Annotated in this window: 108 protein-coding genes, 3 tRNA genes and 1 riboswitch (2 of these 112 running past the window's edge); of the genes, 54 read left to right on the top strand and 57 right to left on the bottom strand. The window is 67.6% G+C overall.

Features of this window, described 5'->3' with window-relative positions; all coding sequences use genetic code 11:
• The 5 genes from AC1DGW_RS07660 to AC1DGW_RS07640 form a co-directional block, all read right to left on the bottom strand.
• Positions 1 to 336 carry the 5' portion of a Na+/H+ antiporter subunit E gene (locus tag AC1DGW_RS07660; RefSeq protein WP_478021206.1) on the bottom strand. 171 nt of this gene lie to the left of the window's left edge, so 336 of the gene's 507 nt are visible here — the first part of the coding sequence; its start codon is at positions 334 to 336; the stop codon falls past the left edge of the window.
• Positions 333 to 1,877 carry a monovalent cation/H+ antiporter subunit D gene (locus AC1DGW_RS07655; protein WP_478021496.1) on the bottom strand — a complete coding sequence of 515 codons (1,545 nt, stop codon included), beginning with the start codon at positions 1,875 to 1,877 and terminating at the stop codon, positions 333 to 335. Before AC1DGW_RS07655 ends, AC1DGW_RS07660 begins: the two co-directional genes overlap by 4 nt.
• Positions 1,877 to 2,239 (bottom strand): Na+/H+ antiporter subunit C, encoded by a 363-nt coding sequence (locus AC1DGW_RS07650; protein ID WP_478021204.1) that lies wholly within the window; start codon positions 2,237 to 2,239, stop codon positions 1,877 to 1,879. The genes AC1DGW_RS07655 and AC1DGW_RS07650 overlap by 1 nt, the downstream gene beginning before the upstream one ends.
• The gene (locus tag AC1DGW_RS07645; RefSeq protein WP_478021202.1) at positions 2,239 to 5,067 is read right to left on the bottom strand and encodes a monovalent cation/H+ antiporter subunit A; all 2,829 of its coding nucleotides are present in this window, start codon (positions 5,065 to 5,067) and stop codon (positions 2,239 to 2,241) included. Before AC1DGW_RS07645 ends, AC1DGW_RS07650 begins: the two co-directional genes overlap by 1 nt.
• A 317-nt stretch (positions 5,068 to 5,384) precedes the next feature.
• The gene (locus tag AC1DGW_RS07640; RefSeq protein ID WP_478021200.1) at positions 5,385 to 6,299 is read right to left on the bottom strand and encodes a universal stress protein; all 915 of its coding nucleotides are present in this window, start codon (positions 6,297 to 6,299) and stop codon (positions 5,385 to 5,387) included.
• A gap of 75 nt (positions 6,300 to 6,374) precedes the next feature.
• Between AC1DGW_RS07640 and AC1DGW_RS07635 the strand changes: the two genes are divergently transcribed.
• Positions 6,375 to 7,262, top strand: coding sequence for an NAD-dependent epimerase/dehydratase family protein (locus AC1DGW_RS07635; RefSeq protein ID WP_478021198.1), 888 nt, complete (start codon positions 6,375 to 6,377; stop codon positions 7,260 to 7,262).
• 95 nt (positions 7,263 to 7,357) lie between these two features.
• On the opposite strand, the gene AC1DGW_RS07630 is transcribed toward AC1DGW_RS07635, so the two are convergent.
• Positions 7,358 to 7,837, bottom strand: coding sequence for an Mpo1 family 2-hydroxy fatty acid dioxygenase (locus AC1DGW_RS07630; RefSeq protein WP_478021196.1), 480 nt, complete (start codon positions 7,835 to 7,837; stop codon positions 7,358 to 7,360).
• A gap of 56 nt (positions 7,838 to 7,893) precedes the next feature.
• The gene (locus tag AC1DGW_RS07625) at positions 7,894 to 8,820 is read right to left on the bottom strand and encodes a phosphoribosylaminoimidazolesuccinocarboxamide synthase (protein ID WP_478021194.1); all 927 of its coding nucleotides are present in this window, start codon (positions 8,818 to 8,820) and stop codon (positions 7,894 to 7,896) included.
• A gap of 144 nt (positions 8,821 to 8,964) precedes the next feature.
• On the opposite strand from AC1DGW_RS07625, the gene AC1DGW_RS07620 reads away from it, so the two are divergent.
• The 15 genes from AC1DGW_RS07620 (at position 8,965) to AC1DGW_RS07550 (ending at position 20,517) form a co-directional block, all read left to right on the top strand.
• Entirely contained in the window at positions 8,965 to 9,294 is a 330-nt protein-coding gene (locus tag AC1DGW_RS07620) for a J domain-containing protein (RefSeq protein WP_478021192.1), read from the top strand.
• An 11-nt stretch (positions 9,295 to 9,305) separates the two neighbouring features.
• Positions 9,306 to 9,980 carry a ribulose-phosphate 3-epimerase gene (gene rpe, locus AC1DGW_RS07615; RefSeq protein WP_478021190.1) on the top strand — a complete coding sequence of 225 codons (675 nt, stop codon included), beginning with the start codon at positions 9,306 to 9,308 and terminating at the stop codon, positions 9,978 to 9,980.
• Positions 9,977 to 10,468 (top strand): N-acetyltransferase family protein, encoded by a 492-nt coding sequence (locus AC1DGW_RS07610; protein WP_478021188.1) that lies wholly within the window; start codon positions 9,977 to 9,979, stop codon positions 10,466 to 10,468. The genes rpe and AC1DGW_RS07610 overlap by 4 nt, the downstream gene beginning before the upstream one ends.
• Positions 10,469 to 10,854: 386 nt before the next feature.
• Entirely contained in the window at positions 10,855 to 11,097 is a 243-nt protein-coding gene (locus AC1DGW_RS07605; RefSeq protein WP_478021186.1) for a hypothetical protein, read from the top strand.
• An 87-nt stretch (positions 11,098 to 11,184) separates the two neighbouring features.
• Positions 11,185 to 11,448, top strand: a complete 264-nt coding sequence (locus tag AC1DGW_RS07600) for a hypothetical protein (protein WP_478021184.1) — start codon at positions 11,185 to 11,187, stop codon at positions 11,446 to 11,448.
• A 76-nt stretch (positions 11,449 to 11,524) separates the two neighbouring features.
• Entirely contained in the window at positions 11,525 to 12,205 is a 681-nt protein-coding gene (locus tag AC1DGW_RS07595) for a winged helix-turn-helix domain-containing protein (protein WP_478021182.1), read from the top strand.
• Positions 12,205 to 13,596, top strand: coding sequence for a sensor histidine kinase (locus tag AC1DGW_RS07590; RefSeq protein WP_478021180.1), 1,392 nt, complete (start codon positions 12,205 to 12,207; stop codon positions 13,594 to 13,596). Before AC1DGW_RS07595 ends, AC1DGW_RS07590 begins: the two co-directional genes overlap by 1 nt.
• Positions 13,597 to 13,834: 238 nt before the next feature.
• A complete protein-coding gene (gene trpE / locus AC1DGW_RS07585; protein WP_478021178.1) occupies positions 13,835 to 15,310 on the top strand; it encodes an anthranilate synthase component I in 1,476 nt (491 codons plus the stop codon).
• 65 nt (positions 15,311 to 15,375) lie between these two features.
• Positions 15,376 to 16,170 (top strand): SIMPL domain-containing protein, encoded by a 795-nt coding sequence (locus AC1DGW_RS07580; protein ID WP_478021176.1) that lies wholly within the window; start codon positions 15,376 to 15,378, stop codon positions 16,168 to 16,170.
• A 3-nt stretch (positions 16,171 to 16,173) separates the two neighbouring features.
• Complete coding sequence (locus tag AC1DGW_RS07575; protein ID WP_478021174.1) at positions 16,174 to 16,758, top strand: anthranilate synthase component II; 585 nt, start codon at positions 16,174 to 16,176, stop codon at positions 16,756 to 16,758.
• Entirely contained in the window at positions 16,752 to 17,405 is a 654-nt protein-coding gene (locus AC1DGW_RS07570; RefSeq protein WP_478021172.1) for a LysE family translocator, read from the top strand. Before AC1DGW_RS07575 ends, AC1DGW_RS07570 begins: the two co-directional genes overlap by 7 nt.
• On the top strand, positions 17,402 to 17,914 hold the full coding sequence (locus AC1DGW_RS07565) for a DUF1543 domain-containing protein (protein ID WP_478021170.1): 513 nt from the start codon (positions 17,402 to 17,404) through the stop codon (positions 17,912 to 17,914). Before AC1DGW_RS07570 ends, AC1DGW_RS07565 begins: the two co-directional genes overlap by 4 nt.
• 13 nt (positions 17,915 to 17,927) lie before the next feature.
• Positions 17,928 to 18,959: an anthranilate phosphoribosyltransferase gene (trpD, locus tag AC1DGW_RS07560; protein ID WP_478021168.1), complete on the top strand. Its 1,032-nt coding sequence runs from the start codon at positions 17,928 to 17,930 to the stop codon at positions 18,957 to 18,959.
• Positions 18,960 to 19,009: 50 nt separating this feature from the next.
• Positions 19,010 to 19,804 (top strand): indole-3-glycerol phosphate synthase TrpC, encoded by a 795-nt coding sequence (trpC, locus tag AC1DGW_RS07555; protein ID WP_478021165.1) that lies wholly within the window; start codon positions 19,010 to 19,012, stop codon positions 19,802 to 19,804.
• Complete coding sequence (locus tag AC1DGW_RS07550; RefSeq protein WP_478021163.1) at positions 19,801 to 20,517, top strand: haloacid dehalogenase-like hydrolase; 717 nt, start codon at positions 19,801 to 19,803, stop codon at positions 20,515 to 20,517. Before trpC ends, AC1DGW_RS07550 begins: the two co-directional genes overlap by 4 nt.
• Positions 20,518 to 20,586: 69 nt before the next feature.
• Here the strand turns inward: AC1DGW_RS07550 and AC1DGW_RS07545 are convergent, their stop codons facing one another.
• Both AC1DGW_RS07545 and crp read right to left on the bottom strand, forming a co-directional pair.
• Entirely contained in the window at positions 20,587 to 21,345 is a 759-nt protein-coding gene (locus AC1DGW_RS07545; RefSeq protein ID WP_478021161.1) for a sulfite exporter TauE/SafE family protein, read from the bottom strand.
• Positions 21,346 to 21,621: 276 nt separating this feature from the next.
• A complete protein-coding gene (crp, locus tag AC1DGW_RS07540) occupies positions 21,622 to 22,311 on the bottom strand; it encodes a cAMP-activated global transcriptional regulator CRP (protein ID WP_478021159.1) in 690 nt (229 codons plus the stop codon).
• A gap of 157 nt (positions 22,312 to 22,468) precedes the next feature.
• Between crp and speD the strand changes: the two genes are divergently transcribed.
• Together speD and sugE are read left to right on the top strand one after the other, a co-directional pair.
• On the top strand, positions 22,469 to 23,263 hold the full coding sequence (gene speD / locus AC1DGW_RS07535) for an adenosylmethionine decarboxylase (protein WP_054667806.1): 795 nt from the start codon (positions 22,469 to 22,471) through the stop codon (positions 23,261 to 23,263).
• A 161-nt stretch (positions 23,264 to 23,424) separates the two neighbouring features.
• Positions 23,425 to 23,739 (top strand): quaternary ammonium compound efflux SMR transporter SugE, encoded by a 315-nt coding sequence (gene sugE, locus AC1DGW_RS07530; RefSeq protein WP_478021157.1) that lies wholly within the window; start codon positions 23,425 to 23,427, stop codon positions 23,737 to 23,739.
• Between the two features lie 323 nt (positions 23,740 to 24,062).
• On the opposite strand, the gene coq7 is transcribed toward sugE, so the two are convergent.
• Positions 24,063 to 24,707, bottom strand: coding sequence for a 2-polyprenyl-3-methyl-6-methoxy-1,4-benzoquinone monooxygenase (gene coq7, locus AC1DGW_RS07525; RefSeq protein ID WP_478021155.1), 645 nt, complete (start codon positions 24,705 to 24,707; stop codon positions 24,063 to 24,065).
• Positions 24,708 to 24,898: 191 nt separating this feature from the next.
• Here coq7 and rplM point away from each other — a divergent pair, with 191 nt between their 5' ends.
• The gene (gene rplM / locus AC1DGW_RS07520) at positions 24,899 to 25,327 is read left to right on the top strand and encodes a 50S ribosomal protein L13 (RefSeq protein WP_478021153.1); all 429 of its coding nucleotides are present in this window, start codon (positions 24,899 to 24,901) and stop codon (positions 25,325 to 25,327) included.
• Between the two features lie 2 nt (positions 25,328 to 25,329).
• Entirely contained in the window at positions 25,330 to 25,722 is a 393-nt protein-coding gene (gene rpsI / locus AC1DGW_RS07515; protein ID WP_478021151.1) for a 30S ribosomal protein S9, read from the top strand.
• Positions 25,723 to 25,961: 239 nt separating this feature from the next.
• Here rpsI and AC1DGW_RS07510 read toward each other — a convergent pair.
• The 3 genes from AC1DGW_RS07510 to AC1DGW_RS07500 all read right to left on the bottom strand — a co-directional run bounded on the left by AC1DGW_RS07510 (position 25,962) and on the right by AC1DGW_RS07500 (position 26,327).
• Positions 25,962 to 26,036, bottom strand: a tRNA-Gln gene (locus AC1DGW_RS07510).
• Between the two features lie 108 nt (positions 26,037 to 26,144).
• Positions 26,145 to 26,219: transfer RNA gene (locus AC1DGW_RS07505), tRNA-Gln, on the bottom strand.
• 31 nt (positions 26,220 to 26,250) lie between these two features.
• Positions 26,251 to 26,327 (bottom strand) — tRNA-Met (locus tag AC1DGW_RS07500).
• A gap of 121 nt (positions 26,328 to 26,448) precedes the next feature.
• Here AC1DGW_RS07500 and AC1DGW_RS07495 point away from each other — a divergent pair.
• The 3 genes from AC1DGW_RS07495 (at position 26,449) to bfr (ending at position 28,173) form a co-directional block, all read left to right on the top strand.
• Entirely contained in the window at positions 26,449 to 27,069 is a 621-nt protein-coding gene (locus AC1DGW_RS07495) for an RNA pyrophosphohydrolase (RefSeq protein ID WP_478021149.1), read from the top strand.
• Positions 27,070 to 27,172: 103 nt separating this feature from the next.
• Positions 27,173 to 27,382, top strand: a complete 210-nt coding sequence (locus tag AC1DGW_RS07490; protein WP_478021494.1) for a (2Fe-2S)-binding protein — start codon at positions 27,173 to 27,175, stop codon at positions 27,380 to 27,382.
• 320 nt (positions 27,383 to 27,702) lie between these two features.
• Positions 27,703 to 28,173, top strand: coding sequence for a bacterioferritin (gene bfr / locus AC1DGW_RS07485; protein WP_104939714.1), 471 nt, complete (start codon positions 27,703 to 27,705; stop codon positions 28,171 to 28,173).
• A gap of 205 nt (positions 28,174 to 28,378) precedes the next feature.
• Here bfr and AC1DGW_RS07480 read toward each other — a convergent pair whose 3' ends face one another.
• The 3 genes from AC1DGW_RS07480 to AC1DGW_RS07470 are packed head-to-tail and all read right to left on the bottom strand — an operon-like array spanning position 28,379 to position 33,159.
• Positions 28,379 to 30,661, bottom strand: a complete 2,283-nt coding sequence (locus AC1DGW_RS07480; RefSeq protein ID WP_478021147.1) for a hybrid sensor histidine kinase/response regulator — start codon at positions 30,659 to 30,661, stop codon at positions 28,379 to 28,381.
• 1 nt (position 30,662) lies between these two features.
• A complete protein-coding gene (locus tag AC1DGW_RS07475) occupies positions 30,663 to 32,486 on the bottom strand; it encodes an EAL domain-containing protein (protein ID WP_478021145.1) in 1,824 nt (607 codons plus the stop codon).
• A 31-nt stretch (positions 32,487 to 32,517) separates the two neighbouring features.
• Positions 32,518 to 33,159 (bottom strand): DUF4126 domain-containing protein, encoded by a 642-nt coding sequence (locus AC1DGW_RS07470; protein ID WP_478021143.1) that lies wholly within the window; start codon positions 33,157 to 33,159, stop codon positions 32,518 to 32,520.
• 168 nt (positions 33,160 to 33,327) lie between these two features.
• Between AC1DGW_RS07470 and AC1DGW_RS07465 the strand changes: the two genes are divergently transcribed.
• From AC1DGW_RS07465 to ampE, 5 genes are all read left to right on the top strand, one after another.
• Positions 33,328 to 34,065, top strand: coding sequence for a DUF6776 family protein (locus tag AC1DGW_RS07465; protein ID WP_478021141.1), 738 nt, complete (start codon positions 33,328 to 33,330; stop codon positions 34,063 to 34,065).
• 2 nt (positions 34,066 to 34,067) lie between these two features.
• The gene (locus AC1DGW_RS07460; RefSeq protein WP_055766332.1) at positions 34,068 to 34,496 is read left to right on the top strand and encodes a bactofilin family protein; all 429 of its coding nucleotides are present in this window, start codon (positions 34,068 to 34,070) and stop codon (positions 34,494 to 34,496) included.
• A gap of 31 nt (positions 34,497 to 34,527) precedes the next feature.
• Complete coding sequence (erpA, locus tag AC1DGW_RS07455; protein WP_055766328.1) at positions 34,528 to 34,914, top strand: iron-sulfur cluster insertion protein ErpA; 387 nt, start codon at positions 34,528 to 34,530, stop codon at positions 34,912 to 34,914.
• A 99-nt stretch (positions 34,915 to 35,013) separates the two neighbouring features.
• Positions 35,014 to 35,919: an NAD(+) diphosphatase gene (gene nudC / locus AC1DGW_RS07450; RefSeq protein WP_478021139.1), complete on the top strand. Its 906-nt coding sequence runs from the start codon at positions 35,014 to 35,016 to the stop codon at positions 35,917 to 35,919.
• A gap of 76 nt (positions 35,920 to 35,995) precedes the next feature.
• Positions 35,996 to 36,883: a regulatory signaling modulator protein AmpE gene (ampE, locus tag AC1DGW_RS07445; RefSeq protein WP_478021137.1), complete on the top strand. Its 888-nt coding sequence runs from the start codon at positions 35,996 to 35,998 to the stop codon at positions 36,881 to 36,883.
• Positions 36,884 to 37,185: 302 nt separating this feature from the next.
• On the opposite strand, the gene AC1DGW_RS07440 is transcribed toward ampE, so the two are convergent.
• The 5 genes from AC1DGW_RS07440 to AC1DGW_RS07420 form a co-directional block, all read right to left on the bottom strand.
• The gene (locus tag AC1DGW_RS07440) at positions 37,186 to 37,593 is read right to left on the bottom strand and encodes a DUF2752 domain-containing protein (protein WP_478021492.1); all 408 of its coding nucleotides are present in this window, start codon (positions 37,591 to 37,593) and stop codon (positions 37,186 to 37,188) included.
• A 12-nt stretch (positions 37,594 to 37,605) separates the two neighbouring features.
• Positions 37,606 to 37,914: a CD225/dispanin family protein gene (locus AC1DGW_RS07435; protein ID WP_456117202.1), complete on the bottom strand. Its 309-nt coding sequence runs from the start codon at positions 37,912 to 37,914 to the stop codon at positions 37,606 to 37,608.
• Positions 37,915 to 37,935: 21 nt separating this feature from the next.
• Positions 37,936 to 38,253: a hypothetical protein gene (locus AC1DGW_RS07430; RefSeq protein ID WP_478021134.1), complete on the bottom strand. Its 318-nt coding sequence runs from the start codon at positions 38,251 to 38,253 to the stop codon at positions 37,936 to 37,938.
• A 91-nt stretch (positions 38,254 to 38,344) separates the two neighbouring features.
• Positions 38,345 to 40,234, bottom strand: a complete 1,890-nt coding sequence (locus AC1DGW_RS07425; protein WP_478021131.1) for an MFS transporter — start codon at positions 40,232 to 40,234, stop codon at positions 38,345 to 38,347.
• Positions 40,221 to 41,156 (bottom strand): LysR family transcriptional regulator, encoded by a 936-nt coding sequence (locus AC1DGW_RS07420; RefSeq protein WP_478021129.1) that lies wholly within the window; start codon positions 41,154 to 41,156, stop codon positions 40,221 to 40,223. Before AC1DGW_RS07420 ends, AC1DGW_RS07425 begins: the two co-directional genes overlap by 14 nt.
• Before the next feature lie 103 nt (positions 41,157 to 41,259).
• Between AC1DGW_RS07420 and AC1DGW_RS07415 the strand changes: the two genes are divergently transcribed.
• A complete protein-coding gene (locus AC1DGW_RS07415; protein ID WP_478021127.1) occupies positions 41,260 to 42,441 on the top strand; it encodes an MFS transporter in 1,182 nt (393 codons plus the stop codon).
• On the opposite strand, the gene yccS is transcribed toward AC1DGW_RS07415, so the two are convergent.
• Positions 42,438 to 44,630 carry a YccS family putative transporter gene (yccS, locus tag AC1DGW_RS07410; protein ID WP_478021125.1) on the bottom strand — a complete coding sequence of 731 codons (2,193 nt, stop codon included), beginning with the start codon at positions 44,628 to 44,630 and terminating at the stop codon, positions 42,438 to 42,440. The genes AC1DGW_RS07415 and yccS overlap by 4 nt on opposite strands.
• Positions 44,631 to 44,755: 125 nt before the next feature.
• Entirely contained in the window at positions 44,756 to 45,676 is a 921-nt protein-coding gene (locus AC1DGW_RS07405) for a LysR family transcriptional regulator (RefSeq protein ID WP_478021123.1), read from the bottom strand.
• Positions 45,677 to 45,752: 76 nt separating this feature from the next.
• On the opposite strand from AC1DGW_RS07405, the gene AC1DGW_RS07400 reads away from it, so the two are divergent.
• On the top strand, positions 45,753 to 46,748 hold the full coding sequence (locus tag AC1DGW_RS07400) for an aldo/keto reductase (protein ID WP_478021121.1): 996 nt from the start codon (positions 45,753 to 45,755) through the stop codon (positions 46,746 to 46,748).
• A gap of 63 nt (positions 46,749 to 46,811) precedes the next feature.
• Here AC1DGW_RS07400 and purD read toward each other — a convergent pair whose 3' ends face one another.
• The 7 genes from purD to prmA all read right to left on the bottom strand — a co-directional run bounded on the left by purD (position 46,812) and on the right by prmA (position 53,065).
• Entirely contained in the window at positions 46,812 to 48,098 is a 1,287-nt protein-coding gene (purD, locus tag AC1DGW_RS07395; protein ID WP_478021119.1) for a phosphoribosylamine--glycine ligase, read from the bottom strand.
• Positions 48,099 to 48,120: 22 nt separating this feature from the next.
• Entirely contained in the window at positions 48,121 to 48,531 is a 411-nt protein-coding gene (locus AC1DGW_RS07390) for a hypothetical protein (protein ID WP_478021117.1), read from the bottom strand.
• A 66-nt stretch (positions 48,532 to 48,597) separates the two neighbouring features.
• Positions 48,598 to 49,029, bottom strand: a complete 432-nt coding sequence (locus AC1DGW_RS07385; RefSeq protein WP_478021115.1) for a hypothetical protein — start codon at positions 49,027 to 49,029, stop codon at positions 48,598 to 48,600.
• A 12-nt stretch (positions 49,030 to 49,041) separates the two neighbouring features.
• Positions 49,042 to 50,625, bottom strand: coding sequence for a bifunctional phosphoribosylaminoimidazolecarboxamide formyltransferase/IMP cyclohydrolase (gene purH, locus AC1DGW_RS07380; protein WP_478021113.1), 1,584 nt, complete (start codon positions 50,623 to 50,625; stop codon positions 49,042 to 49,044).
• Positions 50,626 to 51,016: 391 nt separating this feature from the next.
• Positions 51,017 to 51,289: a DNA-binding transcriptional regulator Fis gene (fis, locus tag AC1DGW_RS07375; protein WP_478021111.1), complete on the bottom strand. Its 273-nt coding sequence runs from the start codon at positions 51,287 to 51,289 to the stop codon at positions 51,017 to 51,019.
• 97 nt (positions 51,290 to 51,386) lie between these two features.
• Positions 51,387 to 52,121, bottom strand: a complete 735-nt coding sequence (locus AC1DGW_RS07370) for a DUF3426 domain-containing protein (RefSeq protein ID WP_478021109.1) — start codon at positions 52,119 to 52,121, stop codon at positions 51,387 to 51,389.
• A gap of 29 nt (positions 52,122 to 52,150) precedes the next feature.
• Complete coding sequence (prmA, locus tag AC1DGW_RS07365) at positions 52,151 to 53,065, bottom strand: 50S ribosomal protein L11 methyltransferase (protein WP_478021107.1); 915 nt, start codon at positions 53,063 to 53,065, stop codon at positions 52,151 to 52,153.
• Positions 53,066 to 53,260: 195 nt separating this feature from the next.
• On the opposite strand from prmA, the gene AC1DGW_RS07360 reads away from it, so the two are divergent.
• Together AC1DGW_RS07360 and AC1DGW_RS07355 are read left to right on the top strand one after the other, a co-directional pair.
• On the top strand, positions 53,261 to 53,866 hold the full coding sequence (locus AC1DGW_RS07360; RefSeq protein WP_478021105.1) for an ECF-type sigma factor: 606 nt from the start codon (positions 53,261 to 53,263) through the stop codon (positions 53,864 to 53,866).
• Entirely contained in the window at positions 53,863 to 56,739 is a 2,877-nt protein-coding gene (locus AC1DGW_RS07355) for a serine/threonine-protein kinase (RefSeq protein WP_478021103.1), read from the top strand. Before AC1DGW_RS07360 ends, AC1DGW_RS07355 begins: the two co-directional genes overlap by 4 nt.
• Here AC1DGW_RS07355 and AC1DGW_RS07350 read toward each other — a convergent pair whose 3' ends face one another.
• From AC1DGW_RS07350 to cutA, 9 genes are all read right to left on the bottom strand, one after another.
• Positions 56,740 to 57,204: a hypothetical protein gene (locus AC1DGW_RS07350; protein ID WP_478021101.1), complete on the bottom strand. Its 465-nt coding sequence runs from the start codon at positions 57,202 to 57,204 to the stop codon at positions 56,740 to 56,742.
• Complete coding sequence (locus AC1DGW_RS07345; protein WP_478021099.1) at positions 57,201 to 58,418, bottom strand: zinc-binding dehydrogenase; 1,218 nt, start codon at positions 58,416 to 58,418, stop codon at positions 57,201 to 57,203. Before AC1DGW_RS07345 ends, AC1DGW_RS07350 begins: the two co-directional genes overlap by 4 nt.
• A 21-nt stretch (positions 58,419 to 58,439) precedes the next feature.
• Positions 58,440 to 59,690, bottom strand: coding sequence for a hypothetical protein (locus tag AC1DGW_RS07340; protein WP_478021096.1), 1,251 nt, complete (start codon positions 59,688 to 59,690; stop codon positions 58,440 to 58,442).
• Positions 59,691 to 60,101: 411 nt separating this feature from the next.
• Positions 60,102 to 61,469 (bottom strand): acetyl-CoA carboxylase biotin carboxylase subunit, encoded by a 1,368-nt coding sequence (accC, locus tag AC1DGW_RS07335; RefSeq protein WP_478021094.1) that lies wholly within the window; start codon positions 61,467 to 61,469, stop codon positions 60,102 to 60,104.
• Between the two features lie 10 nt (positions 61,470 to 61,479).
• The gene (accB, locus tag AC1DGW_RS07330) at positions 61,480 to 61,965 is read right to left on the bottom strand and encodes an acetyl-CoA carboxylase biotin carboxyl carrier protein (RefSeq protein WP_478021092.1); all 486 of its coding nucleotides are present in this window, start codon (positions 61,963 to 61,965) and stop codon (positions 61,480 to 61,482) included.
• A gap of 62 nt (positions 61,966 to 62,027) precedes the next feature.
• Positions 62,028 to 62,462, bottom strand: coding sequence for a type II 3-dehydroquinate dehydratase (gene aroQ / locus AC1DGW_RS07325; RefSeq protein WP_478021090.1), 435 nt, complete (start codon positions 62,460 to 62,462; stop codon positions 62,028 to 62,030).
• 220 nt (positions 62,463 to 62,682) lie between these two features.
• On the bottom strand, positions 62,683 to 63,270 hold the full coding sequence (locus AC1DGW_RS07320; RefSeq protein WP_478021088.1) for a TlpA disulfide reductase family protein: 588 nt from the start codon (positions 63,268 to 63,270) through the stop codon (positions 62,683 to 62,685).
• A gap of 1 nt (position 63,271) precedes the next feature.
• Positions 63,272 to 65,593 (bottom strand): protein-disulfide reductase DsbD family protein, encoded by a 2,322-nt coding sequence (locus AC1DGW_RS07315; RefSeq protein WP_478021490.1) that lies wholly within the window; start codon positions 65,591 to 65,593, stop codon positions 63,272 to 63,274.
• A 7-nt stretch (positions 65,594 to 65,600) separates the two neighbouring features.
• Complete coding sequence (gene cutA / locus AC1DGW_RS07310; protein ID WP_478021488.1) at positions 65,601 to 65,933, bottom strand: divalent-cation tolerance protein CutA; 333 nt, start codon at positions 65,931 to 65,933, stop codon at positions 65,601 to 65,603.
• A 173-nt stretch (positions 65,934 to 66,106) separates the two neighbouring features.
• Here cutA and AC1DGW_RS07305 point away from each other — a divergent pair, with 173 nt between their 5' ends.
• The 7 genes from AC1DGW_RS07305 (at position 66,107) to groL (ending at position 72,726) form a co-directional block, all read left to right on the top strand.
• Positions 66,107 to 66,514, top strand: coding sequence for a type IV pilin protein (locus tag AC1DGW_RS07305; RefSeq protein WP_478021086.1), 408 nt, complete (start codon positions 66,107 to 66,109; stop codon positions 66,512 to 66,514).
• The gene (locus AC1DGW_RS07300; RefSeq protein WP_478021084.1) at positions 66,514 to 66,987 is read left to right on the top strand and encodes a pilus assembly FimT family protein; all 474 of its coding nucleotides are present in this window, start codon (positions 66,514 to 66,516) and stop codon (positions 66,985 to 66,987) included. The genes AC1DGW_RS07305 and AC1DGW_RS07300 overlap by 1 nt, the downstream gene beginning before the upstream one ends.
• On the top strand, positions 66,971 to 67,369 hold the full coding sequence (locus AC1DGW_RS07295) for a hypothetical protein (RefSeq protein WP_478021082.1): 399 nt from the start codon (positions 66,971 to 66,973) through the stop codon (positions 67,367 to 67,369). Before AC1DGW_RS07300 ends, AC1DGW_RS07295 begins: the two co-directional genes overlap by 17 nt.
• Before the next feature lie 2 nt (positions 67,370 to 67,371).
• Positions 67,372 to 68,040 carry a PilW family protein gene (locus tag AC1DGW_RS07290; RefSeq protein ID WP_478021080.1) on the top strand — a complete coding sequence of 223 codons (669 nt, stop codon included), beginning with the start codon at positions 67,372 to 67,374 and terminating at the stop codon, positions 68,038 to 68,040.
• Positions 68,041 to 68,060: 20 nt separating this feature from the next.
• The gene (locus AC1DGW_RS07285) at positions 68,061 to 70,379 is read left to right on the top strand and encodes a hypothetical protein (RefSeq protein ID WP_478021078.1); all 2,319 of its coding nucleotides are present in this window, start codon (positions 68,061 to 68,063) and stop codon (positions 70,377 to 70,379) included.
• Between the two features lie 344 nt (positions 70,380 to 70,723).
• A complete protein-coding gene (locus AC1DGW_RS07280; RefSeq protein WP_104939694.1) occupies positions 70,724 to 71,011 on the top strand; it encodes a co-chaperone GroES in 288 nt (95 codons plus the stop codon).
• Between the two features lie 59 nt (positions 71,012 to 71,070).
• Entirely contained in the window at positions 71,071 to 72,726 is a 1,656-nt protein-coding gene (gene groL / locus AC1DGW_RS07275) for a chaperonin GroEL (protein WP_478021075.1), read from the top strand.
• Positions 72,727 to 72,924: 198 nt separating this feature from the next.
• Here the strand turns inward: groL and trxC are convergent, their stop codons facing one another.
• A complete protein-coding gene (gene trxC, locus AC1DGW_RS07270; RefSeq protein ID WP_478021073.1) occupies positions 72,925 to 73,368 on the bottom strand; it encodes a thioredoxin TrxC in 444 nt (147 codons plus the stop codon).
• 307 nt (positions 73,369 to 73,675) lie between these two features.
• Between trxC and AC1DGW_RS07265 the strand changes: the two genes are divergently transcribed.
• The 4 genes from AC1DGW_RS07265 to AC1DGW_RS07250 all read left to right on the top strand — a co-directional run bounded on the left by AC1DGW_RS07265 (position 73,676) and on the right by AC1DGW_RS07250 (position 76,089).
• Complete coding sequence (locus AC1DGW_RS07265) at positions 73,676 to 74,749, top strand: 3-deoxy-7-phosphoheptulonate synthase (protein ID WP_478021071.1); 1,074 nt, start codon at positions 73,676 to 73,678, stop codon at positions 74,747 to 74,749.
• A 148-nt stretch (positions 74,750 to 74,897) separates the two neighbouring features.
• Positions 74,898 to 75,341 carry a hypothetical protein gene (locus tag AC1DGW_RS07260; RefSeq protein WP_478021069.1) on the top strand — a complete coding sequence of 148 codons (444 nt, stop codon included), beginning with the start codon at positions 74,898 to 74,900 and terminating at the stop codon, positions 75,339 to 75,341.
• Positions 75,342 to 75,359: 18 nt separating this feature from the next.
• Positions 75,360 to 75,620, top strand: coding sequence for a GIY-YIG nuclease family protein (locus AC1DGW_RS07255; protein WP_478021067.1), 261 nt, complete (start codon positions 75,360 to 75,362; stop codon positions 75,618 to 75,620).
• 130 nt (positions 75,621 to 75,750) lie between these two features.
• The gene (locus tag AC1DGW_RS07250) at positions 75,751 to 76,089 is read left to right on the top strand and encodes a YegP family protein (protein ID WP_478021065.1); all 339 of its coding nucleotides are present in this window, start codon (positions 75,751 to 75,753) and stop codon (positions 76,087 to 76,089) included.
• Positions 76,090 to 76,158: 69 nt separating this feature from the next.
• Here AC1DGW_RS07250 and AC1DGW_RS07245 read toward each other — a convergent pair whose 3' ends face one another.
• Complete coding sequence (locus tag AC1DGW_RS07245; RefSeq protein WP_478021063.1) at positions 76,159 to 77,673, bottom strand: acetyl-CoA hydrolase/transferase family protein; 1,515 nt, start codon at positions 77,671 to 77,673, stop codon at positions 76,159 to 76,161.
• A gap of 349 nt (positions 77,674 to 78,022) precedes the next feature.
• Between AC1DGW_RS07245 and glnE the strand changes: the two genes are divergently transcribed.
• Positions 78,023 to 80,827: a bifunctional [glutamate--ammonia ligase]-adenylyl-L-tyrosine phosphorylase/[glutamate--ammonia-ligase] adenylyltransferase gene (glnE, locus tag AC1DGW_RS07240; RefSeq protein ID WP_478021060.1), complete on the top strand. Its 2,805-nt coding sequence runs from the start codon at positions 78,023 to 78,025 to the stop codon at positions 80,825 to 80,827.
• Positions 80,828 to 80,998: 171 nt separating this feature from the next.
• On the opposite strand, the gene AC1DGW_RS07235 is transcribed toward glnE, so the two are convergent.
• The 4 genes from AC1DGW_RS07235 to AC1DGW_RS07220 all read right to left on the bottom strand — a co-directional run bounded on the left by AC1DGW_RS07235 (position 80,999) and on the right by AC1DGW_RS07220 (position 84,141).
• Entirely contained in the window at positions 80,999 to 81,553 is a 555-nt protein-coding gene (locus tag AC1DGW_RS07235; protein WP_478021058.1) for a queuosine precursor transporter, read from the bottom strand.
• A 193-nt stretch (positions 81,554 to 81,746) separates the two neighbouring features.
• On the bottom strand, positions 81,747 to 82,265 hold the full coding sequence (locus AC1DGW_RS07230; protein WP_478021056.1) for a hypothetical protein: 519 nt from the start codon (positions 82,263 to 82,265) through the stop codon (positions 81,747 to 81,749).
• Positions 82,266 to 82,281: 16 nt separating this feature from the next.
• Positions 82,282 to 83,130 carry a DUF2145 domain-containing protein gene (locus tag AC1DGW_RS07225; protein ID WP_478021054.1) on the bottom strand — a complete coding sequence of 283 codons (849 nt, stop codon included), beginning with the start codon at positions 83,128 to 83,130 and terminating at the stop codon, positions 82,282 to 82,284.
• A 36-nt stretch (positions 83,131 to 83,166) separates the two neighbouring features.
• A complete protein-coding gene (locus AC1DGW_RS07220) occupies positions 83,167 to 84,141 on the bottom strand; it encodes a mitochondrial fission ELM1 family protein (protein WP_478021052.1) in 975 nt (324 codons plus the stop codon).
• Positions 84,142 to 84,271: 130 nt separating this feature from the next.
• On the opposite strand from AC1DGW_RS07220, the gene AC1DGW_RS07215 reads away from it, so the two are divergent.
• Entirely contained in the window at positions 84,272 to 84,862 is a 591-nt protein-coding gene (locus AC1DGW_RS07215; protein WP_478021050.1) for a malonic semialdehyde reductase, read from the top strand.
• A gap of 81 nt (positions 84,863 to 84,943) precedes the next feature.
• The gene (locus AC1DGW_RS07210; RefSeq protein WP_478021048.1) at positions 84,944 to 85,627 is read left to right on the top strand and encodes a YceI family protein; all 684 of its coding nucleotides are present in this window, start codon (positions 84,944 to 84,946) and stop codon (positions 85,625 to 85,627) included.
• Between the two features lie 114 nt (positions 85,628 to 85,741).
• On the opposite strand, the gene AC1DGW_RS07205 is transcribed toward AC1DGW_RS07210, so the two are convergent.
• The 4 genes from AC1DGW_RS07205 to AC1DGW_RS07190 all read right to left on the bottom strand — a co-directional run bounded on the left by AC1DGW_RS07205 (position 85,742) and on the right by AC1DGW_RS07190 (position 88,034).
• On the bottom strand, positions 85,742 to 86,143 hold the full coding sequence (locus AC1DGW_RS07205; RefSeq protein ID WP_478021046.1) for a hypothetical protein: 402 nt from the start codon (positions 86,141 to 86,143) through the stop codon (positions 85,742 to 85,744).
• A 108-nt stretch (positions 86,144 to 86,251) separates the two neighbouring features.
• The gene (locus AC1DGW_RS07200) at positions 86,252 to 86,563 is read right to left on the bottom strand and encodes an I78 family peptidase inhibitor (RefSeq protein WP_478021044.1); all 312 of its coding nucleotides are present in this window, start codon (positions 86,561 to 86,563) and stop codon (positions 86,252 to 86,254) included.
• A gap of 88 nt (positions 86,564 to 86,651) precedes the next feature.
• Positions 86,652 to 87,443 carry a siderophore-interacting protein gene (locus AC1DGW_RS07195; RefSeq protein WP_478021042.1) on the bottom strand — a complete coding sequence of 264 codons (792 nt, stop codon included), beginning with the start codon at positions 87,441 to 87,443 and terminating at the stop codon, positions 86,652 to 86,654.
• An 84-nt stretch (positions 87,444 to 87,527) separates the two neighbouring features.
• Complete coding sequence (locus AC1DGW_RS07190) at positions 87,528 to 88,034, bottom strand: PadR family transcriptional regulator (RefSeq protein WP_478021040.1); 507 nt, start codon at positions 88,032 to 88,034, stop codon at positions 87,528 to 87,530.
• Between the two features lie 487 nt (positions 88,035 to 88,521).
• Here AC1DGW_RS07190 and aceE point away from each other — a divergent pair, with 487 nt between their 5' ends.
• From aceE to AC1DGW_RS07165, 5 genes are all read left to right on the top strand, one after another.
• Positions 88,522 to 91,209 (top strand): pyruvate dehydrogenase (acetyl-transferring), homodimeric type, encoded by a 2,688-nt coding sequence (gene aceE / locus AC1DGW_RS07185; protein ID WP_478021038.1) that lies wholly within the window; start codon positions 88,522 to 88,524, stop codon positions 91,207 to 91,209.
• Between the two features lie 140 nt (positions 91,210 to 91,349).
• On the top strand, positions 91,350 to 93,404 hold the full coding sequence (locus tag AC1DGW_RS07180) for an NACHT domain-containing protein (RefSeq protein ID WP_478021036.1): 2,055 nt from the start codon (positions 91,350 to 91,352) through the stop codon (positions 93,402 to 93,404).
• A gap of 192 nt (positions 93,405 to 93,596) precedes the next feature.
• The gene (locus AC1DGW_RS07175; protein WP_478021034.1) at positions 93,597 to 94,403 is read left to right on the top strand and encodes a hypothetical protein; all 807 of its coding nucleotides are present in this window, start codon (positions 93,597 to 93,599) and stop codon (positions 94,401 to 94,403) included.
• A gap of 340 nt (positions 94,404 to 94,743) precedes the next feature.
• Positions 94,744 to 95,016, top strand: a complete 273-nt coding sequence (locus AC1DGW_RS07170; RefSeq protein WP_478021032.1) for an XAC0095 family protein — start codon at positions 94,744 to 94,746, stop codon at positions 95,014 to 95,016.
• Complete coding sequence (locus AC1DGW_RS07165) at positions 95,013 to 95,372, top strand: SymE family type I addiction module toxin (protein ID WP_478021030.1); 360 nt, start codon at positions 95,013 to 95,015, stop codon at positions 95,370 to 95,372. Before AC1DGW_RS07170 ends, AC1DGW_RS07165 begins: the two co-directional genes overlap by 4 nt.
• Positions 95,373 to 95,426: 54 nt before the next feature.
• Here AC1DGW_RS07165 and AC1DGW_RS07160 read toward each other — a convergent pair whose 3' ends face one another.
• The 3 genes from AC1DGW_RS07160 to yjjJ all read right to left on the bottom strand — a co-directional run bounded on the left by AC1DGW_RS07160 (position 95,427) and on the right by yjjJ (position 98,183).
• Positions 95,427 to 95,858, bottom strand: coding sequence for a hypothetical protein (locus AC1DGW_RS07160; protein ID WP_478021028.1), 432 nt, complete (start codon positions 95,856 to 95,858; stop codon positions 95,427 to 95,429).
• 35 nt (positions 95,859 to 95,893) lie between these two features.
• Positions 95,894 to 96,718: an HNH endonuclease gene (locus AC1DGW_RS07155; RefSeq protein WP_478021026.1), complete on the bottom strand. Its 825-nt coding sequence runs from the start codon at positions 96,716 to 96,718 to the stop codon at positions 95,894 to 95,896.
• Positions 96,719 to 96,788: 70 nt separating this feature from the next.
• Positions 96,789 to 98,183 carry a type II toxin-antitoxin system HipA family toxin YjjJ gene (gene yjjJ, locus AC1DGW_RS07150; RefSeq protein WP_478021024.1) on the bottom strand — a complete coding sequence of 465 codons (1,395 nt, stop codon included), beginning with the start codon at positions 98,181 to 98,183 and terminating at the stop codon, positions 96,789 to 96,791.
• Positions 98,184 to 98,667: 484 nt separating this feature from the next.
• Here yjjJ and AC1DGW_RS07145 point away from each other — a divergent pair, with 484 nt between their 5' ends.
• The gene (locus AC1DGW_RS07145) at positions 98,668 to 99,834 is read left to right on the top strand and encodes a GGDEF domain-containing protein (protein WP_478021022.1); all 1,167 of its coding nucleotides are present in this window, start codon (positions 98,668 to 98,670) and stop codon (positions 99,832 to 99,834) included.
• A gap of 116 nt (positions 99,835 to 99,950) precedes the next feature.
• Here the strand turns inward: AC1DGW_RS07145 and pnuC are convergent, their stop codons facing one another.
• The 4 genes from pnuC to AC1DGW_RS07125 form a co-directional block, all read right to left on the bottom strand.
• Complete coding sequence (pnuC, locus tag AC1DGW_RS07140; RefSeq protein ID WP_478021020.1) at positions 99,951 to 100,544, bottom strand: nicotinamide riboside transporter PnuC; 594 nt, start codon at positions 100,542 to 100,544, stop codon at positions 99,951 to 99,953.
• The gene (locus AC1DGW_RS07135; RefSeq protein WP_478021018.1) at positions 100,541 to 102,709 is read right to left on the bottom strand and encodes a TonB-dependent siderophore receptor; all 2,169 of its coding nucleotides are present in this window, start codon (positions 102,707 to 102,709) and stop codon (positions 100,541 to 100,543) included. The genes pnuC and AC1DGW_RS07135 overlap by 4 nt, the downstream gene beginning before the upstream one ends.
• A gap of 69 nt (positions 102,710 to 102,778) precedes the next feature.
• Positions 102,779 to 102,875, bottom strand: a riboswitch (TPP riboswitch).
• 42 nt (positions 102,876 to 102,917) lie between these two features.
• Complete coding sequence (locus AC1DGW_RS07130; RefSeq protein WP_478021016.1) at positions 102,918 to 104,042, bottom strand: phosphotransferase enzyme family protein; 1,125 nt, start codon at positions 104,040 to 104,042, stop codon at positions 102,918 to 102,920.
• A 178-nt stretch (positions 104,043 to 104,220) separates the two neighbouring features.
• Positions 104,221 to 104,505 carry a helix-turn-helix domain-containing protein gene (locus AC1DGW_RS07125; RefSeq protein ID WP_478021014.1) on the bottom strand — a complete coding sequence of 95 codons (285 nt, stop codon included), beginning with the start codon at positions 104,503 to 104,505 and terminating at the stop codon, positions 104,221 to 104,223.
• Positions 104,506 to 104,856: 351 nt separating this feature from the next.
• Here AC1DGW_RS07125 and AC1DGW_RS07120 point away from each other — a divergent pair, with 351 nt between their 5' ends.
• Positions 104,857 to 107,256: a TonB-dependent receptor plug domain-containing protein gene (locus AC1DGW_RS07120; RefSeq protein ID WP_478021012.1), complete on the top strand. Its 2,400-nt coding sequence runs from the start codon at positions 104,857 to 104,859 to the stop codon at positions 107,254 to 107,256.
• 7 nt (positions 107,257 to 107,263) lie between these two features.
• Positions 107,264 to 109,408, top strand: a complete 2,145-nt coding sequence (locus AC1DGW_RS07115; RefSeq protein WP_478021010.1) for an Atxe2 family lasso peptide isopeptidase — start codon at positions 107,264 to 107,266, stop codon at positions 109,406 to 109,408.
• Here the strand turns inward: AC1DGW_RS07115 and AC1DGW_RS07110 are convergent.
• Positions 109,405 to 110,040, bottom strand: the end of a protein-coding gene (locus AC1DGW_RS07110) for an asparagine synthase-related protein (RefSeq protein WP_478021008.1). 1,104 nt of this gene lie beyond the right edge of the window; the window shows 636 of its 1,740 coding nt (coding positions 1,105-1,740); its start codon lies off the right edge, out of view — the gene reads right to left on this strand; it ends in the stop codon at positions 109,405 to 109,407. The genes AC1DGW_RS07115 and AC1DGW_RS07110 overlap by 4 nt on opposite strands.

The raw sequence follows: 110,040 nt of genomic DNA, 5'->3' as shown, positions 1-110,040 counted from the left end.
GCCATGGATGTTGCCGATGTCCAGCGGCACCCAGATGAAACCCGGGGTGAGCCTGCGCTCGGGTCCGAGCACCTGCGCTGCGACGCGGAAGTTGGACAGCAGGATGTCCCACAGCATCACGCCCACCAGCCGCGGCAGCGGCCGCAGCGTGCCGATGCGGGCGAACTCGCGGTCCAGGCGCGCGGCGAACAGCGGGATCACCACGCCCAGCAGCATGCCCAGCAGCAGTTGTCCGAGGTCGAAGCTGGCCGACATCACCATCCAGAACGCGACCACGGTGATCGACAGCGCGGGCGACGGGAACAGCCGCCGCAGCAGGGGCCGGCGCGCGCTCATGGCTGCCTCGACTGCGGCGCGGTGCCGCGCACGTCGTGCAGGTACTGCTGCGGCGCCAGCAGCTGCGCGGCGATGGCGTCGGTCTGCCGCATCAGCGGCGTGGCGAACACGCTCATCGCCACCGCATAGGCCAGCAGCAGGGAGGTGGCGGCGGTTTCGAACGGCCGCGCCGGCACGTCGGGATCGGGGGCCGGCGGCGCGTCGTCCTCGCCGGGCACGTGCCAGAACAGGCGGATGCCGCTGCGCACCAGGCCGATGATCACCAGCAGGCTGCCGCCGAGCACCACCGCCCACACCATGCCGGTGTAAGCGGGCGGCACGGCCGACAGCAGTGCGGCCTTGGCCAGGAAGCCGGCCAGCGGCGGCAGCCCGGCCACCGCCACCGCGCCGACCAGGAACAGCAGGCCGGGCACGGTCTTGCCCGGCAGCGCCGCGGCCAGTTCGCGCTCGCCGCGTTCGCCGGCACGGAAGCGGCGGCGGCGGATCAGGTCGGCGACCAGGAACAGGGCGGCGGCGGTGAAGGTGCTGTGCGGCAGGTAGTACAGGCCGGCCGAGATCGTGCCGGCGTTGCCCAGCGCGAAGGCGATGAACAGCGTCGCCGCCGAGACCACCACCAGGTAGGCCACCTGCACCCGCAGCCGGGTCGCCGCCAGCGCGCCGAGCGCACCCAGCAGCAGCGTCGCCGCACCGGCCCACAGCAGCCAGCCGGCACCGTAGCCGGCCAGCGCGCCGGCGCCTTCGCCGAACCACAGCGTGCCCACCCGCAGCACGGCGTACAGGCCGACCTTGGTCATGATCACGAACAGCGCCGCCACCGCGGCCGGCGCGCGCGCGTAGGACTCGGGCAGCCACAGGTACAGCGGCAGCAGCGCGGCCTTGGCGCAGAACACCACCAGCAGCAGGCCGAGCGCGGCCTTGGCCAGCTTCAGGTGCGAGGGCGGCAGTTCGGCGATGCGCTGGCCGATTTCGGCCATATTGAGCGAGCCCAGGGTGGCGTAGAGCATGCCCAGCGCGACCAGGAACACGGTCGAGGCCGAGACGTTGAACACCACGTAGTGCAGGCCGATGCGCAGGCGCAGGCCGCGGCCGCCAGACAGCAGCAGGCCGTAGGAGGCGATCAGCAGCACCTCGAAGAACACGAACAGGTTGAAGATGTCGCCGGTCAGGAAGGCGCCGTTGAGGCCGACCAGCTGGAACTGGAACAGCGCATGGAAGTGCGGCGCGCGCCGGTCCCAGCCGGTGCAGGCGTGCAGCAGGCAGGCCGCGGCCAGCAGCAGCGTGGTGCCGAGCATCCAACCCGACAGGCCGTCGGCGACCAGGGCGATGCCCAGCCGTGCCGGCCAGTCCCCGAGCAGGTAGACCATCACCTCGCCCTGGCCGGTGGCGGCGATCAGCAGCGCCTCGACCAGCGCCAGCAGCGCCAGGCTGGCCCATGCCACGCCGCGCTGCACCCTGGGCCCGTAGCGGCGGTGCTCGACGAACAGCGACAGCGCCGCGCCGAGCAGCGGCACCAGGATCGGCAGGATCGGCAGGTGGTTCATCATGCGCCGCCCCCCTGGCCTTCATCGGGTTCGTGCGCGTCGACGTGGTCGCTGTGGTTGTCGCTGCGGCTGCGCATCGCCAGCACGATGCTGACCGCGGTCATGGCAAAGGCGATGACGATGGCGGTCAGCACCAGCGCCTGCGGCAGCGGATCGGTGTAGTGCGCCAGGTCCGAGGCCACGCCGTCCCTGAGCACCGGCGCCTTGCCGCTGACCAGACGCCCGGCGCTGAAGATCAGCAGGTTGGTGGCATAGGACAGGAAGGTCATGCCGAGGATGACGTCGAAGCTGCGCGCGCGCAGCAGCAGGTACACGCCGATCGCGGTGAGCACGCCGATCGCGCTCGCCAGGGCCAGTTCCATCAGTGCATCTCCCCGGTGCGCGCCGAACGGCGGTGGATGTCGATCTCGCCGTGGCGCGCATTGCGCGTGCGCGATGGCTTGATGGTGCCCATCATCGACAGGATCAGCATCACCCCGCCGAACACCACCAGATACACGCCGGTGTCGAAGCCCATCGCGCTGGCCAGCGGCACCTCACCGATCAACGGCAGGTGCAGGTCGAGGTGGCCGCTGGTCAGGAACGGCACGCCGAACAGCATCGAGGCCACGCCGCTGAGCAGGGCGACCAGCAGCCCCAGGCCGATGCAGCGGATGTAGTCGAAGCCGAAGCGCGATTCCACCGACACGGTGCCCTGGATCACGTACTGGATCAGCAGCGGCACCGCCAGCACCAGGCCGGCGATGAAGCCGCCGCCCGGCGCGTTGTGGCCGCGCAGGAACAGGAAGATCGACACCGTCAGGGTCAGCGGGAACATGATCTGCGCCAGGTCGGCCGGCACCGGCAGCTTGATCGGCGGGCCGGGCATGATCTGCTCCGGCGCCATGCGCGAGCGGCGCAGCAGCGCGTGCACCACCAGCGCGGCGATGCCGAACACGGTGATCTCGCCGAAGGTGTCGAAGCCGCGGAAGTCGACCAGGATCACGTTGACCACGTTGTGCCCATAGGCCTCGGGCAGCGCGCGCCGCAGCATCTCGCCGGACATGGTGTTGGGCGGCAGGGTCATCATCGCGTAGGCCAGCGCGGCCAGGCCGCCGCCGGCGACGATGGCGATCAGCGCGTCGCGGCGCTTGCGCCACGCCGCGCGTTCGGGCGGCGACTGCGCCGGCAGGTAGTTCATGCCCAGCAGCATCAGCGCCAGCGTCACCGTCTCCACCATCAGCTGGGTCAGGGCCAGGTCCGGCGCGGACAGGAACACGAAGGCCAGCGACACCATCAGCCCGGTGCCGCCCATCACGATCACGGCCAGCAGGCGCTGCCGGTACAGGAACAGCCCGCCCAGCGCGCAGGCCAGCATCACCAGCCACAGCGCCCAGCCCAGCAGCGGCATCGGCTGCGCGGCCGGCCATGTGGGCAGCGAAGGCGCGGTGGCATACGGCGCGGCGGCCACGACCACCGCCACCAGCACCAGCGCCAGCAGCATGCGCTGCAGGCTGCCGTTGGCCAGCGCATGGGTGAGGCGCTGGGCCAGCCCGAACAGCGCGTCCATGCCGCGCTGGAACAGCTGCTTGCCGACCGGGCGGTTGGCGGCGGCGTACAGATCGGTGAGGCGGCGCAGGCCGAAGTACAGGGCGATGCCTCCGGCGACACCGACCGCGCTCATCGCCAGCGGCAGGTTGAAGCCGTGCCAGATCGACAGGCTGTAGGCGGGCATGGCCGGGCCGAGGATGGCCTGCGCGCCGGCCTGCAGTACCGGCGCCACGGTCAGCGCCGGCGCGATGCCGACCGCCAGGCAGATCAGCACCAGCACCTCCACCGGCACCTTCATCCAGCGCGGCGGCTCGTGCGGCACCACCGCGATATCGAGCGGGCCCTTGCCGAAGAACGTGTCGTGGACGAAGCGCAGGCTGTAGGCCACGCCGAGGATGCCGGCCAGCAGCGCCGCGCTGCTCATCGCCGTGCGCATCCATTGCGGGCCGCCGGTGGCCAGGGCCTCGGCGAACAGCATTTCCTTGGACAGGAAGCCGTTGAGCAGCGGGATGCCGGCCATCGCCAGCGAGGCGATGATCGCCAGCGCGCTGGTGATGGGCATCAGCCGGCGCAGGCCGCCGAGCCGGCGCATGTCGCGGGTGCCGGTCTCGTGGTCGATGATGCCGGCAGCCATGAACAGCGAGGCCTTGAAGGTGGCGTGGTTGAGGATGTGGAACACGCCGGCCACCACCGCCATCGGCGTGGACAGGCCGAACAGAAGGGTGATCAGGCCCAGGTGCGAGATCGTCGAATAGGCCAGCAGGCCCTTGAGGTCGTGCTGGAAGATCGCGTTCCAGGCGCCGATCAGCAGGGTGGCCGCGCCGATGCCGCTGACCAGGTAGAAGAACAGCTCGCTGCCGGCCAGCGCCGGATGCAGCCGCGCCAGCAGGAACACGCCGGCCTTCACCATCGTCGCCGAATGCAGGTAGGCCGATACCGGCGTCGGTGCGGCCATCGCATGCGGCAGCCAGAAGTGGAACGGGAACTGCGCGCTCTTGGTGAAGATGCCGGCCAGCACCAGCAGCAGCGCCCACGGGTACAACGGGCTGTGGCGGATCAGCTCGCCCGAGGCCAGGACCACGTCCAGGTCGAAGCTGCCGACGATGCGCCCGATCAGCAGCACGCCGCCGAGCAGCGCCAGCCCGCCGCCGCCGGTGACCACGAAGGCCATGCGCGCGCCTTCGCGCGCGTCCCTGCGGTGCGACCAGAAGCCGATCAGCAGGAACGAGCTGATGCTGGTCAGTTCCCAGAACACCATCAGCAGCAACAGGTTGCCGGACAGCACCATGCCCAGCATCGCGCCCATGAACAGCAGCAGGCAGCTGTAGAAGCGGCGCGCGCTGTCCTGTGCGGAGAGGTAGTAATGCGCGTACAGCACCACCAGCGCGCCGATGCCCAGCACCAGGCCGGCGAACATCCAGGCCAGCCCATCCAGGCGCAGGGTGGCGTCCAGCCCGATCCGCGGCAGCCAGCCCCAGCTTGCGCGCAGCACCGCGCCATCGAGCACGGCCGGTGTCATCGCTCCCAGCAGCGCCAGGCCCAGCAGCGGCGCCGCGCCGGCCAGCCATGCGGCCGCCGTGCGGGAGAGGCGGGCGTGCAGGGCGATGAGCGCGGCCATCAGGAACGGCAGCGCGAGCAGCAGGGGGAGAACGGATGTCATGCAGGGAATGCGGGATTCGCGAGCAGGTTTTGCAGTCTAACAGGCGCTTTTTTGCCACCGGAACCCCATACATGAACGGGCCGTTCGGGTTTCGTGCGTGTCGGTGATCCTGGCGTGCATGCCTTCGCACGCGTCCGGCTGGCGGCTGCCGGATGGCCGGGGAGCAGGCCTGGCGAGGCATCACGCCGGCCCGGCGGGGCGCCGGACGCGCAGTGACGCCCCTCAAGTACCGCGTCGGATGATCCTTCGTCGTGCGTGCCGGGCAATGGCGTGCCGCAGGCTGGGACGGGGGCGGAGCCGTCGCCGGCGGGACGGACTCAGGGTTCCGTCTGCGGCGGCAGCGAGCGCGGGTCGCGGACCAGCAGCGTGTCCGTTTCCAGGGTCGCGACCAGGCGCCGGGCGATGCTGCCGATCAGCAGCTCGAACAATGCGCCGCGGCCATGCGTGCCGACCACCGCCAGGTCGACGTCCTCGGCCTCCACGTGCTGGCGCAGCAGCCGGGCCGGGTCGCCGGGCTCGATCACCGCCTGTACCTGGCCCGGTTCCATCGGCAGGCCGGCCTGGAAATCGCGCGCCTGTTCGTTCGCCCGCAGCCGCGCCTGCGCCTGCAGCGTGTCGCGGTCGCCGGCCAGCAGCGCGCTGCCCGGCGTTTCCAGCGCATGCACCAGCGCCAGCCGCAACGGCGCGCCGAACAGGGCCAGCGCCTGCCGGGTCGCGTGGTGGGCGCTTCCGGAAAAATCCGTGGCCACGGCCAGGTTGCGGTAGGGCGCATGCACGCGCCGGTGCACGACCAGCAGCGGCAGCGGGCAGTGCCGGGTCAGCCACAGTACCGTCGAGCCGAGCGCGGGCAGTTCGAACACCGGGTCGCTGGCGATGCCGGTCACGACCAGGCCGCAGCCGGTCTCCGCGGCCAGTTGCAGCACGGCGCGGCCGACATGGCCTTCGCCGATGCGCACGTCCAGCGCGATGCCGTCGGCCTCGGCGCCCAAGTTGCGGCGCAGCCGCCATTCCACCGCCTGGCGGGCGTGCTCGCGCGCCAGCGGATCGGGCGCGTCGAGCACACCGGCGATCATCTGCTGTGCCGGTGCCGGCGGCAGCACGGACGCCACCACCAGCCGCGCGTTCCATTGCCGTGCCAATTGCAGGGCGCGCGACAGCGCGCGGTCGCAGCGGGCGCCCAGGTCGGTGGCCAACAGGATGGCGCGCGGCGGCACGGGGCGGGAGTTCGACATGGCGTCCTCGGCAGGTCGTTCGCGCCGAGTCTACCCGTTGGGCATCGATGCGTTTCCATCGCCTATGCTTCGCGCATGGAAACAGGGCGACACGACGGAAACGCGCCGCGCCGCGCGCTGGTGTTCGGCGGCAGCGGACAGATCGGCGAGCGGCTGCTGGCCGGGCTGCTGGCCGCGGGCTGGCAGGTCTGCGCGGTATCGCGTGCGCCGCGCGCGGCCGCGCCGGGGCTGGCGTGGCGGCAGGGCGATCTGTCCGGCGACTGGCGGGGCGAGGGTCCGTTCGACGCGGTGTTCAGCTGCGGTCCGCTCGATCATTTCGCGCGCTGGTACGCGGCGTCGGGCATCGCCGCGCCGCGCGTGGTCGCGTTCGGTTCCACCAGCGTCGAGGTCAAGGAGGATTCGAGCGAACCGGCCGAGCGCGACGTCGCCCGCCGCCTGCGCGAGGCCGAGGCCACGCTGTTCGCTGCTGCGCGCGAGCGCGGCGTGGCGGCGACCGTGCTGCGTCCCACCCTGGTCTACGGCGCCGGCCGCGATGCCACGCTGAGCGCGATCGCACGCATGGCGGCACGCGCCGGCGTGTTCGTATTGCCTTCCGGAGCCGATGGCCTGCGCCAGCCGGTACACGTGCAGGACCTGGCCGACGCCGCGATGCAGGTGCCGCAGTATCCGGCCACGGCAGGGTGCGCCTATGCGCTGGGCGGCGGCGAACGCCTGGGCTATGCGGAAATGGTGTGGCGGGTGCTGGCATCGCTGCAGCCGCCGCCGCGACTGCTGCGCGTACCGGCGCCCCTGTTCCGTGCCGCGCTGGCGCTGGCCCATGCGGCCGGCCGTCTGCGCGGCATGAATGCCGCCGCGCTGGCGCGCATGCGCGAGCCGCTGGTGTTCGACATCGGCCCGGCGCAGCGCGACTTCGGCTACGCGCCGCGGCCGTTCCTGCCGACCCGGGACATGTTCGGCCAGTAGGTGCAGGCCCGCCGCGCAGGAGGCTTTCGCCCCATGTCGCATGCGGGGCAAGCCCCGCATCCACATTCCCGAGCCCCTCCGATGGAACGCGCCGTTCAGTACTTCCAGCCGAACTGGCGGTACAGCTTGGCCAGTACCCAGATCGGACCGATCAGCAGATAGGTCAGGTCGGTGAGGAAGCTGGGCCGGCGGCCTTCGATGTGGTGGCCGATGAACTGCGCGATCCACGCCACCACGAACACGCCGATGCCGGAGAAAAGCAGGCCGCGCAGGCCGATGCGATCCTCCAGCAGCCGGCATAAACAGCCGGAGACGAAGAACAGGATCAGCATGCCGATGCCCAGCGACCGCGACAGGCGGTTGTAGTACGCCCATGCGCCGAACATCGCCAGCGCCGCCCAGATGCCGTACTGGAACCACGGCAGCAATGGCGGGATGCACCACAGCAGGGCGATCACCGACCACATGATGGCCGGCACGGCGATCACATGGATGGCCTGGTTGACGGAGTTGCGGTGGTCGCCGGAGTAACTGGCGAACCAGCGGTCGATGGGGCGTGCGGCGCTCATGTCCATGCTGCCTCTTCTCCCGGCAGGGCGTGTGGGGCGCGCCCGGGCGGGCGCGCCGGTGGTCAGTCGATGTGGATGCCGGCCAGTTTCTGCAGGGCTTCGGCGTACTTGTCGCGGGTGCGCGAGATCACCTCGGCCGGCAGTTCCGGGCCGGGGGCGGTCTTGTTCCAGTCCAGCGTTTCCAGGTAGTCGCGCACGAACTGCTTGTCGTAGCTCGGCGGGCTGGTGCCGACCTCATACTCGTCGGCCGGCCAGTAGCGCGAGGAATCCGGCGTCAGCATCTCGTCCATGATGTACAGGCGGCCATCGGCGTCGGTGCCGAACTCGAACTTGGTGTCGGCCAGCAGGATGCCGCGCTCGGCCGCATAGGCGGCGGCGAACTTGTAGATGCGCAGGGTCGCATCGCGGACTTTCTCGGCCAGGTCCGCGCCCACCGCCTTGACCATCGCGTCGAAGTCGATGTTCTCGTCGTGGTCGCCCACTGCCGCCTTGGTGGATGGGGTGAAGATCGGCTCGGGCAGCTGCTGGGCCTGCTGCAGGCCGTCGGGCAGCTTGATGCCGCTGACCTGGCCGGTGCGCTGGTAGTCCTTCCAGCCGCTGCCGATCAGGTAGCCGCGGGCGATGGCCTCCACCGGCACCGGCTTCAGTTTCTTCGTCACCACCGCGCGGCTGGCGTACAGCGCCGGGTCCACGCCCTCGGGCAGCACGCTGGCCACGTCGATGCCGGTCAGGTGGTTGGGCATCAGGTGCTCGGTCTTGCCGAACCAGAAGTTCGACACCTGGCACAGCATCTCGCCCTTGCCGGGAATCGGGTCGGGCAGCACCACGTCGAACGCGGAGAGGCGGTCGGTGGCCACGATCAGCAGGTAATCGCCGGCAGGCGTGTCGGCGGGCAGACGTTCGCGCGGGATATCGAACACATCGCGCACCTTGCCGCGGTGGCGCAAGGGCAGGCCGGGAAGATCGGATTGCAGCAGCGTGGTCGGCACGGGCACTCCTGGAACTTGGCGATGAAGCCGTCGGCACAGGACCCGGGGGGCCCGCGGCGGACGGCGGGCGGCCTAGTGTAAGGCCGTCCGGGGCCGCTGTGGCATAAAATACGTGTCCGATCTGTCAAGGCCACAGCCCCACCCATGCGCTGGTACGGAAAACTGCTGGGATTCATCGCCGGCGCCCTGCTGTTCAGGCCCAACCCGCTGTTCGGCGCGGTGGTGGGCATGCTGCTGGGGCATGCGTTCGACAACGACTGGTTCAAGCTGGGCAAGGACCTGCCCTACCGCGAGTTGGGCGTCACCCGCGAGGCCACCGACGCCGAGATCGACCTGGCCTACCGCCGCCTGATTTCCCAGTACCACCCCGACAAGGTGGCCGGCGCCGCGCCCGAACTGCGCGCCCAGGCCGAGAGGAAGGCCCGGCAGATCAACGCCGCCTACGACCGCATCAAATCCCTGCGCAAGCGCTGAAAGGCTCCGTCATGTCCAACTGCATCATCGCCCCGTCCATCCTCTCGGCCGATTTCGCCAGGCTTGGCGAGGAAGTCGACAACGTCATCGCCGCCGGCGCCGACTGGGTCCATTTCGACGTGATGGACAACCATTACGTGCCCAACCTGACCATCGGCCCGATGGTCTGCCAGGCGCTGCGCAGGCACGGCGTGACCGCACCGATCGACGTGCACCTGATGGTCGAGCCGGTGGACCGCATCGTGCCGGACTTCGCCGAAGCCGGCGCCAGCCTCATCAGCTTCCACCCGGAGGCGTCGAAGCATGTCCACCGCACCATCCAGCTGATCAAGTCGCACGGCTGCAAGGCCGGTCTGGTGCTGAACCCGGGCACGCCGGTGGAAGTGCTGGACTGGGTGCTGGAGGACCTGGACCTGGTGCTGCTGATGTCGGTCAACCCCGGCTTCGGTGGCCAGGCCTTCATCCCCTCCACGCTGGACAAGCTGCGCGCGGTGCGGGCGATGATCGACAAGCGCGGCAAGCCGGTGATCCTGGAAGTGGACGGCGGCGTGAAGGCCGACAACATCGGGCAGATCGCCGCGGCCGGTGCCGATGCCTTCGTCGCCGGTTCGGCCATCTTCAACGCCCCGGACTACGTGCAGGTGATCGCGCAGATGCGTGGCAACGTCGCCGCGGCGCGGGGTTGAGCGTGGACGCCGGCCTGCTCATCCGTCCGGCTACCGCCGACGATGCGGGCCTGATCCTGCATTTCATCCGCGAGCTGGCGATCTACGAGAGAGCCGAATCGTCGGTGCAGACCGATGAAGCCGGCATCCGCGCCAGCCTGTTCGGTGCCGATGCGAAGGCGCAGGCGCTGGTCTGCGAGCGCGCCGGTCAGGCCATCGGTTACGCGGTGTATTTCTACAACTACTCCACCTGGCTGGGCCGCAACGGCATCTACCTGGAAGACCTGTACGTCAGCCCGGAACATCGCGGATGCGGCGCGGGCAAGGCGCTGCTGCAGCACATCGCGCGGCTGGCGGTGGCGCAGGGCTGCGGCCGTTTCGAGTGGTCGGTGCTGGACTGGAATACGCCGGCGATCGATTTCTACCGCGCCGCCGGCGCGCTGCCGCAGGACGAATGGACCGTGTACCGGCTGCAGGGCGATGCATTGCGGCGGTTCGCAGAAGGCTGAAGTCGCCCATCGTCCCCGTAGGAGCGCACTTCAGTGCGCGATGAAGCTTTCCCGGCGAAGCCCCTTCGCGCACTGAAGTGCGCTCCTACAAGTGCGCTCCTGCGAAGGGATCAAAAAAAGGCCGTGGCGTCGCCGCCACGGCCAGGGGAATTCGTGGGAGGCTGATCCTGCCTCCATCCATCATCCCTGCTATGGCCTTCCATTCTCCGCACGGTCGATGACACGACGATGACGGCGGCATTGCCGCGCCGTGGCGGTGGACATTACAGAGCGTTCATGCGTGCGCCACGCTCCCGTTAGCCGGCGCGGCGCAATCTGTCCCCGATGGTTGGAAACGCCATCCATCCCGAACCTCCACGATGTAGCCAGCCCAAAGGATCACGCATATGAAGACCTCCGCCCTTCTCCTCGCCGTCGGCCTGACCCTGGGTGCCGGCACTGCGTTCGCCGCCCAGTCGACCGCTCCGGCCACGCCCGCCACCCCGGCGGCACCGGCCGCACAGATGGCGCCCGCCGCCAAGACCGCCGCCGCGCCGGCCGCCAAGCACCACGGCAAGAAGCATCATCACCATGCCGCCACGGCCAAGCCGGCGGCAGCCGCCCCGACTTCGGGTGCGGGCAGCAAGTAAGTTCCTGGCTCGGGATGGTCACGCCGGTCCGTCGGCCGGCGTGACCCACCTGCGTCCGGTCCGGTCAGCGTGACGGAGGGCAGGGCAATGAACGCGGATACCTACTGCCTGCATCGCGCGATGGCAGTCGTCCTGTTCGCCGTCCTGGGCGGCGCGCTGTCGCAGGCCGCCATCGCAGGGCCTGCCGCGCCGTCGGTTCCCGACTCCAACTCCCCCTCTTCAAGGCCGCCGCCAATAGTGGCGAAGGCGCCGCCGCGCTGCCTCAAGCGCAGCGCCCTGGGCAAGTGCGAACGCCGCGCACCGGCCACGGCCAGCCGCAACCCGCCCGCCGTCCCCGCCGCGACGCATTGAGCCGGAACCGCCGGCATGGCCAGTCGCGTCGCCGCCGGCGCTATGCTTCCTCCACCAAGGCCACAACCACGCCTCCATGCGCATACTGGTCGTCGAGGACGATACGCAGATTTCGGCATTCATCGCCAAGGGACTGCGCGAGGACGGGCATGTCGTCGACTGTGTGGACAACGGTCGCGACGGCCTGTTCATGGCCACGACCGAAGCCTACGCGGCCATCGTGCTTGACCGCATGCTGCCCGGCCTGGACGGCCTCACCGTGCTGCGCACGCTGCGCGGCGCCGGCAATGCGGTGCCGGTGCTGCTGCTGACCGCGCTGGCTGATGTCGACCACCGCGTCGAAGGCCTGCGCGCCGGCGCCGACGACTATCTGGTCAAGCCTTTCGCCTTCGCCGAGCTCAGCGCCCGGCTCGACGGACTGTCGCGCCGCAGCCCGGCCACGGCGCAGGCCGCGCCGTCGACGCGGCTGCAGGTCGCCGACCTGGAACTGGACCTGCTGCGCCGCGCCGCGTCGCGCAGCGGCCGCGCCATCGAACTGCTGCCGCGCGAATTCATGCTGCTCGAATACCTGATGCGCAACGCCGGCCGCGTGGTCACCCGCACCATGCTGCTGGAGTCGGTGTGGAACTACCACTTCGATCCGCAGACCAATGTGATCGACGTGCACATCAGCCGCCTGCGGCAGAAGATCGACCATGGCTTCGCCCTGCCGCTGCTGCATACGGTGCGCGGTGCCGGCTACCGGCTCGGTGATTGATGCGCCTGCTGCGCTCCACCACCTCGCGGCTGGCGCTGGCGGTGTCCATCGCCTTCCTGATGTCTTTCATCCTGCTCGGCACCGGCATCTACGCCGCGGTGTCGACCCTGCTCGAGCGCGACGCGCACGAGGTCGTCCGCACCGACGCGGCCGGGCTGCGCGATCTCTACCGCCACGCCGGCTACGCGCGGCTGCGCGAGGAACTGGTGGGGCGCATCGAGACCCCGGACGATCCGGACATGCTCTACCTGCTGCTGGACGCCGACGGCAAGGTCATCGCCGGCACGCTGGCGGCCCTGCCCGGCTGGAATGCGCGCGCGCACTGGCTGGAGTTCATCGACGAGGAATCCGACGACGACCCGCGGGTGATCGCGCACCAGCAGCTGCTGGACAACGGCCAATACCTCGTCGCCGGGCTGCGCATGCGTTCGGAAGACGGTTTCCTGCGCCTGATCCTGCATTCGGCGCTGGCGGCGTTGCTGGCCGCGGCGGTGATGGGGGCGATGGTCGGGCGCTGGACCTCGCGCTGGGTGGCGCGGCGCCTGGGCAGCCTGGACCGTACCGCCGAGCGCGTGGCCGCCGGGGAAATGGACCTGCGCGTGCACAGCGACGGCAGCGGCGATGCGTTCGACCGCGTCGCGCTGCGCTTCAACGGCATGCTGGACCGGATCCAGGCGCTGCTCGACGCGGTCCGCCACGCCACCGACCACATTGCCCACGACCTGCGCACGCCGCTGAGCCGCCTGCGCACGCGGCTCGAATCGATGCGCGACGTGCCGGCCATCGCCGGCTCGTCGGCGGCCTTGGCCGAACTGGATGCGGGGCTGGCGGAAACCGATGGCCTGCTGCAGTCCTTCTCCGCGCTGCTGCGCCTGTCGCGGATCGAGGCGCAGCTGGCGACCGCCGGCGATGCTTCCGTCGTCGATATGGGCCGGTTGGTCGACGACGTGGCCGAGCTCTACCAGCCGGTCGCCGCCCAGCGCGGCATGCGGCTGCGCGTCCTGGGCGAGCCGCTGCAGGTGATGGGCGATCCGGACCAGTTGTTCCAGGTGCTGGTGAACCTGCTCGACAACGCGCTCAAGTACGGGCCCGCTGGCGGCACCGTCACCCTTGCCATGGCCGCTGCGGGCGAACAGGCCGAACTGAGCATCCGCGATGAAGGTCCCGGCATTCCCGAGGGCGACCGCCAGCGCGTGTTCGACCGTTTCGAGCGCCTGCAGGCTGATCGCGGCCAGCCCGGTACCGGGCTGGGCCTGAGTCTGGTGCGCGCCATCGTCGCCCGTCATCGCGGCACCATTGTCCTGTCCGACGGCGACGCCGGTCCCGGCGGCAATCCGGGGCTGTGCGTGACACTCCACCTGCCGCGCCGGCATCCGCCCGCTGCGGATTGAAGTGATCGGCAGCCGCGGCATGGCGGCCCGAAAGCCCCACGGGGCGGGCGCGGACGGTTGCCTCTGCAAGTGTTCCGTGGGGGTGCCGCGGCCCCCGCCGGCGCCCATTTGCGGTACAGTTGCGCGGTGTCCAATCTGACGACCAAGCGTTCCCTTTCTTCCGCTCGCCGCTGGTGGCGATGGTGGCCCGTTGCCGTCGTCCGTACCGCCACCACCGATTTCCGGAAGGAAGACCGTCTTGATCACGTTCGAGCAGTTCCAGCAGCAGGCCGCTGAAGGCCATACCCGCATCCCCGTCGTCCGCGAAGTGCTGTCCGACCTGGACACGCCGCTCTCGGTCTACCTCAAGCTCGCCGACGGTCCGCACACCTATCTGTTCGAATCGGTCGAAGGAGGCGAGCGTTTCGGCCGCCATTCGATCATCGGCCTGCCCGCGCGGCGCATCTACAGCTTCCGCGGCCATACGCTGGAAGTGAGCGAGCTGGGCGAGGTGATCGAGCGCCGCGAGGTCGCCGACCCGCTGGCCGAGGTCGAAGTCCTGCGCGCGCAGCACTCGGTGCCGCAGTTCGAGGGCCTGCCGGGCTTCACCGGCGGCCTGGTCGGCTGGTTCGGCTTCGAATGCATCCAGTACATCGAGCCGCACCTGGGCGCCGGCGACAAGCCCGACGAACTCGGCACGCCGGACATCTACCTGATGCTGTCCGAAGAGCTGGCGGTGTTCGACAACCTCAAGGGCCGGCTGTACCTGATCGTGCACGCCGACCCGACCCAGCCGCAGGCGTGGGCGCGCGCCAACCGCCGCCTCGACGAACTGGCGCACCGCCTGCGCCAGGCCGGCGCCGGCTATCCGCAGGCGCAGGTGTCCGACGCCATCGACGAACAGGACTTCAAATCCTCCTTCACCCGCGAGCAGTACCACGAGGTGGTGCGCAGGGCGCAGGACTACGTGCGCGCCGGCGACATTTTCCAGGTGGTGCCGAGCCAGCGCCTGCGCGTGCCGTTCCGTGCCCGCCCGATCGACGTGTACCGCGCGCTGCGCGCGCTGAATCCGTCGCCGTACATGTATTTCATCGATGTCGGCGGCACCCAGGTGGTGGGCTCGTCGCCGGAAATCTTGGCGCGCCTGCGCGATGGCATCGTTACCGTGCGCCCCATCGCCGGCACCCGCCCGCGCGGCGCCACACCGGAGCTGGACAAGGCGCTGGAGGTCGAACTGCTGGCCGATCCCAAGGAGCGCGCCGAGCACGTGATGCTGATCGACCTGGGCCGCAACGATGTCGGCCGCGTCGCCGAGCCGGGCACGGTCCGGGTGGGCGAGCAGTTCGTGATCGAGCGCTACAGCCACGTCATGCATATCGTCAGCGAGGTCACCGGCACGCTGAAGGCCGGCCTGAGCTACAGCGACGTGCTGCGCGCCACCTTCCCGGCCGGCACAGTCAGTGGCGCGCCGAAGATCCGCGCGCTGGAGATCATCCGCGAGCTGGAGCCGGTCAAGCGCAACGTCTATTCCGGCGCGGTCGGCTACATCGGCTGGCACGGCGACGCCGACACCGCCATCGCCATCCGTACCGCGGTCATCCAGGACGGTTATCTGTACGTGCAGGCCGGCGGCGGCGTGGTCTACGACTCCGACCCGGACGCCGAATGGCACGAGACCATGAACAAGGGGCGCGCGCTGTTCCGCGCGGTGGCGCAGGCGGCAAAGGGGCTGTAGGCCTTGTCCCGCAAGCTGTTTGCATCGAATGCAGATGTTCCTCTCATCATGACAAGGAGTGCCGCATGAAGTTTTCCCGCATGTTGCTGTGGTCAGCGATGTTGGTTGCCATGGTCCCGCAGGCGTGGGCGCAGGCCAACTCCATTCCCTCTCAGCCGCATCTGCTGGTGAAGGGGGACGCAAGCCGCAAGGTGATTCCGGATCGCTTCGTGGTGAAGATCGCGCTGGAATCGGTGGACATGCAGACCGATATCGCTCGCCGCAAGGTTCAAGCCAATGCCGAGCGGATCATGGGTCTGTTCGCCAAGCACCGTGCCATCGCGGAGACGGTGCGCATGGATAACCTGAGCATCGAGCCGTCCACACGCTACAAGGAGGATGAGGAAGTGTTCCAGGGCACGGCTGTCAGCCGTGACCTGGAAGGCGCCTTCGAGAATCCAGAGCAGTTGCGGGACTTTCTTGCCGAGTTGAAGGCCAGCAAGGAGATTCAGGTGCGCACCGCCGCCCCGATGTATTCGGGTGAGCTACGCCTGCGTGCCGAGCTCAAGGCCGAAGCGGCAGCGCAGACGCGCGCGTCGGCCAAGGGGCTGGCGGATGCCTATGGGGCGAAGATTATTGGCCTCTATACGATTTCCGACGTTGCCCCCAGTTTTGCCTACGGCGTGCAGGCCGGCAGTTGGCCGAACGCCAATAGCGGCGGGGATTTCTACGAGCGTGGCGGCTCGTTGGATCGGGTGCAGGTGTCCGGTAGCCGCAACCAGGTTGCGGCTGCACCTGCAGCGGGCGAGCTGCTCACGGCCGCACCCATCACCTACACCGAAAACGTCTACGCCATCTTCCTGATTAGCGATGGAAACTGAGCCATGCTGTTGATGATCGACAACTACGACAGCTTCACCTTCAACCTCGTGCAGTACCTGCAGATGCTGGGCGCCGAGGTGAAGGTGGTGCGCAACGACGCGCTCAGCGTCGAGCAGATCGCCGCATTGCAGCCCTCGCACATCGTGGTGTCGCCGGGGCCGAAGACGCCCGACGACGCCGGCGTGTCGCTGGAGGTGATCCGCCGGCTCGGGCCGTCCATCCCGATCCTCGGCGTGTGCCTGGGCCACCAGGGCATCGGCCAGGTCTATGGCGGTCGCGTGATCCGCGCCGGCAACATCATGCACGGCAAGACCTCGCCGATCCGCCATGAAGGCAAGGGCGTGTTCGCCGGCCTGCCGGACCGCTACGAGGCCACGCGCTATCACTCGCTGGTGGTGGACAAGAACGCGCTGCCGGCCGAACTGGAAATCACCGCCTGGACCGAGAATGCCGACGGTTCGATGGAGGAGATCATGGGCCTGCGCCACCGCGAATATCCGGTGGAAGGCGTGCAGTTCCATCCCGAATCCATCCTGACCCAGCACGGCCACGCGCTGATGAAGAACTTCCTGGACCGCACGTGCTGATCGAGCCGGCGCAACTGCTGCTGTTCATGCTGGCCGGCTGGGTGCTGAACCTGACGCCGGGTCCGGATGTGCTCTACATCGTTAGCCGCTCGCTGCGCGGTGGTCGTCGCGCCGGCTTTGCCGCCGTTGCCGGCATCAGCGCCGGTTGCCTGGTGCATGTGGCGCTGGCCTCGCTGGGACTGGGCATGCTGCTGGCGACGTCGGCGACGCTGTTCATCGCGATCAAGTGGATAGGCGCGGCGTACCTGCTGTGGGTAGGCGTGCGCCTGCTGCGCAGCAGGGCGGGATCGGCGACGTTGCAGGCCGGCGTCGATGCGGCTGGCAGCGGTGCCGGTTCATGGTGGCAGGTGTTCGCCGGCGGCTTCCTGACCAATGTGCTTAACCCGAAGGTGGTGCTGTTCTTCCTCGCCTTCCTGCCGCAGTTCATCGCCCCGTCGGTGCAGGACAAGACGCTGGCATTCGCGGTGCTGGGCATCGTGTTCACCGTCAACGCGCTGCCGGTCAACGCGCTCTACGTGCTGCTGGCCGACCGCATGCGCAGCAGCCGCTGGGCGGCGCGCGGCATGCAGTGGCTGGACAAAGTGGCCGGCGTGCTGTTCATCGGCTTCGGCGTGCGCCTGGCCTTGGGCGCGAGGCCGATGCCATGAGCGATGCCGGCCTGCGCCTGTTCGTGGTGATGCTCGGCGGCCGCCATGCGCGCGCCAATACCGAAGTGCACGACGTGGTGTTCGGTGTCGGCACCAGCATCGAGCAGACCTACCCACAGCTGCGCGAACAATGGTTTGGGGAGTTGGCCGGCCTGCACCTGGATTCGTGGATGACCGTCGATGGCGTCGAGCAGTGGCAGGTACGCCTGTCCGCCGACATGCCGGCCGCCGGCATGCCCCGGCTGTACTTCGTCAATCTTGGCGGCTATGTCGCCGGCGAGTTCGGCGAGGCCCATGGCTACCTGCTGGTGGTCGCCGCCGATGCGGCCGAGGCCAAGCGCAAGGCACTGGCGCAGGCGGGGGCGGAATGGATCAAGCCGCACCGCGACGCCCTGTTCGAGGTGGACGGCTGCCTGCCCGTCGGCCCCATCGGCGGCCTGCACGTGCACCTGGTTCACGGCGCCCATGCCGGCATCCGCAGCCAGAGCGACTACATCGTTATTTCCTGATCCTGGAGTTGTCATGACCATCACCGCGCAGGAAGCCCTGCAACGCACCATCGAGCACCGCGAGATCTTCTTCGACGAGATGGTCGACCTGATGCGGCAGATCATGCGTGGCGAGGTGTCCCCGACCATGACCGCGGCCATCCTCACCGGACTGCGCGTCAAGAAGGAAACCGTCGGCGAGATCGCCGGCGCGGCCACGGTGATGCGCGAGTTCGCGTTGCCGGTGGCGGTGGCCGACAAGACCCATCTGGTCGACATCGTCGGCACCGGCGGTGACGGCTCGCACACCTTCAACATCTCCACCTGCTCGATGTTCGTGGTGGCCGCGGCTGGCGCCAAGGTGGCCAAGCACGGCAACCGCAGCGTGTCGTCCAAGTCGGGCAGCGCCGACGCGGTGGAGGCGCTGGGCGCGGTGATCGAGCTCGGCCCGGAGCAAGTGGCGCGCGCCATCGAGCAGACCGGCATCGGCTTCATGTTCGCGCCAATGCACCACCCGGCGATGAAGGTGGTGGCGCCGGTGCGCCGCGAGATGGGGGTGCGCACCATCTTCAACATCCTTGGCCCGCTGACCAATCCGGTCGGTGCCACCAACATCCTGATGGGCGTGTTCCATCCGGACCTGGTCGGCATCCAGGCGCGCGTGCTGCGCGAACTCGGCGCCGAGCGCGCGCTGGTGGTGTGGGGCCGCGACAACATGGACGAAATTTCGCTCGGCGCCGGTACGCTGGTCGGCGAGCTGCGCGACGGCAAGGTGCGCGAGTACGAGGTCCACCCGGAGGATTTCGGCATCGCCATGTCGGCCAGCCGCAACCTCAAGGTCGCCGATCCGGAAGAGTCCATCGCCATGCTGCGCGGCGTGCTCGACAACCAGCCCGGCCCGGCCAACGACATCGTCGCGCTCAACGCCGGCGCCGCGCTGTACGTGGCCGGCGTGGCCGACAGCATCGCCGACGGCCTGGCGCGCGCGCGCGCGGTCATCGCCGATGGCAGTGCCCGCGCGCGCATGCAGCAGTACGTCGCCGCCAGCCGCGCGCTGGCCGGCTGATCCTTCTCCGGCCATCCAATCCGCCTTACCGCTTCCAGGAAAGCAGAACCATGAGCGACATCCTCAACACCATCCTCGCCCGCAAGACGCAGGAGGTGGCCGAGCGCAGCGCCCGCGTGCCGCTGGCCGAGCTGAAGGCGCGCGTGGCCGATGCGTCGCCGGTGCGCGGCTTCGCCAATGCGCTGCAGGCGGCCATCGCCAACGGCGATCCGGCGGTCATCGCCGAGGTCAAGAAGGCCAGCCCGTCCAAGGGCGTGATCCGCCCGGACTTCCGTCCCGCCGAGATCGCGGTGAGCTACGAGTTCGGCGGCGGCAGCTGCCTGTCGGTGCTGACCGACGTGGATTTCTTCCAGGGCGCCGACGCCTACCTGCAGGAGGCGCGCGAGGCCTGCACGCTGCCGGTGCTGCGCAAGGATTTCGTCATCGATCCCTACCAGGTGGTCGAGGCGCGCGTGCTCGGTGCCGACTGCATCCTGTTGATCGTCTCGGCGCTGGACGACCGCCAGCTGGCCGAGTTGTCCGACCTGGCGATGACGCTGGGCATGGACGTGCTGGTGGAAGTGCACGACATCGACGAGCTCGAACGCGCCATCCAGGTGCCGGTGCCGCTGGTGGGCATCAACAACCGCAACCTGCGCACCTTCGAGGTATCGCTGGAGACCACGTTGTCGATGCGCGAAGCGGTGCCGCGCGACCGCCTGCTGGTCACCGAGAGCGGCATCCTCGGCCCGGCCGACGTGAAGACCATGCGCGACGCCGGCGTCAACGCCTTCCTGGTCGGCGAGGCCTTCATGCGCGTGGAAGAGCCGGGCGAGGGACTGCGTCAGCTATTCTTCAGCGCATGAGCGAGTCCTATCCTGTTCCCCGCGACGACGCGCCACTGGTCGTCTTCGATTTCGATCACACCCTGTACGACGGCGATTCCGGCAGCCATCTGTTCGCCTGGCTGATCCGGCGCAATCCGTTGCGCATGCTGGCGGCGCTGCTGGCCACGCCGGTGTTCGGCCCGTTGGTGGCGCTGTTGCCGACGCGCCGCTTCGGCATTTCCGGCTACGTGTGGATCGCGACGTTCGGGCTGCACCGGGCGCGGGAGTTCAACGGCATCATCGACCAGTACGTGCGCACCCACGAGGCCGACATCCGCGCGCGGCTGCTGCCGCAGGCGCTGGAGGTGTTCGCCGCGCATCGCCGCGCCGGCGACCGGGTGGTGGTCGCCACCGGCGCGCCGCCGGAACTGGCGCGGGCCATCCTCGCCTTCGTCGCGCACCAGGACGTGCCGGTGATCGGCAGCGAAGTAGGGCCGCGTCTGGGCGCGATGGGCGCCACCCGCCACTGCCACAACGAAGAGAAGATGCGCATGCTGCGCGAGCGTGGCTACGGCGACATCGCCATCGCCTATTCGGACAGCACCGCCGACCTGCCGCTGCTCAAGGCGGCGAGGGCGCCGGTGGTGGTCAACCCCAAGCACTCGCGCGTGGACTATTTCCGCAGGGTGCTCCCGGCCGGAACGCCGGTGTTCAACTGGGGATGCGTTGACCGCGGCGGCGACAAGGCCTGAGGGTTCCTGGGCAGGCCGGTCACTGGCTGGCCTGCCTCATGTTTCCGTTGGAACGGCGACGTGGCCTGTCTAGGCCAGCCAAGCGTGGAGTGCGTGGCCGATCTGGAACAGGCTGATCGACAGCACCAGCACGCCCACCGCGATCAGCACCCAGCGCTCCTTGAGGCGCTTGACCAGCAGGGCCGCCACCGGCGCGGCCATCATGCCGCCGACCAGCAGGCCGGCGACGATGCTGGCGTGCTGGATACCCATCGACAGCAGGAAGGTGAGTGAGATGGCGATGGTGACGATGAACTCGGCCGCGTTCACCGTGCCGATGGTGGTGCGCGCCTGGCCGCCGCGGGCGAGCAGGGTCGAGGTCGCCACCGGTCCCCAGCCGCCCCCGCCGCTGGCGTCGAGCAGGCCGGCGAAGAAGCCGAGCACCGGTACCCGCTGCACTTCGCGTCTGGGCGTGAAACGGCCCGCCGCGCGGGCGAGGATGAAGATCGCCAGCGCCAGCAGGTACAGATAGATGAAGGGGCGGATGATCTCGCCCGGCAGCTGGGTCAGCACATAGGCGCCGAGCGCGCCGCCGGCTGCGCCGGGCAATGCCAGGCGCAGGAACAGCCGCCGGTCGACATTGCCGGCCACCAGATGCGATACGCCGGACGCGCCGGTGGTGAACACCTCGGCGGTATGGATGCTGGCGCTTACCGCCGCCGGCGGCAGCCCCATGCTCAACAGCACGGACGAGGACACCAGCCCGAACGCCATGCCCAGCGCGCCATCGACCAGCTGCGCCCCTATCCCGATCAGGATGAACCAGTAGAACTCGCTTCCAAATTCCATCAGTGGAGCCTGCTGGCTTGGGGCGGATGCGTCAAGGAGATGAGGAGCGGGACGTAGCTGCCCCGCTTTGAGGCTGGCGAAGCAGTGTTTCCGCCGAAATAGCCCCTTAAAGGGTGCGCGCCGGCAGGCGCAGGGGTGAAGATGGCCTGCCTGCGCGGCACTGCCGCGCAGGCCATCCGAACCACCGGCGCGCTGCGCCGGGCCGGGGAAGGGCAAAACAGAAGCCGGGGCCCAAGGTTTGCGAAGCAAACCTCGGGGTTGATCCGTGAATACGTATCAACGCGTCCCGTAAAGCACGATGGTCTTGCCGCGCGCATGCAGGATGCCATCGGCCTGCAGCTTCTTGAGCACGCGGCCGGCCATTTCGCGCGAGCAGCCGACCAGGCGGGCGATCTCCTGCCGCGACACGCGCAGCTGGGTGCCCTGCGGGTGGCTCATCGACTCCGGCTCACGGGCCAGGTCGTGCAGGGTGCGCACGATGCGGTCGGTCACGTCCAGGAATGCCAGGCGGCTGGCCTTGCGGCTGGTGTGCAGCAGGCGCCGGGAAATCTGCGAGCCGATGGCGTACAGCAGCTTGGGCGCATCGCTGGACAGCGGGCCCAGGAACAGCTGGTGCAGCCGCTCGTAGCTGATCTCGGCCAGCTCGCAGGGAGTGCGGGTGCGGAGGATGACCTCGCGCTTGTCCGACTCGATGAACAGGCCCATTTCGCCGACGAACTCGCCCGCGCCGAAGTAGCCCAGCACCAGTTCGCGGTCCTCGTCCTCCTCGGCGATGATGCTGACCGAGCCGCTGACCACGTAATACATGGTGCCGGCCGGGTCGCCCGGGCGGAACACATCGGTACGGGTCGGGTAGCGACGGCGATGGCTATGGGCCAGGAACCGGTCGATGGTGGCGATGTCCAGGGTCAAGGGGCTGGAGGCGAGGCGCACGGTTGGCACGGTATTGGCGATCCCTGGACTCATGATGACGTTCATGTGCGTGTTTTATGAACTTGTCTTAACGGACAAGCTTAGCGAGGCCGACCATAAGGGGCAAACGCCGGCTGGCCGTGCACGTTTCGCCGGGGGGCGGTTTGCCCCATAATTGCCCCCTTTCCCACCATTCACAGGACCGACCGCCGTGGTCAAGCCGTTGCCTCGCCTGAGGTTGCAGGGTTTCAACAACCTCACCAAGGCGCTGAGCTTCAACATCTATGACGTCTGCTATGCGCGTACCGAAGAGGAGCGCCAGCGTTACATCGAGTACATCGACGAAGAATACAACGCCGATCGCCTCACGCAGATCCTCACCGATGTGGCCGAGATCATCGGCGCCAACATCCTGAACATCGCCCGCCAGGACTACGATCCGCAGGGCGCGTCGGTGACCATCCTCATCTCCGAGGAGCCGGTGATCGACAAGAAGGCCGCCGGCAAGGAGCTGATCTCCGATGCCGTGGTCGCGCACATGGACAAGAGCCACATCACCGTCCATACCTACCCCGAGACCCACCCGCAGGAAGGCATCGCCACCTTCCGCGCCGATATCGACGTCGCCACCTGCGGCGTGATCTCGCCGCTGAAGGCGCTGAACTACCTGATCGAGAGCCTCGAATCGGACATCGTGATCATGGACTACCGCGTCCGTGGCTTCACCCGCGACGTGAAGGGCAAGAAGCACTTCATCGACCACAAGATCAACTCGATCCAGAACTTCCTGGCCAAGAACATCAAGTCGCGCTACGAGATGTTCGACGTCAACGTCTACCAGGAAAACATCTTCCACACGAAGATGCACCTGAAGGACTTCGACCTTGACCAGTACCTGTTCGAGGAGAAGGCCAAGAACCTGTCGTTCAAGGAACGCATGAAGATCGAGGCGCTGCTGCGCCGTGAGATCGAGGAGCTGTTCCACGGCCGCAACCTGGCCGAGTGACGGTTACATGCGGTTCGGGTGCGGGTTGCTAGCCTCGCACCCCTGAAACACACGGCGGGACGGCCCGCCCCATGGCGCGATCCATGGACCACAGCCGACGGCGGCCCGGTGCTCACGCACCGGGCCGCTTCTTTTTTGTCCCGAAACCAAGGAGCAATACCATGGCCTGGATCTATCTGCTGGTAGCCGGTCTGTTCGAAGTCATCTGGGCGATCGGCCTGAAGTACACCGAGGGCTGGACCCGCCTGTGGCCCAGCGTGGGCACGCTGGCGGCGATGGTGGTCAGTTTCTGGTGCCTGTCGCAGTCGCTGAAGTCGATCCCGATCGGCACGGGCTATGCGATCTGGACCGGGATCGGCGCGGTCGGTGCCGCGGCGCTCGGCATCCTGCTGTTCGGCGACAGCGCTTCCTGGCCGCGGCTGCTGTGCATCGGCCTGATCGTGTCCGGCGTGATCGGGTTGAAGATGGTGTCGTAGTCCTTGGCCGCGTCGCGGCCAGGACCCCCAAGGTTTGCGTTGCAAACCTTGGGCTCCACTCCGGGTCTGCCTATCCTGCAGCTGTCGCCGCGCCCCCTTAACAAAGGGGGCTTTGCTCCAGAGGGATCTGGAGTAGGAGCAGGGAGAGGGTGTCAGAGCGGGCAGGTGTAGTCCCGTCCGCGTCGCGGCCAGGACCCTCAGGGTTTGCGTTGCAGACCTTGGGCCCCGACTCCGGGCCTGCCTGCCTCCGTGGCTGCCGCCGCGCCTCCTTGAAAAAGGGGGCTCTGCTCCAGAAAGATCGGGAGGAAGGACATGAAGAGGGATCAGAGCCGGTAGGCGATGGTCTTCATTGCCTTGGAGGCCATGGCCATCACTGCCGGGATCGGTGGTGGCAGGATGCGTGCGCCGGCGTGTTCGGCATGGTCGGCGTGGCGCGCCTCGTCGATCTTCATGACCTTGAGGATCTCGCGGCTGCGCTGGTCGGCGGGCGGGAGGGTTTCCAGGTGTTCGTCCAGGTGGGCCTCGACCTGGCGTTCGGTTTCGACCACGAAACCCAGGTTCCAGCCATCGCCGCGCAGCCCGGCGAGCGTGCCGATGGCGTAGCTGCTGGCATACCACAGCGGGTTGAACAGGCTGGGGCGGCTGTCCAGCTCGCGCAGGCGGTCCGCGCACCAGCTCAGGTGGTCGGTCTCCTCCTGTGCGGCCTCCAGCAGGTGCGCGCGGGTGGATGGATCGCGGGCGACGGCCGCCTGGCCGAAGTACAGGCCCTGCGCGCAGACCTCGCCTACATGGTTGATGCGCATCAGGCCCGCGGCATGGCGCTTTTCATCCGATTCCAGCACGACATCGGGCGTGTCGCCGGCCGGATTGGGGCGGCTGGCGGGCGGATTGCCGAAGACCGTGTCCAAGGCGCGCTGGGCTTCGGTCAACAAGCGGTCCAGGGGCGTGAAGGCGCGGTCGGTGATCATGGCGTCCAGGCGGGATGGGGTAGCTGGATTCTCGCCGCTGTCCCGGGGGCTGCCAAGGCCGGGCAGGCGGCAGGTTGCATGGGCCGGCCACGGCCAGTACAATCCCGCCTCTTGTGTTTCACCTTCACAACGCGTGGCAGAGTTCCGGCAGTGCACCGCCGCAATGAGCCCGACCTAACCTGAGTTCTTTCATGAGCACTTTCACCGCAAAGAACGAGACCGTCCAGCGTGACTGGTATCTCGTCGACGCCTCGGGCAAGACCCTGGGCCGTCTGGCCACCGAGCTGGCCCGCCGCCTGCGTGGCAAGCACAAGCCGGTCTACACCCCGCACGTCGATACCGGCGACTACCTGGTTGTCATCAATGCAGAAAAGATTGTCGTCACCGGCAAGAAGCTGCAGGACAAGCAGTACCACCGCTTCACCGGCTACATCGGCAACCTGAAGACCGAGACCCTGGCCCAGGCGCTGGAGCGCCACCCGGAGCGCGTGATCGAGATCGCCGTCAAGGGCATGCTGCCGAAGGGCCCGCTGGGCCGCCAGATGTACCGCAAGCTCAAGGTCTACGCCGGCACTGAGCATCCGCACGCCGCACAGCAGCCGCAGGTTCTGGATATCTAATCATGGCTATCACTCAAAACTACGGCACTGGCCGCCGCAAGTCCTCCACCGCCCGCGTGTTCCTGCGCAAGGGTTCGGGCAACATCACCGTCAATGGCCGTCCGCTGGACGAGTTCTTCGGCCGTGAGACCGCGCGCATGATCGTGCGCCAGCCGCTCGAGCTGACCAAGAACACCGAAAGCTTCGACGTCATCGTCACCGCCGCCGGCGGCGGCACCACCGGCCAGGCCGGTGCGATCCGCCTGGGCATCGCCCGCGCCCTGGTCGAGTACGACGAAGGCCTGAAGTCCGAGCTGCGCAAGGCCGGCTTCATGACCCGCGACGCCCGCGAAGTCGAGCGCAAGAAGGTCGGTCTGCACAAGGCCCGCCGCGCCACCCAGTTCTCCAAGCGCTGATCCATCGCGCCTGGTCCGGGATTCTTCGGGGTCCCGCTGGGAAAGCAAAAGCCCGGCTTCGGCCGGGCTTTTGTCGTTCCAGGGTGGGGGTTTCCGTGCGCGGGTGTCCGCGCGGGTTCCGGTATGTCGTGTCCGCCGGAAAGGGGGGGGGGGGGGGSCGCCAATGGCTGGGAGGAGTGTCGCCATGGAGGTGGCGGCAAAAAGAAAAGGCCTGATCTTTCGATCAGGCCTTTCGCATTTGGCAGCCCCGGAAGGATTCGAACCTCCGAATGTCTGAGTCAGAGTCAGATGCCTTACCGCTTGGCGACGGGGCTAGGTGGATCGGGATTATCGCATGCTCCGGTGGTGGAGGCCATCTACCCGGGAGGGGTGGGCATGCTTCATAAAAAAAGACCAGATATTTCAATCTGGTCTTCGGTATCTGGCAGCCCCGGAAGGATTCGAACCTCCGAATGTCTGAGTCAGAGTCAGATGCCTTACCGCTTGGCGACGGGGCTGTGGCTGTCGAGAGCTGGGCTCCCGCTCCCTTGGTGGCTATGGGTGGACTCGAACCACCGACCCCAGCATTATGAGTGCTGTGCTCTAACCGGCTGAGCTACATAGCCTCAGGGAGCCCGCAATTCTGCGTATCGCTGGCTTGCCTGTCAACTCTTTTTTCCGCGCTTGTGGCATTGCGGCAGCCATGGCAGAGTCCAAGCCAGTAGAAATTTTTTAGGAGTCCGCATCGTGATCGATCCGGACGGCTATCGACCAAACGTCGGCATCGTGCTGATGCGGGAAGACGGACAGGTGTTCTGGGCACGACGCGTGCGCCGGGATGGCTGGCAGTTTCCGCAGGGCGGGATGAATTCCGACGAGACACCGGTCGAGGCCATGTATCGCGAGCTGCAGGAAGAAACCGGCCTGTTGCCTGAACATGTCGAAGTGCTCGGGGCGACCCCGGGCTGGCTTCGCTATCGGTTGCCCAGCCGCGCCATCCGCCGTACCGAGAAGCAGGTCTGTATCGGCCAGAAGCAGGTCTGGTTCCTGCTGCGCCTGACCGGCGACGAGACCCATGTGCGCCTGGACCATACCGAAGCTCCCGAATTCGACCATTGGCGATGGGTGGATTTCTGGTATCCCGTCGAGCATGTGGTCATGTTCAAGCGGGGGGTCTATGCGCGGGCGTTGAGGCATCTGGCGCCGTTGGCGCGTGGGATCGCCGGGCAAGGCGTGACGGCAATGCCGAAGGGTGCGCAGGAGGCCTGGATGCCCGGCCATGCGGCGGGCCATGAGCGCCCGCGCAAGCGTCCGCGCAAACGGGGCTATTGGCCGAAGAAGGTGCAGGGCGACGGGCCGACGGCCTAGCAGGTGGCTGATCGAGAACGATTCATTCTTATGATTGACAATCGTTCTCGTTTCCATTGAAATGGTCACCGGCCACTCCCGGCCGGTCCTGCCGAACGCCTCCGTGTACGTCTGCATCTGCAACGGTGTCACCGACCATCAGATCCGCGAAGCCGCCGACAATGGCGTCAGTTCGGTCGCCGAGCTGACGATGCGCACTGGCTGCGGCTCCAGCTGCGGTTCCTGCCTGGAAATGGCGGGCGAACTGCTGGCCAAGGCCCGCGCGGTGCACGACCTGCCCTTGCCGATGCTTGGCCTGGCCAAGGTGGCTTGAGCTTTCAGCCTGGTTCTCCACCGCAGCCAGGCTGCGGTGGATGTGGACGGTCGGCGGTTCTCTAGACACGAGCATTCCGCGCTTCGCTGATACCGGTATGCGCTGGACACTGGTGTTCCACTTATTGCTCTCTCGCGCGCAGAGAGCGTTTCCTGTTCCTCTGGACAGGAGCAACGTCCCGCGGCAGTCGGGCCGTGACCCGCGGAGACAGGCTGTAGTCTTCCCATCGCATGACGGGATCAATGCGTACGATTCGCGTTCCTTCATCCCTGTGCGGGTGACGGTACAGTGCGCGCGTTCAACGCGTGCAGGAGCATCCAATGAAAGGCGACGCCAAGGTCATCGAATTCCTCAACAAGGTGCTCTACAACGAGCTGACCGCGATCAACCAGTACTTCCTGCACGCCAAGATGCTGAAGAACTGGGGCCTGAAGGAACTGGCCGAGCACGAGTACAAGGAATCCATCGACGAGATGAAGCATGCGGACGCATTGTCCGACCGCATCCTGTTCCTCGAAGGGCTGCCGAATTTCCAGGCGCTGGGCAAGCTGCGCATCGGTGAGAGCCCGGTCGAGATCCTGCGCTGCGACCTGGCGCTGGAGACCTCGGCGGTGGCGGTGCTGCGCGAGGCTGTGGCCTATGCGGAGAGCATCGGCGATTACGTCAGCCGCGAACTGTTCGTGAAGATCCTCGATTCGGAGGAAGAGCACATCGACTGGCTGGAGACGCAGCTCGATCTGATCGAACGCATCGGCGAGCCGAACTACCTGCTGACCAAGCTCGACGACTGAGCAGTCGCGCAGGCGCCATGCGTGGCGCCGCGGAATTCATGACCGCGCCAAGTGCGCGGATTCCGAAGCAGGCCGCCGCAAAAGCGGCCTGCTTCGTATCCGTCCGTTGGCGTTTTCCCTTTGCACGACGGGCCACGCCTTGTGGTCACGTGGCCTCTTTCCGCAGGCATTCCCCTTCACGACGAGCGTGAAGAGACGGGGAGGTTCAGGCCCGCATCGCCTGTCCGCTGCGCATGTCCGATTGATAGCCGATCAGCGCCAGTCGCGCACGGGCGAACTCGGCGATGATCAGTGCGACCATCACCGCCGGGCGCTCGAGCCTGCCTGCACGCGCGGCCAATTCGACGCGGCGTGCCGCAGCCGACAGGGCAAGGGCGCCGACGTTGGCGCTGGCCGATTTGAGGCTGTGCGCCAGTTCGCGCAGCTGGTCCAGGTCGGGCACGACCGCGGCTTCCTGCAGCTGGCGCACGAGCGGAGTGGTGTCGTCGAGGAACACGTCGATGATGGTCGCGGTCTCGGCGCCGGCGATCTCGCGCAGTTCGTCCAATACCTCGCGGTCGAGCACGGGCAGGGCGGTGGTCTGCGCCGCCGATGCCGGTGCCTCCTCGATCTCGGCAGGTGTCGCTGGCGGGCTTTCGACAGCGGTGCCTGTCGCTGGCCGGCACCAGCGCAGCAGGCAGGCCTGCAGGCCCTCGCGCGAAATGGGCTTGGAGAGGTAATCGTCCATTCCCGCATCCAGGCAGCGCTGGCGGTCGCCGGCCATGGCGTTGGCGGTCATGGCGATGATGGGCAGGCGCGCGGCGTCCGTGGCCACTTCGTGCCCGCGCCAGTTGCGGGTGGTGGCATAGCCGTCCAGAACCGGCATCTGGCAGTCCATCAGTACCGCCTGGTAAGGCGCAGCGTGCAGCTTGTCCAGTGCGAGCTGGCCGTTGATGGCGGTGTCCACCTCGCAACCGATGACGGCCAGCAGCTTCTGCGCCACCAGCAGGTTGACCGGGTTGTCCTCGACCAGCAGCACCCGCGCGCCGGCCAGCCCGGCATCGTCGCCCTGCGGCATCGGGGAAGCTGCCGCCTGCATGGCCGCTGCCGGCGGAAGCTGGCCGGCGGAAGGCGTCGCGCTGACCGGCTCGGACAGTGCCGCGCGCAGCGCTGCATCCGATGCCTGTCGCGACACCACGCGCGGGCTGTCGTGCAGTTCGGCGGGCAGCGGCGCATCGCCGTGCAGCCAGACCAGGCGGTGGTCGCCGCCCGCGCGTTGCAGCGCCGCCACGCCAAGGCGCAGCGAGGGCAGGTCGCCGACGACGGCATGCCAATGTTGCGGTGTGCCGGCCGAGCGCAGCAGGTCCAGCGCTTCCTGCACGGTATCCACGCTGCGCACTTCGAACCCCCAGTTCGGCAGGACGAGTTCCAGGCGCTGGCGCAGGTGCGCGTCGGTGGAGACCAGCAGCACGCGCGGCTGGATGCCGTGGGCCGGTGCGCGCAGGTCGCCGATCACCTTCAGCAGCGGAATCTCGAACCAGAAGGTCGAGCCCTGCCCGGGAATGGAGTCCAGGCCGATCCGGCCGTGCATCAGGTCGATGATGCGCTTGCAGATGGCCAGGCCCAGGCCGGTGCCACCGTACAGGCGGGTGGTGGAGGCGTCGGCCTGGGTGAAAGCGCTGAACAGGCGCTCCTGCTGGTCGGCATCGATGCCGATGCCGGTGTCGCGGACTTCGAAGCGCAGCAGGTGCTGCGCGTTGGTCTCGCCCATCCGCCGCACATGCACCTGGATGCCGCCACGCTGGGTGAACTTGATCGCGTTGACCATCAGGTTGCTGAGGATCTGCCGCAGGCGCACCGGATCGCCGCGCACCGCCAGGCGCACCGCCGGATCGAGCACCAGGGTGATGTCCAGCCCCTTGTACTCGGCCGAGCGCTGCATCAGCTGCAGCAGCGAATCGAGCAGTTCGCGCAGGTTGAAGGTGGTGATCTCCAGCTCCAGCCGCTGCGCTTCGAGCTTGGAGTAGTCGAGGATGTCGTCGACGATGCGGAACAGCGCCCGCGAGCTCTCGCTGGCGGTGTTGAGCATCTCCCGCTGCTCCGCGGCCAGCGGCCCCTGCGCGACCATTTCCAGCATCGGGATGATGCCGTTGAGCGGGGTGCGGATCTCGTGGCTCATCGTGGCCAGGAACTCGCCCTTGGCCAGCATCGCCGCCTCGGCGTCCTGCTTGGCCTGCAGCATCTGCTGCTCGAGCCGGGCATGGCGCTGCTGTTCCTGGCGCAGGCGCTGCAGTTCGCGCTCGTTGTCGCGGGAGCGCTGCGCGAACGCTTCGGAGGTATCGGCCAGTGCGCGCGCGGCGAGCGCGGCCAGCAGCGCGCACAGGCAGGCGAGCGCGGCCAGGGCCGTGGTGACGATCTGCGCCGGCACCGGCGGCGGAAGCCACGACGCCGCGCCAGCGGCCACCGCGAGCATCGCGGCGGCCATGGCCCAGCGGTTCGCCGCCTGCATGTCAGAGCACCGTGTTCTGGAAGTCGAAGTCCAGCTCGCTGCCGACCGACTGCACCACGTTGCCCTGGATGAAGTCGATGCCGCTCATCCACATCGCGGCGGCGGCCTGCGGATCCTCGATCTGCTGGCCGATGATCTGCAGCCCGGCGCGGTGTGCGGCGTCGATCGCCCCGCGCAGTTCGTCGCGCAGCTTCTGGCTGCCGTGGCTGCCGGCGAAACGCCCGGCCATGCGCACGAAGCCCAGCGGCAGCTGGGTCATCAGCGCGTTGGCTTCGTCGCCGGGTTCGAACTGGCTCAGGCAGAGCTGCACGCCTGCCGGCGTCAGCTTTTCGCAGAACTGCTGCAGCGTCACCGCGTGCACCAGCGCGTCGGCCAGGCGCACGTCGATCACCAGCGAACTGCCGGCGATCTGCCGGTCCGCGATGGCCTTGAGCAGCCAGTCGGCGAACGCTTCACGGGCGAGGGTGCGCAGCGACTGCGACACGAACAGGCGCATCGGCGGCACGGCGTGCTGGTAGCGGTGCAGCAGGCCCAACGCGTGGTCGAGCACCTGCTGGTCGAGATCGCCGATGCGCCCGGCCGCCTCCGCGGCGGGGATCACCTGGCCGGCCGAAAGCAGGGTGCCGTCGTTGCGGCGCAGGCGCAGCAGGACCTGGTACTGCGCGGTATCGCTGCCGGCGACGGCCACGATCGGCTGGTAGGCCAGTTCGATCTGGCCCTCCAGCAGGGCAAGGTGTTCCTGCGCGGCGGCATCGGTGCTGCCCTGGTAGGCGGCCACTCCGTCGGTGACCAGGCGCGCCTGCAGGGCGGCGCGCTCGACCGCCTCCAGCGCGACGCCGGCGTCCTCGAAGCCCTGCGACAGGCGGGCGTGACCGATGGCGCAGCGCAGGTGCAGGGATTCGTCCTCACGCACCAGGAACGGATGCGCGGACAGCGCCTGGCGCACGGAGCGGGCCAGTGCGTCGATCGCGTCCTCGTCCATACCGCGGGCCAGCAGCAGGAAACTGTTGTCGTTAAGCCGTGCCAGCAGATGTGGGCGTCCGGCTTCGGCGAGGCGCCGGCCAGCCTGCATCATCAGGCGCTCGAAGGCGGCATAGCCATACCGTTCGCGCAGGCCAAGGGCGCTGGCGATCTCGATGAACATCAGGCCGCCGTGCTCGGCCGCGGCCAGCGCCGCGTCCAGCTGCAGCATCAGGTTGTGCCGCGTGGGCAGGCCGGTCTCGGGATTGTTCAGCGCCGGGCCGGCGGTGGCGCCCTGCGATTGCTGGCGCGAGCGGCGGATGCGGTTGGCCACCGCGGCAACCAGGTGGCGCGGGCGGATGGGCTTGGTCAGGAAGTCGTCGGCACCGCTGTCGAGCACTTCGAACTGGCGCTCGGGGTCGGGGTCGCCGGTCAGGAACACGATCGGCAGCAGCTGCTGGTGCGGGTTCTGGCGGATCAGCGCGGTCAGGCGCATGCCGTCCAGCCCGGGCATGTGCAGGTCCATCAGGATCAGGTCGGGGCGGTGCTCGACGATGGCCTGCTGCACGCCTTCGGCCTCCATCTGCACGATGGCCTGCATGCCGGCGCCATGCAGCACGCTCTGCGCGAACAGCGCCTGCGAGCGGTCGTCCTCGACGATCAGCACGCGGTAGGGAGTCTCGGCGGCGGAGGGCTGGCCCGGTTCCGGCGCGGTGGCCGTGCCGGCGGGTGCTGCGCTGATATGCGCCGTGACTGCTTCGGCCGGCGGCGCGTTCTCCACGCTCCAGCGCTGCCAGTAGTCCGCGGGCGGAACCTCCGCGCGCGACAGGCGGGCGGAGGAAGTAGGTGTGTCGTTGCTTGCCATCGGTGCTCCCCGTATGCCGTGGATTATGCGGTCAAGGGGCCGGTGGCAGCGAATGATCCCTCGTCATCGCCGGCGCCTGGGCCGGCGGCGGGGGCGCGGCGAACAGGCGCTTCATCCCGCGCCAGAGCGCGCGCCAGACCAGCCATACAGTCAACGCGCCGAGCAGGCTCGCGCCCAGCACGAAGACCAGCGCCAGCCAGGGATGGGCGAGCGCCAGGGCTAGGCCGGCGATGACCACGCCATCCTCGGCCACCGATGCCGCCCAGTTGCTGGCCGGCTCCGGTGAGGTGTTCAGCAGCGCGCGGGTGCCGGCCTTCAATCCGTGGCTGGCCAGCGCCACGCCGGCGCCGGCGGCGAGCGCGCCGGTGCTGAGCTGTCCGTCCTGCGAAAAGGTCGCCGCTGCCAGGAAGGCACCGGCGGGTACCCGCGCCAGGGTCTGCAGCAGGTCCCAGATCGAATCCACGCCGGGGATCTTGTCGGCGAAGAACTCGGTGGTCGCCAGCGCGGCCGACGTGCCCAGCACCCACCACGACTGCGTGGCCTGCAGTGCCGGCGGCAGGTCGACCCAGCCCAGCAGGCCGGCCAGGCCGACGCCGAACACGGTCAGGTACACGCGGATGCCGGCCAGCCAGGCCAGCAGGATGCCGATGACGAAAACGTGGGCTTCGGTCATGGTCGCGGACTCCCGCGGGAACTGTGAGCAGGATCGCAACTATCGGCCATGCCCCCCGCGATTGCCAGTTCCCGCCGGGCCGCGGCGGGAGTCGTTTACACTGCCCAGCCGTTTCAACCGGAGCGAAGGTGCCGCTTCGTGCAGGATCCGGCACCGGTATGTATCGCCATGAGCAACCGATCTCCGTCGCGTTTCCAGATCACCCTGCGGGGGACATCGCAGCGGCCGGCCTGGACACGGCTGGTCGTCCTCGCCGTCGCCTGGCTGCTGTCGCTGCTGCTGGTCGGCTGGCTGGCCGCCCGCTACGCCTCGCCGGATGCCGGCGGCGTGCGCGAGCGCCTGCGCCAGAGCGAGCGCGCCAGCGCCGCCCAGCGCGCCGAGATCGAGGAACTGCGGCAGAAGCAGGCCACGCTGGAGGCATCGGACAGGATCAGCCGCGCGGCCAACACCGAGGTGCAGGCCTCGCTGGCCGAGCGTGACGAGGAAATCGCCGGGCTGCGCGCGGACGTGGCGTTCTACGAGCGCCTGGTGGGCGCGACCAGCCAGCGCAAGGGGTTGAACGCGCATTCGGTGGAATTCTCCACCGAAGCCGCCGGCACCTGGCATTACAGCGTGGTGCTGACCCAGAACCTGAACCGGGGCGCGATCAGCCAGGGGCAGATGCGGTTCTCCGTTGAAGGGGTGAAGGACGGCAAGCTCGCCACGGTGACGTGGGACGACCTGCACCAGCGGAAGGATGTGCCCGGGCAGGCCTATTCATTCCGGTATTTCCAGCGCCTGGACGGCAGCGTGATGCTGCCCAAGGATTTCACCCCGCAGCGTGTGCGAGTCTCGCTGGCCGGGCCCGGGGGGAGCGCGACGCAGACATTCGATTGGAAACTCGCCGGCAACGGCAGAGGGGAGTAGTCATGTTCAAGAGCAAGTCCAGCCGCGACAGTCACCTGGTCGTGGATGCCCTGATCGGGCCGCAGGTGGTGATCCGGGGCGACGTGGTGTTCAGCGGGGGCCTTTATGTGGAAGGGCGCATCGAGGGCCGGGTGATCGCCGAGGAAGGCGCCAAGGCGGTGCTGACCCTGGCCGAGCAGGGGCATATCGACGGCGAGGTGCGCGCGTCGGTGGTGGTGCTCAGCGGGCGCATGGATGGCGACGTCCACGCGGGCGAACGCATCGAATTGACGCCGACCGCGCGGGTCAACGGCAATGTCCACTACCAGGTGGTGGAGATGGGCGCCGGCGCACAGCTCAACGGCCGCCTGGTGCATGCGGCGGCGATGGCCGCGCTGCCTTCGCCCGAAGCGGTGGCGATGCAGGAGAAGGCTGAAGCGGCGGAGGCTTGAATCGGCGCGCGGCCGTCCCCATGCTGGGCGCATGAGTACGCTCGTTTCCCTGCCCGGCGCCACGGCCGCCCCCGACTACCAGTCCCTGGATCGCCCGCTGAACTTCACCGCGGCCGCGGCGGCCAAGGTGAGCGAGCTGATCCGCGACGAGGGCAACGATGCCCTGGCCCTGCGCGTCTATATCCAGGGCGGCGGCTGTTCGGGCTTCCAGTACGGCTTCGAGTTCGACGAGAACCGCGCCGAGGACGATCTGGCGGTGGTCACCGATGGTGTGACCCTGCTGGTCGATCCGCTGAGCCTGCAGTACCTGATGGGCGCCGAGGTGGATTACACCGAAAGCCTGACCGGCGCCCAGTTCGTGATCCGCAACCCCAACGCCCGCACCACCTGCGGCTGCGGCAGCAGTTTCGCCGTCTGAGCGGCGCGCGCCTGCGCCGCGCCATGTCGTGGGCGCTCAGGCGCCCCCACGAATGCGGGGAACTTCTCGCCACGGTGGTTTGCCGGTAGGCTGCCGACGATGCCTGCTTCCGATTCTTCCCTCCACGGACACGCCTTCGCCGGCGCCGCGCTGGATCGTGCCGATGCGTTGCGCGACGACGCCGACGCCCTGGCCCGGCTGTGGCCCGATGCCCGCGTACTGGTGCTCGATGCTGACGGTACGGCCTTCGCCGATGCGGACGGCCAGCCTTTCCTCACCAGCGGCCGTGAACTGGGCGGTGGGCCGGGGGCGGCCATTTTCCTTGGCATGCAGCAGGAGCGCGCGTGGTTCGTGGTCGAGGCGGCCATGGTCTCGACGCAGGCGCCGGGGCGCATCGACCTGCGCCGCGCCGCGGCCGAATGGCCGGCCGACATATCGGGGGTGTTCTGCTACGCGCGCGGCATGTCGTACTGGCATTCGCGCAACCGTTTCTGCGGCGTCTGTGGCGCCGCCGTCGTTTTCGGGCGCGGGGGGTTCATCGGCCGTTGCGGGCAGTGCGGCACCGAGCACTATCCGCGCGTGGACCCGGCGGTCATCGTCGCGGTCGAGCATGACGGCCGGTTGCTGCTGGGGCGCCAGTCCAGCTGGGCACCGCGTCGCTGGTCGGTACTGGCCGGTTTCGTCGAGCCGGGCGAGACCTTCGAGCAGACCGTGGCGCGCGAGGTGTTCGAGGAAACCCGGGTGCGGGTGATCCAGGCCGACTACCTCTGCACCCAGCCCTGGCCCTTCCCGGGCGCGTTGATGGTTGGCTTCCGCGCCACCGCGCATGGCGACGCGCCGCAGGTGGATGGCGAATTGGAAGACGCGCGCTGGTTCGAGGTCGAGGAGATCGGCGCCGCGCTGCGCCGCGAGCAGGCCGACGATGGCCAGGGCATCCTGCTGTCGCCGCGCATCTCGATCGCGCGCACGCTGATCGAGGACTGGTACCGGCGCCGGCAGGCATGAAGCCGGCGCCTGGCCGCCTTGGGCATCGACATGCGCGGCCTTGGCCGGGCCTACAATCGGGACCCGGAGGAATTGCATGTTCACGACCCTGGTAGCAGTGATCGCGGCGCTGGTCCTGGGCCACCTGGCGGCGGGGCCGATGGCGACCCTGCGCGACTGGCGCTGGTTCGGACGCTGGCTGGGCTGGCTGCAGGTGCACGAGGGCGGCGGCAACGCCGGTCGCTTCGGCCTGCTGCTGGCGGTCGCGCCCTGCGTGCTGCTGGTGGCGGTCCTGCAATGGCTGCTGGCCGGGCGCCTGTACGGGCTGCCGGCGCTGTTGTTCGGCATCGCTGTGCTGGCGCTGTGCTGGGGGCCGCGCGACCTCGACCGCGATGTCGAGGCGGTCATCGATGCCGAGGACGCGGCCGCCCATGACGCGGCCGTGGCCCAGCTCCAGTCCGCCGGCGGGAGCCTGCACGAGGATGCGCCGACGCTGGTCGACGCGACCATCTACAACGCGCTGCGGCGCTGGTTTGCGCCCCTGTTCTGGTTCCTGCTGCTGGGTCCGCTGGGTGCGGTGCTGTACCGGCTGCTGGCGCAGTCGATTCATGGACCGATCGCGGCCACCGTGGCCGCCGAAGCCCGCGACATGGGCGCCTGGGCCTTGGCCCTGCTGGAATGGCCGGTCGCCCAGTTGATGACGTTGTCGATGGCGCTGGTCGGCAATTTCGACACCGTGTTCTCGGCGTGGCGCCGCGCCGGCGGCAACCGCTGGTCACTGGACCTGGGGTTTCTCGGCGAGGCCGCGCGCGCTGGCGTCGGCATGGAACTGGCCGAGGACGCAGCCGATGCGCGCGAGGCTGGACTGGTGCCGCACGCCGAGCGCCATCCCGAACTGCGTGATGCGATGAGCATGGTCTGGCGCATGCTGCTGTTGTGGATGGCGCTGCTGGCGCTGTTGATCATCGCCGGCTGGGTGGGATGAGCGCGACGCAGATGTAGATGCCGGGCTCTTGCCCGGCACGGGGCTTCACCGGGAGAGCTTCATGCGGGGCAAGCCCCGCATCTACGAGGTGATCGCGCCACGCAGGCAAGTAGGCGTGCAAGGACATGGCCTGCCGTCGCGCTTGGAAGTGCCGCCGCCGGGCGCGACTTTTCAGCCCGGTGCGAACACGGCGAACGAATGCCGTGGCAGGTTGCCGGCGATCCGCGCCACGCAGGCAGGGAGGCGCGCATGGAGCATGGCGCGCCGCCGCGCGTGGAAGTGCCGCCGCAGGACTCGGCTTTTCAGCCCGGCGCGAGCAGGGTGAACGGATACCAGGGCAGGTTGCGGGCGACCCAGTACACCGGCAGCACAATCAGCCACAGCTTCGGCTCCATCACCACTTTCATCAGCGGCCTCAGCCAGCGCGGATTCCAGCCCGCGGACCAGAGCATCATCAACGGGATCAGGGCGAGCGTCGTCAGTCCCAGTGGATTCATCGAGAATGCGCGCAGCAGGTCGCCATGCACCAGTGCATGCAGTGCGCGCGTCAGCCCGCAGCCGATGCAGTAGTACCCGGTGAATGCCAGGAACATGCAGGGCGGGAAAGGGTTGCCTTCGACATTCGGGTCGAAGGTCCACAGCAGCCAGATGCCGACGGGGATCGCCAGTGCGACCCCCGCCAGCGCGAACCTGTGGCGGGTTCCGAGCAGGAGCGCCACGGTTTACTGGTATTGCTGCAGCATCTCCATGTAGGCGGCGCTGCCGCCCATGGCGAAGTAGATGACGTTGAACAGCAGGCCGACGATGGCCAGCGCGGTGGCCACCCAGCACCAGGTCTTGGCGCTGTTGGAGGCGCGGCGGGCGCCTTCGATGTCGCCCTGGTTCAGCAGGTTGTTCACCTTGCTGGAGAACACGATGGCGACGATGCCCACCAGGCCCAGCGGGCAGCACAGGCAGGTGGCCAGGACCGTGGCGATGATCGACCAGGCCAGGTGGTTGGGGATGCTGCTGGTGGGATTGACGGTATTCATGCGTTCTCCGATGGGTTGCGATCAGCGTGACTTGCAGGCGTTCGCCGCGGTCAGCGACGAGAGGATCATGGCCGCGACCCAGCACAGCGGCCAGGTGATGAAGCCGATGAAGACGAAGCACAGCAGGACGTTGACGAAGGTCAGCGCCCAGTAGCCGAACATGATGATCAGGCCGGTGCCGACATTGCCTGCGTACATGTGGCCGATGCCGAAGGTCTGCAGGAACAGGCCGGGCAGCACTTCCAGCAGGGCCGCCACGCCGCCGGACTTCTGCGGGTGGTAGTAGTGGTGCACCTGCTGCGGCGGTGGAGCGGCGGGAGGGGGCGGTGGGATGTCCATGTTTCCTCGGTATCGGCGGGTGCCGCGCGTTCCCTGCAGCCGCGTCGGGGCTGGCTAGCGTAGCGATTTGTCACGCAGGCGGTAAAGCAGGTCAGGCATCGTCGCCGCGCAGCGCCCTTACCCGGGCCTCCAGCGCCGCCGCGTCGGTCGCGGCGCCGTCGACCACCGGGCCTGCGACCACTTCGACGTGGGCGCGGAAGCGGCGCGGTACCCGCATCCGTCCCAATCGCGTGTCGCGCCGGCTCCACATGCTGCTCCACATGCCTTTCAGCGCCAGCGGCACCACCGGCACCGGGCGCCGGGCGAGGATCTTCTCCACGCCCGAGCGGAACGGCGCGATCGTACCGTCGCGGGTCAGCGCGCCCTCTGGAAAGATGCATACCAGCTCGCCTTCCGCCAGTGCGGCGTCGATCGCGTCGAACGCGCGCTGCATCAGCTCGGGGTCCTCCTTCGGGCTGGCGATGGGGATGGCCTTGGCGGTGCGGAATATCCAGCGCATCACCGGGATGTTGAATATCCGGTAGTACATGACGAAGCGCACCGGGCGCGGCACCACCGCCGACAGGATCAGCGCGTCCATGTAGCTGACGTGGTTGCAGACGAGCAGCGCCGCGCCCTCGTCGGGCACATGCTGCTCGATGCCGGCCGGGCGCAGGCGGTACAGCGTGCGCACCATCACCCAGCTCAGGAAGCGCATCAGGAACTCGGGCACGATGCTGAAGATGTACGCGGCCACCAGCACGTTGGCGATGGCCAGCGCGAGGAACAGCTGCGGCACGCTCCAGCCCAGCACGCTCTGGGTGAGCAGGCCGGCCATCGCCGCCAGCACGATGAAGCCCGAGTTCTGGATGTTCAGCGCGGCGAACACGCGTGACATCTCCGATTTCGGCGTGCGGCTCTGGATCAGCGCGAACAGCGGCACCACGAACAGGCCGGTGAACAGGCCGATGCCGAGCAGGTCGGCGACGATGCGCAGGCTGCCAGGCTGGTGCAGGAAGCCGGTCACGTCCAACCCGCTCACCGCCACCGTGCCGGTGCGGGCGAAGTACAGGTCGAACAGGAACGCGCTCATGCCGAACGCGCCCAGCGGCACCAGGCCGATCTCGACGGTGCGCCCGGACAGCTTTTCGCACAGCAGCGAACCGGTGCCGGTACCCACCGAGAACAGCGCCAGGGCGAAGATGTACAGGGTCGAGCCGCCGCCCAGGTTGACCTCGGCATAGGTCGGCAGCTGCGAGGTCAGGATGGTGCCGACGAACCAGAACCAGGACACGCCCAGCACCGCGTTGCGCACCGCCTTCTGCTTCCTGGCCATGCGCAGCACGACCAGCGATTCGGACAACGGGTTCCAGTTGATCTTCAACTCCGGCGCGCCGGCATCCACCTTCGGGATCAGCCGCGCGGCGGTATTGCCGGCCACCGCCAGCACGATCACCGCCACCGCCGCGACGATCGGGCCGTGGCTGCCGGCCAGGGTGAAGATCAGCCCGCCGGCGATCATGCCGCCGAGGATGGAGAGGGAGGTGCCCATCTCGACCAGGCCGTTGCCGCCGGTCAGCTCCTCCGGCTTGAGGATGGAGGGCAGCACCGAATACTTCACCGGCCCGAACAGGGTGGACTGCAGGCCGGTGCAGAACAGCGCCACCAGCAGCACCGGCATGCTCTGGGTGAGGAAGCCCAGCGCGGCCAGCGACATGATCACGATTTCCATCGTGGTGGTGATGACGATCAACCGCTGTTTTTCGAGCTTTTCGGCGAACTGCCCGGCCAGCGCCGAGAACAGGAAGTAGGGCAGGATGAAGATCGCCGGGGCGAGCATGGCGTAGATGCTGCGCTCCTTCGTGCTCACGCCGAGGAAGAACAGCAGGCCGATGATGGCCTGGCGGTACACGTTGTCGTTGAAGGCGCCCAGCGCCTGGACGACGAAGAACGGCAGGAAGCGGCGCTGTCCGAGCAGCGCGAACTGGTTATGGCCGGCCACGTGGGTTCCTTGGTTTGCGGCGCACCTTAGCAGGTTCGACAGGGCCCCCGTGCGTCGCGGCGGCGGGCAGCAGCCCGAGCAGGGCGCGCGCGGCGGGCGTGGGATCGGCGCGCCACACGACGCAGGTGCGGAAGCGGAACGGCTCGGCCAGCGGGCGCACGTCGACGCCCTGCATGCGCGCCGCCATGCTGTCCGGGATCGCCGCCACCGCCAGCCCGGCGGCCACCAGCTGGCGCAGCAGTTCGCCATGGCTGACTTCGTATTGCAGCTGCGGCGCGACGCCGCGTTCGAGCAGGGCGTCGTCCATCATCCGCCGCACGCCGGCGCCGGGCACCAGCGCGGCCAGCGGCACGCCGTCCAGCGCCTGCAGCGGAACGCGCCGCATCGCCGCCAGCGCATGCCCGGGCGGGAGCAGCAGCGACAGGCCTTCCTCGTCCAGCAGGCGGTGCTGCGCCGGCAGCGGCACCTGCGGGCCGACGCCGACCAGCGCCACGTCCAGCCGGCCTTCGGCCAGCTCGGCCAGCAGTTCCTCGCTCATGCCCACGCGCAGGTGCACGTCCACGGCCGGGTGCGCGTTGCGGAAGGTGGCCAGCAGGGCGGGCACGTCGACCACGGTGAGGGCGGTGATCTGGCCGATATGGATGCGCCCGCGCACCGTGCCCAGCGCCAGCGCCATTTCCTCCTGCAGGCGGGCGGCGGCCTGCAGGGTCAGCCGGGCGTTGCGCAGGAACACCTCGCCGGCCGCGGTAGGCCGCACCCGGCGATGGCCGCGCTCGAACAGGCGCGCGCCGAAGGCGTCCTCCAGCCGCGCCACCTGGTGGCTCAGTGCCGACTGCACGGTATGGCAGCGCGCCGCGGCGGCGGTGAAGCCGCCTTCCTCGGCCACGGCGACGACGAATTCCAGCTGGCGCAGGGTGAACATGCCATCACTCAAGCAGATGCAAAGGATGATGACAATGCATTTGTGTCATCCATGGCGCGCCTACAGACTTGGCCGCCTGTTTCTTCCCTCCCCCGGCACCGCGATGTCTTCCGATTCCGTTTCTTCCAGCGTGCTCACCCAGTCGCGGGTATTCCTGCTGGCCGCCGCCACTGGCCTGATCGTGGCGAGCAACTATTACGCCCAGCCACTGCTGCAGCTGCTGGGCGATGCGTTCGGCCTCGGCGCCGGCCAGGTCGGCTGGGTGGTGACCGTGGCCCAGCTGTCCTATGCGGCCGGCCTGCTGCTGATCGTGCCGCTGGGCGACCGCCTGGAGCGGCGCCGGTTGATCGTGGCGCTGTTCGTGCTGGCCGCGGCGGGGCTGGCGATCAGCGCCAGCGCCGGCCATTTCGCGCAGCTGCTGGCCGGCACCGCGCTCAGTGGCCTGTCCGCCGTGGCGGCGCAGGTGATCATTCCGCATGCGGCGACGCTGGCGGCGCCCGAGCGGCGCGGGCGGGTAGTGGGCACGATCATGGCCGGCCTGCTGCTGGGCATCCTGCTCGCGCGCACGGCGTCGGGCGTGCTGGCCGGCATCGGTTCCTGGCATACCGTGTACTGGGTGGCCGGCGTGGCACTGCTGCTCATGGTGGTGGCGCTGGCCCGCATGCTGCCGGCTTACCGGCCCCGGGCGACGCTGCCGTATCCGCGCCTGATCGCCTCGGTACTGGCGCTGCTGCGCGACGAGCCGGTACTGCGCCGGCGCTCGCTGCTCGGCGCGCTGCTGTTCGCCGGCTTCAGCGTGTTCTGGACACCGCTGGCCTTCCTGCTGTCCGGCCCGGCCTATGGCTATTCCATCGCCACCATCGGCCTGTTCGGGCTGGTCGGCGCCGCCGGTGCGCTGGCGGCCAGCCGTGCCGGCCGCCTGAGCGACCGCGGCCTTGGCCGACAGGTGACCGGCGGCGGCCTGCTCCTGTTGCTGCTGTCGTGGCTGGTGCTGTTGCTGGCGCCGGTCTCGCTGGCCGCGCTGGTGGCGGGCGTGCTGGCGCTGGACGTGGCGGTGCAGGCGGTGCACATCGACAACCAGAGCACGATCTACCGGCTGGACGAAGGCGCACGCAGCCGCATCACCGCGGCGTACATGACCTGCTACTTCATCGGCGGCGCGACCGGTTCGGCGCTGGGCACGCTGGCCTGGACCCGGTTTGGCTGGACCGGCGTGTGCATGCTGGGCATCGCGCTGGCGGTGGTGGCGCTGCTGGCGCTGCCGCGCGCGTCGGCGCAACGCTAGGCGACGGGGGCCGTGGCCTGCGCACTGCCGCCCACGGCTTCGTCGGCGGCGGCGCGCAGGCGCGGCAGCAGGCGCAGGATCAGCGCCAGCTGGGTGCGCACCAGCCGCGACTTGTCGTCGATGTCCTCGGGCAGTTGTTCCAGCGCATCGGCCAGCGCGATCTCGTCGACCTCGGCCGCAGGTGCCGCCTGTCGTTCCGACAGTGCCGCGGACAGGCCGGCCAGCGCCTGCTGCAGGCAGCGCTGCGCGTCGCCGACCAGCGGATCGTCGCTCACCGCCGCCTGCGCGCGGTGCGCGCCAAGCGCGGACAGGTAGCCGAGCAGGGTGTTGGACAGGGCCAGGAAGCGGAAACCCGCGTCGAGGTTGCCACGCGCGTAACCGGGCTCGCGCAGCATGTTGGACAGCGCCACCGACAGCGCGACGTCGGCGTTGTGCATGTCGCGGCGGGCGATGCGGTAGGGCAGGTCGTCGCGCATGCCGCTGCGGTACTGGCCCAGCACCTCGTCCAGGTAGCGCGTGCTGGTGGCGATCACCTGCGCCATCACCCGGTGCAGGCGCCGCCCCTGCCAGTCGGGCAGGATCAGCAGCGAGGCGCTGGCGGCGATGGCGCAGCCGATCAGCGTGTCCAGCAGGCGCGGCCAGATCAGCACGAAGCCGTCGCCGAGCAGGTTGAAGCACAGCAGCGCCATGGTCGTGATCGCGGCGGTGGCGATCACGTAGCGGTCGGTGCGGGTGACGAAAAACAGCAGCGCGGCGGCCAGCGCCAGCAGCAGCTGCAGCGTGGTGCCCGGGAACAGCTGCATCAGCGCCCAGGTCACGCCCAGGCCCACCAGCGTGCCGCCGATGCGCTGCACCAGCCGCAGCCGGGTGGCGCCGAAGTTCGGCCGGCACACGAACACGATGGTGAGCAGGATCCAGTAGCCGTTGCTCGGGTGCACCAGTTTGAGCACCGCATAACCGGCGATCAGCGCCAGCGCGATGCGTACGCCGTGGCGGAACAGCAGCGAGCCGGGCGTCAGCGCCTGGCGCAGGCGCGTGGCCATCTCGCGCAACGTGTGCGGCGAGGAATCGCGCAGGCGGGTGTCGATGCCTTCCAGCGGCGTGTCTGCCAGCGACGCTTCGGACAACTGCCGCGCGATGCTGGACAGGTTGGTCGCCAGCAGCTGCAGCGAGCCGAGCAGGCGCTGCCAGCGCGGGTTGTGCTGGTCGCGCAGGTACTGCAGCGAGTGTTCCAGGTCCTGCCCGGCCTGGCGGTTGCGCTCGCCATAGTCGAATGGCTGGCGCAGGCGGATGGCCTGGCCCAGCGCCATGCAGGCGCCGCCCTGCAGCGACAGCAGCCGGCGGCAGCGGTACAGCACGTCGCTGTGGAAGAAGGCTTCGGTCAGCGCCTCGTAGGGATAGTGCGAGGAACTGGCGCGTTCGTGGAAATCCTGCGCCATGTAGTACAGGCGGAAATACAGCCCGGACTGCACGCCGGGCCGCCCGGAACGGCCGAAGCGGCTGAGGATGGCGGTCTTGGCGGCGTTGAGCGCCTGTACCACGCGCACGTTCTGTTCGGCCAGGGCCAGCCGCCGCGCTTCCAGATCGCCATGCCGCACCGGCTCGAACAGGTCGGCCTTGAGCTGCAGGTAGCGGCCCAGTTCGCCGAACAGCCGCGCCAGCCGCTCGCGCACCGGCCGGTTGGCGAACATCACCGTCCACAGGATCGACAGCGCGCCATACCACGCCGCGCCGGCCAGCATCTGCGCCACATCGCGCCAGGCCGCTTCCGGGCCGGCATCGTGGTGCTGGTCCATGGCGATCATGGTGTAGATCGCCAGCGTCACCGTGGCCTGGCCGATGGATGCGTAGCGCTCGCCCAGCGCGCCTAACAGGGTCAGGGCGAATGCGGCCAGTGCCAGCGCGGCGACGAAGGGCAGCGGCCAGGCGAACAACTGGATGACCGCCGCGGCGGCGGCGGTGAAGCACAGCAACGACAGCAGTACCGACTTGCTGCGGCCCCAGCCGTTGTCGTCGGTCTCGGCCACGGCGCTGGCGATGGTCCCCAGGAACAGCGAAGGCAGCGGCTGCAGGTCGCCGCGGTACCAGCACACGGCCATCAGCGTGGACAGCGCGATGGATACGCGCAGTCCGTAGCTGGCCTTCTCATGGGCCCAGAGCCGGTTCAACAGGCGTTCGGTGGGGCGCATGCCGGTGCCGTGGATCGCGAAGCGTGGGGATGCGCCAGCTTGCCGTGCGGGCATGAAAGCAGCAAGGCAGTGGAGCAATGCCTGATGCGCGGGAGCAGGGAATGCCCCCGAGGAAAAACGCCGCTCTACGGTGGCGGGGCATTGGCCTCGCGCATGAAATCGACGAACACCCGCAGCTTCGGCGCGAGCTGCGCGCGCGACGGGTAGTACAGGTGGAAGCCCGGGAACGGTGGCTGCCAGGCGTCGAGTACGCGCAGCAGCCGGCCAGCGGCGATATCGTCGGCCGCGGCGGCCTCGAATACCTGCGCCAGCCCCTGGCCGGCGATGGCCATGCGCCGGCCGAGTCCGCTGTCGTTGAAGATCGGCCCGCCGTCGACCTCGACGCTGAAATCGTGGCCGTCGCGGGTGAACTCCCACGGCATCAGCCGGCCATCGCTGCGGCGATAGCGGATGCAGGCGTGCGTGGCCAGCGCCTCGGGTGTTTCCGGCGGACGATGCCGGCGCAGGTAGCCGGGTGCGCCGACCACCACCAGGCGTTGCGGCGGCCCCAGCGGCACGGCGACCATGCCGTCGGCCAGCGATTCGCCCAGGCGGATGCCGGCATCGAACCCCTCGGCCACCAGGTCGGTCAGCGCCGCCTGCACCGCCAGTTCCACCTCGATATGGGGAAACCGTGCGGAAAAGGCCGGCAGATGCGGCAGCAGCATTTGTTCCACCACGATCCGCGGCGCTGTGACGCGCAGGCGCCCGGCAGGGATGTCGCGGCTTTCCTCCAGTGCCTGCAGCGCGCCGCCGATGCGCGCCAGCGCCGGCGCGGCTTCGCGCAGCAGGCGCTCGCCCGCCTCGGTCAGGCCGACCCGGCGCGTGGTCCGGTGCAGCAGGCGCACGCCCAGCCGTCGCTCCAGGCTGCGTACCGACTGTGATGCCGCCGAGGCCGACATGCCCAGTTCGATCGCCGCGCGGCTGAAGCTGGCATGGCGCGCGACGCAGGCGAAGGCAGCCAGCGCAGGCAGCAATGATGGGTCGATTGTGAAGTCGTGCTTCATTGAGGTTGCAGATTATCCGGATTTATCGGCGGAAGCCCCACCTCTACAGTGACCTTCCCCGATCTGGAGCACCGCCATGCAGACCCGCACCCTCGGCCGCGATGGCCCCACCGTTTCAGCGCTCGGCCTCGGCTGCATGGGCATGAGCGCGTTCTATGGCGGCCGTGGCGACGATGCCGCGGCCATCGCGGTGATCCATCGCGCGCTGGAGCGCGGCGTCACCCTGCTCGACACGGCCGACATGTACGGCCCGCATACCAACGAGGCGCTGGTCGGGCGCGCCATCGCCGACCGCCGCGACCAGGTGGTGCTGGCCACCAAGTTCGGCATCCGCCTCGATCCGTCCGCCCCACAGGCGCGTGGCGTCGATGGGCGGCCCGAATACGTGCAGGCCGCCTGCGAGGCCAGCCTGAAGCGGCTGGGCGTGGATCACATCGACCTGTACTACCAGCACCGGGTCGATCCGCAGGTGCCGATCGAAGATACCGTCGGCGCGATGGCGCGGCTGGTCGAGCAGGGCAAGGTGCGCTGGCTGGGGCTGTCGGAGGCGGCGCCGGAGACGATCCGCCGTGCGCATGCGGTGCATCCGGTTGCCGCGCTGCAGACCGAGTACTCGCTGTGGTCGCGCGAACCGGAGGAGAACGGCGTGCTGGCCACGGTGCGCGAGCTGGGCATCGGCTTCGTGCCGTATTCGCCGCTGGGCCGTGGTTTCCTGACCGGCGCGATCCGCACGCCGGAGGACTTCGACGCGGACGACTACCGGCGCCGCTCGCCGCGCTTCCAGGGCGACAACTTCGCCCGCAACCTGGCACTGGTGGAGCAGGTGCGTGCGCTTGCCGCCGCCCGGGGCATCAGTGCCGGGCAGCTGGCGCTGGCCTGGGTGCTGGCACAGGGCGAGGACCTGGTGCCGATCCCCGGTACCAAGCGGCTGGCGTACCTGGAAGAGAACCTCGGCGCGCTGGACGTGGCGCTGGATGCCGACGACCTGGCGCGGATCGACGCGGTATTCCCGGCCGATGCGGCCGCCGGCGCGCGTTACCCGGCCGCGAGCATCGGCAGCGTGCATCGCTGAGGTGTGCAGGCCATGAAAGGAAAGGGCGGCCAGCGGCCGCCCTTTCCTCGTCCGTCGCCGTGTTTACTGCTGCTCGCGGGCGATGGCACGCCAGCCGATGTCGTTGCGGTGGAATTCGTTGTCCCAGTGGATCTTCGCAACGCCGGCGTAGGCGCGCTGCTGCGCGTCGGCGACGCTGTCGCCCAGCGCGGCTACGCACAGCACACGGCCGCCAGCGCTGACCACGTCGCCGGCGGCATCCAGCGCGGTGCCGGCATGGAACACCTTGGCGCTGGCCGGCACATCGGCCAGGCCGCTGATGACATCACCGGTGACCGGGGTTTCCGGATACGGCCGGGCGGCCATCACCACGCCCAGCGACGGGCGCGGGTCCCATTGCGCTTCCACGCCGGCCAGCGCGCCGTCGATGGCGGCTTCGAGCAGGTCGACCAGGTCCGACTGCAGGCGCAGCATCACCGGCTGGGTTTCCGGGTCGCCGAAACGCACGTTGAATTCGATCACTTTCGGCGCGCCGTCAGCATCGATCATCAGGCCCGCGTAGAGGAAACCGGTGAACGGCACGCCGTCGGCGATCATGCCGGCCACGGTCGGTTCCACCACCTCGCGCATTACCCGCGCATGCACTTCAGGCGTCACCACCGGCGCCGGCGAGTACGCGCCCATGCCGCCGGTGTTGGGGCCGGTGTCGCCATCGCCCACGCGCTTGTGGTCCTGCGAGGTGGCCATCGGCAATGCGGTATGGCCATCGACCATGGAGATGAAGCTGGCCTCCTCGCCTTCGAGGAACTCCTCGATCACCACGCGCGCACCGGCATCGCCGAAGGCGTTGCCGCTGAGCATGTCGCGCACCGCGGCCTCGGCCTCGTCCAGCGTCATCGCCACGATCACGCCCTTGCCGGCGGCCAGGCCGTCGGCCTTGATGACGATGGGCGCGCCCTTCTCGTGGAGGTAGGCCAGCGCTGCCTCGACGTCGGTGTGCACGGCGTAGAACGCGGTGGGAATGCCGTGGCGGGCGAGGAAGTCCTTGGCGAAGGCCTTGCTGCCTTCCAGCTGCGCGGCGGCGGCGGTCGGCCCGAAGATGCGCAGGCCCGCCGCGCGGAACGCATCGACCACGCCGGCCACCAGTGGCACTTCCGGACCGACCACGGTCAGGCCCACGGCTTCGTCCTGTGCCAGTTTGAGCAGGCCGGCGATGTCGGTGACCTTGACCGCCACGTTGCGGCACTTGTCTTCGGTCGCGGTGCCGGCATTGCCCGGGGCGACGATCACTTCGCTCACGCGTGCGGACTGGGCCAGCTTCCAGGCCAAGGCGTGTTCGCGGCCGCCGGAGCCGATGACGAGGATCTTCATGGGGTCAGTTCCTGTGGGGAATTCAAGGAGAGGAGCAGTCGGAGGCTTTCAGGGTCGCTTCGAAGAACACCGCGCCGTCGGCGTCGACGAAGCGTCGGCGCACACCGCCGCCGGCGGCGTAGACCGGCGCCAGCGCCTTGTCCGTGCACAACTCGGCCATCGCGTTCTGTTCGTCCTGGTGCAGTGCCTCGAACACCTCCGGTCGGGCCTTGGCCATGGCCACAGTGGCGTCGGGGAAGTGGATCACCAGCACCAGGTCATCGCCATGGCGGTGTACCGATTCGACCACCAGCCCATCGCGGTAGGGCGCCGGCAGTTGCTTGCCGAGCGTGGCGATGGCCTGCTGCTGCGCATCGTCCAGGTTGCCCTTGCCGCAGGCCGCCAGCAGCGGCAGCAGCAGGATCGCGGCAAGCATGCGGAGGGTCGGGCGCATCGATGGCGGTCCCACGGCGATGGAGGGTGTGCCTGCTTGCCGGAGTCGACGCCGTGGCCGCATGGTTCAGTTCTCGACGTAGAGCGATTCGAGCTGGTCGTCGAATGCGAAATTGTTCGTCATCCAGGCATCGCGCGGGCGATAGAAGCTCACGCGCCAGCGCAGGGCATGCTTCTCGAACTTCTGCAGGTAGACATAGCGCACGAACGACTGGCCGATGCGCTCGGTCTTGACCAGCTCATAGCCCAGCGGCTTGCCGAAACGGGCTTCGATCACCTGCCACTGCAGGCTGGCATTGCTGGTCAGCCCGTCGATCTCGGCAGGGTCCATCGGCCAGTAGGGCTTGAGGATGGCGAACGCGGCGCCCGGCGGCTGGGTCATGGCCACGTCCATCATCTTCCGCGACAGCGCCAGCGTATCGGCCTCGCTGCGGAGCGTTTCCGCGCCGGCGACAGCGGGAAATGCCAGCAGCAGGAGAGCGAGGAGCAGGTGTTTCATGGGTGAGGGACCTCAGTGGCGGAAGTGGCGCACGCCGGTGAACACCATGGCGATGCCGTGTTCGTCGGCCGCGGCGATCACCTCGGCGTCGCGCATCGAACCGCCAGGCTGGATCACCGCGGTGATGCCGGCTTCGGCGGCGGCGTCCAGACCATCGCGGAACGGGAAGAACGCATCCGATGCCATCACCGAGCCCGGCACCACCAGCCCGGCGTCGGCAGCCTTGATGCCGGCGATGCGCGCCGAATACACGCGGCTCATCTGGCCGGCGCCGACGCCGATGGTGCGTTCGTCCTTCGCATAGACGATGGCGTTGGACTTGACGTACTTGGCCACGCGCCAAGCGAACAGCAGGTCGCGCAGCTCCGCGGCGGTCGGCGCGCGCTGCGTGACCGTCTTCAGCTCGTCGGCGGTCATGCCGCGGTTGTCGGCGCTCTGGATCAGCAGGCCCGAACCAATCCGCTTGGTGTCGTAGTTGTTGCGGGCGTCGCCGGCCGGGATGCGCAGCACGCGCACGTTGGCCTTCTTCGTGGCGTACTCCAGCGCGGCAGGCTCGTAGTCAGGGGCGATCAGCACTTCGACGAACTGGCGGTCGAGGATGGTCTTCGCCGTGGCCGCGTCCAGCGTACGGTTGAAGGCGAGGATGCCGCCGAAGGCGCTGGTCGGGTCGGTGTTGTAGGCCAGCTCGTAGGCAGCACCGACATCGGCGGCCACGGCCACGCCGCACGGGTTGGCGTGCTTGACGATGACGCAGGCCGGCACCTCGAACTGGCGCACGCATTCCCATGCGGCATCGGCGTCGGCCAGGTTGTTGTAGCTCAGTTCCTTGCCCTGCAGCTGCACGAAGGTGGCCAGCGTGCCCGGCACCGGGTACAGGTCGCGGTAGAACACGCCGCTCTGGTGCGGGTTCTCGCCGTAGCGCAGGTCCATGACCTTGATGAAGGACGAATTCATCTGCGCCGGGTATTCCTCGCGCACCGGCACCGCAGCGGTGGTGTCGCTGACCGCGGACAGGTAATTGCTGATCGCCGCGTCGTACTGGGCGACGCGGTTGAACGCGGCCACCGACAGCTCGAATCGCTTGGCGGCCGACAGCTTGCCGTCGTTGGCATTCAATTCGGCCAGCAGCGCGTCGTACTGGTCCGGGCTGGTCGCCACGGCGACGCGGGCGAAGTTCTTGGCGGCGCTGCGCAGCATGGCCGGGCCGCCGATGTCGATGTTCTCCACCGCGTCGGCCAGGGTGCAGTCGGCCTTGGCGGTGACCGACTCGAACGGATACAGGTTCAGCACCAGCAGGTCGATGGGCGCGATGCCGTGCCCGGCCATCACCGCATCGTCGGTACCGGCGCGGCCCAGCAGGCCGCCGTGCACCATCGGGTGCAGGGTCTTGACCCGGCCATCCATCATTTCCGGGAAGCCGGTGACGTCGGACACGTCCTTGACCGGCAGGCCGGCCTCGCGGATCGCCTTGGCGGTGCCGCCGGTGGACAGCAGTTCGACGTTGCGCGCGGCCAGCGCGCGGGCCAGATCGATCAGGCCGGTCTTGTCGGAAACGGACAGCAGGGCCCGGCGCACGGGCAGCAGATCAGCAGACATGGGGGTGAGGAGGGAAGCGGAAGCGGGCCGGTATTGTAGCGGCCCGCGGCTTGCGGGTTTGGTTGCAGCGGTGACGGAGACATGCAAGGCCGGCCAGCGGCCGGCATTGCATGTCGCTCATTCGGCTGGAGGCGCGCAGCGCCGGGTTGTCTGGCAGGCGCTGAAGGAAAGTGCCGACCTACGTTCGGCACCCATCACAGGCATCGAGGATGGGCCTGGAGCGAAGCCCCCTGAGTCAGGGGCACGCCACCGCGCGAAGCGCGAACGGCGAAGCCGGCCCGAGGGGCGAGCCGCCAGCGGCGAGTCAAGGCGCGGGGTGTGGATGGCAAAAGACGGGGGCCGAGGTTTGCGAGGCAAACCGTGGGGCGACAGCGCGAAGCGACGGCGCGTCTCAGGCCAGCCCGTATTCCTTGAGCTTCTTGCGCAGGGTGGCGCGATGGATGCCGAGCAGGGCCGCTGCGCGGCTCTGGTTGCCCTCGCAATGGTTGAGCACTTCCACGAACAACGGGATTTCCATCTCGCGCAGCACGATCTCGTAGACATCGTCGGCGTCGCAGCCGTCCAGATCGCGCAGGTAGCGTCGCACGGACTGGGCGACGTGTTCGCGCAGCGGCGGCTTCGGAGCGCCACGACTGTTGTCAGGACGGGGTAGGGCAGCGTTCAAGGGGATTCCCGGATTCAGCGGAGCCGGCGCGGCGCACCCGGCATGGGGAGGGGAGTCTAGCGCGTGGGCGAGGGGGCTGCCATGCCGGCCGGCACGGTCAGCGGAACTCGAAGGTATAAGCCACGGTGGCCGCCGAGGGTTCGCGCAGCAGGAACGAGACCTGCGCGCTCTGGCCTGGTTCCAGCCGTTGCGCCGGGTCATGCGCGGCGTCCAGATAGTCCTGCGGTTGCAGCAGGCGGCGCCCGATCACGCGGCCATCGGCATCGGACAGCGACAGCGACAGCGCGGGCCAGGCCTGCGCCCAGCGCGCGTCGTTGCGGAAGCTGGCCTGGACCTGCAGCACGCCCTGGCGCCCGGCCAGTGGCCGGACTTCGCGCTGCAGCATGGTGTAGGCCTCGGGCTGGTGCCAGGCCGGCAAGGTGCAGCGCAGGACCGCGCACAGCCCGCTCACGACCGGCCGCCAGCCGGCGCGGGCCGCGAGCGTGGCGCGGTCGGCGATCACCACCTGGACGGCGAGCAGCAGGGCCAGGGCGCCCAGCAGCAGCCACTGCCAGCGCGGCGTGCGGTGGGCGGGAGTCGAGCCTGCGGGCGGGCGGCGCAGGAAGCTTGGTGCGACACCTCCTCCGTGCCTCGGGATGTCCTCGTCCTGCTCCATGGCCGCGTCGCCGCCGATGCCGGCCGGTGCGTCGTCCTGCGCGGCCGCGGAGGGGGCCTCCTGTTGCGGAGCGCCGGCATCGACGTCCGTAGCCGCCGGTTCATCGGACCGGGGCGCCGCCCCATCCTGCAGGAGCGTGGCCAACGAAGGATGGGGCGGCGTGGTTTCTTCGCTCATGGCGGGGCAGTCGGGGGCGCGGCCGTCATTCAAGCACGGCGTACGCCGGTGATGCGCATCCAGTCGCCGTCCTGCACGGCTTCGAGCTGCTCGAACCAGGGGGCATAACGCTCCAGCAGTTCGCCTTCCTGGCCATGCAGGATGCCGGACAGGGCGATGCGGCCGTGCGGTGCGACGCGCGCGGCCAGCAGTTCGGCCAGCGCGTCGAGCGCCGAGGCCAGGATGTTGGCAACCACGACCGGATAGGTCGCCACCGGTTCGTCCGCGGGCAGGTACGCGGCGATATGCACGCCGTTGCGCCCGCCGTTGTCGGCGGTGGCGGTCAGCGCCTGCGGGTCGTTGTCCACGCCCACCGCGGCGGCGGCGCCCAGCTTGAGCGCGGCCAGGGCGAGGATGCCCGAGCCGCACCCGAAATCGAGCACGGTACGGCCCGCCAGTTCGCCGTCGGCGGACAACTGGTCGAGCCAGCGCAGGCACAGCGCGGTGGTCGGGTGGGTGCCCGAGCCGAAGGCCAGGCCAGGATCAAGCCGCACCACCGCGGCATCGGCCGCCTGCGCCGCTTCGGGCAGCTCATGGTCCCACGGCACGATCCAGGTGCGCCGGCCGAACTGCATGGGCTGGAACTGGTCCAGCCAGGCGCGCTCCCAGTCCTGGTCCTCGATCATCTCGAAGCGTGCCTTGCTCCAGTCCAGTTCCGGGTCGAACGCTTCCAGCGCGGCCAGCAGCAGCAGCGCGTTGGTATCGGCATCGAACAGCGCGGTCAGGGTCATCTCGTCCCACAGCGGTACTTCACCGACGCCGGGCTCGAAGATCGCCTGCTCGTCAGCGGCGTCGAGGTGTGCATCCTGCAACGTCACCGCCAGCGCGCCGACGTCTTCCAGCGCGCGTTCGAGGCGTGGTTGCAGGGCTTCGGTGCAGGGGGCGGACAATTGCAGGTAGGGCATGGGTGAAGCCGGCCGGGGAATGAAGGATGGGTAGCTTATTCGCTTCGTTCGCCGTGGGCGAATGCGCAGGCCATGAGCGGGCTTGAACCGCTATCACCATGCCCGGGCCGTCTGCCGGGCTTCGCGCTGCCCATTCACTGTGGCGTGATGGGGCTGGAGACCGGGTCCATGGATCGGAGCTCCGGGCGGATAATAATGGCAGCAGGCAAAACCCGGCAGACGAGAGCGATGGAGGCGCGAGTGGACGGTGAGCGGAATGAAGGACAGGTCACCCGGTTGCTGGCGCGGGCCCAGGCCGGCGATTCCGGCGCGCTCGGGGAAGCCTATGCCGCGATCTATGAGGAACTGAAGCTCGCTGCGCACCAGCAGTTGCGCCGGCGTCGCCGGACGCTGGATACGACGATCCTGGTTCACGAGGTCTATATCAGGCTGGTCGGGAATGCGGCCCTCAAGGCCAAGGATCGGCACCACCTGTTGGCGATGTCGGCCCGGGCCATGCGTCATGTGCTGGTGGACCATGTGCGCCAGGCGAACGCGCAGAAACGCGATGCCGGTGATCCGTTGACCTTGACCGGGCAGCTCGCGTCCGGCGAACGCGCGGTGTTCGAGGTACTGGCCCTGGATGAGCTGTTGACGGCGCTCCGGGAGATTGACGAGCGCGCGGCCCAGGTCGTCGAGCTGCGGTATTTCGGCGGATATTCCGAAAGCGAGATCGCTGCGATCCTGGATGTCGTCGAGCGGACCGTGCGCCGCGACTGGCGCAAGGCCCGTGCCTTTCTGCTGGCGGAACTGGGCAAGTGAGCGGCCATGACATCGCGCAGCACCGGGCGGCGCTGGCGATCTTCGATCAGATCGTCAGCCTCGACCCGGGGGAGCGCGGGTCGAGGCTGCGGGAACTGTGCGCGGGGGATGAGCGGCTTCGCGCCAGGGTAGAGACATTGCTGGAGTTCGATGCCGGCGTGGCCGAACCGTTTTCCGGCGATCTCGATCAATGGATGGGGGCAATCGTTGCCGATGCCGGAGAGAAGGCCGACATCGGCGCACCTTGCGGGCGCATTGGCGCGTGGCGCATCGTCGGCCTGCTCGGTCGTGGCGGCATGGGCACGGTGCATGCGGTCGAGCGCGCCGATGGCGCGTATGTCCAACAGGCCGCGCTCAAGCACCTGCACGGGAGCGGGCTTTCCGTTGCCGGCCGCAAACGTTTCCTGCGCGAACGCCAGGTGCTGGCGCGGTTGCAACACGCGCACATCGCCGGGTTGATCGATGGTGGAATCACCGCGGATGGCGATCCCTACTTCGTCATGGAACGAGTCGACGGGATGCCGGTCGATGCTTGGTGCGACGAGCGTCGACTGGGGTTGCGTGCCCGCGTCGAGCTGTTCCTGCAGGTATTGGATGCCGTGCAGCATGCGCATCGCAACCTGGTGGTGCACCAGGATCTGAAGCCATCGAACCTGCTGGTGACGGCGGAGGGGCGGGTCAAGCTGCTCGACTTCGGCATCGCCCGGGAGCTGGAGCAGGCCAGCTCCGCCGCGACCGGCGACCGGGCGATGACCTTGCACTACGCCTCGCCAGAGCAGCTCGATGGGCAGCCGGTCACCACCGCCACTGACCTGTACCAGCTCGGGGTGGTGCTGTACCGGCTGCTGGCCGGATGCCATCCCTTCGGGTTGGACGCCGATATGCCGCTTGCACAGCAGGTGCAGGCGCTGACCCGGGAACCAGAGCCGATCACCCGCAGTGCCGCCCGGTCTGGCGTCGAATCGGCCATGCTGAGGGGCGAAACACCGGCGTCGCTGGCGCGCGCACTGGATGGTGGCCTGGGTATCGTCGTGCACGCCTGCCTGCGCCGCGATCCGGAGGCGCGCTGTTCTTCCGTGGAAGGGCTGGCGGCCGACCTGCGCGCCTGGCTGGATGACCGCCCGGTCTCCGTCGCAGGGCTGGATACCCTGCAGCATGTGCGCCTGTGGTTGCGCCGCCACCGTGCTCTGGCCGTTTCGGCAGCGGCCATCGCCCTCGCCCTGCTGATCGGTGCGGGCATCGCGGCGTGGCAGGCGCACGAGGCGCGCGAACAGGCGCGCGTGGCCCAGCGCGAAAGCGCCAATGCACGTGCTGCGCTTGGCTTCCTGACCGACACGCTGGCGCTGGCCAATCCCGCGCAGGCGCTGGGCACCGAGATCGGCGTGCGCGAACTGCTCGATCGCGCACGGGTGCGGTTGAGCCAGCCCGATGCCGCCAGTCCGCAATTGCGCCAGCCGGTACAGCGCACGCTCGGGCGGTTGTACGCCTCGCTGGGCGACAACCTGCAGGCGGTGGAGCTGCTCGACGCAGGCCTGCAAGGCGTGCAGCCGCATGAACGCGACGAGGCCATCGCGCTGGCCGACGATCTGGTCGCCTATTCCGATGCGCTGGACGGTCTGGAGAAGACCGCGCCCGCGTTCGCCGCAGCCGAGCAGGCTGCCGCGCTGCGTCGACGTTTCGCGCCAGGCGATGCGCAACAGGAGCTGCGGACGCTGGCGCACCTGACGCTGGGCCATGTCGAAAAACACGGCTGGGGCGCCAGTCGCCAGCAGGCGGAGCGCGCGCTGGCGCTGGCGAAGACACTGCCTGACCCGCCGGTGGAGATCGTGCTGGACGTGTATTCGGATCTCGGCGTGATCGCGATTTTCCAGAGCGACCGCCAGCGGATGATGGCCGTGGCCCGCGAAGGACTGGCCTTCGCCGATGCGCATCGGGTGCCGGTCGATTCGCCGCTGCGGCTGATGCTGCGCCGCAACCTGGTCAACGGCCTGCTGATGGACGAGCACTACATCGAAGCCGAACGTGTCGCCCGCGAAGCCATCGCCAGCCTGCAGCGCACCGGTGGCACCGGCAGCACCGGCGCGCGGGCACTGGTCATGGATCTCGGCGATGCATTGCTGGGACAGGGACGCTACCGCGAATCGCTGGCCTTGCTGAAGGAAAACCGCGACGTCATGCACGGCAACGACGGGCCGCGCAACATCGCCTCGCACCTGGGCAGCATGGCCGTGGTCGAACTGGCGTTCGGCGACTATCCCGCCGCACTGGAGCTGTCCACCCAGGCGATGGAGACCCTGGTGCGCGACCAGGTGTCGGCGGACGACCTGATCTGGCGCAGCCTGGAGCGGGTGCACGCCATGGCTTTCGCCGCCAATGGCGAAAACGCCAAGGCCGACGGATTGCTGCGCGACCTGCGCGAACGCGCGCGGCGGCTGGATGGCGAGGATTCGGTGGAAGTGGCACGGACGACACAGCGGCTGGCCAGCGTGGCCGAGCGTATGGGCCAGACCGATCGCGGCCTGCAGCTGCTGGCCGAAGCGCGCGATCACCTGTCCCGGCTCAACGCGCCGGCATTGGCGTCGCAGCTCACCAGACTGTTGCGCATCGAAGCCGCGCTGGAGCGCCAGCGCGGCGATCTGCCTGCCGCCATCGCCCGCCAGCGCGAGGCCGTGCATCGCAGCGCGCAGGCCGAATGCCCGCCTGACCTGGCCATCGCCCGCGCGGAACTGGCGGACTATCTCGCCGAACAGGGCAGGCAGGGCGAAGCCCGCTCCCTGCTGGCGCAGGCCCTGCCGGTCATGCGCGAGGCCTTGCTGCCGCAGGAGGAAGGTCGCGCCAGGGCCGAGGCGCTCGCCCGCGAACTGGGGGGCTAGCTAGGGCTTGCAGCCACGCCTTCGATACTGCTCGGTAATCGCCTCGAAGTGCTCGCCCGCCCGGTTTTCGGTTCTCTCGTTGGACTTGTAGCGCAGATGGCCGCGGGTGAGGATCACGTCGCGATCCATCTTGTCGATGTCGGTCATCATGTCGGCGGCCCTGCCGGCCTGCGCCACGGCAACGGCATTTCCCGCCAGACCCGCGGCTGCCTGCAACGCTCCAAGCGCGATGCCACGTTTGCCCTGGCGCTCGCCCAATCTGATCATGTCGGCCTCATCGGACAGATCGTCATCGAGATCGTTGTAGCGTGCGTCCTGCATGATGGCCAGTTGTCGTTGGCCTTCGGCCTTGAGCTGGGCGCAGGTCATCACGTCCACCCGCACCTCCTGGGCTGGTGCCGTCGGGGCTTGCGCCAGGGGTGGGTCCCCGGCGAGCAACAGCATCGTCAATGCCGCGGTCATCATCGTTTTTTCTCCTGTGGTGAATCAGGCATTGCGCCTGTCTTGTTGCGGATACGTTCGAATCTGGCCGGTCGGGCAGGGCGTGCCACCACCGGGAGTGCCACGTCGCCTTCCTGGTCCAGTCGTACCAGCAGCTTTCCCATGTTCTCGTGTCGCACCAGCCGCGCCAGCGCGCTCGGCAGGGCGTCCAGGCCTTCCATCACTTCTTCCATCCAACGCAGCCGGCCATTGCGCAGCAGCAGCCCCATTTCGCTGATGAAGTCCGGATCGGACAGGTGCCGGGTGTGCACTCCGGCCAAGGCGCGATCGGTGAACGAACGGACCTCCACCCGGCGCTCCATCACCATGTTGAGAAAGGCGGGCAGGCGACCGCCGTTGTTGCAGGGGCCCTGGTCGTCCATTGCGCCGCACAGTGGCAGCCGCGCGCCTTCGTTGATCAGCGGCAGCGCCGCGTCCAGGCAGCGTCCATCCGCGTTTTCGACGAGGATGTCGATGCCATCGGGGCACGCGGCGGCAAGCATCGTGGCAAAAGCGGGGTCTTCGATATCCAGCACGGCCGCCGGCGCGAACCAGTCGCGTACCTGCGCGCACTTCGCCGGGCCACGGGTCACCGCCACGACCCGCGCGCCACGGGCTTGCAGCAGCTGGCAGGCGGTGGCGCCAATGGGCCCCGCTGCCGCTGCCACCACCGCGGTCTGGCCAGGTTGCGGGCGGCACACGTTGCGCACGGCCAGCCAGGCTATGTAGCCATGGAGCCCGTACACGCCCAGCGCACTGCTCAGTGGAGCGACCCTCGGATAGAGCTTGCGCTTGATCGTGTGTCCATCGACCACTTCACGGGTCTGCCAGCCGCTCTGGGCCAGCACATAGTCGCCTTCGCGGAAGGCCGAATGACGCGATTGCTCCACCCGCGAAACCGTGGCGCATGGCATGACCTGGCCAAGTTCCAGGCGATCGTCCGGTGGCGTGTCCGCCTGCAGGCGTGAATGCGCGCAGATGTCGACCGAGAGCAGGTGCGTACGCAGCAGCAGTTGTCCCGCACGGAGCGTGGGGAGCACCGCGTGTTCGCGACGGAAACACTCGACGATGCCCTGCGAGGGCGGTCGCCCGGCCAGCACCATCCGGATGCTGACGGGGGAGCCTGCGCCCATCCCCTGGTCCATGGTCGAGGGGATGTCGGCGTGCAGGGGGGTGTCGATGGCAACGTTCAGCAGCATGGCGGCGGATCCCGGGACGGCTCAGAGATTCTTGAGCGCATTGAGCAGGCGCCTGCCTTTGCTGGGCGCGGCCGGTTCCTGCCTGCTGCCGTCTTCCCCGGGCTGTGCGGTCGCCCCCGCCAGGTCGATGCCCAACATCGCCGTGGTGGTGGATTTGGTGCGCACGCGCACGTTCCATTCGGGATGCCAGGGCTGTTTCGGGTCGGAGGGCTTCGGCGGCCATGCGATGTTGGTTTCGGGGCCGTAGGCGATCATGTTCAGCGAGGCGGCACCCGGGCGATCCGTGTCTGCGGGTTGAAAGATGCCTTTCGGAATCGAGCAGCGGGTGGTCGTCGGCGGCAGGAGTACCTTCTGCTTCAGCCATGCGTCGATATGCGAACCGGTGAGGTAGGCCAGCAGTTCGTGCCCGGCGCCAGCGACCTCGGAACTGCTCCAGACCGCGAAGCTGTGGTCGTCCTGCATCGCCATGGCGTTGACGAAATAGGCGCGGCCGCGCTCCACCGGCTGCCATTCCAGTGCGATGCTGTCGGCCAGTCCGCCGCGGCTGGAAAGCGCGATCTTCGGCATGAAGTCGGCATTCCGGTCCAGTTCGAACTGCAGGGATTCCGGCACGCCCTCGCCGGTGATCCGGTGTTGGCCGACCAGGGAGGAGCGCTCCGACACGCGCTCCCTGTTCTTCCTGTTCGGCCACAGCGCATAGGCCGGGCCGACATCCACATCGTGATCGGGTACGAACAGACCCGGCGTCAGCCGGCCGTTGATGTCGACGCTGCCCTGCTTGACCTTCAACGTGACCACCTGGGGCTGGCCGGGCCGGATGCTGGCACCGCAGCCCCAGTAGTGGCGCACGGTGATTTCCACCTCGCCTTCCCCATTCGGCCCGTCACCGCGGGAATGTGGGCTGGGCCGGCCCGGTGCTGGCGGAAGCAAGGCAAGGGCGTCGCCGACGGCCAGCCCGGCGGGGACCTGCTGGGCGGCCGCCGTGCCAGGCATGCGGCTGTTGTACAGCGCTATATCGAGGAGGTGGCCGGTTCCGGAGGGAATGTCGCGCGATTGCGGATATTCCCGGGGCCCCTGGATCATGCCCATCAAGCGCCCGGCAACGCCGCCAACTGCGCCCAGCCCGGGCATGCCTGCGCGGTCGTGCGTGGCGACATCGATCCAGACCTGGGTTTCGACGGGGGGCTTCCTCTGGGCCCCGGCGGGAAGCGTGGCGGCAATCATGACCGCCAGGCAGGCGGTGCGCGGGAGCGAAATGGAAGGTCGATGCATTGGAGCAATACTTCGCTTGGGAAGGGATACCTTCTTCCCTCGCAAAAGCAGGGCCCAACAGGACATGCGGGTGGGGCGATGCGTACCGGCCCGGCGAACAGCCGGCATTTCCTGCGCGCGCCCGTGGTGAGGTGGCGCGCTTTGCCTGGCGGCCACTGGTGTCTGGCGGGATGGACCTGCGTGTGGGACGCGGGTGCCTGGCCCGGCCATGCGCCACAGCTCCGCTACCTGGCGTTATTCACATCGGCGGTCTTGCTTGTTGCCGCCGGCAGCACCTGGGCGGGCGGCACACGGGACGTGGTTGCGCCGCATGGCGGCTCCAGGGGCCGTGCGGTATCCGCGTCAAGCGGCCCGGAAACGGAAGAAGGCGGGTTTCCCCGCCTTCTTCCTTGCAGCTTCGACCGATGCCGTTCAGGTCAGCGCGATCGACTGGTTCTTGCGTTCGGCCAGGCGCTTTTCCAGGTAATGGATGTTCTGCCCACCGGCCTGGAAGCCCTTGTCGCGCATGATGCGCTGCTGCAGGGCGACGTTGGTCTTGATGCCGTCCACGACCATCTCGCTCAGCGCCACCCGCATGCGGGCGATGGCGGTGTCGCGGTCCGGTCCGTGCACGATCAGCTTGCCGATCATCGAGTCGTAGTTGGCCGGCACGCGGTAGCCGCCGTAGATGTGCGTATCCACGCGCACGCCGGGGCCGCCCGGCGGGTAGAAGCCGGTGATGGTGCCGGGGCACGGGAAGAAGGTTTCCGGGTCCTCGGCGTTGATGCGGCACTCGATGGCATGGCCGTTGATCTTGATGTCGCTCTGCTTGATCGACAGCTTGTGCCCGGCGGCGATCTTGAGCTGCTCGGCGACCAGGTCGATGCCGGTGATCAGTTCGGTCACCGGATGCTCCACCTGGATGCGGGTGTTCATCTCGATGAAGTAGAAACGGCCGTTTTCGAACAGGAACTCGAACGTGCCGGCGCCGCGGTAGCCGATGCGGATGCAGGCTTCCACGCAGACCTTGCCGATTTCCTCGCGCAGTTCCGGCGTGATGCCCGGCGCCGGCGCTTCCTCCACCACCTTCTGGTGGCGGCGCTGCATCGAGCAGTCGCGTTCGCCAAGGTGGATGGCGTTGCCCTGGCCGTCGGCCAGCACCTGGATCTCCACGTGGCGCGGGTTCTCCAGGAACTTCTCCATGTAGACCATGTCGTTGCCGAACGCGGCCTTGGCTTCCTGCTTGGTGGTGGCGATGGCGTTGACCAGCGCCGCTTCCGAATGCACCACGCGCATGCCGCGGCCGCCGCCGCCGCCGGCCGCCTTGACGATGACCGGGTAGCCGATCTCGCGGGCGATCTTGACGTTGGTGGCCGCGTCGTCCCCGAGCGGCCCGCCCGAGCCGGGGACGCACGGCACGCCGGCGGCCTTCATCGCGCGGATCGCTTCCACCTTGTCGCCCATCAGGCGGATGGTGTCGGCCTTCGGGCCGATGAAGATGAAGCCGGACTGCTCCACGCGTTCGGCGAAATCGGCGTTCTCGGAGAGGAAGCCATAGCCGGGGTGGATGGCCTGGGCGTCGGTGACCTCGGCCGCGGCGATCAGCGCCGGGATGTTGAGGTAGCTCTCCGACGACGGCGCCGGACCGATGCAGACCGACTCGTCGGCCATGGCCACGTGCTTGAGGTTGCGGTCGACGGTGGAATGCACCGCGACCGTGCGGATGCCCAGGGTGTGGCACGCGCGCAGGATGCGCAGCGCGATTTCACCCCGGTTGGCGATGACGACTTTATCGAGCATGCCCGGCGCCTCAGGCGATCACGAACAGCGGCTGGTCGAACTCCACCGGGTTGCCGCTTTCGCCGAGGATGGCGACCACGGTGCCGGACACTTCGGCCTCGATCGGGTTGAACATCTTCATCGCCTCGATGATCGCCAGCGTCTCGCCGGCCTTGACCTGCTGGCCGACGCTGACGAAGGCCGGCTTGTCCGGCGACGGCGACGCATAGTAGGTGCCGACCATCGGCGCGCGCTGCACGTGGCCGTCCGGCAGGGCATTGCCCGGCTTGGCGGTGCCACCGGTGGAGGCTTCGGTCGGTGAGCTCATCGGCATGGCCGGTGCGGCGGCGACCGGAGCGGCGACCTGGATCGGGGCGGCGACCATCGGCGCCGGCGCATAGCCGCCGACCGGGTTGCGCGACAGGCGCACGGATTCCTCGCCTTCCTTGATCTCGATCTCGGCCAGGTTCGACTCTTCCAGCAGGTCGATCAGCTTCTTGATTTTGCGCAGGTCCATAGGATGCCTCTTGGGTGTTGGCGGCGACGGCGCGCACGTGCCCGCCACCGGGGAATGGGGATTCAGAGCCGCTGCAGCGCGGCGTCCATGGCGTAACGGTAGCTGTCCGCGCCGAAGCCGCAGATGACACCGGCCGCCTTGTCGCTGAAATAGCTGTGCTGGCGGAAGGGTTCGCGGGCGTGGGGGTTGGACAGGTGGATCTCGATGAACGGAATGGCCACGGCGGCCAGCGCGTCGCGCAGCGCCACCGAGGTATGGGTGAAAGCGGCCGGATTGATCAGGATGAAGGCGGTGCCGTCGCCACGCGCGGCCTGCACCCGGTCCACCAGCACATGCTCGGCGTTGGACTGCAGGCTCTCCACCGCGTGCCCGGCCGCTTCGGCCTGCCGCACCAGCGCCGCGTCGATGTCGGCCAGCGTGGTGTGCCCATAGACCTCCGGCTCGCGCGTGCCGAGCAGGTTCAGGTTGGGGCCGTGGAGGACCAGCAGTTTCGCCATGTGCCAGCGGTGGGCGGGAAAGGGCGGCAGTGTGAGCGAACCGGGGAATGCTGTCCAGTTCGGCGAAATTGGCGACGTTTTAATCGAATGTTTGAAATTGGCGGCCGCCGGTTCTGCTCCTTCGATTCCGCCGGAGAGGCCGGCAGGAAAGGGCCTGTCCTGTCGCAATGCAGAACGGCTTCTTTCCCCGTGGCGAACTTTGGGAGCATGTTCGCGGCAGTTATCGGCTTTCGTCTTCCAGCTTCGCCCACTCCTCGATCTCCCCGGCCTTGAACGGGCCCAGCTTCTGCCTGACCACACGGCCCTGCGCGTCGATCAGTACGCTGTAGGGCAGCAGTCCCTGGCGGTTGCCGAGCCTGACGCTGGCGTCAGCCGGACCGGGGGTTTCCAGCACGATCGGGTAATAGACCGGTACGTTGCCGAGGAAATCGAGCACGGCTTCGTGCGTGTCCAACGCCAGGCCCACCACCTGCGGGCCGTCGTCGGCGTGGCGTGCGGCGAAGCGCGCCAGTTCCGGCATTTCTTCGATGCAGGGCGCGCACCAGCTGGCCCAGACGTTGATCAGCAGCGGCCGGCCGAGGAAGCGCCCCGGGAACTGGACCGGCATGCCGTCCAGATCGGGCAGGGTGAAGGCAGGTACCTGGTCGCCCGGGGCAAGTGCTGGCGGCGCCGGAACCGCGGCGACCGGAGTCATCGACGGCTCCGTCATCGCGGGAATCGCGGGGCCGGCCGGGCGGCTGAGCCAGGCCCCGGCGGCCAGTCCGGCCGCCGCGGCGACACCCGCTACCCACCACGACACGCGGCGCATCTCAGCGTGCCGCGCGCAGCAGCGCGTCCTCGACGATGGACTGGGTCAGCACGGTCGGCAGCACCCGTGGCGGCGCGCCGGGCCCGTACACCACGTAGAGCGGTACGCCCACGGCCTTGTGCTGTTCCAGGAAGGCGCTGATCTGCGGGTCCACATTGGTCCAGTCGCCATGCATGTACACCGCATCCACCCGCTTGAGGGCGTCGCGGAAGGCGTCGCCGCCCAGCACGTTGCGCTCGTTGGCCTTGCAGGTCACGCACCAGTCCGCAGTCATGTTGACGAAGACCACGCGGTTGTCCGCGCGCAGGCGGTCCAGCATCTCCGGCGAATACGCCACCGTGCCTTCGCTGGCCGTGCGCGCCGGCGGTTCCATGCGGGTCACGCCCCATACCGGGACCAGTGCCAGCAGGGCCAGCAGTGCGCCCAGCGCCATGCCGGCGCGGCGGCTGTGCCAGCGGCTGCGCTCGAACCACCACAGCCCCAGCGCCAACAGCGCGGCACCAGCCAGCAGCAATGCCATCGCGTCGATGCCGCGCTGCTTGCCCAGCACCCACAGCAGCCAGATCGCGGTCAGGTACATCGGGAACGCCAGTACCTGCTTGAAGGTTTCCATCCACGCGCCCGGCCGCGGCAGGCGCCGGGCCAGCGCCGGCACGAAGCCGATCAGCAGGAACGGCAGTGCAAGGCCCAGCCCCAGCGCCAGGAACACCAGCATCGCCATCGCCGCCGGCGCAGTGAAGGCATAGCCCAGCGCGGGGCCCATGAAGGGTGCGATGCACGGGCTGGCGATCACGCAGGCCAGCACACCGGTGAAAAAGTCGCCGGCCGCGCCCTTGCGGCTGGCCAGCGACTGGCCGATGCCCCCCAGGTTGCCGCCCAGCGTGAACACGCCCGACAGGCTCAGGCCGACCACGAACATCAGGTAGACCAGCGCGGCGATGAACCAGGGATGCTGCAGCTGGAAGCCCCAGCCGGCCGCCTGGCCGGCCGCGCGCAGCGCCAGTACCAGTGCGCCGATGGCGGTGAACGCGACCAGCACGCCCAGCGTGTACCACAGCGCGTGGCGGCGGGCGTGCTGGCGGCTCTCGCCGCTCTGCGCCAGCCCCAGAACCTTCAGCGACAGCACCGGCAGCACGCAGGGCATCAGGTTGAGGACCAGCCCGCCGGCCAGCGCCAGCAGCAGGATCCACGCCAGCGAATCGCCCTTGCCTGCGCTCTCCGGCGGCTGGCTGCGGCTGGCGTTGTCCGCCGAGGCGTCGGGCGTGGCCGGGGAGGTCCCATCGCCGCCGTCGTTGGAACGGACCACCAGCGGCTGCGGAGCGGGCGGATTGAGCGGGTCGACGACCGGCAGGTCGGCGGACCTGCGGCCGCTGGGCAGCGGCGGGATTACCAGCGGGGTGACCGCGGCCTCGCCGCTCGGCGACACCTTGCCGGCCGGCAGCGACAACCTGACCCGTCGGGTCATCGGCGGATAGCAGATGCCGTCGGTCTGGCAACCCTGGAACGTGGCCACCAGCGTCGCCGGGCTGGCGTCGGCGCGTTCGCGATGCAGCGGCAGCGGCACGTCGATCTGGTCGAAATACACCACCACGTTGCCGAAATGTTCGTCGCGGTGCGACTTGCCGGCCGGCCACTGCGGCTTGCCGGTGCGTATCCCGGCCGCGCCTTCCAGTGCCAGCGAAGTGCGGTCGCGGTACAGGTAATAGCCCGGCGCCGGGGAGAAGCGCAGCAGCAGGCGATTGCCGTCATCGACGATCGCCTCGAAGCCGAAGGCCTGCTCCGAGGGCAGCGGCAGGCTCTGCGTCGCGGCGCCGCCCGGCAGCTTCAGGCCGCCGCCGTCGTTGCGCGCCAGCGGGTTGAACACCGGCGCATCGCCGGCCGGTGCGGCTGCGGCGCCGGGCAGCCTGACCTCGACGGTGCGCTTCTGCGGCGGATAGCACACGCCGGCGTCGGCACAGCCCTGGTAGCGGACCTCCAGCGTCACCGTCCCGGCGCCGGCGTCCGCGCTGCCGGGCAGGGTGGCTTTCAGCTGCTGGTGATAGGTCTCGACGTCACCGAAAAACTCGTCGTGCTTCTTCTCGCCGGTGGGCATCTGCAACGCACCGGCGCTGAACCCGGGGCCGGCCTTGACGCTGGTGCGGTGGCGATACAGGTAGTAGCCCGGTGCGATGTCCCAGCGCAGTTCGATGCGGTCGCGCGCGCTCGCCTCGACCTGGAGGGCGAAGGCTTCGTCGACCGGCAGCAGGTCTTTTTCGCTGACGGCCAGCGCGGGCAGGGTGCAGAGTGAAAGCAGGCACAGGGCAGTGAAACGTCGCAACAGCATCTTCAAGTCAGGTGTCCTCGCGGGTCTGGGCCCGGATCCAGTCCAGATAAGCCGGCAGCCCGGCGCTGGGGGAAACCGCCAGTATCTCCGGCAATTCGTACGGATGGTGCTGCAGGAGTGCCGCCGTCAGCGCTTCCAGGCGGTCGGCGGCGGTCTTGATCAGCAACTGGATTTCCTCCGCCTGCTCGACCTGCCCCTGCCAGCGATACACAGACTGCATCGGCGGCAACAAGTTCACGCACGCAGCCAGGCGCCGCTCGACCAGCAGCCGGGCTAGCGCCTGGGCCGTGGCGGCATCGGGGCAGGTGCAGAAGACCAGGCGGGCGTCGTGGGCGTCCATGTCGGAATTTTCGCAGAAATCAAAGAGGTACTTCCCATATTCCATCTGGTTCTTTGACATCGTTGTCACACCTTGACAACGATCCGCTGCTGAGGCTGGCATGTGCGGGTCATTTGTGATGGAATTCACGCATGTGACTTGCGCGCGTTTGCAGATCGTCAAGGGGGAATGCTGTGGGCCGACGTACACGCCAGGGCTTCACGCTCATCGAAATCATGATCGTCGTGGCCATTCTCGCCATCCTTGCGGCCATCGCGCTGCCTGCGTATGGCAAGCACGTCCTGGTCGGCAAGACCCGCACGGCGCAGGCTGACCTGCGTGCGCTGTCCGCGGCGCTGGAGAACCACCGGCAACGCACCCTGTCCTATCCGAGCGCGACCCCGGCCAACGTGGCGGCCGTCAAGGCGGCGTTCCCGGCCTGGAGCCCGGCGGCCAAATCGGCCGATTTCGGCTTTTCGGCCAACTCCAGCGGTTCCGGTTACACCCTCACCGCCACCGGCACGGGCAAGCTCAGCGGTTGCACCCTGACCCTGAAGCAGGATGGCGCCACCACGAATTCGGGCTGTCTGGTGGGCTGGTGATGAAGCGCACAGCCGGCTTCACGCTGATCGAACTGATGGTCACCCTGGCGGTGATGGCAGTGCTGGCAGCGGCCGGTACGCCGTTTGCCCTGTCGTGGATGGACAGCAACCGGCAGCTGCAGGCCCGCAACCTGATGTGGGAGGGCATCTCCCAGGCGCGGGCCATGGCCCTGCGCAATCCCGGCGAGGCGGTGCAGGGCGCCGTGTCGGCGAAGCTGCAGCGCACCGGCAACACCCTCAAAGTGGTGGGGGCCGGCAGCAACACCGCGCTGTGGACCGGGGAACTGCCCGATGGCGCCACCACCCAGCTGGCCAACGCCGCGGGCAGCGCGTCCGGCGATCTTTCCTGTGTTGCCTTCGACAACCGCGGGCAGCGCGTGACCACCGGTTCGGACTGCGTCATTGCCGCCGACAGGACCCGCATCGCGGTCGGTTTCAGCAGCCAGGATCTCCTCCATGTCGATCTGCTTTGATCCGCGCCGCCGCCAGCGCGGCGACATCATGCTCGAGGCGCTGCTGGGCGTACTGATCACCAGCGTCATCGGTGCAGGGCTGGCGCACGTCGCTGGCAGGGTATTGAGCAGTCAGCGTGATGCCAAGGTCGAGAACATGGTCGTCGAGCAGCTGCGTAGCCAGCTGCATGCCGATGGCATCGCTCTGTGCAACCGCAATGTGACGGTCAAGCTGCCCGATGGCGACAAGACCGTCAGCGTGGCGTGCGAGAGCGCCGCCGCGAACGTGACGGTGTCCGGGATCACGCGTCCGGTTGACGCCCCCAGGCGGGTCGATCTGAAGGTATCGGCCGCCGACATGGGTGTCGCTGGTGCCGATCTGACGATGTCGTCGAGGCAATGAAAATGATCGCCACACGCCAACGCCAGTGCGGGCAGAGCCTGATCAGCATGATGGTCGGCCTGGTGATCTCGCTGATCACCATCGCCGCGATGCTGACCCTGTACAAGACGATGGTCGGCGTTTCCAACGAGGCGTCGGTCGCGGCGCGCCGCGATGGCCAGATGGCGGCCGGCCTGCTGGCGGCGCAGATGGAGCTGCAGTCGGCCGGTTTCGGCGTGGCACCCACGGTGCCGCTCGATGAGCGGTTGTACATTTCCAACGGCGGCAAGCAGGCGGCCTGGTTCTACAACGATGGCACCAGCCGTTGTGCCGGCCTGTGGGTCGACGGCAATGGCCTGTATCGACTGCCGCCCAAATCCGGTTGCGCCAATGCCAGCACCGCCACCTGGAATGCCAATGAGCGCATCCCCATGGCGTTGATGCCCACCGCGGCCGACGGCAGCCTCATTGCGTTCGACAGCGACGAGCGGGGTGGGGTGATGCTGACCGGCTACACCTTCAGGCGCGAGAACGCCGCCTGCCTGCCCTATATGCAGCAGGACTTTTCCGGCACGCCCGCGCCTGCCGCGCAGCGGGTGGCGTTGGCGAACGCAGGCGATACGGAGCGTCTTTTCTCGGTCTGCCTGCCCAACCTGACGGTGGCCTCCGTCTCCCCGCCTGTCGGCACCTGATGCTGCAAAGGAACCTGCACATGAAGAGGAATCGAAGGCATCCGTCCAGGCCGCAGCGCCAGCGCGGTGTCGCGACACTGCTGATCGTGCTGGTGGTCGGCCTGGCCGTCTCGGTCACCGTGGCCGCCACCGTCTATTCGCTGCGTGGCACACAGGCCAAGCAGCTGACTACCCACTCGGCAACGGCCGCGCAGGCGGCGGCCTGGCGTGGCGTGGAAGCGTTGCGCCTGTACCTGCTGCAGTTGGACAAGGCCGAGCTGGCAGGCCTGAATGGTGCCGTGACCGGAATGGGGGCGTTGGGCGTCAAATCGGCTTCCATCGTGAGCGTCGCCACCAGCGGAGTCGACCGCTACCAGGTCAAGGCCAACGTCACCGGCGAGGCGGGCGTTGGCAGCGCGCTGACCACCGCCACCGTGGAGGTGGTCTACGACGTGGGTCCGGGAGCCGGTACGCCCGGTGTACCGCCGGTGTGCGCTTCGATGCCCGCCGCACCGATGGTGTTCAACGGCAATCTCGACTACACCGGCGGTGGCTTGGACGTGGTCAACGCGGTCGACTACGAGAACATCGTGGTGGGCGGTAATCTGACCATCAGCAGCGGTTCCGCGGCCAAGGTGTCCGGTTGCACGAAAGGCAATGTCAGCCTGAGCGGCGGCGGCCTGAAGGAGAACGGGCACCTGTACTCGGAAGGTGGCATCACGATCAAGAGCATGACGCCGCCCAATGGCACCACGCTGTGGGCGCAGCAGATCTCGCTGGACGGTTCCAGTTCTAGTGCGCGTTTCGTCGCGCTCAAGGCGGGCGCGTACTCGGTGACCCTGAATGCCGGCGGCAAGACGGTGGGAAGTGCGCACGTGGGCGGTTCGCTGATCCCGTCCACGGTCAGTGGCGGCATCCCCTGGGTGAACGGCACCGTGCTGCCGTCCGTAGCGGCGGCCAGTCCGGTGCTGGTGACCCTGGAAGGCGGCAGTACGTTCCTGCTCGACCTGAAGCGGATCACGGTGGATGCCTCTACTGGATTGGTGACTGGCGCCGCGGCTGCTTCCGAGCGCCTCGGTGGCAATGCCGACATGCCGGACAGCTTCACGTTCCGCTCGACTGCCATCCATGGTGGCGACGTGACCACGCAGGGGCTGGCGCGTACGAATCTGATCTGGGGGCATCGCGTCAGCCTGGGGTTGAATGGCGGGAGCCTGACCGGTGGCATCGACGTCGGGCAGCTCTATGTCAATGGCAACCTCGAAGTGGGCACCGGCAAGATCGACGCCCTGGTGGGTGGTGGCGATGTGTGGGCACGCGGCGCCGGGCGCAGCAACAAGGGGGCCTATTCGAACTTCCCCCAGATCGGTTCCGGAAATGTGGCGGGGCAGGCTTACTACGGAAGCGCGAAAACGGCATTGCCCGCTGGAGAAGAGACCACGGCGATGGGCATCAAGGCCGGGCAGTCGGGCACGAGTCCCGGCCTGCCGGGCGTGCCGTACTGCGACGCACGCGTGAAGGCCGTCGACGCCGATAACTACAAAGGCTCGGCCAACTATGTATTCGAATCGATCAACGGCGTGCCGCAGTTGACCATCCAGAACGTCAAGCGCGCGGACGGTACCGCCATCGACGGCGTATATCCGTTGAGGAGTCCGACGACCACGCAGCTGGCGATCCTGCAAGAGCTGATGACCTGCAACAACACCAATGACAAGGGATGCCGGAACATCCTCCAGGCGGATGGAAGCTGGCTGCTCAATGGCGTGGGGAAAATGCCGGTGGGTGTCCTGTGGTTCGATGCCTCCCTGAAGGTGGATGGAACCAGCACGAACCTGCTCAACAGCATCATCGTCAAGGGCAAGAGCTGCGAGTCCAGCGCGGTGGACTGCAAGGGCAACATCAACCTCACCAGCTCGGGTCACAGGGATCTCATCGCCCCGAATTTCGCGGGCGTGACCGCCGTCTGCGGTGCTGCTTTCTATCCGGGCAACCTGTGTGCGAGCCGCAATGCGTTCGTGACCTGGGAGGATGCGGACAAGAAGGTCTATACCGGCCTGCCCATCGCCAACAGCGCCGTCGTCGCCGAGGGCGATGCGACGATTTCGGGCTGGAAGATCGACGGCAGCGTGCTGCTGGGCAGGACGCTCTCCACCAGTGGCGCCAAGGTGACCATCCGCGGCAGCCTTACGGTGGGCAGCAACCGGCGCTCGGATACCACCATCTCCGCTGGCGGCATCGTCGTCGATGTACCAACCGGCGATGGCAGCCTGAGTGTCGTACCGGTCTGCAGCGCCGGTACCGAATCGACGCCAGCCGCCCCGGCCAGCGCCTCCGTGCTCTGGTCCCGCTATCTCTGATAGCCGGCAGGGAGGATGCCCCGGGCCCGGCGGGCGTCTGTCGGTCTGCCCTGCGGATCCGCGGGGTAGCGGCTGCCTTCCGGGGTGTGCGCGACATCGATGACTGCGAAGCCTCTCTGCCCGGCAATGCCGGGCGACTGGCAGCAGCGGTGCCGGGAGACACCCGTTCTCCCGGGTTGGACGGACACGAAGTTCCTGCCAGCCCCTTGAAAGCCCTCCGGCGGTCCCCATCTCCCAGCCAAGCCCGTTCGACGGGCGTTTTTACGCGTGGTGCCGTCCTTGCCGGAAGCAGGGGTGGCAACCGCCGGACTTTCCAGACCAATCAACAACTTAAGAGGTCTCACATGAGCATCAAGCCGCTGCACGACCGCGTCGTGGTCAAGCCCATCGAAGCCGAGGAAGTCTCTGCCGGTGGCATCCTGATCCCCGATTCGGCCAAGGAAAAGTCCACCAAGGGTGAAGTCGTGGCCGTCGGCCCCGGCAAGCCGCTGGACAACGGCAGCGTCCGCGCCCCCGCGCTGAAGGTCGGCGACAAGGTCATCTACGGCCAGTACGCCGGTTCGACCTACAAGGCCGACGGTGTCGAGTACAAGGTGCTGCGCGAGGACGACGTGCTCGCCGTCATCGGCTGAGCCGCGTTTCCGAACGACTCACAAGACCCCTTACAACCCTGATCCACTGAGGTATAGCAATGGCTGCCAAGGATATCCGTTTCGGTGAAGACGCCCGTTCGCGCATGGTGCGCGGCGTCAACATTCTCGCCAATGCCGTCAAGGCCACCCTGGGCCCGAAGGGCCGCAACGTCGTGCTCGAAAAGAGCTTCGGCGCCCCGACCATCACCAAGGACGGCGTGTCCGTCGCCAAGGAAATCGAACTGGCCGACAAGTTCGAGAACATGGGCGCGCAGATGGTGAAGGAAGTCGCTTCGCGCACCAACGATGACGCCGGCGACGGCACCACCACCGCCACCGTGCTGGCCCAGGCCCTGATCCGCGAAGGCGCCAAGGCCGTCGCTGCCGGCATGAACCCGATGGACCTCAAGCGCGGCATCGACAAGGCCGTCGTGGCCGCCGTCGCCGAGCTGAAGAACATCTCCAAGCCCACTGCCGACGACAAGGCCATCGCCCAGGTCGGCACCATCTCGGCCAACTCGGACGAGTCGATCGGCCAGATCATCGCCAACGCGATGAAGGAAGTCGGCAAGGAAGGCGTGATCACCGTCGAGGAAGGCTCGGGCCTGGACAACGAGCTGGACGTGGTCAAGGGCATGCAGTTCGACCGCGGCTACCTGTCGCCGTACTTCATCAACAACCAGCAGGCGCAGTCGGCCGACCTGGACGACCCGTTCATCCTGCTGCACGACAAGAAGATCTCCAACGTCCGTGACCTGCTGCCGGTGCTGGAAGGCGTCGCCAAGGCCGGCAAGCCGCTGCTGATCGTGGCCGAGGACATCGAAGGCGAAGCGCTGGCGACCCTGGTGGTCAACACCATCCGCGGCATCGTCAAGGTCGTGGCCGTCAAGGCGCCGGGCTTCGGCGACCGCCGCAAGGCGATGCTGGAAGACATGGCCATCCTGACCGGCGGCACCGTGATCTCCGAAGAAGTGGGCCTGTCGCTGGAGAAGGCCACCATCAAGGACCTGGGCCGCGCCAAGAAGGTGCAGGTCTCCAAGGAGAACACCACCATCATCGACGGCATGGGCGAGAAGGCCAACGTCGAAGGCCGCGTGGCCCAGATCAAGACCCAGATCCAGGACACCTCGTCGGACTACGACCGCGAGAAGCTGCAGGAGCGCGTGGCCAAGCTGGCTGGCGGCGTTGCGGTGATCAAGGTCGGCGCTTCGACCGAAATCGAAATGAAGGAAAAGAAGGACCGCGTCGACGACGCCCTGCACGCCACCCGTGCGGCAGTCGAGGAAGGCGTGGTTCCGGGCGGCGGCGTCGCCCTGGTCCGTGCGGTCACCGCGCTGGCTGGCCTGAAGGGCGCCAACGAAGACCAGAACCACGGCATCCAGATCGCCCTGCGCGCGATGGAAGCCCCGCTGCGCGAGATCGTCGCCAACGCCGGTGAAGAGCCGTCGGTCATCATCAACAAGGTCAAGGAAGGCACCGGCAGCTTCGGCTACAACGCCGCCTCGGGCGAATTCGGCGACATGCTGCAGTTCGGCATCCTGGACCCGACCAAGGTGACCCGTTCGGCGCTGCAGAACGCCGCTTCGATCGCCGGCCTGATGATCACCACCGAAGCGATGGTGGCCGAGGCCCCGAAGAAGGACGAGCCGGCCGGCGCCGCTGGTGGCATGGGCGGTATGGGCGGTATGGGTGGCATGGGCGGCATGGACTTCTAAGTCCGCCGCAGCCTCACCGCTGCCTGTTGCACGCAGAAACCCCGCCGCGAGGCGGGGTTTCTGCTTTTCGGCTCTCCGTCGCCGGACCGCGCGTGTCTTGCAGGGCGGGGTTCACCCTGCATGGTGGCTTTCCCGATGAGGCCTCATGCGGGGCAAGCCCCGCGTTACGGTATGCCGGGTTGTTTCGATGCCGGGCGCTCACCGCAACTGCGCGCGCACCCATTGCACGATGGCGGCGGCTGGCATGGCGCCGGATTGACGTGCGAGTTCGCGGCCGCCCTGCAGCAGCACCATCGTCGGGATGCTGCGGATGCCGAAGCGCGTGGCCAGGGCCGGTTCGGCCTCGGTATCGAGCTTGCCCAGGCGTACATCCGGCTCCAGTTGCGCGGCTGCCTTGGCGAACTCCGGCGCCATCTGCCGGCAAGGGCCACACCAGGCCGCCCAGAAGTCGATCAGCAGCGGCAACTGCGAGCGCTGCGCGTGGGCGTCGAATGCGGCGGCATCGAGCACGACCGGTGCGGCGGCGAACAGGGACCGGTGGCAGCGCCCGCAGGCGGGCGACTGGCCCAGTCGCGCAGCCGGGACCCGGTTGATGGCGTTGCAGTGCGGACAGGCGATCTGCAGCAGGTCGTCGGCGTTCATTCTGGCTCTCGCGCGGATGCTGGTGATGGCGATGCGGGCAAGTATCGCGCGGCGGCGGTGAATCCCGGTTGCGGTTGAAACTGTCGCATCGCACAAAAAACCGTGTTATCAATGCAGCCCATGAACGCAGCCCGCGCCAGCTTTTACTTTTGGTACTACTTTCCGAAGCCGCTGGCGGAGGAAGGACTGCGCTCACCCTGAAGAAACTTTCAGACGCATTCCCGAAAAGCCGCCAGCGAACCTGGCGGCTTTTTTCATGCCGCCATCGCCGGGGCTACCCCACACGAAACGACCCGGAGAACTCTACATGCCCCCCCATACCGATGACCTTCGCATCCGCAGGCTCGACCCGCTGACCCCGCCGGCCCACCTGATCTCGCTGCTGCCCTGCGATGAGGAGGCCTCGCAGACGGTAGCCGATGCGCGCGCCGCGCTGCACCGCATCCTGCACGGCCAGGACGACCGCCTGGCGGTGGTGGTCGGCCCGTGCTCGATCCACGATCCGGCGGCGGCGATGGACTACGCCCAGCGCCTGCGCCCGCTGCGCGATGCGCTCGGCGGGGAACTCGAGATCGTCATGCGCGTGTACTTCGAGAAGCCGCGCACCACCGTGGGCTGGAAGGGGCTGATCAACGATCCGGACCTGGACGGCAGCTTCAACATCAACAAGGGCCTGCGCGTGGCGCGCGGCCTGCTGCGCGACATCAACAAGCTGGGCCTGCCGGCCGGCGTGGAATTCCTCGACGTGATCTCGCCGCAGTACATCGCCGACCTGGTGGCCTGGGGTGCGATCGGCGCGCGCACCACCGAAAGCCAGGTGCACCGCGAACTGGCCTCGGGGCTGTCGTGCCCGGTGGGCTTCAAGAACGGCACCACGGGCGATGTGAAGATCGCCGCCGACGCGGTGGGCGCGGCCTCGCATCCGCATCATTTCCTGTCGGTCACCAAGGAGGGCGGCACCGCCATCGTCGCCACCCGTGGCAACCCGGACTGCCACGTCATCCTGCGCGGCGGCAAGCTGCCCAACTTCGACGCGGCCAGCGTGCAGGCGGCCAGCGAGGTGCTGGGCAAGGCGCAGCTGCCGGCGCGGCTGATGATCGATGCCAGCCATGCCAACAGCAGCAAGAAGCCGGAGAACCAGCCGCAGGTGATCGACGACATCGCCGGGCAGCTGGAAGCGGGTGAATCGCGCGTGGTCGGGGTGATGATCGAGAGCCATCTCGTCGGCGGCCGTCAGGACCTGGTCGAAGGCCAGCCGCTGGTTTACGGCCAGAGCATCACCGACGGCTGCATCGATTGGGACAGCACCGTACAGGTGCTCGAACGCCTGGCCGAAGCGGTGCGCGTGCGTCGCCGCGCGCGTCTGGAGGCCGCCGCCTGAGGAGATGTGACTCCTGCACTGGCATGCATGGATCAGTCCAAGTAGCTTACGCGGCGGGAGGCGTCAGGCCTCCCGCCTGCCATGTGGAGAAGGGCGCGTCCCGCCAGGCAGGAAGCCGATGGATCATCGTGCCAGGGAGAAGGAAGTGATGCGTACCCTCAGTTGCACCGTTGCGATGGCATTGATGCTGGTGCCGGCGCTGGCAATGGCCAAGAAGCAGGTCCAGGACTCGGGCAGTGGCTGCCTGCAGAATCTTTCGGTGACCGGTGGCTTCACCTCCGGCAAGCAGTTCCTGGCATCGACCGACCATGAAGGCGTGAGCTACGCCGAAGCCTTCCGCAAGACCGTCGCCGCGATCGAGGCCGAGGGCATGGTGTCGGTCTCGCCGAACGAGCGCACCGGCTACATAGCCGCCGAGAACCCGGTGCGCGGTGGTGGCGGTTCGACCGTGCCGCTGCGCACCACCGTGCGCCGCCAGGATGATGGCAGCATCCGCGTGGAAGTGCGTTTCAGCATCAAGGGCGGGCAGATGACCTCGAACAAGGCGGTGGGCGAGGGCATGTGCAAGATCGCCGACGCGGCCAGCCTGTAAGCCGCGAACGGTCGTCCCGTGGCTGCCGGCGCCTGGTTCCTGTACCTGCTCGAATGCAGTGGCGGCAGCTATTACGCCGGCATCACCACCGACGTGCAGGCCCGCTTCCAGGTTCATGCGGCGGGCAAGGGCGCGCGCTATACGCGCGCGCATCCACCGCTGCGCATCCTCGGCATCCGTGAGTACGCCGACCGCGCCGCCGCATCGCGTGCCGAGTGGCAGCTGAAGCGGCAACCCCGCGACCGCAAGCTGGCCTGGCTGGAACACGGCGGCCAATGAGGTAGATTCCGGTCATGGCCGCGGCGGCTGCGCGGCCCAGCGCCCGGTTTTCCGGGCATCCGGCCGGAGCGGGACGGCAGCGGGAAAGTCGCCTGCCGCGCACCGGCAACCTCAGCAGCGGGGAAACGCGATGAATGGTTGGTTCGAGTTGCACCGTAGCAGTGACGACCAGTTCTATTTCGTGCTCAAGGCAGGCAATGCCGAGGTCATCCTGACCAGCGAGCGCTATACCACGCGGGCGGCGGCCGAGAACGGCATCGCCTCGGTACGCACGAACAGTCCCGACGATGCGCGCTACGAGCGCAAGACGGCCAGTGACGGCCGCCATCACTTCAATCTCAAGGCGGCCAACCACCAGGTGATCGGCAGCAGCCAGATGTATGCCTCGCAGGCCGGGCGCGAAGCCGGCATCGCCAGCGTCCGCGCCAACGGCCCGACCCCGACGCTCAAGGACAAGACCGCGGACTGAGCATCGCACGCCTGGAAACGCATGAAGCCCGGGATTCCCGGGCTTCATGCGTTGCGGCGGCGGAAAACCTCAGGCCTTCATCGTGCCTGTATCGAGCCAGCGCTGGTGCCAGGACAGCGCTTCGGGCAACAGGTGCGGCGTGTGCTTGCCGTAGCTGTCGCGGCAGGCGCGTTCGAAGTAGTCGCCGAGCTGGTCGCGGAAATCCGGGTGCACGCAGTTGTCGATCAGCGTGCGCGCGCGTGCGCGCGGCGGCAGGCCGCGCAGGTCGGCCAGGCCCTGTTCGGTGACGACCACCGCCACGTCGTGCTCGGTGTGGTCGACGTGGCTGACCATCGGCACGATCGAGGAGATGGTGCCGTTCTTGGCGGTGGACGGACTCAGGAAGATCGACAGGAAGCCGTTGCGGGCGAAATCGCCCGAACCGCCAATGCCGTTCATGATGCTGCTGCCCATGACATGGGTGGAATTGATGTTGCCGTAGATGTCCGCCTCGATCATGCCGTTCATGCCGATGCAGCCCAGCCGGCGCACGAGTTCCGGGTGGTTGGAGACTTCCTGCGAACGCATGATGATGCGCTGCCGGTAGAAGTCGATGTTGCGCATGAATTCCTCGGTGGCGGCCGGACTCAGCGCGAAGCCGGTACAGGAGGCGTAGCGCAGCACGCCGCTGCGCAGCAGGTCGAGCATGCCGTCCTGGATCACCTCGGTGAAGGCCTCCAGGTCGCGGAAGCCGCTGCTGGCCAGCCCCGCCAGCACCGCATTGGGGATGTTGCCCACGCCCGACTGCAGCGGCAGCAGGTTGGCCGGCAGGCGGCCGCGCGCCACTTCGTGCTTGAGGAACTCGATCAGGTGTCCGGCGATGCGCTGGCTGTCGGCATCGGGCGGGTTGAACGGGCTGTTGCGGTCCGGCGCGTTGGTGAGCACCACCGCGGCGATCTTGTCCGGATCGCAGCGCAGCGTGGTCTGGCCGATGCGGTCGTCGCCGCGCACCAGCGGGATCGGCTTGCGGTGCGGCGGCAGCGCGGTGCCGTAGTAGACGTCGTGCATGCCGTCGATGCCCAGCGGCTGCCACTGGTTGACCTCGATGATCACCTTCTTCGCCAGGTCCAGCCAGGTCTTGTTGTTGCCCACCGAGGTGGACGGCACCAGCGTGCCATCGGCGTGGATGGCCGAGACCTCGATCACCGCGGTGTCGATCTCGTTGTAGAAGCCGAACCACACATGCTGGGCGACGTGGGAAAGGTGGATGTCCAGGTAATCCAGCTTGCCGGCATTGATGCGCTTGCGCGCATCCGGGTCGCTCTGGAACGGCATGCGCATGGCGATGCCGTCGACCTTGGCCAGCGCGCCGTCCAGCTCCGGCGCGGTGGAGGCGCCGGTGAGCAGGTTGATGCGGAACTCCTCGCCGCGCTCGTGCGCCTGTTCGATGCGTCGGGCCAGGAACTGCGGCACGGCCTTGGGGTAGCCCGAACCGGTGAAGCCGCTCATGGCGACGGTCTCGCCGGGCTGGATCAGGGTGGCGGCGTGTTCGGCGGAGACGACCCGCTCGCGCAGGCGCGGGTCCAGGATGCGTTCGACAGACATGGAAGCGACGGTTGCTCGTGGGGATGAGGCGATTATCCCGGATGGCGGCCGGGGGCGGCGTTCGACCTTCGTGGGATGGCGTTTGCCGCCCTGGACCCTTCGCATGGCAGAAGCCCGGCACGCGATGCCGGCCATGCCGGTCCTGCGGCGGTCTCCAGTGTCTCCCGGGCCGGTCAAGCGCGTTTTTTGCACTGCAGCGTGCAACTTGTGCGCCGACCCCGCAGGATCGCCCTGCATCCCGACGTGGGGGAGGGAGCAAAGCCCGCTGGCAGTTCGCTGCCAGCGGGCTTTTTAGTTCCCGGTCCCGGGAAGAGCCCACGTGTCCCGGCTGCGATGCCAGAATCCGTGGATGACGATTCCGCTCCCCGACCTGCCTGATTCCCTCGCCGCGCTGCTCGACCGCGCCATCGCCCGCCTGAAGCTGGCCGCGCCGGACCCGGCGCAATGGCCGCCGTCGCCCACTTTCGAGGCCGGCCTGCGCTGCCTGGCGCTGGCCAGCGATTTCGCCATTGATACCCTGTGCCGGCAGCCGGAACTGCTGGCGCTGCTGGCCCAGGGTGATCCGCTGCCGTTGCCGGAACTGGACCCGCTGCAGCCCAGCGCCTGGCCGGTGCAGCTGCGCCGCTACCGTGCCGCCGCCTCCACACGGCTGGTCTGGCGCGATGTGAACGGACTGGACGAGGTGGATGCCACCCTGCTCGGCGCCACGCGCCTGGCCGAGGACTGCCTGCAGCTGGCGCTGTCCGCGCTGGAGCAGGAGTTCGCGCAGCGCCACGGCGTGGTGCGCGCCGAGGACGGCAGCGTGCAGCGGCTGGTGGTGTTCGGGCTGGGCAAGCTGGGCGGCGGCGAGCTGAATTTCTCTTCCGATATCGACCTGGTCTACGCCTACCCGCAGGCCGGCGAATCCGATGGCGCGCGGTCGCTGGCGGCCGAGGAATATTTCGCCCGGCTTGGCCAGCGCCTGGCGCGGCTGCTGGACGAGACCACCGCCGACGGCTTCTGCCACCGCGTCGACCTGCGCCTGCGCCCGTTCGGCAGCGCCGGGCGGGTGGCGCTGTCCTTCGCCGGCATGGACCAGTACTTCCAGCGCGAGGGCCGCGACTGGGAGCGCTATGCGTGGATCAAGGCGCGCGCGGTGGCCGGCGACATCGCCGCCGGCGAGGCCTGGCTGGAATCGCTGCGCCCGTTCGTCTACCGCCGCTACCTGGACTACACCGCGCTGGACGGCCTGCGCGAGATGAAGGCGGCCATCACCGCCGAAGTCGCGCGCAGCGACCGTTTCGACGACATCAAGCGCGGGCCGGGCGGCATCCGCGAGATCGAATTTCTTGCCCAGGCGCTGCAGCTGATCCGCGGCGGCCGCGAGCCGGCGCTGCGCGAGCGGCGCCTGCTGCCGGCGCTGCACGCGCTGGTGGATGCCGGGCAGATGGACGCGGGCGATGGCGCCGCGCTGGTCGCGGCCTACCGTTACCTGCGCCGGCTGGAGAACCGCCTGCAGATGCTGCGCGACGCACAGACCCATCGCCTGCCGGCCGACGCGGACGACCGCGCGCGCATCGCGTTGGGCCTGGGCTACGCCGGCTGGGACACCCTGCTGGCCGCACTGGACGAACAGCGCCAGCGGGTGGGCGCCGAATTCGCCGCGCTGCTCGCGCCGCGCCGTGGACAGGCCGCGCCGGATGCCCTGTCCAGCTACTGGCGCGTGCTGCCCGACGGCGGCGATGCGGTGGTACTGGCCGAGGCCGGCTTCGCCGACGCCAATGGTGCCGACCAGTCGCTGCGCGAGTTCGCGCAGTCGCTCGGGGTGAAATCGCTGTCCGACGCCGCGCGCGCACGCCTGGACCGGGTGTTGCCGGCGCTGCTGCACGCCGCCACCCGTTCGCCGCAGCCCGATGCCGCGCTGCGTCGCGTGCTCGGCCTGTTGCAGGCGATCCTGCGCCGCACCAGCTACCTGGCGCTGCTGGACGAACAGCCCAGCGCGCTGACCCGGCTGGTCAACGTGCTGGCGCGCAGCGCACTGCTGTCCGAACGGCTGGTGGCGTTCCCGCTGCTGCTGGACGAACTGCTGGACACGCGCGTGGCCGGGCCGTTGCCGGATGCGCAGGAAATGCGTGACGCCTGCGCCGCGGCATTGTCCATCGACGATCCAGAAGCCGCGCTGCGCACGCTCAACGAGGTGCGGCTGGCGTTGAGCTTCCGCATGGCGCTGGCCTTCCACGATGGCCGCCAGCGCGCGGTGGACTGCACGCACCAGCTGGCGCAGCTGGCCGATGCCGTGGTGGACACCGTGCTGGCAATGGTGCACACCGACCTGGTGGCCGCGCACGGGCAGGTGCCGGGCGGCCGCTTCGCCATCATCGGCTACGGCAGCCTCGGTGGGCTGGAACTGGGGTTCGGGTCGGACCTGGACCTGGTGTTCCTGTACGACCACCCGCGCGAGGCCGAGGAAAGCGACGGAGCGCGCCCGCTGGAGAGCAGCCGCTGGTTCGCGCGCCTGGCGCAGAAAGTGATGGCCCTGCTGTCGGCGGTCACCGCCGCCGGGCGCCTGTACGACATCGACGTGCGTCTGCGCCCGGACGGCGGCAAGGGCGCGCTGGTGTCCTCGCTGGCCAGCTATACCGAATACCAGCGCGAGCGCGCCTGGACCTGGGAGCACCAGGCGCTGGTGCGCGCCCGCGGCGTCGCCGGCGATGCCGGCCTGCTGGCCGATTTCGAGCAGGTGCGCGCCGCCACGCTGGGGCGCACGCGCGATGCGGGCACCCTGTTCGGCGACGTGCTGAAAATGCGCGCGCGGATGCGCGCCGAACTGGACCGCAGCGATGCGGCGCGGCTGGACCTGAAGCAGGGCGCCGGCGGGCTGGTGGACCTGGAATTTCTGCTGCAGGCCGGCGTGCTGGCCGGTGCGGGGTGCGATCCGGCGCTGTGCGGGCCGCGCGAAACGCCGCGCCTGATCGATGCGCTGGCCGCCAGCAACTGGCTGTCGGCCGAAACCGCCAGCGTCCTGCACGACGCCCACGCTACCCTGCTCGATGCCGGCCTGTCCTGCACGCTGGACCGGCGCCCGCGCATCGCCGTGCCCACCCCGGAAATTGAAGCCGCCTGCACGGCGATCACCGCCGCGGCGGCCGCGCAGGGATTGCCGTTCGAGCCGTAGGTGCCGGGCTTGCCCGTCACGGAACTTCACCAGGAAAGCCACATGCGGGCAGGCCCCGCATCTACGAAGCGCCGTGTAGGTGCCGGGCTTGCCCGGCACGAAGCTTCACCGGGAAAGCCACATGTGGGGCAAGCCCCGCATCTACGAAACGCCGCGCAGGTACCCCACGCCTTACGACCGCACCGGCGCCATCTTCCACAGCAGCGCGCGGAACGGCACCAGCAGGCACAGGCCGATGCCCAGTTTCACCAGCCAGTCGCCGACTGCCCAGCTCACCCATGGCAGCGACGAACCAGCGAAGGCGATCGACCAGAAGATGGCCGTGTCCAGCGTCGCGCTGCAGGTGGTGGCCACCGATGGCGCGCGCCACCAGTTGCCGCTGCGCAGCCGGTCGAACACGGTGATGTCCAGCAACTGCGCACAGATGAAGGCCATGCACGAAGCGATGGCGATGCGCGGGGTGGCGATCCACACCGACAGCACCACCGCCACCGCGAAGCCGGCCCAGGCCACGCGCCGGGCGGCCTGCGGGCCGAAGCGGCGGTTGATCAGGTTGCTCACCAGGAACGCGACCGGATAACTGAAGGCGCCCCAGGTCAGCCAGTCGTTGATCGGGTACTGCACCAGCACGTTCGAGCCGAGCACCACCGTGCCCATGGCGAGCACGGCCAGCAGCAGCGACAGCGGAGTGAGCGGGGCGAAACGGATCGGGGAATTCGGGGACATGGCGGCGGACGGACAGCAGGCGGCGACGCCAGGAGGGCGTGGTCGTTGAAGACAGGGAAAGGGCGGCGCCGGATCGGGCCGGAACAACGGATCCGCATTGTACCGGCACCGCCTTTACCGCTCTTCACCGCAGATGCCTCCGTCCCCGCCGGGCGCGGAGAGCGGCAGGGAACCGGAGCGACGGGCCGGATGCTTACAGCGTCGAGGTATGGCTGTCATCGGCGGCTTCGACGGTCGGCACGAAGGTCAGTACCGCACCGTCTTCGGCCCGCAGCATCCAGCCCGTGCCCTGTGGACTGGGCGTGAAAGCGACTGTCTGGCCGGCCACGAAGTTGGCGGCCGGGTTGTCCTCGCGCTGCGGCCACTGCAGGCGCGCGGTGTTTTCCGGATTGAGCGGGTCTTCCAGCATCACGCTGCGGCCACCATCGGCGGTCCCGGCGATCTCCTTCACCTGCATGTCAGGCAAGGGGCCGGCGCTGATACGGCGCTTGCCGTCGCGGCGTCCGTTTGATGCCCTGGACAGTTCGGTCACGCGATTCACGCCCGCCGCCGACAGGAACACCGGTCCGGACACCACCATCATGGCGCTGCCGCTGACCACCAGCGTCGAAATCTCCGAGTTGTTCATGTTGTCGCCGGCGCGCACCGGAGCGGCGGGCAGCAGCAGGGCCAGGGCGCAGCTCAGGGCGGTAGCGGCAAGCAGTTGCTTCATCGGGGCTCTCCAGTGTTCACGGGGAAGAAGGGGCGGTCGCGGGTAACGCAGGGCGCTGATGGGGGATGCTCAAATCGCGCTCCAGCGCACCGCGGCGGTGCAGGAAATCGAAGATCGATTCGACCGTCACCACCGAATAGTTGCCGGAAATGCGTTCGCTCGCCGGGTGGTCGGTGACGGCCACGTTGTCGGCGAAAAAGCGTGCGCCCAGCCGCTTGCCCAGGCCGATATGCAGGCGTGCGGGGCTGTAGCCGTTGCGCTGGAGCCAGTCCCGCGCCGTCCCGCGGTCGCCCAGCGTGGTGCCGTCGCCGGCCTGCGCCATGGCGGCGGCGGTCACCTCCAGGATCCACTGGTTGGAATTCTGGTACTCGCCGCCGCCGGGGTAGGCCAGCATGCTGTAGCGGGGCTGGTGCAGGGCGCGGGCCGGCGCGGCGTCGCCGCCCAGCAATTGCCTGAGTGCCGCCCGCACGGCGGGAGTGGGAATGCCCACGCGCAGGTCCGTGCTGATGGCGCTCTCGCCGAGCAGATTCACCAGACCCTCGCGATACAGCGCCGAGGTGCCGCCCTTGCAGCGATTGAGCAGGTGCAGCACCTCCCAGCGGCCGGTCTCGTCGCGCAGCAGGAACGCCAGGTGGCTGTGGCGCAGCCCGTATCGGCTCAGATCCTGGCCGCCGCGGGCGGCGATGACCACGTCCACGTCGGGCAGCGCGTCGAGGGTGTCGGCGGTGACAGCGGCCATGTCGAACATGGCGGCCATCGTGGTCGGCGGCGGGTAGCGTGGGGCGCAGGACGGCTGCTGGGCGATCGCGGCCGGTGCCAGGGCGACCAGGCACAGCGCAAGCAAGGCGGAAACAAGGTGGTTCATCGGGGCGCATCCTTGCAGAGGCGTCGTAGAAAGTGGTTACAGGCCGAGCCGGGCCTTCACCTCGGCGGCGATGCGCGGAGTCTCGCGCAGCGGTTCGATGGCCTGCTGCGGGTCGGCCTCCAGTGCGTCCAGCCCGTCGAGCAGGCGCCCGCGTTCGCGCAGGGCGCGCTGGAACCGCAGCATGCGCGCCTGCGCGCGGTGGCCGAGCAGCACGCCCACCGGCACGCGGGTGGCGCAGGCCTCGGACAGCAGGTTCACCGAATCGGGCGTGCACAGCACGCGGTCGGCCCAGCCCAGCAGCCCGGCATAGGGGTTGCTGCCGTCGCCGCCATCGCTCCAGATCACCCCGGGGACGTCGTCGAAGGCGCGCAGCAGCGCCTGCGTCACCGGCCGCGGCGTGCGCCGCGAGGTGGTCGCCAGCACGCTGCCGCCCTCGGCGCGGATGCGCGCGGCCAGTTCGGCCAGCAGCGGCACGATGTCGTCCTGCTGCCACGGCGCATGGTCGGTGGGGCCGCCGACCAGCAGCGCGGTGCGCGGGCCGGGCAGCTGCTCGAAGCTGGCGAACGCGGCGCGGCCGCAGGCCAGCCAGTCGTCGGTCACCGGATTCAGGCTGCCCAGCAGGGTCAGCACATTGCCGCCGCGCAGGCGGTCGTGCCCGGGCACCACCACGAGGTCCCAGTGGCGGGCGCCGATGCGTGGGTCGAGGATCTGCACCGTCCGGGTACCCTGCCGGCCCAGCACGCGCAGCGCGCCGGCGGCCTGGCGGCCGCAGCCGATCGCCAGCGTCGGCGCCGGCCCGGTGGCCAAGCGTTCGAAGGCCTCGCCGAAGCCGTGCGCGGCCCCGGGCAGGGCGCGTGGCGCCAGCCAGCGCCACGGCGCGCGCGGCTCCAGCTGCAGCCGTTGCTGCCCGCCCAGGCGCAGCGCCGATGCCAACGCCACGGCCTGGCGCACGTTGCCGGCGCGGCCGTCGGTGATCGTCCAGGGAAGCGTCGATCGTTTCGCGTATGGCATTAATTCGTTTCAGTGAGGCCTGGTGTTGCAACAGTCGCGACGCCCTACACTGCGCCCTCTGTTGCGGTGGCATTGTCCGGGGCTTTCCCGCACAAGGCCACGACCGTAGCCAATCCATCACGGAGTTTCCATGTCTGATGTTCTTGCCGATGCCGCGCTCGACCAGTTGTTCCGCACCGCGCGCACCCAGAATGCCTTCCAGGACCGCCCGGTCGAGGACAGCCAACTGCGCGCGCTGTACGACCTGCTGAAGTGGGGCCCGACCGCGGCCAACTCCACGCCGGCGCGCTTCGTGTTCGTGAAGTCGGCCGAGGCCAAGCAGAAGCTCGCCCCGGCGCTGTCCGAGGGCAACCTGGCCAAGACCCTGGCCGCGCCGGTCACGGTGATCGTCGGCTACGACGAGGATTTCCACGAAAAGCTGCCGTACCTGTTCCCGCACACCGATGCCAAGTCCTGGTTCGACGGCCCGCGGGAAGGCCGCCATGAAGCCGCCTTCCGCAACGGCAGCCTGCAGGGCGCCTACCTGATGATGGCCGCGCGCGCGCTGGGGCTGGATGCCGGCCCGATGTCGGGTTTCGACAACGCCAAGGTCGACGAAGCGTTCTTCGCCGGCACCGCCATCAGGTCCAATTTCCTCGTCAACCTGGGCTATGGCGATCCGGCCGGCGTGTTCCCGCGCCTGCCGCGCCTGTCCTTCGACGAAGCCGCGCGCATTGCCTGACCGCTCCACCCGCTGCCATCACCCGGCACCGGTAAGCTGAAAACGCTCCAGCCCTCTCATCCGCATCCACAGGAGATACCCATGTCCACCGTCACCAAGCTGCTGCTCCCGCTGGCCCTGGCTGCCGCCATCACCGCCTGCTCCAAGCCGGCCGATAGCGCTGCCCCGGCTGCTCCGGCCGACACTACCGCCGCTACCGAAGTGGCGGCCCCGGCTGCTCCCGAAGTGGCGCCGATCGAAGTCGCCTCCGGCACCTACAAGCTCGACCCGAGCCACACCGACGTGCTGGCGCAGTGGACCCACATGGGCTTCTCCAACCCGACCGCGCACTTCGGCCAGGCCGACGGCACCCTGGTCTACGACGCCGCCGACGTGACCAAGTCCAGCGTCGAAGTGACCCTGCCGCTGGCGGGCCTGAACGCCTTCACCGCCAAGTTCGACGAGCACCTGCGCAGCGCCGATTTCTTCGACGCCGCCAAGTTCCCGACCGCCACCTTCAAGAGCACCAAGGTCGAAGCGGCCGGCACCAACAAGCTCACCGTCACCGGCGACTTGACCATCAAGGGCACAACCCATCCGGTCACCCTGGACGTCACCGTCAACGGCGCCGGCGAGCACCCGATGATGAAGGTGCCGTCGGTGGGCTTCGACGCCACCACCACGCTCAAGCGCAGCGATTTCGGCGTGGGCGCCTACGCCCCGGCCGTGAGCGACGAGGTCAAGGTGCGCATCACCACCGAAGCCTCGATTCCGAAGGCCGAGTAATCCTGCGGCTAGGCACATTGCCTGACGCAACAACAGAAGGCCCGCCATTGGCGGGCCTTCTGCTTTTTCATGACTGTCGTGGAGCGCGTCGCTTCGCGCTCCGGCACCGGTGGATCAGCGCAGCGCCTGCAACCACGTGGCAACCGCCTCGCTCGGCGACTGCTTCGCCTTCACCGCCAGCCCGCTGGCCTGCACGAAGGTCTGCGCCACCTGCGCCAGCCGCTGCCGCGCGATCAGCATCACCTGCCTGGCCGCCGCCTGCTGCTTGCGCAGCTGCACGATATGGATCGACGGCCGCCCGGCCGGCGCGTACTTCTGGTCGCGGCGCAGCACATCGGCCACCTGCGCGACTTCATGCTCGGCCTGCAGCAGCTGATGCTGCGCCTGCACCAGCGCACGCAGCGCCTCGCGCAGCGCCAGCGGCCGCTCGAAGCCCGCCAGCACCGCATCGCAGCGGCCATCGTCGGCCACGCGTTCGCGCAGGGTGTCCATTGCCGCCATCGTCAGCTTGCCCACGTTGCCGCCTGTTTCGTCGTGATTGGATGCGATTGTCGCATCGCCCAGGCGCGAAGGCCCGCCATGGGCGGGCCTTTCATCGTCCGCGTCCCACAGGGACGTCGCCGCTTACTCGCAGCGCACCGCGGTGATGACGTTGTGCGCGTCGAGAAACACGCGCAGGCGGTCCTGGCGGATATCGCGCGAGACCACGGTGGCCGGGCCGATCGGGTTCAGCAGGCCGGCACCGCTTTCCTGCTTCAGGCGGCGGATGTTCGCCTCGTCGCCGGGCTGGCCGACCGCCCACTGCGACCGTGAGGCATCGCAACGGCCGTCGCCGGACACGGTGGGGCCAGGCGTGGTCAGGCAGCCGCCCAGGCCCACGGCGAGCAGCACGGCGGTGGCGGGAACGAGGAGCGGGCGAAGGGGGCGTGGTGTCATGACAGGCGACCGGATTGACTGCCGCGAGCATAGCAGCGGCGGATCACGCCGGCGTCGTGGCCGCACTGCGCCACGACACCATGCCGGCTCACTCGGCCTCGTCCGGATGCGCCTTCCAGTAACCGGTGGCGCGGATCCAGTCCTTGGGCACCTGCAGGTGACCCTCGACGAACTTGCGCATCATCCGCGCGCGCCGCGATTCCAGCGCGATCCAGTAATACGCATCGCCATCGGGTGCCTCGAAATCCACCAGCGCATCCTCCAGCAGGGTGCTGCTGGCCGCGTCGAAGCCGTTACGCTCCAGCCACGACACCCGCACCTGCGCGGCGCTGGGCAGCGGCTGGCGGTCGCCTTCCTCGGGGATCTCGATCAGCACCTCGGCCTGCGCGTGTTCCGGCAGCTCGGCCAGGCGCCGCGCGATGGCCGGCAGCGCGGTCTCGTCGCCGATCAGTACATACGCGTCGTAGTCGTCGGCCACCAGGTGCGAACCGCGCGGCCCGGCCACCACCAGCGCATCGCCCACCTGTGCGTTGGCTGCCCAGGTCGAGGCCACGCCGTGGCCGTGCAGCACGAAGTCCAGCACCAGCTCGCCGGCTTCGGCATCGTGGTGGCGCGGGGTGTAGTCGCGGGCGGGCGAGGGTGCCTGCCCTTCCGGGTAACGCGGCCCCTGCTCGGTCAGCTCCGGCAGCACGAACACGCCCTCGGCATTGGGGAAGAACAGCTTGACGTGGTCGTCCGGCGCTGGGCTCTCGAAGCCTTCCAGCGCGTCGCCGCCGAGCACGATGCGCTGCATGTTCGGGGTCAGGCGCTCGCTGTGCAGCACCTGCAGCTGGCGGAAGCGTGGGGTGAGGCGGATCAGTCGGTTTTCATGCAGTGACATGGGCATACCTGGGGTCAGTTGGCGCGAAGCGCCGGGGTGACCTGGCTGGAGGCGTCTGGCTGGGTCGTGGGGAAAAGAAGAGGATCAGGCGTCGGCGTCGCCCTGGCGCACCAGCGCGGCGGCCTGGTCCAGCAGCGCGGCGACGCGCTCGGCGTCTATGTCCTGCCAGCGGCCATTGCGCAGCACCAGCGACTTCTTGAGCCGGTGCATCGCCTCGCGCACCGGCGGCGGCAGGCTGGCCTTGGTGATGGCGCGCGCGCTATGGCGGGCGCGCAGCTGCGCCGCCTCCACGTCGGCCTCGCGCAGCTTCAGCTGCGCCTGCCCGATCGCGGTGATGCGGTAGCGCTTGCGGCCGCCGTCCTCCTCGGCCGCCACCCAACGCTGCTTCTCGAAATCGGCCAGCAGCGGATACACCGAGCCGGCGCTGGGCGTGTACACGCGCATGAACATCTCGCTGACCAGCTGGATCAGCTCATAGCCATGGCGCGGCGCCTGCGCTAGCAGCGCCAGCAGCAGCAGGCGCAGGTCGCCGCGGCCGAGTGGGCGCGCGGCGGGGCGTTGGCGGGAAGGTGGCGGCAGCGCGGGCGGCATGATTTCGATATATCGAATTTGCTCAAGACGATATATTGAAAACCAGGGCGGCGCAAACCGGGCAGATGAACGGGCCGGGCGACTGTCATCGTGCTGACCTGCCGCCTCGCCAGCATTGCCGCGCGGCGGGCGATGGAGGGTAGCCGTGCTCCGTGGCGCCGGACGGGGCCAGCCCCCCGCATCCGTGGGGAACACGTTGTTCTGCAGCGCTGGGCGCCACCCGGTGGCGCTGGGCCGGCAATGCCTCGACGGGGTAGTGGTACCGCTCCACGGACAACGTGCCGCACCAAGGCGGGCAGGGGCTTCGCGCCTGTCCGCCAGTGTCCCGTCAACGGCCATCGGCCTGTCGCCTCCTGTCCGCCAGACACCGCGATCTGCAAGGCCATACGCAGCCGTAGCCAGCTTCGCGGGCGGGCGGGTGCGCTACACTTTGCGGCTCAAAACTACTGAACAAGCGCGCGCGTGCGTGCCGTACCTGGGAGCGCCAATGAACTGGTTGAATGAAGTGCTGAACAACGACCCGAACCCCCTGGAAACCCAGGAGTGGATCGAGTCGTTGAAGGCCGTTATCGATGTCGAGGGCCCCGAGCGCGCGCATCAGTTGCTGGAAGGCATGGTGGAACTGACCCGTCGTTCGGGCGCGTTCCTGCCGTTCTCCCCCACCACCGAATACGTCAACACCATCGAGCCGCAGCTGGAGGCCAAGAGCCCCGGCAACGCCGAGCTGGAATGGCGCATCCGTTCCATCATCCGCTGGAACGCCATGGCCACCGTGGTGCGCGCCAACCGCAAGCCCGGCGACCTGGGCGGCCACATCGCCTCCTTCGCCTCCGGCGCCACGCTCTATGACGTGGGCTTCAACCACTTCTGGCGCGCCCCGAGTGAAAACCACCCCGGCGACCTGCTGTTCATCCAGGGCCACAGCGCCCCGGGCATCTATTCGCGCGCCTTCCTGGAAGGCCGCATCAGCGAGCAGCAGCTGGACAAGTTCCGCATGGAAGTGGACGGCGGCGGCCTGTCGTCCTACCCGCACCCGTGGCTGATGCCGGACTTCTGGCAGACCCCCACCGTGTCCATGGGCCTGGGCCCGCTGGCGGCCATCTACCAGGCGCAGTTCATGCGCTACCTGGAAAACCGCGGCCTCATCGAAAAATCCGACCGCAAGGTGTGGTGTTTCATCGGCGACGGCGAGAGCGACGAGCCGGAAACCCTGGGCGCCATTGCCCTGGCCGGCCGCGAAGGCCTGGACAACCTGATCTTCGTGGTCAACTGCAACCTGCAGCGCTTGGATGGTCCGGTGCGCGGCAACGGCAAGATCATCCAGGAACTGGAAGGCGTGTTCCGCGGCGGCGGCTGGAACGTCATCAAGCTGCTGTGGGGCTCCTACTGGGATCCGCTTCTGGCCAAGGACACCAACGGCGTCCTCAAGAAGCTCATGATGGAAACCGTCGACGGCGAATACCAGAACTGCAAGGCCTTCGGCGGCGCGTACACGCGCGAGCATTTCTTCGGCAAGTACCCGGAAACCGCCGCCATGGTGGCCAGCCTGTCCGACGACGACATCTGGCGCCTGAACCGCGGCGGCCATGACCCGCACAAGGTGTACGCCGCCTACCACCAGGCGGTGAACACCAAGGGCATGCCCACCGTCATCCTGGCCAAGACGGTCAAGGGCTACGGCATGGGCAGCGCCGGCGAGGCGCTCAACCCCACCCACCAGACCAAGAAGCTGGACGACGAAGCGGTGCGCCACTTCCGCGACCGCTTCAACATCCCGGTCACCGACGAACAGCTCAAGGACGGCCAGGTGCCGTTCTACCACCCGGGCCCGGATTCGCCGGAAGTGCAGTACCTGCAGGAGCGCCGCGCCGCGCTGGGCGGCTACCTGCCGCAGCGCCGCCAGAAGGCCGACAAATCCTTCAACGCCCCCAAACTCGAGACCTACGAGCGCCTGCTCAAGGATTCGGGCGAGCGCACCTATTCCACCACCATGGCCTTCGTGCAGACGCTGAACATCAGCCTGCGCGACAAGGAACTGGGCCCGCGCCTGGTGCCCATCGTAGCCGACGAAGCCCGCACCTTCGGCATGGAAGGCCTGTTCCGCCAGATCGGCATCTACGCCCCGTACGGCCAGAAGTACAAGCCGGTCGACGCCGACCAGCTCATGTACTACCGCGAGGACCAGAGCGGCCAGGTGCTGCAGCAGGGCATCAGCGAGCCGGGCGCCATCGCCTCGTGGATGGCCGCCGGCACCAGCTACTCGGTCAGCAACGTACCCATGCTGCCGTTCTACATCTACTACTCGATGTTCGGCTTCCAGCGCGTGGGCGACCTGGCCTGGCAGGCGGCGGACATGCGTACCCGCGGCTTCCTGCTCGGCGGCACCGCCGGCCGCACCACGCTCAACGGCGAAGGCCTGCAGCACGAGGACGGCTTCAGCCACATGGTGGCCGGCGGCATTCCGAATGTGCGCAGCTACGACCCCACCTTTGGCTACGAAGTCACCGTGATCCTCCAGCATGGCACCAAGGCCATGATGGAAGACCAGATCGACGAGTACTACTACATCACCCTGATGAACGAAAACTACACCCACCCGGCCATGCCGGAAGGTGCAGCCGAGGGCATCATCAAGGGCATGTACCTGCTCACCGACGCCGGCAAGCCCAAGAAGGGCGAACTGCGCGTGCAGCTGCTGGGCAGCGGCACCATCCTGCGCGAAGCCATCGCCGCGGCCGAACTGCTGGACAAGGACTTCGGCGTCACCGCCGACATCTGGTCCTGCCCCAGCTTCAACGAACTGCGCCGCGACGGCTTCGACGCCGAGCGCTGGAACCGCCTCCACCCGGAAGCCGAGCCGCGCAAGCCCTACGTCACCCAGCTGCTGGAAGGCCGCCAAGGCCCGGCCATCGCCGCCACCGACTACGTGCGCGCCTACGCCGACCAGGTCCGCGCCTTCGTGCCGATGACCTACTCGGTACTGGGCACCGACGGCTTCGGCCGCTCCGACACCCGCGCCAACCTGCGCCGCTTCTTCGAAGTGGACCGCTACTACATCGCCCACGCCGCCATCGCGGCGCTGGCGAAGGATGGCAAGATGACCGCGAAGGACGTGGGCCGGGCGATCAAGCAGTACAACATTGATCCGGAGAAGGCGAACCCTGTTGGGGTTTGATAGCTAGGGCTTACATGCAATCGCAAAAGGGCGGCCTACAAGGCCGCCCTTTTTTGTTTTCCAATTGATGATATAGGATTCTATTCAAGTGATTGGCATTACATCACATCATGGGGGCGCGGTGTATGGGTGTTGATTGGATGCAGAACATAATCCGCCTATTCGATACTGATGAACTTAAGATCGGATTGATCATTGCAGTGGTCACGGCGGTGCCCGCGGTTGTGGGTAGGTCAGTGCCTTGGGTGATTTCTCAGTTTCAACGCCGTGCGTATAAAGGATACGCCTCATCGATATCCTTTAGTCGAGAGGAGGTTCAGTCTGCGCTGTCTGGATATGTCTATCAGGAGGGGATGATGACAGATCCTAGTACTCGCCTTGATCTGGTGGATGCTTTGGCGATTCGGAGAGAGCCTCTTTTCACAATGCTAGATAGGCTGATATTTGCTGGCTGCAGCAGCAAGTACGTATTTATTTTTGCAGATTGCGGGATGGGTAAGACCACATTCCTTATCAACTATTTCCATAGGAGGAGGAACAAGCTGGGCCGTAAAAAGCTATCTATTGCGTTGGTTTCTCTATCGAAGTCTGGATACTTGGATGAGATTAAGGCTATTCCTCTAGATCGTCATGCCGAAACAATCCTGCTCATGGATGCCTTTGATGAGGATCCTCTTGTCTTTGAAGGTGTTACTAAAAGACTTGACGTAATTATTGGCATTACATCTTCGTTTAGGTCCGTTGTAATTAGTTGCAGAAGCCAATTTTTTGCGTCAGATAAAGATATTCCTGTCGCAACTGGTGCGTTGCGCGTTGGCCCGACGCCATTGGGCTTCTCTAAAGAATACGAATTTTCGAAAATATACATTGCCCCCTTTGATGTAAAGAGAGTGCGTAAATATCTGCGGACCGCATTTCCTGGGGCGAAAAATATGGCTAGGCGGGGAAGAGCTAAGGCGATGATTGCTAGAGTCCCCTCTCTAGTTATGCGCCCTATGCTGTTGGCTCATATTTCCGATGTGCTCGAAAATGAGAATCGCGAAAACTTGATGAGTCAGGCGGACATTTATCAGGCGATTGTGTCCGCTTGGGTAAGGCGAGAGTCTAGGTGGGTAAAGGGTGGGCCGCTCCTTGATTTTTCAAAAAAACTAGCTCTGGATATCTATGAGAACCGCCATGTTCGCGGGGGGGAATATTGCTCGAGAGATGAGCTTGCGATACTGGCTGAACAGTGGAAAATCCCTATAAGAAAAGAGTTTCTTACTGGTCGCTCACTTCTAAATCGTACAGATGACGGTTGGTGCAAGTTTGCACACCGATCTATCATGGAGTACTTGGTGTCATCCGCTGTTTTGGAAGGCTACGGCAAGGCGTCGATTGACCTCAATAGTCAAATTGCATTATTCATTTTTGACCGCTTGGGTGTTAATCCTAGTTTCCCTGACGGAAGGCTTGATCAGGGGGCGAGTCTTATGCTTTCCAGTCCTGAGAGTAGGCTGGGATACCCTACGAACTTCGGTATTTATTACGAAAATCCAGAAGCTCTCGATGCATCATTATTATATGGAATGGAAGTTCAAGACGAGACTGGAGGCTTCGGTAAATTTGGAGATCATCTTCAATACATGATGGAGCATCTCGATGAACGTCAAAAACTACTTGATGTGAGGATCTCTGTTGCGCCAAATGCTGGTGGAATGCTTATCGCATATATCTCTGTATGGGGCAGTAGTGCAGCCGCATTAAGTCGAGTCAGGGTGCCTGTAAAGAACTGGGCGCGGATCTTTGGAGCCCGATGGTTAGGGCGTGAGTTGCTAAATGTGGTGGGTAGGCCCACCTATCGAGGGGACTCAGCTTCTGATCTCTCTTTCCACGCCGCTACACTTTGCGACTTTCCAGTGGACATGCTAGGCGTTGAAGCTGCGGATTCCTGCCAAGTTCTTTCCGCTGGGGTCAGATATCCGGATGAGCGGATGGTACTTAAGCTCATTCCCGGCTTTGGTGTGGCTAGTTCATTGCTTCCATTCGGAGTGCTAAGGGGGGGGAGCATCAGCTTTCTAGATGGGAAGAGGACCCGGCTCTTGTATAGGCGTGAGCAAGATGCCAGGCCATCACTTAGTGCTGATGGATCTGTCGTGCAAGAAATTCCACTTGTATCAACAGCTGAGAAATGGTTTTCGGGGAGAAATAATTAGTTGTGGATGTAATTGGCTTAATGAGTCGGTTGGGCATAAGTCTATTGTGGATATTTTATTTGGAATTGGATTTGGAAATTTAATTGCTCTTCTGATCCGCTGGTATTGATAGTCGCTGCAGCTCCGCCTCGGCAGATGTGAGCCTTACGCGCGCGTGCGATTAATTCAGCTTGGACGAATTACTTTTCATCTATGGATGAGGCGCTATTTGGAGTTCATATGGGTGGGCAGTCAAATACAAAAGCTATAGTTGCTTTGGATTTAATTTCTAAATTGGTGGTGGTTGGTGCGCCAGGGCTTTATTTTATTGGCTGGGCGTATGCAGAGGGGCTGTGGACGGCCTTTGGTGTCAGTGATGGATCATTGGGGTACAGTAGTATTGAGCTGATGAAGTTGGGCGTTATTGGGGTGATAAATTCGTTTTTGTCCGTAGTCGCAAGTAGGTGGACTAGTTCTGCGATCTTACTGCTTGTCGTTGCAATGTTTGTACTTATTATGTTTCGTTTTTGGCTGCCTCGGTGGCTGATGTTTTGTTACGCGAAGATTCTTTGGGTCAAGCGTAAAGTGCTAAGTAGTCAGCGACTACGATTGCGTCGGAAAGTTGGCGTGGCTAAATTTATTGAAAATGCTTTTGAAAAAGTTGCGTTCCTTACAGTGGGCTTTGCTGGCTTTGTCGTAGGTGGAGTTATTTTGGTTCTAATCCTAGTCGGGCCGGCGCTTGCATTGGGGAAAGAGGATGGGGCTAGTTGGTTGGCGAGGCTAAAAGATCTTGAGCATGATAAGAAGGGTTTTCTTATGGCCGTTCGGATGGATTCTGTGTCCATCTTGATAGGCTGTGGTAGCGAAATGTGCGTTGTCTATGGTGGTATGGCGATTGAGGTGATAAAGAAATCAGATGTCCTAAGGTTTGAGCCTTGTCGACAGGTTCGGTATGGGCATGCGGGAAGACTCTATTGCGTGAAGTTGTGGGGCTTGGAGAATGAGCTCGGCATTCAATAATTGATATGCTTTTGTCAGATTTTAAGGCGATGCAGCATCGGTTTTTTTCTTTATATTGCTGATTTTTCTACGCCAATGTTGACATCCCGCCAGAGTGGTAGCACTCTCGCCCCCAAGGAGCGTCGAAACTCCTCAGAGAGCGGTACCCACCTCCGTCAAACCGGTGGGTTTTTTGTGCCCAATCCTCCGGGCACAAGCCGACGCGATGCCTGCGTCGGGAGGGCGGCTAATACAACACCCTTCGGGGAAATACGCCCGCCGGCTCTCTGCGGTTTCGAACCTCCCGACATCCCGTCGCCTTCGGGCGGCGGTACTTGGCGTATTCCAGGAGGGCGTTGCCATGTACACCGCACCATCCCCGCCGGCCCCCGCGCCGGGTTACCTGTTGCCCGAGGGCGCCCACGCCCTGCTGCGTGAAGTGGGCGACGTCATGCAGCGGCTGGCCGCACTGTCGGCCACCGAGCAGGGCAACCACGATCTCACCGCGCACCTGCTGTGCCAGCCCGGCGTACTAGCGCAATGCCTGCGCAGCCTGTCCATGCGCATCAATGTCGCCCTGCGTGAGTGCAGCTGTTTGGCCCAATCCACCAGCGACACGCAGGAGGCCCCATGAGCCGCCGCCGCGCATCCGTCGCCTCAACCGCCAAGCGGCCGGCCCGCCGCGATGCACGCACACTGGTGCAAGCGCTACTCGACGCCTTGCCGCCCCTGCCGCCACCCGACCTCCAACCCGACCCGCTCCCCACCCGCCCCGGCAGCCTGAGCGCACCCCGCCGCCCACGCCGGCCCCGGCAATGCACCGTCAGTTACACCCACTACGCCGGCGCTTACGACCACAGCGGCGACCAGGCCGTTCCACATCTGCGCCTGAGTGGCCTGTGGCTTGAGCAACTGGGCTTTGCCATCGGGGCGAAGCTGCGCATCACCGCGCAGGAGGGGCGTCTGGTGATCGAGTTGCCTGCTGGCTAGGAATGGAAAGCGCGGCATCCATACAGAAGCCGGCTGGCCCTGTAGGCCGGCAACTCACGTGCGCTTGTAAGAAGGCAAGGTGAACTCGCTGTAGAAGAAGGAAGCAAGCAGCAAGGCAACTCCCACCGCGACCGGCAAGGGGGCCTCTGCGGCGATAGGGGCACTCACTGCCCGAATGCCAAGTCCAAGGCCCAGCACCATAAAGAACGCCGCAAACAAGCGGTCTATAAAGCCTTGTCCAAGGGAATTGAGCAGCCAGCCAAGCACTGCACGCGGGTTCTTGATCGTTTCAGCAACGAGGTGAAGGAACATGGCTGTCCAGAACCCAATGCCATAGGCCACTAGTGCGCGGGTACAGGGGCACCATTCTGCCTTCGTCGCCGCCAGGAAGTAGCCAAGCGCAGTGGTCAGTACGGCCGCCCCTGCCGCAAGAACGCCGATAAGATCGGTTGCGTCCAGGCCCAGCAATTTCTTGATCACTTTCATGGAACTCCATTTCCGGAAGGATTGAAGAGAGGGGGCTAGAAATTGGCGTGGCGCGCTGGTGTTTTCAGCATCGTTTCCCGGTGGCTACTTATGAAATTCACCCCAGGCCGGAAGCGGTCAGGTAGTTCAATCTGGCGATCCTCGGCAGGCCAGAAAACCTCACGTAGAAAGGTGTCCTTGCTGGCCCGCAGGTCTGCCGATAGCACGATGCGGTGGTCATCAGTCAGTGAGAAGAGATGCTGGTCGAATGCTTTGTCATGGAGTGCGGAAAGGCACAGTCCATTACTTGGGTTAAGCCGATTGGCTTTGTCCTGCCGCCAAGGAACGATATGACTAGCGACCAGCAAGCGCGCATCGCTAACGCCGGAGACACAGCAGCGGCCACGGTAGCTGGCTAGTACCGTGCGGCGGAAGAAGGCTTGCTTGATACGCTGCTGCACGACGGTATGGCGCGTGCTGCCGCTGTAGTCGTCTAGTGCGAAATCATCCTCATCGATTGCTTGGCGGGTGGCTACCTCGTCCTTTGCTTCCGACAGCGCGGCGCGAAGCTGCTCACACTCCACGGCCAGCCGCCCCCAATCGGCATGGAATTCATTCCATACCTGGCGATCCAGCGCCGAAGCGCCCCTTAGGCCCCTACGCCCACTGTCCGTGATCGACGGATCAAGGCTGGCGAAGTTGACTAATTTCATTGCCAGCGCGCCAGGCGTGCGGCCGATGAGCCTGGCCAGTTCAATGATCTGCGGGTTGCGGCTATGCAGCTTGCCGAAGGGCGTTTGGCAATAAAGGTGGAAGGCAAGCTTGAGTTGTTCGTTGCTCCAGTTGCCTTTACTCGGAAACATGCGGGCTACTTCTTGCATGAAGGGCGTTCCCTGACCTGACGCGAGGATTATGTCCGCTTCCATATTGCTTGCTGCGGCATACAAGCCGCTACCCCGCAAACCTGCGCGCAAACGTCTCCACGACCGCATGGTTCTCTCCGGCGAGCCGGTTGAATTCGGGCGAGGTGATGTGGTCGCTGTCGGCCACGGCACGCCAGAAGCGCAGCGCGGCGTCTGCGGCCCATGCAATGTGGGGCAGTTGGCCGCCGCGGGCCGGTGCGGCCAGTGGCAGCGGGCTGGCCGGGCGCACGATGCCGGTGCGCGAGGGGGCCAGGTACATGGGCAGCATGTCGTAAGCAGGGCACAGGGGCAGCGGGCCGGTGCCGGTCAGGTGGAAGCCGAGGTTGCCCAGGTGCATGTCGCTGTTGCCGATGAAGCGGCCAAACCAGTGCAGGCGGGCCATGTCGTCGGCGGTGCCGCGTTCTATCCAGCGCTGCGCCAGCAGTTGTTCGCCGGCCAGGCCCCAGTCGCGTGGGCCTTCGCCGATGAACGCGGCGTCCAGTGCCAGCAGCGAGACGAAGCCTCGCCTGCCCAGCGTGCCGGGCGTGCGGTCGAAGCGGCGCACTTCGAGGAAGGTGTGGCCGTCGGTTTCGATCAGTTCCGATTCGGCGGCATCGAAGCCAGCGTCGCGCAGGCAGTTCAGGGCGAGGTGTTCGCAGGCCAGCAGTTCGGCCCAGCGCCGTGCGGCCTGGCCTTCATCGAGCGGGGCGAACTTCACCAGTGCGGCGTAGCGGCTGTGTCCGGCGTCCACCGTGGCGGTGAACTTGGGTTGTTCGCCGCCCGGGGACGAGCCGATTTCCTCGCCCGCCAGAGCCTCCCCCGCCCACACCGGGTAGCGCTGGGCACGTTGCGCGGGGGTGACCGCATCGCTGGGGGCATCCAGTTCGGCAAGGGCGCGCTCGACGGCGAACTGCCCCAGCAGCAGGTCGCCGATGCCGGTACCGCCGTGGAGGATGGCGGTGAGGGTGTCGCGTACCTGCCAGCGGGCCAGGTCTTCCGGCACGCCCAGTTGCCGGCCCAGGCGATGGGCGAGGGTGCGGCCAAGGAAGCCCTGCGGGCGCAGGTCGTCGAGGAACCATGGCAGGCCGGGGAAGTGCCCGCTGACGGCATCCACCGGCCGCGTCAGGTTGGGGCACTTGCCCGAGGGCTGGAAGTGGAAGCGGTCGCCGCGCAACGCGTGCAGCGTGCCGAGTTCTTCCAGCGTCGCATCGGCGCGCATGCGGAACAGCGGCCATGCGTTGGTGTTGCCAGTGGCACGGGCCACGTAGCTGGTGGCGCGGGCATTGCCGATGCGCAGCACCTGGTTGCCGGCTTCGGCTACCAGCCGGGCCAGCACCGGGCGGGTGATGCCGAGTCGCTCGGTCAGTACGCCTGCGGGCACCGGGTCGCCTTCCCGCAGCAGGGCAAGTAGATCGGCGGATGTGGCGGCTGGGGGGCGGGGCATGGGATGGGTTTGTTTCTTTACGATTTTAAGACGATAGTGAAGCCTTGGTTGGTTTTCAAGTTATTGTTCTGGAAAGGGTGTTGGTGGGGATCAGGGGTTTGGGTGGGTTGGTTTCTTTACGATTCCTGGGTTGATTCAGAAGCAACGGCCCCCTTCCGGTGATTCGGGACTGGCCGGCTGGCGTGCTCACTGGGCGTTCCAGCGTGTGTGAACCTGTGGTGCCCGCGTCCATTCCCAGCGCGCATGTCGGTGTTCGCAGAAACCCGCCTCTGCCCCGGTTTTTCCTGGCCCGGGTTTTCCCGCGGGCGTTCAAAAAATGCCTGCGCGCGCCGATAACGGTTGCGGCGCTGCACGCATTGCGTCCGCCATCACGGCGCGCGGCCTGTGTGCGCATACGTCCAATACGGCAAACGGAGATGCTTCACCGGGGCAATCCGAAATTCGCCTCTGCCTCCGGTTTCGCCCTCCAACTTCGAACTGCCTGATGATCGCAACCCTCCTGGTCGGCATGCTCTGCGTCCACCTGCTGTGCTTTGCCGTGATGTTCCTGCTCATCAGCCGGCGTCTGCAGGGCGACCGGATGGGGATGGACGTGTTCGCGGTGGGCAACCTGATGCTGGGCGGGGCGTATGTGCTGCAGCTGCTGGAGGGGGCACAGGGCTGGGGCTGGATGAGCGTGACCAACCACACGCTCACGCTGTGCGCGCCGGTGGCGTACTGCTTGGGTGGGGCGCGTTTCTTCGGGCGTTCGACGCCGCTGCTGCGGCCGTTGCTGGCCGTGGCGCTGGGCTACGCTGTCATGCAGGTGCTGGCGCAGTGGGTCTGGGGGCCGGTGGGGCGCCACGCGCTGCTCGCGGCTGCCTGCGCGGTGCTGTTCGCGGGCATGGCGCTGGTGCTGGCCCATGGCATGCGTACCTTCGCGCGCGACCTGCGCGGGGAGATGCTGTTGTTCGCCAGCCTGATCAGCGGCATCTGCGTGCTCAACGCGATGAAGTTCGCCAAGCTGCTCGGTGGCGGGCTGGAAGCGCTGAACATGGACAGCCCGTTCCAGATGGTCTTCTACGTCTACATGTGCTCGCTGGCGACCATTCTGCCGCCGTCGATCGTGTGGCTGGTGTTGCGGCGCCTGAGCGACGACCTGCGTGCGATGGCGGCCCGCGACCCGCTGACGCAGCTGCTCAACCGCCGCGGCCTGGATGCGGCACTCGACGCCCACTTCCAGCGGCAAGCGGGTACCGCGCACCTGCTGCTCATCGATGTCGACCATTTCAAGAACATCAATGACAGCCACGGCCACCATGTCGGCGACGCCGTGCTCCGCAGGATTGCCGACGTCCTGCGCGGTGCGGTACGCAAGGGCGATCTGGTCTGCCGGCTGGGCGGCGAGGAGTTCGTCGCCATCTGCGTGGAGTCCGACAGCGCGTCCGCGTTGCGCGTGGCCGAGCGCATGCGCAGCGCCATCGAGCAGAAGTCCATGTCGCCGGGAACCCGCAGGGAGGGGTTGCATTGCACGGTGACCATCGGCGTCTCGCATGGCTTCATCGGGGAGGCCTTCCTGGAGCAGGCCATGCAGCAGGCCGACGTCGCGCTATATCGCGGCAAGAACGCTGGCCGCAACCGCGTCGAGCTGCACTGCGAACAGGAACACTGAGCGCAGGCTCCATCGGAGTACCGGCACTCTTCCTTGTGCCGACCATTGCGGCCTGTCGCCCGCCGGCGGCCATCCATGCTTCGATGGTCGTCGGGAACCGAGGGCGTTTGATGGAGTCAGGGAAGTGATGCCGGCGCGTGATCCCGAGCGCGCTTCTGCTCCTTCCTCCACGCACGCAGGCCGGTGGCCGCCAGCGCCACGAACACCAAATACAGCGCCGCGGTGGCATGCAGCGATTTCACCGCGTACATGCCCACGTAGACCACGTCCACCCCGATCCACAGCCACCACGCGGCGGCGTGGCGGCGTGCTTGCCACCACTGCGCCACCAGGCTGAGCGCGGCGAGCAGGGCGTCCAGCCATGGCAATGCGGCGTTGGTCCAGGTGTGCATGGCCGCGCCCAGGGCCAGGCCGAACGCCACGCCCATGCCCAGGTCGCGGGCGCAGGCCTCCATTGCCAGCGGCGCGATGGCGACGCGGCCATCGGGCTTGTCCTGGCGGTGCCAGTTGGCCCAGCCGTAGGCCAGGAACGCGGCGAACGCGCCCTGCAGCAGCATGTCCGAGTACAGCCGCGCCTCGAAGAACACCAGCGCGTACAGGCCCACGGACACCAGCCCCACCGGCCAGGCGAGCATGCGCCGCTGCGCCATCAGCCAGACGCCCAGGGCGCTGGCGATGACCGCCGACCATTCCAGGATCGCCGGGTTCATAGCGCAAGGGTGACCGTCAGCCGCGCCTGGCGCGGGGCGCCGGGGAACAGGTAGTAGTCGCCGGAACTGCTGCCGGTGTCGCGCCAGTAGAAGCGGTTGAACAGGTTGTCCACCGACAGGTTCCAGTCCAGTGCGTGCCCCTGCAGTTCATGCCGGAAGCGCAGGCCGGCGTCCACCACGCTGTAGCCGGGCGCGCGCACGCGGCCGTCGGCGGTGGCGACGTTGGAGGAGGCATGGCGCCAGCCGCCGGTGAGGCCCAGCCCGGCGACGAACGACAGCGCGTAGTCGGCATGCACGCTGGCGCGGGTGGTGGGCACGTTGATCAGCGGGTGGCCTTCGTAGGCCGCCGTGCCGGTGTCGTGCGCGCGCGCGCGCAGCACGCTGGCGCTGGCGGTGAGCTGCAGGTTGTCGGTTACGCGCCCGCGCGCGCTCAGTTCCAGGCCGGTATGGGTCTGCTGGCCCTGCTGCACGAAGGTGTAGCCGTAGTCGCTGTCGTCCGGCTTGGCGTACTGGAACGGCCGGCTGATGCGGAACAGCGCCGCGCTCAGGGTCAGCGCGTCGTTGGGCATGTACTTGGCGCCGACCTCGACCTGGCGCGACAGCACCGACGGCAGGAAGTTGCCTTCGTTGCTGGTCCAGAATGGCGCTTCCTGCCCGAGCGCGATGCCGCGCACGTAGCTGGCGTACAGGTTGAGCTGCGCGTTGGCGCTCCAGATCAGCGCGGTCTGCGGCAGGAAATGCGACATGCGGCTCTCGCGCTCAGGATTGCCGCGCTTGTCCCAGGCACGCTCGTCCAGGCGCACGAAGCGGCCGCCGGCCAGCCACTGCCAGTCGTCGGCGAAACGCACGCGGTCCAGCACGAACAGCGCCTTCTGGCGGCTGTCCAGGCGCCGCACGGACGGGCCGGGCTCGCGCGGCGAGGGCTCGAACTGCGGCACGTCGCGGTCGTGGATGTTGCCGGTGCCGACGTACTCGTTGACGTTGCGGCGCTTGTCCACGCTGCGGCGGAAGTAGTCCGCGCCGACCATCAGCTGGTGTTCCACCGCGCCGGTGGCGAAGCGGCCGCGCAGTTCGGCGCGCAGCTGCTGGTTGCGGCGGGTGTCGTCCGGGCTGCGGTAGTCGTAGATGTCGTAGTCGCCGTTGGGCGCGAAGTAGTTGCCCGGCACGCTGCCGTCTGCGCAGCCGGCCGTGTAGTAGCAGCCGTAGGCGAAGGCGACGTTGTCGTCGATGACCGAGCGGCTGTGGCTGGCCGACACGCGCGACTGCCACGCCGGGCTGAAATCGTAGGTGTGCAGCGCGGTGAGGTTGGTGCTGTCGATGCCTACCGGCTTTTGCCAATGCTGGTAGCCGAGCATCTGCTTGCGGTCCACGCGGCGCGGCAGTGCGGTGGCGCCCAGCAGCTGGTAGCCCGAGGCCGAGCGCTGCGCGCTGGTCTGGTAGTTGGCGTCCACCTCGAGCTTGCCGCGCTCGCCGATCAGCCAGTCGGTGGCCAGCGCGTAGAAGTTGCGGCGGCCATCGGCATGGTCGATGTACGAATTGCTGTCATCCCACGCGGCATTGAAGCGCACGCCGAAGCGCGGCGTCAGCCAGTGGCCGACATCGATGGCGGCATAGCGCGAACCTTCCGCGTCGGTGCCGAGGGTGACGGTGCGCACTTCGGCCGGGCGCTTGCCGACGTAGTTGATGACGCCGCCCGGGGCGATCACGCCGGCGGCCAGGCCGGCTTCGCCTTTGAGGATCTCCACCTGCTGCACGTTCTCCAGCGCCAGGCGCTGTTCGCCGGCGAGGGTCAGGCCGTTGAAGCGGTAGCCGGTGGCGGTATCCAGCGCGAAGCCGCGGATGGCGATGTTCTGGTAGTAGCCCACCGGCGCGTAGCTGTCGCCCAGCGAGGCATCGTTCGCGGCCAGTTCGGACAGGCTGCGCACGACGCGCTGGTCGAGCAGGTCGCGGTCCAGCACGCTGATCGAGGCGGGGGTGTTCTTCCAGTCGCCGCTGCCGAAGCTGTTGGACTGGGTGTCCTTGGCGCCGGGTTGCTTGGCCTGCACGCGCACGGTGGACAGCTCGGTGGGCGAGCGCTCGGCGGCGGTGTCCAGGGGGCTGGCGTGCAGCGGCAGGGCCGCGGCCAGCGCGGCGGTCAACAGCGAGATTCGGTGGCAGCGGTTCATTCGTTTCGTCATCAGCCGTGGGGGAGACGAAGCGAAGGCGCGCACGCGCGACCGGCCACGAAGGCGGTGTGCCTGCTGCTCAAAGCTCCCTACGCCGGTGCAAACCGGATCAGGTTCCAAGGGACTCTCTCAGCCTGGACAAGCCCAGGCACCCCCGCTTCAGGGGCGCATTGAACCACAAATGCCGTGCGTTGGCTTGCCGGCGGATTCAGGCGGCGGCGTGCAGCGCGGCCAGCAGTGCCTGGCCGTCGGCGCTGCGGAACCACTGCGCATGGCCGAGCAGGAAGGGTTGCCAGGCCACGTCCGCGTTCGCGGTGGAGCCGGTGATGCCTTCGAAGTACTCCACTTCGGACAACGCGAAATCCAGGTGCACCACCGGCAGCAGGTCGGCCAGCAGGTGCACGCGCGCGGGCGACAGCGGCAGCCGCTGCCGGTAGCCGTCGAGCAGGGCCAGCGCGATGTCGATGCGCACGGCCTGCGCGCCGCGTTCCAGTTCCAGCCAGGCGACCGCGTTGCGTTCGATGGCGGTGGCCAGGTCGAACAGCGCGCTGGTGGGCGATGCAAGCCCGAAATCCAGCACGGTGCTCACCGCCCCGTCGCGCCAGAGCAGGTTGGAGATGTGCCAGTCGTTGTGCGCCCACAGCCGCGGCTCGGCCTGCAGGCGTTCGCGCAGGCCCGCGTGCCATGGCAGCACGGTATGGCGCAACTGTTCTTCCCATGGGATGCGCGCCAGATAGCGGGCAAGGCCGGGGCGGTTGCCGAGGTCGGCCTTGAGTACGGCGATGGGATCGTGGCTGCGGATCAGGTCGTCGCGCGCCACCAGCAGGTGGGTGCCGCGCTGCGGCGCGTGGTAGCTGGCGGCGGCCTGGTGCAGGCGCGCCAGCATGCGCCCGGCATCGCGCGCCTGGGCGACGTCGGTCAGCGGCGTCCATGACGCCGCGTCGCGGTACAGGTCCTCGCCGATGCCGAGCGTGTGCAATTCGTAGGTCCAGCCTTCGTGCTCGACCGCCGTGGCGCCATCGCGATCGCGCAGCACCTGCACCACCGGCACGCCGTCAGCGGCCAGGTGCGCGATGAAGCGGTGTTCCTCGCCCAGCGTGGCCGCGTCGCGCACGCTGTGGTGGTGGCGCTTGACGAACAGGCGCCCCACCGCGCCTTCGACGAGGGCCGCCGCCGACAGCGGCCTCGGGCTGTGCCACAGCGCGGCGTCCACGCCTTCCAGTTGCGGGAAGCGCCCGCGTAGCCAGGCGATCTCGCGCCCGCTGATGGCGGGCCAGTCGGCGGGTACTTCGTCGTTGGCCAGGCCCTGGACGCGGTGGGAAGAAGCGGTCATGGACGGAAGGAGGGGAATGCGCAGGCGATGCAGGGGCGACAGGGTAGCGCGCGCGGTGGCGTGGGGCGCGATGGCGCCTGTGCGTGGCAGGAGAGACTTGGCTAGGAAAACTGCGCCATTAGATGTAGCGGTCTGCCGCAGGCGGTTGTAGGAAAACTACGCGCCGTGGTGTCGGTGATCAGCGCTTGCGCTGCTTGCTGCGGTGGAAGTCCAGGATCACTTCCGCCAGTCCGTCGTCCTCGGCGAAGAAGTAGGCAACCGGCAGGTCGAAGACATCGGCGATCCGCTGCAGGGTCTGCAGGTCGGGCTGGTGTACGCCGGTTTCATAGCGGTTGACGCGGGTGCTGGCGACGAATTCGTCCAGCCCGGCCTGGATGCCGAGATTGCGTTGCGAAATGCCATAGGTCTCCCGCGCTTCGCGCAGACGCACGCTGTAGACGGGGAGCTCTTTTTTATCTGACAAGGCCGTGCACGTCCCGGGCTTCGGTGGACAGAAGCTTCCGGAAGGGCGCTTGACACCGATACTACGTTAAACGTAGTGTGCGCACCGGGTTAATTGTTGAACGCATCGCGTGCATGAGCTCCAGCCCGTCAGGGGGAGCGCGAGAGCGGCACGGCAGGGCGGCGGCGCCGGGGTATCGCACAGGCCGCGCCCGGACAGGGCATCGGAAACACCACAGGGAATCGCCAGCACGGCCGAGGGGCTCCGTTGCCATGGAGCGCTGTCGCCCGCGTTCGGCCCCCGTGTGCCCGGCGCCTCGTCCATGACGGACCGCAAGACCGAGTACCGACCATGGAAACCAGAGGACGCAGCATGAAGACCAGCGCTTTACGCAACGCCATTTCCATCGCCCTGTTCGCCACGCTTTCCGGCAATGCCGGCATCGCCCTGGCCCGGGACCCCGCACCGGACGCGGAACGGCAAGACGGGGCAGGGCAGGGAAGCACTACCGCTTCCACGTCCTCGAAGCCGGCATCGCGACCGGAAGCGACTGCCACCGAACTCGAAACGGTGACCGTCACCGGCACCCGCATCCGCGGCGGCTCGACGCCGTCGCCGGTGATCGCCATTGGTAGCGAGCAGATCCGGCAGGAGGGTTTCGCGGACCTGGGCGAGGTCATCCGCAGCGTGCCGCAGAATTTCAGCGGCGGACAGAATCCGGGCGTCGGCAGCGGCGGTTTTTCCGGCGCCGGCATCGCGAACCAGAACGTGACGGGCGGATCGTCGCTGAACCTGCGTGGCCTGGGGCCCGATGCGACGCTGACATTGCTCAATGGCCGGAGGATGGCCTACAGCGGCTTTGCCCAGGCCGTGGATATCAGCGCGATCCCCGTGGATGCGGTGGAGCGGATCGAGATTATGGCCGACGGGGCATCCGCCATTTACGGGTCCGACGCGGTCGGCGGCGTGGGCAACGTAATCCTCAGGCGCGACTACGACGGCGTGGCGGTGAGCGGCCGCTACGGCCGGGCCGGCGAGGGTGGGCTGGCCACCCGCGAGTACACGGCGACGGCTGGTTCCCACTGGGGAAGCGGTGGGCTGATCGCCGCCTACCGGGATGCTTCCGTCGATCCGATCTACGCGGCGCAGCGCGGTTACACGGCGCACCTGGGGCCGCCGACGACGATCTATCCAGGCAGCAGGCAGCGCAGTGGCGTGCTGAGCGCACACCAGACGCTGGGCGAGTGGATGGAGCTTCGCCTGGACGCGCTCAGGAGCCGGCGTGACCAGCGCCATTACTACGATTTCCTCGGCATCAACCGCATGACGCCGCAGACCACGACCACGCTGGTGTCGCCAGGCATCGATCTTCTGCTGCCTGGCGATTGGACGCTTTCGCTCGGCGGCGCCTGGGCAAAGGACCAGCACGATGAGCGGCAGATGCGGGAAAACCCGACGACGGGTGTGATCACCGCCGTCGTCAACGACTGCTACTGCAACGAAAGCCGGACCTATGAACTGGGCGTCGAAGGGCCACTCCTGGCGCTGAAAGCGGGGGAGGTACGCATCGCGGCGGGCGTCGGATACAGGACCAACGCCTTCAATCAGTACAACCTGGCAACAGGTGTCAGGGTCATGCAGGGCAGGGAGCGTGCCCGGTTCGCCTACACGGAAATCGATGTGCCGCTTGTCGGTCCCGGGCAGGATCTCGCCGGAATATGGCGTCTGGCCGTGACCGCAGCGGTGCGCGGCGAGGACTACAGCAGCTTCGGCAACGTTGCCACGCCGAAGTTCGGGCTGGTCTACGGCCCCAACGCCGACTTCACGGTAAAGGCTTCCTGGGGCAAGTCCTTCAAGGCGCCGACCTTGTTGCAGATCAACCAGGGGCGGGTGGCGCAACTCAGCTTTCCCCGCAATTTCGGCGGTACCGGCTACGCCAGCCAGGACACGGCACTGCGTGTCGGAGGTGGCAATCCCAGCCTGGACCCGGAGCGCGCGCGGACTTGGACAGCCTCCGTGGCATACCACCCGGAAGCATTGCCTGGTCTGGAAATGGAGCTGACCGGTTTCAACATCGACTACACCAACCGCGTGGTGCAGCCGATCGTCAACTACGCGCAGGTGATGCGCAATCCCGCCTTCGCCGATTTCATCTCGTACCAGCCTTCGGCAGAGGAACTGCAGCGGGTCCTTTCGAACGTCAGGTTCGTCAATTCCACAGGTCTTCCCTATGACCCTGGCAGAGTCGTTGCCATCATCTACGGCAATTACGTCAATGTCGCCCGGCAGCGGATAAGGGGCATGGACCTGTCAGGCGGATATCGCTTTGAGCTCGGCAGCGGGCACCTGGCAGTACGCGGCATGGCGACCTGGCTGGACAGCACGCAACAGAGCTCGGCCGCTCAGCCTCCCTTCGATCTGTCGGGAACGCTGTTCAATCCGGCCAGGTTCAGCGGTCGCTTCGGTACGGTATGGGAGCAGGGGGGCTTCAGCGCGTCGGCGTTCGCCAACTACACCGCGGGTGTGGTCAATACCGTGGATCGGCGGAAGTCGGCATCGTCCACCACCTTCGATACCACGCTCCGCTACGCCATCGGGCGCGGTGGCGCATGGTCGGGCATCGCGGTGACGCTGTCGGCACAGAATCTGTTCGATCGCACCCCTCCGCTGTACACGCCCAACGACTATGCGGAATACGCCCTGCCTTATGACGCGACCAACTACTCGGCAATCGGTCGTTTCGTGAGCCTTGCCGTATCCAAGCATTTCTGAGGGCGCCATGAGAACGCTTGAAACAAAGAAGCGCTGCGTAGTGCCGAGCCCATGGATTTGTACGAAGGAGACTTTCCTTGGGTGTGTGCTGACGTTGGCCGTAATGATGGTGGCAGGGTTCTGGGCGCCCGCGCAGGCGCAGACGGTCTCGCCACGGCAGTTGCTGGAGGTGGCGGATTTTGGAGCCCCCGTGGTCTCGCCGGACGGGAGCCGCGTCGCATTCCGCATCGAGCGTGCGTCCATCGAGCGCAATACCTATGACACGACCTGGTATGTGCAGGAATTGGCCGATGGGGCCGAGCCTCATCGTGTAGCCGATGGCGGTGTGCCATTACGCGACGCGGCGGGCATCAGTTCGCCTGCCGTCCCTGTCTGGTCGCCGGACGGACGCTGGATCCATTACATCGCATTGATGGATGGGCGAATCGACGTATGGCGCGCTGCCGCGGATGGATCCGGCGCCGAACCGCTGGCGTCGGATGCCGCCGATGTACGCGAATTCTCGTTGAGCGATGACGGCCGGGAACTGTTCTACCGCGTGGGCGCCACGCGCGAGGAGGTGACCGCCGCCGAACAGGCCGAGTACGACAACGGGATACGCATCGACAAGCAGGTGCCCATTGGCCAGGGGCTGTTCCGTTCCATCAATATCGAAGGGAGATGGGCGACGCAGCGCTACGTGGGCATGTGGTTCGGCCGTGCCGCGTTGCTGGCCGATGCGCCGCAGCGCTGGAGGGCCATCGATCTTGCAAGTCTGCAGCGGCGGGACCTGCCAGTCTCGTACCAGCCCTCGCGCCCGCCGGTGGCGTCCGATCTTTCTGCCGGGCTGCCCCGGCCATGGAAACTGGCGTCGGATCCGGGCACCGGGCGCATTGCCATGCTGACCCGCGTAGGGAACAGTCAGGGTCTGCGCGATGCACCCGGCGTGCAACTGAGCATGCTGCCGGGCAAGTCGAGCAGCCGCCCGGTCGTATGCTTGTCGGAAATGTGCGCCGCACGTGCCATTACGGGTATCCAGTGGCGGCCGCGGAGCGACGAGGTGCTGTTCACCGTAACCGACCCCGATGCCGGATATGCGCAATCGATCTTCCGCTGGAACGTGGGCAGCGGTGCGGTACTGCCGGTGACGCAGGTAGCCGGCCTGGTCAACGGGGGGCGCGACCGCTTCAGTGGTTGTGGCGTGTCGGCTGCTACATTGGTCTGCGTCACCGCCGACGCGAATCAGCCGCCGCAACTGGAGCGCATCGATCTGGACAACGGCCGGCGGCAGCTGCTGTTCGCTCCCAATTCCGCTCTGGCAGGGCACATGCAGGCCATTCCCGCGCAACTGCTGCGCTGGAGTGATGCGGATGGGCAGGTGTTCACCGGGCAATTCTTCCAGGCCCGCCCGGCGGGCGATGCGCCGCCGCCCCTGTTCGTGACGTACTACCACTGTTCCGGTTTCCTGCGCGGTGGCGTAGGCGACGAGTGGCCGCTGGCGTCGCTGGCCGAACAGGGAATCTCCGCGCTCTGCATCAACGATCCACCCGGCTATCTCGTCGATGCGGTCGAGCGTTTCGGGCGGGGGCTGTCAGGTGTTCGCAGCGCCATCGAGTTGCTGACTGCGGACGGGCGGATCGATCCGAAAAAAGTCGGTATGGGCGGACTGAGCTTTGGCAGCGAGGTGACCCTGTGGACCGCCAGCCACAGCAATCTCCTTGCCGCCGCGTCGATTACCTCGCCGGAGATCGAACCCAACTACTTCCTGTTCAATGCCTTGCGGGACGACGCCTTCTTCGCCGAACTGCGCAGATCCTGGGGGCTGGGCTCGCCGGAAGAAACCCCCGACCGCTGGCGGGTCATCTCTCCCACCTATCACCTCGAGCAGATAGGGGCTCCGTTCCTGTTCCAGATACCAGAACAGGAATATCTGTCCTTCCTTGGGTTCTCGTTGCCCTTGGTACGGGGGCAGCGCGCCGACCTCTATGTGTTTCCCAACGAACCGCACCAGAAGTTCCAGCCCAGGCACAAGCTTGCCGCCTATGAACGGAACGTGGACTGGTTCCGGTTCTGGCTTCAGGGCCATGAGGATGCGCATCCGACCAAAACGGGCCAGTACGCATATTGGCGGCAGATGCGAACGGGGGTGGAGCGGCGAGAAACGGCGCCCTAGGGCTGGCGGCGGACCCAGTTCTCGATCATGCAGAGATCGAGAATCCGCATGAACGAGGTATCGCGCGGCGGCAGCGTGGCATGGAAGAAGTGTTCCAGTGCTTCCTTATCCAGCAGTCCCCGCGCGTGCAGGCGGCCGTCGATCAGAAACTCGCGCATGAGCGGCTTCCGGCGCTGGTAGATTGCGCCGAGATAGCTCATGAAGGTTCCCTTGCTGCGGCGCTCGAGAACCTCGTAAGGCAGACGATCGGCAAACGCCTGCCGGGCCAGTGCGCGGTTCCTGCCGCCAGCTATCCACATCCAGCTGGGTGCCTTCAGACACGCTTCCACCACGGGTTGTGAAAGCAGGGGGAAGCGCAGCCAGTGGGTGGAGCCACGCGGAGCGCTATCCCGGAATACCTGTGTTCCCGCCAGTTCGGCGATGCGCTCCTGGTCACCGGGCAGGAGCCCATCCGGCGCGTCGAACCAGGGATGACGGTCGAGTTCGGGGATGACGAGAGAAGGGGCCAGCAGCGAGGTATTGGCCCTGAACGGTATGCGCGCGCCGCGCCGCAGTTTTCCAAGGGCCAACCGTCCGGCCTTCCAGAAAGTGCAGCCGTGCAGAGTGGACAGGTCGCCGACCGCAGCCAGGCC

The sequence above is a fragment of the Stenotrophomonas sp. 05N423 genome, from assembly GCF_056397145.1.
The sequence above is the reverse complement of the archived record's forward strand: the minus strand, read 5'-3'. Positions and strand labels throughout refer to the sequence as shown.

Excerpts from the sequence above, each read along its gene's own strand:
- AC1DGW_RS07655 (WP_478021496.1), bottom strand. The coding sequence starts at position 1,877 with ATGAACCACCTGCCGATCCTGCCGATCCTGGTGCCGCTGCTCGGCGCG.
- AC1DGW_RS07650 (WP_478021204.1), bottom strand. The coding sequence starts at position 2,239 with ATGGAACTGGCCCTGGCGAGCGCGATCGGCGTGCTCACCGCGATCGGC.
- AC1DGW_RS07645 (WP_478021202.1), bottom strand. The coding sequence starts at position 5,067 with ATGACATCCGTTCTCCCCCTGCTGCTCGCGCTGCCGTTCCTGATGGCC.
- AC1DGW_RS07640 (WP_478021200.1), bottom strand. The coding sequence starts at position 6,299 with ATGTCGAACTCCCGCCCCGTGCCGCCGCGCGCCATCCTGTTGGCCACC.
- AC1DGW_RS07635 (WP_478021198.1), top strand. The coding sequence starts at position 6,375 with ATGGAAACAGGGCGACACGACGGAAACGCGCCGCGCCGCGCGCTGGTG.
- AC1DGW_RS07630 (WP_478021196.1), bottom strand. The coding sequence starts at position 7,837 with ATGGACATGAGCGCCGCACGCCCCATCGACCGCTGGTTCGCCAGTTAC.
- AC1DGW_RS07620 (WP_478021192.1), top strand. The coding sequence starts at position 8,965 with ATGCGCTGGTACGGAAAACTGCTGGGATTCATCGCCGGCGCCCTGCTG.
- rpe (WP_478021190.1), top strand. The coding sequence starts at position 9,306 with ATGTCCAACTGCATCATCGCCCCGTCCATCCTCTCGGCCGATTTCGCC.
- AC1DGW_RS07605 (WP_478021186.1), top strand. The coding sequence starts at position 10,855 with ATGAAGACCTCCGCCCTTCTCCTCGCCGTCGGCCTGACCCTGGGTGCC.
- AC1DGW_RS07600 (WP_478021184.1), top strand. The coding sequence starts at position 11,185 with ATGAACGCGGATACCTACTGCCTGCATCGCGCGATGGCAGTCGTCCTG.
- AC1DGW_RS07595 (WP_478021182.1), top strand. The coding sequence starts at position 11,525 with ATGCGCATACTGGTCGTCGAGGACGATACGCAGATTTCGGCATTCATC.
- AC1DGW_RS07590 (WP_478021180.1), top strand. The coding sequence starts at position 12,205 with ATGCGCCTGCTGCGCTCCACCACCTCGCGGCTGGCGCTGGCGGTGTCC.
- AC1DGW_RS07580 (WP_478021176.1), top strand. The coding sequence starts at position 15,376 with ATGAAGTTTTCCCGCATGTTGCTGTGGTCAGCGATGTTGGTTGCCATG.
- AC1DGW_RS07575 (WP_478021174.1), top strand. The coding sequence starts at position 16,174 with ATGCTGTTGATGATCGACAACTACGACAGCTTCACCTTCAACCTCGTG.
- AC1DGW_RS07565 (WP_478021170.1), top strand. The coding sequence starts at position 17,402 with ATGAGCGATGCCGGCCTGCGCCTGTTCGTGGTGATGCTCGGCGGCCGC.
- trpD (WP_478021168.1), top strand. The coding sequence starts at position 17,928 with ATGACCATCACCGCGCAGGAAGCCCTGCAACGCACCATCGAGCACCGC.
- trpC (WP_478021165.1), top strand. The coding sequence starts at position 19,010 with ATGAGCGACATCCTCAACACCATCCTCGCCCGCAAGACGCAGGAGGTG.
- AC1DGW_RS07550 (WP_478021163.1), top strand. The coding sequence starts at position 19,801 with ATGAGCGAGTCCTATCCTGTTCCCCGCGACGACGCGCCACTGGTCGTC.
- AC1DGW_RS07545 (WP_478021161.1), bottom strand. The coding sequence starts at position 21,345 with ATGGAATTTGGAAGCGAGTTCTACTGGTTCATCCTGATCGGGATAGGG.
- crp (WP_478021159.1), bottom strand. The coding sequence starts at position 22,311 with ATGAGTCCAGGGATCGCCAATACCGTGCCAACCGTGCGCCTCGCCTCC.
- sugE (WP_478021157.1), top strand. The coding sequence starts at position 23,425 with ATGGCCTGGATCTATCTGCTGGTAGCCGGTCTGTTCGAAGTCATCTGG.
- coq7 (WP_478021155.1), bottom strand. The coding sequence starts at position 24,707 with ATGATCACCGACCGCGCCTTCACGCCCCTGGACCGCTTGTTGACCGAA.
- rplM (WP_478021153.1), top strand. The coding sequence starts at position 24,899 with ATGAGCACTTTCACCGCAAAGAACGAGACCGTCCAGCGTGACTGGTAT.
- rpsI (WP_478021151.1), top strand. The coding sequence starts at position 25,330 with ATGGCTATCACTCAAAACTACGGCACTGGCCGCCGCAAGTCCTCCACC.
- bfr (WP_104939714.1), top strand. The coding sequence starts at position 27,703 with ATGAAAGGCGACGCCAAGGTCATCGAATTCCTCAACAAGGTGCTCTAC.
- AC1DGW_RS07480 (WP_478021147.1), bottom strand. The coding sequence starts at position 30,661 with ATGCAGGCGGCGAACCGCTGGGCCATGGCCGCCGCGATGCTCGCGGTG.
- AC1DGW_RS07475 (WP_478021145.1), bottom strand. The coding sequence starts at position 32,486 with ATGGCAAGCAACGACACACCTACTTCCTCCGCCCGCCTGTCGCGCGCG.
- AC1DGW_RS07470 (WP_478021143.1), bottom strand. The coding sequence starts at position 33,159 with ATGACCGAAGCCCACGTTTTCGTCATCGGCATCCTGCTGGCCTGGCTG.
- AC1DGW_RS07465 (WP_478021141.1), top strand. The coding sequence starts at position 33,328 with ATGAGCAACCGATCTCCGTCGCGTTTCCAGATCACCCTGCGGGGGACA.
- AC1DGW_RS07460 (WP_055766332.1), top strand. The coding sequence starts at position 34,068 with ATGTTCAAGAGCAAGTCCAGCCGCGACAGTCACCTGGTCGTGGATGCC.
- erpA (WP_055766328.1), top strand. The coding sequence starts at position 34,528 with ATGAGTACGCTCGTTTCCCTGCCCGGCGCCACGGCCGCCCCCGACTAC.
- nudC (WP_478021139.1), top strand. The coding sequence starts at position 35,014 with ATGCCTGCTTCCGATTCTTCCCTCCACGGACACGCCTTCGCCGGCGCC.
- ampE (WP_478021137.1), top strand. The coding sequence starts at position 35,996 with ATGTTCACGACCCTGGTAGCAGTGATCGCGGCGCTGGTCCTGGGCCAC.
- AC1DGW_RS07435 (WP_456117202.1), bottom strand. The coding sequence starts at position 37,914 with ATGAATACCGTCAATCCCACCAGCAGCATCCCCAACCACCTGGCCTGG.
- AC1DGW_RS07430 (WP_478021134.1), bottom strand. The coding sequence starts at position 38,253 with ATGGACATCCCACCGCCCCCTCCCGCCGCTCCACCGCCGCAGCAGGTG.
- AC1DGW_RS07420 (WP_478021129.1), bottom strand. The coding sequence starts at position 41,156 with ATGTTCACCCTGCGCCAGCTGGAATTCGTCGTCGCCGTGGCCGAGGAA.
- AC1DGW_RS07415 (WP_478021127.1), top strand. The coding sequence starts at position 41,260 with ATGTCTTCCGATTCCGTTTCTTCCAGCGTGCTCACCCAGTCGCGGGTA.
- yccS (WP_478021125.1), bottom strand. The coding sequence starts at position 44,630 with ATGCGCCCCACCGAACGCCTGTTGAACCGGCTCTGGGCCCATGAGAAG.
- AC1DGW_RS07405 (WP_478021123.1), bottom strand. The coding sequence starts at position 45,676 with ATGAAGCACGACTTCACAATCGACCCATCATTGCTGCCTGCGCTGGCT.
- AC1DGW_RS07400 (WP_478021121.1), top strand. The coding sequence starts at position 45,753 with ATGCAGACCCGCACCCTCGGCCGCGATGGCCCCACCGTTTCAGCGCTC.
- purD (WP_478021119.1), bottom strand. The coding sequence starts at position 48,098 with ATGAAGATCCTCGTCATCGGCTCCGGCGGCCGCGAACACGCCTTGGCC.
- AC1DGW_RS07390 (WP_478021117.1), bottom strand. The coding sequence starts at position 48,531 with ATGCGCCCGACCCTCCGCATGCTTGCCGCGATCCTGCTGCTGCCGCTG.
- AC1DGW_RS07385 (WP_478021115.1), bottom strand. The coding sequence starts at position 49,029 with ATGAAACACCTGCTCCTCGCTCTCCTGCTGCTGGCATTTCCCGCTGTC.
- purH (WP_478021113.1), bottom strand. The coding sequence starts at position 50,625 with ATGTCTGCTGATCTGCTGCCCGTGCGCCGGGCCCTGCTGTCCGTTTCC.
- AC1DGW_RS07370 (WP_478021109.1), bottom strand. The coding sequence starts at position 52,121 with ATGAGCGAAGAAACCACGCCGCCCCATCCTTCGTTGGCCACGCTCCTG.
- prmA (WP_478021107.1), bottom strand. The coding sequence starts at position 53,065 with ATGCCCTACCTGCAATTGTCCGCCCCCTGCACCGAAGCCCTGCAACCA.
- AC1DGW_RS07360 (WP_478021105.1), top strand. The coding sequence starts at position 53,261 with ATGGCAGCAGGCAAAACCCGGCAGACGAGAGCGATGGAGGCGCGAGTG.
- AC1DGW_RS07350 (WP_478021101.1), bottom strand. The coding sequence starts at position 57,204 with ATGATGACCGCGGCATTGACGATGCTGTTGCTCGCCGGGGACCCACCC.
- AC1DGW_RS07345 (WP_478021099.1), bottom strand. The coding sequence starts at position 58,418 with ATGCTGCTGAACGTTGCCATCGACACCCCCCTGCACGCCGACATCCCC.
- AC1DGW_RS07340 (WP_478021096.1), bottom strand. The coding sequence starts at position 59,690 with ATGCATCGACCTTCCATTTCGCTCCCGCGCACCGCCTGCCTGGCGGTC.
- accC (WP_478021094.1), bottom strand. The coding sequence starts at position 61,469 with ATGCTCGATAAAGTCGTCATCGCCAACCGGGGTGAAATCGCGCTGCGC.
- accB (WP_478021092.1), bottom strand. The coding sequence starts at position 61,965 with ATGGACCTGCGCAAAATCAAGAAGCTGATCGACCTGCTGGAAGAGTCG.
- aroQ (WP_478021090.1), bottom strand. The coding sequence starts at position 62,462 with ATGGCGAAACTGCTGGTCCTCCACGGCCCCAACCTGAACCTGCTCGGC.
- AC1DGW_RS07320 (WP_478021088.1), bottom strand. The coding sequence starts at position 63,270 with ATGCGCCGCGTGTCGTGGTGGGTAGCGGGTGTCGCCGCGGCGGCCGGA.
- AC1DGW_RS07315 (WP_478021490.1), bottom strand. The coding sequence starts at position 65,593 with ATGCTGTTGCGACGTTTCACTGCCCTGTGCCTGCTTTCACTCTGCACC.
- cutA (WP_478021488.1), bottom strand. The coding sequence starts at position 65,933 with ATGGACGCCCACGACGCCCGCCTGGTCTTCTGCACCTGCCCCGATGCC.
- AC1DGW_RS07300 (WP_478021084.1), top strand. The coding sequence starts at position 66,514 with ATGAAGCGCACAGCCGGCTTCACGCTGATCGAACTGATGGTCACCCTG.
- AC1DGW_RS07295 (WP_478021082.1), top strand. The coding sequence starts at position 66,971 with ATGTCGATCTGCTTTGATCCGCGCCGCCGCCAGCGCGGCGACATCATG.
- AC1DGW_RS07290 (WP_478021080.1), top strand. The coding sequence starts at position 67,372 with ATGATCGCCACACGCCAACGCCAGTGCGGGCAGAGCCTGATCAGCATG.
- AC1DGW_RS07285 (WP_478021078.1), top strand. The coding sequence starts at position 68,061 with ATGAAGAGGAATCGAAGGCATCCGTCCAGGCCGCAGCGCCAGCGCGGT.
- AC1DGW_RS07280 (WP_104939694.1), top strand. The coding sequence starts at position 70,724 with ATGAGCATCAAGCCGCTGCACGACCGCGTCGTGGTCAAGCCCATCGAA.
- groL (WP_478021075.1), top strand. The coding sequence starts at position 71,071 with ATGGCTGCCAAGGATATCCGTTTCGGTGAAGACGCCCGTTCGCGCATG.
- trxC (WP_478021073.1), bottom strand. The coding sequence starts at position 73,368 with ATGAACGCCGACGACCTGCTGCAGATCGCCTGTCCGCACTGCAACGCC.
- AC1DGW_RS07265 (WP_478021071.1), top strand. The coding sequence starts at position 73,676 with ATGCCCCCCCATACCGATGACCTTCGCATCCGCAGGCTCGACCCGCTG.
- AC1DGW_RS07260 (WP_478021069.1), top strand. The coding sequence starts at position 74,898 with ATGCGTACCCTCAGTTGCACCGTTGCGATGGCATTGATGCTGGTGCCG.
- AC1DGW_RS07250 (WP_478021065.1), top strand. The coding sequence starts at position 75,751 with ATGAATGGTTGGTTCGAGTTGCACCGTAGCAGTGACGACCAGTTCTAT.
- AC1DGW_RS07245 (WP_478021063.1), bottom strand. The coding sequence starts at position 77,673 with ATGTCTGTCGAACGCATCCTGGACCCGCGCCTGCGCGAGCGGGTCGTC.
- glnE (WP_478021060.1), top strand. The coding sequence starts at position 78,023 with ATGACGATTCCGCTCCCCGACCTGCCTGATTCCCTCGCCGCGCTGCTC.
- AC1DGW_RS07235 (WP_478021058.1), bottom strand. The coding sequence starts at position 81,553 with ATGTCCCCGAATTCCCCGATCCGTTTCGCCCCGCTCACTCCGCTGTCG.
- AC1DGW_RS07230 (WP_478021056.1), bottom strand. The coding sequence starts at position 82,265 with ATGAAGCAACTGCTTGCCGCTACCGCCCTGAGCTGCGCCCTGGCCCTG.
- AC1DGW_RS07225 (WP_478021054.1), bottom strand. The coding sequence starts at position 83,130 with ATGAACCACCTTGTTTCCGCCTTGCTTGCGCTGTGCCTGGTCGCCCTG.
- AC1DGW_RS07220 (WP_478021052.1), bottom strand. The coding sequence starts at position 84,141 with ATGCCATACGCGAAACGATCGACGCTTCCCTGGACGATCACCGACGGC.
- AC1DGW_RS07215 (WP_478021050.1), top strand. The coding sequence starts at position 84,272 with ATGTCTGATGTTCTTGCCGATGCCGCGCTCGACCAGTTGTTCCGCACC.
- AC1DGW_RS07210 (WP_478021048.1), top strand. The coding sequence starts at position 84,944 with ATGTCCACCGTCACCAAGCTGCTGCTCCCGCTGGCCCTGGCTGCCGCC.
- AC1DGW_RS07200 (WP_478021044.1), bottom strand. The coding sequence starts at position 86,563 with ATGACACCACGCCCCCTTCGCCCGCTCCTCGTTCCCGCCACCGCCGTG.
- AC1DGW_RS07195 (WP_478021042.1), bottom strand. The coding sequence starts at position 87,443 with ATGTCACTGCATGAAAACCGACTGATCCGCCTCACCCCACGCTTCCGC.
- AC1DGW_RS07190 (WP_478021040.1), bottom strand. The coding sequence starts at position 88,034 with ATGCCGCCCGCGCTGCCGCCACCTTCCCGCCAACGCCCCGCCGCGCGC.
- aceE (WP_478021038.1), top strand. The coding sequence starts at position 88,522 with ATGAACTGGTTGAATGAAGTGCTGAACAACGACCCGAACCCCCTGGAA.
- AC1DGW_RS07180 (WP_478021036.1), top strand. The coding sequence starts at position 91,350 with ATGCAGAACATAATCCGCCTATTCGATACTGATGAACTTAAGATCGGA.
- AC1DGW_RS07175 (WP_478021034.1), top strand. The coding sequence starts at position 93,597 with ATGGATGAGGCGCTATTTGGAGTTCATATGGGTGGGCAGTCAAATACA.
- AC1DGW_RS07170 (WP_478021032.1), top strand. The coding sequence starts at position 94,744 with ATGTACACCGCACCATCCCCGCCGGCCCCCGCGCCGGGTTACCTGTTG.
- AC1DGW_RS07165 (WP_478021030.1), top strand. The coding sequence starts at position 95,013 with ATGAGCCGCCGCCGCGCATCCGTCGCCTCAACCGCCAAGCGGCCGGCC.
- AC1DGW_RS07160 (WP_478021028.1), bottom strand. The coding sequence starts at position 95,858 with ATGAAAGTGATCAAGAAATTGCTGGGCCTGGACGCAACCGATCTTATC.
- AC1DGW_RS07155 (WP_478021026.1), bottom strand. The coding sequence starts at position 96,718 with ATGCAAGAAGTAGCCCGCATGTTTCCGAGTAAAGGCAACTGGAGCAAC.
- yjjJ (WP_478021024.1), bottom strand. The coding sequence starts at position 98,183 with ATGCCCCGCCCCCCAGCCGCCACATCCGCCGATCTACTTGCCCTGCTG.
- AC1DGW_RS07145 (WP_478021022.1), top strand. The coding sequence starts at position 98,668 with ATGATCGCAACCCTCCTGGTCGGCATGCTCTGCGTCCACCTGCTGTGC.
- pnuC (WP_478021020.1), bottom strand. The coding sequence starts at position 100,544 with ATGAACCCGGCGATCCTGGAATGGTCGGCGGTCATCGCCAGCGCCCTG.
- AC1DGW_RS07135 (WP_478021018.1), bottom strand. The coding sequence starts at position 102,709 with ATGAACCGCTGCCACCGAATCTCGCTGTTGACCGCCGCGCTGGCCGCG.
- AC1DGW_RS07130 (WP_478021016.1), bottom strand. The coding sequence starts at position 104,042 with ATGACCGCTTCTTCCCACCGCGTCCAGGGCCTGGCCAACGACGAAGTA.
- AC1DGW_RS07120 (WP_478021012.1), top strand. The coding sequence starts at position 104,857 with ATGAAGACCAGCGCTTTACGCAACGCCATTTCCATCGCCCTGTTCGCC.
- AC1DGW_RS07115 (WP_478021010.1), top strand. The coding sequence starts at position 107,264 with ATGAGAACGCTTGAAACAAAGAAGCGCTGCGTAGTGCCGAGCCCATGG.